Here is a 114,071-nt window from a genome sequence, read left to right as displayed (position 1 = left end):
GCGCTGGATGCGGCATCCGACCGTGTCGCCGAGCTCGAGAACCAGGCGGCCACCGGAATCGTCGCGGGCACCGACTCGTCGTCTGCGACAGAATCCGCCGCTCAGGCGACCGTCGACGACCTCACCGCCAAGATGACCGCGCAGCAGGCCGTGATCGATCAGGCGCGCATCCTGTATCAGTGCGAGCTCACGGGCGAGGGCGCCGGCACCGTTCCCGGCTGCACCGGCGTGAACGGCGAGGGTGCGAGCTCGGATGCCGCCGAGGCCCAGCTGGCCGAGGCTCAGCAGACGTACGACGCGTTGGCCGCGCAGTTGCGCACGGCGAACGAGGAGCTCGCCGCGGCCGGCACCGCAGCCAAGGAGAACACCAGCACGTCGGAGACGCAGAACCGCGAGGAGGCGCAGTCGCAGCTGCCCGCCGCGCGCGACAGCTACGACGCCGCGCTCGCCGCGTACAACGCGAGGGCCGAATCCGTGGCATCCGGGAATGCGGGCGCCATCGGTCTGCTGAGCCAGATCAGCGGCCTCAACCGACTGAGCGAGAAGGAGCCGACGATCCTGTGGGCGCACATCCTGATCGCCGCGCTGTTCTTCATGATCGAGCTGCTGCCGGTGCTCGTGAAGGTGCTCACGTCGTACGGCGACCCGTCGCTCTACGAGAAGGCGGCCGCGATCCGCAGGCAGGTCGCACTCGACAAGGTCACCGCCGAGGGATTCCGCGACCGAGCGGCGATCGTGACCGTGCAGTCAGAGGGCATTCAGGCTGATGCTTCGCCTGCGGAGCCGCAGACGCGGGCCGAGCGCAAGGAGGCCGCCCAGACGGCGCAGGAGCAGGCGCGGGCCGAGGAGCGCGAGCTCGCCGAGAAGCGGGCGCAGGCTCAGACGCTCGAGGAGCAGGAGCAGTTGGTCGAGCCTCGGGTCTGAGACCGGTCACGGCGATCTGGCCCGGGCGTCGGTGGCGGCGGGTAGCGTTATTGCATGGTCAACTATCGCTATCTCGGCAACAGCGGTCTCAAGGTCTCTGAGATCACCTACGGCAACTGGGTCACGCACGCATCGCAGGTCGAAGACGACGCCGCCGTCAAGACGGTGCACGCGGCGCTCGACGCCGGCATCACCACGTTCGACACGGCAGACACGTATGCCAACACCGCGGCAGAGGTCGTGCTCGGCAAGGCTCTCGAGGGGCAGCGCCGCGAGGGGCTCGAGATCTTCACGAAGGTCTACTTCCCGACCGGTGCCAAGGGGCCGAACGACACCGGGCTGAGCCGCAAGCACATCCTCGAGTCGATCAACGGCTCGCTGACGCGCCTCGGCACCGACTACGTCGACCTCTACCAGGCGCACCGCTTCGACTACGAGACCCCGCTGGAGGAGACGTTCCAGGCGTTCGCCGACGTCGTCCGTCAGGGCAAGGCGCTCTACATCGGCGTTTCGGAGTGGACGGCCGAGCAGCTGCAGGAGGGGCACGCGCTGGCGAAGCAGCTCGGTGTGCAGCTGATCTCGAACCAGCCCGAGTACTCGATGCTGCACCGGGTGATCGAGGGCAAGGTCGTGCCGACCTCGCAGGACCTCGGCATCTCGCAGATCGTCTGGTCGCCGATGGCCCAGGGCGTGCTGTCGGGCAAGTACCTGCCGGGTCAGCCGGTGCCCGACGGATCGCGTGCGACGGACTCGAACAGCGGCGCCGACTTCATCAAGCGATTCCTGCAGGACGACATCCTGACTGCAGTGCAGCGTCTCAAGCCGATCGCCGAGCAGGCGGGCCTGTCGATGCCGCAGCTCGCGATCGCGTGGGTGCTGCAGAACCCGAACGTCGCCGCGGCACTCGTCGGTGCCTCGCGTCCCGAGCAGCTGGCCGACACGGTCAAGGCCTCCGGCGTGACACTCGACGCCGACACCCTCGCCGCCATCGACACGGCTCTGGGCGACACGGTCGACCGCGACGTCGAGGTCACCTACTCGAGGTCGCCGAAGTCGCGCCTGGTCTGACCGCCGCACCACGAAGGCCGCCGTTCGGGATGAACGGCGGCCTTCGTCGTGCGCGGGGGGCCGCTACTCCTTGACGGCTCCGGCTGTCAGGCCCTGCACGATCCAGCGGCTCGCGAGAGCGAACATCACCATGGTCGGAAGGATCGTCAGCACGGCCGCCGCCGACATCGAACCCCAGTCGATGTTGAACGTCGAGATGAAGCCGTTCAGCGCCGAGGGCACCGTGCGGTTCGCATCGGTGTTCATCAGAACCACCGACAGGAACAGCTCGTTCCAGCAGTTGACGAAGTTGAAGATGAACGCCGCGATGATCCCCGGGGTCATCACCGGCACGAGCACGCGGAACAGAGCGCCGAAGCGCGAGCATCCGTCGATCATCGCCGCCTCTTCGAGCGCGTCGGGGACGTTCTCGAAGAACCCGCGCAGCATGACCGTGGAGAACGGGATGCAGACCGCGATGTACACGAGGATCAGGCCCGGCTTGGTGTCGACCAGGCCGAGGTCGGTCATCATCGAGTACAGCGGCCCCAGCGCGATGAAGGCCGGGATCATCTGCGTGAGCAGGAACGCGACCAGCACCGTGCCCTTGCCGCGGAACTCGAAGCGGGCGATCACGTAGGCGCTCAGCAGCGCGATCAGCGTCGCCACCGCGCCGGCGATCGTGGCGACGATCGCGGAGTTGGCGAGGAAGACCCCGAACGAGCTCTGCTGGAACAGCGTGGTGTAGTTGTCGAGCGATGGCTCGCTCGGCCAGTACTCGATCGGGAACGAGTTGATCGTGCCCGGTGACTTGAACGACGTCAGTGCGATCCAGTACAGCGGGAACAGCGTGATGACGAGCCAGAGCAGAAGCCCGACCACACGCACGACGCCGCCGACCGACACCGTGCGCTTCGGGCGGGGAGCCTTCGCGATGTCGGGAACGGTGAGACGCCGGGTCTCGGTGACTGTTGTGCCGGTGATGGTCATCGCTGCACCTTCCGCATCGCCATCAGATAGAACGCGCAGAACACGAACAGGAACGCGACCACGATGAGTCCGATCGCACTCGCGATGCCGTAGTTGCCCTGCTGCGTGTAGTTGATCATCCACGTCGTGATGATGTGCGTCTGGTTGGCCGGCCCGCCGTTGGTCATCGCGTAGATGATGTCGGGGAAGTTGAAGATCCAGATGATGCGGAGCAGGATTGTCAGCAGCAGCGTCATCGAGATGTACGGGATGATGATCGAGAACAGCTGGCGCACCTTGCCTGCGCCATCGAGGCTCGCGGCCTCGAGCATCTCATCGGGCACCGACTGCAGTGCCGCGAGGATCATGATCGCGAAGAACGTCACGCCGTACCAGATGTTGGCCACGATGACCGCGAACATCGCGAGCTTCGGATCTGCCAGCCACGGCAGCGGGGCGTCGATGAGACCTGCCTTCATGAGCAGGTCGTTCACGACACCGAACTCGGCGTTGAACATCCAGCGGAACAGCATGCCGATCAGGAAGCCCGACACCGCCCACGGGAAGAACACGAGCGCCTGGTAGAGCCCGCGGAAGCGGAACCGCTTGCGCAGTGCGAGCGCGATCAGGAATCCGATCACGAGCTGCGGCACGAGCGAGCCGACGACCCAGAGCACCGAGTTCCACGCGACGACAGGGAACGCCTGGTCCTGGAAGACGGTCACGAAGTTGTCGAAGCCTACCCAGGGGGTGGACGTCAGGTCCCACAGGTTCCAGTCGTGGAAGGCCATGCGTGCACCCTGCAGCATGGGCCAATAGGTGAACCAGCACACGAACACGATCGCCGGGGCCATGAAGGCCAGCAGCGTCAGCGCGTGGCGGCCACGGAACGGGCGGCGCCGGCGGGATGCCGGGGAGGCCCCGCCGGCGGTGCCGACGGAGCCCGCTTCGAGAGTGGTCCGGGTCACGGATCAGCCCTTTTCCGCCGCGTACTTCTCGGTCCAGAAGGCGTCCCACGACTCGAGCAGCTCGCTGGTCGACATGTTGCCGAGCAGCACGTTCTGCACGTCCTGGTCGGACTTCTGGATCCACTCCGTCCACCAGCTGACACCACGAGGCTGCTGCACGTTGACGTACGTCTCGGGGTCTTCGGTCATCGTGACGTAGCTCGTCCACGGGCCGGAAGAGTAGAACTCGTCATCCGCGGCCTCCGTGATGATCGGCACGAGGCTGTTGGCCTGGGCGAACTCGGTGGCGGGCTCGGCCGACGAGAGGAACTCGACGAGCGTGACCGCGGCATCCTGGTGCTCGCTGTTCTCCGCGACGCCCCAGCCGGCGACGGCCAGCGGCTGCGCAGCCTTGCCCGAAGGTCCGACGAGCAGCGGAGCGGTGTCCCACTGGTCTTCGGTCAGCGACGAGTCCTGCACCGTGGCGATGACCTCGGGGTCCTGCAGCAGGAACGCCGTGGTGCCGTTCGTGAAGCCGGCCACCATCTCGGGATAGCCCCACGAGACGGCCGAGGGCGGCGAGGCCTCCTTGAACAGGTCGAAGTAGTCGTCGACGGCCTCCTGCGCCTCGGGGGCGGCGAAGATCGTCGATCCGTCCTCCATCAGGAACGCGTCATCGACGTCGAGGCCATCGATCGTGTAGGCCTCGATCGCCGCGACCACGTTGCTGTTCGCGTTCGCGCCACCGCGGAACGCGTAGCCGTAGATGTTGTTCGACGGGTCTTGGATGGCGCTGGCCTGCTCGAGCAGGTCCTTCCAGCTGTGGGGAGGACCGTCGAAGCCCGCCTCCTCGACCAGGTCGGTGCGGTAGAAGAGCGACAGGCCGTAGAAGCCGTAGGGCACGAAGTAGCTCTTGCCGTCGGCGGCCACTGACGCGGCCTGCGCGTTGTCGGTCAGGGCATCCCAGCCGTCCCAGCTCTCGAGGTCGCCCGAGATGTCGTGCAGCCAGCCGTTGTTCGCGAACGGGCCGACCGTGATGTCGCGGACCTCGAGCACGTCGACGCCCTTGCCCGACTGCAGCATCTGCTGGATCTTCGCGTCGGCCTGCTCGGTGGGCGGCGAGACGAGCGTGACCTTGATGTCGGGGTTCTCCTTCTCGAAGTCGTCGAGGAGACCGCGGAGCAGGTCGGTGCGCGCAGGGTTGGTCAGGCTCTCGACCATCTGCAGGGTGACGGTGCCGTCGGCGGATTCGCCGCCGCTTGCGGAACAGCCGGTGAGCGCGAGTGCGGCGACGGTGCCGATTCCCGCGGCGGTCGTCAAGATTCTGTTCTTCTTCACGAGGTGCCTCTCAGTTGGTGGTGGTGGATCGGGTCGTGGGTGGATCGGTGGTGGTGGATCGGGTGGTGGGCGGAGCGGGTGGTGGTGGAGCGGGTCAGGTGACGATGATCGAGTCGGGAGTGCGGATGCCGGCCCGGCGGAGGATCTGCGGGATGCAGCGCTCGACGAACGCCTCGAAGTCCGATGCCTCGGTGTACAGGTGCGCCGACAGGCGGAAGTATCCGATTCCGCGGAAGCTCGTGAACGCGGTCTCGACGCCGGTCTCGTCGAGCAGGTCCATGCGCAGCGCATCGGCCTCTTCGCGGGTCGAGCCGAGTCCGAGCGGCAGGCGCACGAGCCGCATCGACGGCACGGGAGAGGGCAGCGGGGTCAGAGGGTCCTCATCGCCGTGGGGGCGCAGGCCCTCGGCGATGATCTCGGCACCGGCATCCGCCATCTGGGCCATCGCCTGGCGGGCGTTGTGCCAGCCGAACTCGCGTTCGATGAACTCGATCGACGCCGGGGTGGCGAGATAGGTCGTCGCGTCGATCGTGCCCTGGGTGTCGAAGCGCTCGGGGTAGGGCTCGTTCGCGGCCCACGAGTCGATCAGGGGCCAGAGGTCATCGCGGTCGGGTGCGTTCGTCACGAGCAGCGCTGAGCCGCGCGGGGCACAGGGCCACTTGTGCAGGTTGCCGAACCACCAGTCGCCGCCGGCGACGGCCGCAGCATCCGCCACGAGCCCGGGAGCGTGAGCGCCGTCGACGAGCGTGCGGATGCCGCGCTCGGCGGCGAGCTCGGCGATGCGCCGGGTCGGCAGCATCCGGGCGGTGGGGGAGGTGATCTGGTCGATGACGATCAGGCGGGTGGCCGGGGTGAGGGCGTCGGCGAAGCGCTGCACGACCTCGTCGTCGGGGGCGAGCAGCGGCAATTCGACGGCGCGGACGGATGCTCCGAAGCGGCGGGCCAGGCGCTGCGCACCCATCGTGATCGCTCCGTAGCCCTGGTCGGTGACGAGGATCTCGTCGCCGCGCTCGAGGTGCAGGGCGTTGTAGACGACGGTGGCCGCGGCCGAGGCGTTGGGCACGAAGACGCTGTCTTCAGCGTGGGCACCGAGGAACGGGGCCGTGCGCTCTCGGGCGGCGCGCACGCGCTCGGCGATGCGCGGGAACCACTCGACCGGGCTGAGGTCGGCTCGGCGCCGCAGCGCATCCTGGTGCTCGACGACCGCGGTGGGCACTGCACCGAACGAGCCGTGGTTCAGATGGATCACGTCGGGATCGAGCGGCCACGCATCACGGGCTCGGATGCCGGAGTTCAGCGTGAGCGGTGCGGGGAAGAGTGGTGCGGGCATCGGTCCTCGTCGGTGCAGTGGGGGAGTTGTTGCACAACTTTGCCACAGAGGTTCCGATATGGCTATGGAAAGGAGAAGATGAAACATAGTTGTCATACGAATTTGATCAAGGGCGCGGGTCCGACAGACTCGCAGGGGAGCGGCCGGTGTCAGAGAGGATCACGATGAGCGCATTGGATACGGCTCTGCACGGGTTGCGTGCGCTGATCGCCGACGGCGCGCTGCGCCCCGGCGACCGTCTGCCCAGCGAGGGCGAGCTGTGCGAGACGCTGGGCGTCTCACGCGGTTCGCTCCGCGAAGCCATCCGCATGTTGGCCGCACTCGGGGTGCTCGAGACCCGCCACGGCTCGGGCAGTTACGTGAGCGAGCTGCGCGCCGCAGACCTGATCGGCAGCCTCTCGCTGACGGTCGGGCTGCTGCCCATGGCCGGAGTGCTCGAGCTGACCGAACTGCGCCGCGTGCTCGAGCCGCATGCCGCCGCGCTCGCCGCTGCCCGCATCGACGCGGCGACGCTCGAGGAGCTCAGTGGCGTGCTCGACGAGATCGAGGCCAGCGACGACTTCGAGGACCATTCGCGCCTCGACCACGCCTTCCACATGACGATCTCGGAGGTCGCGGGCAATGACGCGCTCACGAGCCTGATCGACGTGCTGCGCTCACGATCGCGGGCCTATCGGATTCCGGATGCCGCCGACGCGGCCGAACTCAAGCTGCACTCGGACGCGGGGCACCGCGCGATCCTCCGCGGACTCGCGGCGGCCGACCCGGTCGCGGCGTCGGCGGCGGCATCCGCTCACGTGGCTCAGACCGAATACTGGGTGCGGCGCTACACCGACACGGACATCGTCGAGCCTGCGCCTGTGGCCGAGTGAGCTGGGCTCCTGGCTCGATCTGCGGGCGTTGCCCCGAGAAGCGGGCCGATCCGATCGACCCGCCCGCTGATCGCGACGATGTCCTCTGATCGGGCGGCCGTCAGTGCGATGGAGGGCCGAAGCGCAGCACGTTCGTGTTCCGACGGACGAAGCCGACCGATTCGTAGAGGCGCAGTGCGGATTCGCGAGACGGACGGGACGTCAGATCGAGCGTCGACAGTCCCCGCTGTTCGGACTCGTCGATGATCGCCTCGAGCAGTCGGCGCGCGATGCCTCGTCCTCGCGTGCTCTGATCGACCACGACGTCTTCGATGCTGCCATGCCATCCGGTGATGAGCGGAGCCGTCACGAGGGTGGCCATTCCCACCACTTGGCCTGACTCGCGCGCGACGAACAGGTCTGCGTTCTGCGCATCGAGCAGCGAGAGCACCCTTTCCGAGTCGAATCGAGCGGTCGTCGAGAGCTGGGGGAGAAGCATCTCGATCCGCTTGAGGTCGCTCGGCGTGAGGCGCTCCGCGATCGAGATGCTGATTCCGTCGGTCATGGATGACAGTTCAAGCGAGGGTGATGTCGACCTGAACCTCAGTGGCGATGCGCTCGAGGTCCCGACGCAGCGCGTCGAGATCGACCGATGCGGGCACGCGTGCGATCACAGACGCTTCGAACAGGCGTCCGCCGGCCATCGCAGCATCCCGCGTCTCGGTCGCCAGCTCTTCGATGCTGAGCTCGTGTGCGTTCAGCACGTTGGACACCTCACGGACGATGCCGGAGCGGTCGTTGCCGAGAATCCGGATCTCGAGCACCTGTGCCTCGGCGTCCGCCGCGGGAGTACCGGTGAGGACGGCGAGCGTCAGAAGCCCCTGCCCCTGCAGTTCGCGGAGCGCCGCCTGCAGCCCCTCCGAGTGCTCGGGTGCGACCGACACCTCGATCACACCGGCGAAGGTTCCCGCGAGCTCGGCCAGCGAGCTGTTCTCCCAGTTGCCTTCGTGGGCATCGACGACATCGGCGACCGCTGCGACGAGACCGGGGCGATCAGCACCCGCGACAGTGAGGATGAGAGTAGTCATGCCGCCAGCGTAGGTGTGTTTAGCTTTCCTAGCGAGTCTGTTTATGATTCCCCTCCCTCTTCGTTTCGCGTATCCGTTGGCTTTTGCGGCGCTGCGCGTCCCAGTTCGCCGAAGCCGATCCTGATTTATCCCCGCATGCCGGTGCCGCCTGCTATAACGGTCGACATGAACCTTGCGGAGGTTGACGCGCTCGTCGAGCAATGCGTGAGCCTCGGCGGTCGCACGGTATACAGCGAGGCGGAGATCCGATTCGCAACCCGCCCGTTCCTGACGTGGGCGGTGAATGTCGCTGGTGTGGATGCAGACCTCTTTGAGCTGTTCTCCACCAGCAACATCGAACAGTTCATCGTCATAGCGCGAGAGACCTACTCGCCCGGCTCTTTGGGGAACCTGCGCTCGAGGCTGTTTAGGGTCGCGGAGCAGGTGGGTGACCTTCAGGGACGCCGGCCTCCGGTGGCTGCATTGCCGCCTTCTTCTCCGGTGTCGCCCTACGCACCTCGAGAGGTTGCGGAGATGATGTCGTGGGCAGTGTCCCTATCGACCGAGTCTCGTCGAGCAAGTGCGGTGAACCTCTTGGCGTTGGGTTTGGGGGCGGGGCTGTCCAGTAGCGAGATCGGAAACCTGCGCGTGAGGAGCGTGTCAGAGCATCCGCGCGGAGGCATCGATGTGCGTGTCGAGGGCGCGCGGGAGCGAACGGTGACGATGAAGGACCTATGGGCTTCTGAGCTACGTTTGCCCGCCGAGCCCAGCAGCTATGTGTTCCGTCCGGACAGGGTCACCACGTGGCGGACCGTTGTCAATAACTTCGTCCAGCGGGCCCCAGGCGCGGTGTTAGTGCAGACGCAGCGACTACGGGCGACGTGGATCGTGGGTCACCTTGCTGCGGGTACTCATGCTTCGACACTCGTGGAGGCTGCGGGCGTGGACTCGTTGGAGGCGCTGACGAGGTATCTGCAGTTCGTCCCGTCACTGGGCGAAGATGTCGCGCGGGCTGAGCTGCGTCTAGGTCAGTGAATCTTGGGGCGGGCCCACGGTGCCTGGCCTGCACCCCGAGGGGCGAGGCGGACCGCGAACGGGATCGTGCGATGTGGCCACGCGCGCTGCCGCTCCCTGGAGCCGACCTTGTGCCGCTTGCTCATGGAGAACTGCCGATGCGCCGGCTCGCGAAGTCCTGTCGCAGCCGTCGCTCATCTCGGTTCACCTCCGGTGAAGCGTGTCTAGGCTAGCGACTTCGTTTGACGTCTCGTCCGCGTCGGACTCGGGTCGGAGCGTGCGGAGCTAGGGTGGACGGATGAATTCTCAGGACGCAGCTCCCCACACGCGCGAACACTTCGTGCGCGCGATGACTCTTCTGATGTCCGGGCCTCTGATTCCCTCGTGTCGAGCCCAGGTCGCCCTCCGGGTGGGGGTCGACGCACCGGTCGAACACTTTCTCATCGACGCTTCGCCAAGAGATCTGGTCTACACCCTTCATCGGGCAGACGGCGAGCTGGTCGACGACTATGACGGCTACACGCACACCCGCAGGAGCGAGACGACCGTGCAGGATATCCCCCGCAACTCCTTCAATGTCGAGCATTTCGCCGCACGTCTCGCGTTCCCGCTGTCGTTGCCCGTCTGGGGCCGCAGCTTCGACAACTACCGATTCACCGGTGAAGCGCTCGTTGGAGGCGATCACATCGAGCTTGCCCTCGTGCACACGAAAGACGACACAGTGAAGGGGTCGCTCACAGTGAGCGACCCCTTCCGCATGGCGGTGAAGCTAGACACTCCGACACTCATGATTGAGTACACGGAGATCGCCGCGGCCCGCCCCGCTCAGGCTAGAGGGGGGCTTCTTGGCCGTTAGGGTAGTAGCACCGCTGAGCTCCTGAATCGCACGTAAAGCGGTGGCTGGGAACTGAACCTTCGAAGTACTGCTCGTAGTTCTTCGACGTGTCCTTGATGACGATATCTCCCATCCACACGGAGAACTGACCGCTCGTGTCGAGGCTTCCTACGTTCCACCCACTCGTCGTAGTATTACCAGCGTTCTTGAATGCGGTCAATGCCAGGGAGTCGGGAGGGAGAATCCCATTCTGCTTATAGCTGGTGAAAGTTCCACTCATCGACGGCGAGCCGACCGAGGGAATCGTTCGTAGCTTGTTCTGAGCTGAGGGCCAGCCTGCGTACATAGTCCATTCGTACGTAATTGAGCGCTCCCAAATGATTGCACCAGTGTCCTGGTTGTACTCACCGTAGCGTGCGCAGCCCCAAATGAAGTCCTCGAGTTCGCTCCTCACTTCGCGCTGATATTCTCCGGTGAGGCACGGGTCGGCTGCGGCCGCATCCGCGGCGAAGGGAACGGCGAGTGGTTCTCCGGGCGCGTCGCCCGCGGCCGAGCTGTTCGGATCTGTCTCCTTCGCGGGGTCTTGCTCCCCCTCGAACTCGACTTCCCGGGTGACTCTCTGAGAACCTGGCGTCTTGGCATCGACAGTCGCAACGACTTGGTTTCCAAGACAAGCGAAAGATACTGTGCCAGAGTCGTCCGCCGTGACACCTTCTTCGGCCAGCGCTGCCTTCGCAATATCGGCGCATATGGAGCTACTCGCTTCACTTTGCTCCGCGGCGAACGCCGGAGCCCCGCCCGCCATGATCACCCCAAGAGTGATGGCTGCTGCTATTGCTGATCTACTTTTCTTCATTCCGCATATCCTCCTGTGTAATGCGTAAATCGCCAAACATCTGCGCGATTTCTTCTCAAACCCATTCAGTCAAACATGCGCGTCGAGCGCTGTCTGTAGGGAGTTTGGGGGACAACGCACACAAAGACTTAGGATGTAGATCCTTTTGGTCAACATCTTCGCGACCAGAGGCCAGGCCTACACCGGCCAACCCGTCTGCCGGATCGATGATCCCGGTAGCGGATGTACCACACCTCCTTCGTGGCGCAGCGCGAGCAGCCAAGGCGACTCTGTCTGACGATTTCTGTTTGGGTTCCAGAGGAGCGGAGTCTCCGATGCCGTCCGCGGTGGTCGAGCGCATGTCGTCGCGCTCGACCACCGGACGAAGCGTGGTGCGTCAGCTGGCGATGTCCGTGGGGAGGGTGATGGTTCCGTCGGGGTGGAGCATGGGCCCGCGGGGGCGGTAATTGTCGAGGGTGGTGGGCGTGAACGACTTCTTGCGAGGGCTGAGGTTCAGGACTTCGCGTTCGGCGTTCTTGCGTACCCACGCGGCGGTCTGGCGGCGGTTGACGGAGACCAGAAAGAGCGCGGTGAAGACTCCGGCGGCGGCGAACCCGCGCGTCAACCGGAGGGCGGTGTTCTCGAGGTTCTCTTTTCCGCGGTCTTTGACGATGGAGTTCATCCGCTCGATGGTCGCGCGGTCGAATCCGTACACTCGGCGCCACTCCGCGCTGCCGTACCGCAGCGGCTGGAGGTATCGGGTGCTCTCGTCAGGGAACACCTTCACGCTGGTCTGCGTGCAGATGCGGTCTCGGAGGTGCTCGGGCGGCGCAGTGACATGTGGCCTCGGCTTGTCTGCGGCGTCGGGGTGCAGGTGCCGGATACTGCAGGTGACGCTGGGGGCAAGCCCGAGGGCGGGGCACTGGATGGCGTAGGTGCCGTCAGGCTTCGGGGTGCCCTTGAAATGCACCTCGTACAGCGGGCGCTGCTTCTCGATGCGAGCCTCGTAGGTCTCATCGTCGATGACGCCGGCGTTGCGCTCGAGGGTCGCGTTGACGATGCCTTTCTTCATCATCGGGCAGTACGGCTTGCCCTCAACCTGGATGGCGCCGCCGATGTTCCCGTTAAGTCCCAGCTGCGGGGTGCGGTAGTCGGTGACCGGGTAGTAGCCGAGGGCCTGTGCGGGGAACAGGAGGTTCTCGGGCAGCTGGTGCGCGAAGTACTCCTTGTCTCCGGTGATGCGCCCCGCGGGGTGACCGCGCTCCTTGAGCGATTGCAGCACCTCGATGGTGTCGTTGGCGACGAGGTCCTTAATGGGGGTGGAGAACTTCAGTCCGATGGCCAGCAGCGGGTGCGGGATGGGAGCGTCGTGGACGCCGCTGGGCTCGGGTGGGACCATCACGGCGAAGTTGGCAGCGTAGCCCCAGGTGAACGCGCGGGCCTTCTTGTCGTCGCGTCCACGGAACTCGGGGGCGTGGTTGTACCAGTCCGCTTCCATCTCCATGATGAGCGAGTCCGGTTCGTTCTTCACCACGCGCTGGCCGGCCTTGCGGTCCAGCTTCGCTCGTCCTCGTTTACTGACCGCTGGCACTTTCGTCTGGTCAACGGAAATATCGCCCTTCCACTGCTGCTGCACCTCGGTCGGCAGTTCCCGGAAGGTCATCTCCAGCAGGGCGTTACACACCCAGTCCAGGCGTGCTCGCTTGATGAGGGAGAGCGTCTGGTCCTGCTTGGCCGTCTCGTAGGCGCGCTCGGCGGCGTTCATGACCTGACGGCGGGCCGGCCACGGCTCGAGGAGCTCGAGGAAGCGCTGCATGCAACGGGTGGTGCGGTTGTACCAGCGCCGCCAGTTCTCAACGTGCGTGTCAGCGGGGCGGATGTGGGCGACACCGAGCAGGTCCGCGGCTTCCGGGGTGAGGCGCTGGTAGAACACGTTCGCGACCTCGGTCATCAGCTGCGGGGCGTTCTCGGGGCGCAGCATCAGCATGGCGACGAGGAGGGCTTCGAAGGACAGGTCGGCCTTGCGGCCGGCGCGGCCCTTGTCCTGCTCTCGCAGCCGCTGCGTCGCCTGGCGAGATTCACGCTCAAGGCCGTTGATGTCGCTCTGGAGTTTGTTGCTCACGGATCGGAGGCGGGACTGGGCTGCGCGCAACTGTGCGGTATTTGACTCGACGCATATCGATTCCCCACCCGCATGCCCACGAATGAGCTGGAGAGGTTAAGCTGATTGGCTCTCAAACCCGCGTGAAGGTCCGCTTGGTGTCTGATTCGACCGCCTGATGGTCTGGAAGCACGGACGTCAGGCGAAAGACCCGAAGAAGAGCAAGGAGAAGGCTGGTACGACTCACATCGACGGTGGGAGCGCGACGACGATGGGCGAGGCGTCCATGGGATTGAAGCGACTTCTCGCTCCGCGGAGGCGGCCTTGGTGAACCGGGGCCCCGGATTCAGCTCAGTGACGGCACGCGTGGGTCCTGCCTTGTCTTCATGAAGGGCTCGGCTGCAACGCCCAACTCAACGTGCAGTTCTAGTCGCGCTACGCCGTCGCCAACGTGTCGCAGACGAAGACGTGCTCATTTCGGGGCGCGCAGGTGAGCTCAGATCGCAGGAATAGCAGGGGTCCCCGGCGGTCGCGGAACGTTTCGCGACCGCCCGTGTCACGGGCTTGCCGTCTGGTTCCCCACACCCATATTAGGAAAGAGGAGCGCGACATCCGCGGTCGCCGCGACCCTCTCGTCGCGGGGAGCGTCATGCCCGTGTATCGGCGCCTTCGACGGTAGGCGGCCTCGTATCGGGACTGGCATCTTCGCTGGGTTGATGCACTCCTCATGGTTCCCATGAACCTCAGTCAGGCGGGCGAGGCCGAGTGCCGGCGGCGCGAGCAAGGACTCGATTCCGGGCTGGACCCATCACTGCATTCACCAGCTTTCGATGAGGACGTGGGCTCAACCTGCTGGCCCACTGCACTCAGGGGCGTCCCTTCTGCCGCCAGAGTGCAACTCGAACCGTGCGTGGGATGTCGAGACTGGCCGGACCCGGTGGGTGAACGAACCTAGGTGGTTGCGTTGGAAAGTGCAGCGCGCAGACTTGCGCCGGTTCGCCGATTCCGTTGCTCGGCGATGACCAGATCGGCGGCCCTCTTTGCCGGGTTGCGTGCTTTTCGACCAGCCTCCGATCCTTTGGCGGGGGTCCAGCTCGACGTGATGCGGATCGTTGTTCCATTTGGCTCAGCGATCAGCATGAACTGCTCTCTCTCGTGAACTCCGTGATCCCAGTCGGTGGCCCATACCACCGAGCCTGGCTCGGTGATTGAGACTGTGAGTGTTCCGGTGCTCTTGCGGTCAGCGCTCTCCACGGACCAAGAGCCGTCAGCGCGTTTTGTAGCTTCGCCAAACTCCGAATCCCAGGTTCTTCGGGTCGCTGGATCTGTGACCGCGTTCATCGCGTCGGGCGTGCGAGCGGTGACGAAGATGCTCGTTGTCGAGGACAGGTCACCGGCGTCAACAGGCCCTTGCATACCGTCGTGGGGCCGGGCCGTGAGCTGTTTGAGATCTACATTCAATCGATCTGTGAGCTCCCGCAGAGGCGCGTCATCGCTCGACGCGAGTACCTCGAGTGCGGCGTAGCCGTCTCGCTTGCGCGCTGCCCGGGAGATCGCTTCCAGCGCCACTGGGTCCCAATCAGCTTTCGCTCGGGTCGATGAGCCGGCTCTCGTCGGGGCTGCGTCGCCGCTGAACCCGAGATGGCGAAGGTCTTCCTCCCGGGCTGCCGTCACCGCAGAGCGCACCCGATCTTCGGAGAGTCCGGCGGCTCGTAGTTCTTGAGATGCGGGGCTGTCCCATCGGACGAGGGCTACGAGTACGTGTTGCAAGCTCACTCGCTGTTCGGCGGTTCGCACCGCTTCTTCGGTCGCTAGAGCGGAAAGTTCCTGCGATATTTTGACAGTCTTAAGGAGCTTCTTCATCGTCTCTTCCTCCTAGGGATAGGAATGTTCTCATCTACGCGGTTGGAGTATTTTCGGTGGACAGCCTGTCTGCTAACCTTCAGCTCCTCGGCGATTTCTTGCCAACTCATGCCGGCGCGAAGCGCGGCTTCCACCTGCGCGAGCTCCATCGATTCGACGAGTTGCCGGAGGGTCGCCACGGCGCGCAGACCGCGGCGGGGATCGCCGGAATCTTGCGCCAGAGCGGCCAGATCGATTGCTTTCACGTCTTGCAACATATGTTGCTAGTGGCGCCCCTGGCAACACGTGTTGCACCGTTCACAGGGCATTCCCAGGCAAGAATGGCCAATTAATTGGAGGGAATGAATCGGCGGCAGGCACCGATAATCGGATTGAATCGCATCGGCCGAGTGGTGCAGTGAGATCCAACAAATACGTCTGTCACTGACCATCAATGAGAGGAAACTCATGTCCGATTTCACGCTTGACGCAAAGATCTCAAACCCCGGCGGCGGCACCGTTGCCCCCGCATCCTGGACGCCTGTGAGGAGCCGCACGATCAAGTGCAGCAAGTTCACCTGCGTTTGCTCGCTGACCTGCACGCCCACCTGTACTGCGGGCTGCTGATCATGACGGCCAAGGGCGACTCGGCTCGCCCTTGGCCGTTCTTCTGCCCGACCACATCAAGCCCGGAGAAGCAATGACACTGACCGCGAGCACGCCGAGATCCCGATCCGCACGTCTGAGTCCACAGGCTCGGCAACGTTGCGCTGACATCGCCCATCAGATTCTGCAGCGGATCGGCGACACGGCCTTGCTCGAAGGGCACGTCGCGCGCTCGATGGAGCAGTCAGATCACGGCGGCTGGCACGTCGCGACACTCGCTCAGGGGCACGCTGGGCTCGCCCTCGCTCACGCTGTCCTCTCTGGCGCTCACTACGACCACACCGTGGCGGTTGCTCACCGTGACAGTGCTTCGTTGTACCTGCGCGCAGCTGTTGAGGGAACAGCAGACGACCCTCTCCACACACCCAGCCTGTGCTCCGGTACCGCTGGCTTGGTCCTCGCAGCAGAAGTATGCGTATCGGCCGAGCCTCGTTTCGCCCCTGCTCTCACGGGCCTCCGCTCGTCGTTCTTGAATCAGGTCGCGGAGCACCCCGCCCTTGAAGTTCAGGCTGAGATCACTGATCTGGACTACGACTTCATGTCTGGACGAGCCGGTGTCCTCGCGTATGCGGCGCAGCCGCAGGCGCAGGATAGTGACGCCGCGACCGCATTGCCTGCCGTCTCGCGGCTCATTGAAGATCTCGTTTGGGCCGGATCGCGAGATTCGAACGAACCACACCTTTGGCGGTGGATGATAAACCGAGACACGGCGGTCTCCCTGTCGCTGCAGGATGAGAGCTTCCCGGACAACTTCCTCAACCTCAGCGTCTCGCACGGTCTCGCGGCGATCTCGGGTTCCCTCGCGATGGCTGCCGTGAACGACCAGCGTCAGATCCAGCGGGTCGCGCCCCTTCTCGAGATGCATGCTGACTGGCTGGTGCGCAGAGCTGAACGAGACGCGGAAGGCGCGCTTGTGTGGCCCACGGGTTACAGCGTGGACGCCGCGGGTGTTGAGCATCGTCACGGCGAAGCGAATCTCGCCAGCACCTGGTGCTACGGCGGCGCGGGCATCGCGATGGCGCTCGACAACATCGCAGTAGCGCTGAACGACGCAAAGCTCGCCAAGCTAGCGTCTGCATCAATGCGTCAGCACCTCCAGCGCGCATTGGACTGGAGCTCTCCCGTCGCGAATCTCTGCCATGGCGCAGCCGGGAACGTTTTGCTGACGATGGAGCTTGCCTCCCGACTCGGAGACGACACTTACGACCAGGCGCTTGAAGAGCAAGTGGTCGCGCTCATTGGCCGCGCAGATTCGAACCTCCCGCTGCTCTATGACGACCTGGAGTCCGGCACAACCCGGGTGGATCAACCTGGACTGTTGAACGGCGCTTCCGGTGTCGCATTGGTTCTCGCCACGGCCGCCGCACCCAACCGGCCCGCGTGGGCCAACACCTGGATGATGTCGCCCGCGAGCGGAGCTGCCGGTGAGTAAGCACACATATCGGGCGGCTGACTTCTTCCTCCTCCGTGCTGCAGCGACTCCGCTGCAGCAACTTCTCGATTTCTACGAACAGACGCGCGATCTTGGGGCAGAGGATCTGCTCCAAGAGCTCATTGCACGCTCTGCGGATCCAGAGATGCGGCGCGCACTGTGGATAGCCAGCCCCGACCTGATCTCGGGAATCGACCGATGGATCGACAACGCGCACACCCCGCCGACCAAACGGCAACGAAAAGCCGCGCGCGGGCTCCGCAGCCGGCTCCTGCGTTACTACATTCGCAGCGCCAGTCGAGCGACGCCCTTTGGAGCCTTCGCAGGGGTCGGTTGGGGACGATTTGACGGCGACGCTTCAGCTCCTGTGCTCCCACCGGCAACGAGCTGGCGGCAGCGCACCCGCTCGGATATCGCGTGGGTACTTGATCTCGTTCGGCAGATCGAGGAAAGCGTTGTCGGACGCGCTGTGCTCCCTGTCAGTGTGAATGCGCTCACGTACATCAGCGGGGGCCGGGTCGTGCTCCCTGTTGCCGACACGCACGGCAAGAGTGACACTCGGCGCATCAGCGTGCGGCACACGCCTCCGGTCGAACGGGCGATGGCTATCGCGGCAACGAGCCCAACTCTCGCCGGGCTTCAGGTTCAACTCGGCGAAGAGTTCCCTGACACACCACCCGCAGCAGTCGCGCACTTCGTCAATGAGCTTTGGGATCTGCATTTCCTGACCAGTGACTTGCGGCCATCGTTGGCCCATCCGCGCGCTGATGCGCAGTTGCTTGAACGCCTCGAAGCCATGACAGGCATCGACGATCAACTGATTGACGACCTGAGACGCGCATTGCGCGAGGTCGTCGTTACGTCCGGGGACGACGGTCTTGATGTCGTAGCGCTCGGCAACCTGGCAGCGACGCAACGCTCAGTTGCGAGCGAGCATTCGGGTGTGTCGCTGCAAGTCGACATGTCCTTCGGGGATGAGGTGTTCGCCGCGGACGCCGCGATTCGAGGCACCATCGAGCACGCCTACACCGCCCTCGTGAAACTCGCTGAAGTCGCCCCACGCCAGAAGCATCACCTTGACCGGTACCGCGCCTCGTTCCTGGAACGGTATGGATACGGTGCCCTCGTGCCGGTCCTCAACCTCCTCAGCCCCGAAGACGGAATCGGTGCGCCGGAAACGTACGAAAATCCACCACGGCCCTTCCCGCTCGAAAACGCCGAGTCCTTCCAGGTTGAGGAACGTGACGAATACACTGCGACCCTCGCCGAGTTGCTCGTTGAGACGGCTCAGCGAGGACAGCACGTCGTCGAGCTCGATGACGCGGCATTGAACCGGCTGCGAGCATCAGCGCCTGCACACGGTAAGCCGTTGTACCCGATCATGGATGCCTACGTTCAGGTCGGAGACGTCGGCACGGGTGACGGGGCTCTGGCGATCCTGATGGACACGTTCGCGCCCGGCGGTCGAACCTTCGGACGCTTCGTCGACGTGCTTCCGGACGATGCAGTCGAACAGCTGCGTGTGCTCATTGGGAGGTGGCAGCAGGACCGACCGGACGCCGTGGTCGCGGAGCTGTGTTACCTGCCATCCGCCGGACACGCCACCAACGTCGCCACTCGCCCGCTGTTGTGTGAGTACGAGGTCACCATTAACTCTGCGGCGACCGCCCCCATGGACCGGCAGATCAGCCTTGATGACCTCGCGGTGGGGATCACGGACGACCGCTTCTTCCTCTGGTCCACGCGGCTGGGGCGCGAGGTAGTGGTGCTTCAGAGCCACATGCTCAACGAGCAGATGGCTCACAACGTCGCACGGTTCTTGCTGGAAGTTTCCACTGACGGCTACCACCTGCCCGTTGGGTTCTCCTGGGGAGGGCTGGAATCGATGCAGTCGCTGCCCCGGGTGATGCATCGAAACGCGATTCTGTCGCTTGCATCATGGCGACTCCCGCAATCGCTCATCGTCGAGATGAAAACCGACGACGACGCTACAGCGGCTGTAGACCGGTGGAGGCGAGAAAGTGGGGTGCCCGACCTCGTCTACCTCGCAGAGGACGACAACCGACTTCTCCTCGATCTCAACCATCCCGCCTGCTTGAATGAAATTGTCACGCTCCTCAGACGAGCGGAATCCCATGGACGCGGTCTGCAGATCGAGGAAGCCCCCTTCCTTGAGGGCGCTTCATGGACGCGGGGTGTCGATGGTCTGGCACATGTCAGCGAGATCGTCGTTCCCCTGATTCATTCCGACCGTAGGGCAGGAGTGCTGGCGCCGGTTCCATCAGCGGTAGGTGCACCCGACGTCCACGCGTACAACCTCCCGGGGGAGGAATGGGTATTCCTCAAGGTCTATGCAAGCGTCGAGCAGCAGGAGCAGATCATTGCCGAGGCGCTTCCGGCATTCATTGCACTCCCCGAAGTGCAGTCACTGTACGACCGGTGGTTCTTCATTAGATACTTGGACACGCGCCCGCACCTGCGTATCCGCTTCCGCGCACGCGACGTAGCGAGTCAGCTTCCACTCCTGGGGGCAGCGGTGAGTTTCGCGACCGAGCTCGTTCAGTCGAATCTCGCAACCCATCATGCGGTGGTTCCTTATGCTCCGGAGACGGGACGGTACGGTGGCCCGGCCGTCTATGACATGGTCGAAGCGACCTTTGAGTACGCGTCACACGTGGCTGTCGAAGCCACCCGACGAAACCTCGACAACGGTGGCGACATATCCCCGGAACTCATCGGCGTTGCAGCCGTTCTCGCGCTCTACACCGCCTGGGGGTACGAGTGGTCGGCACTCCTCGACGTCCTCCCCGAAGGACAGGCCTCAGAGCGAGCGCGCGAGTACTACCGTGACGAAAAGGACCAGATCGCATCCCTGGCCCACGCCGCCAGACACGGATTCGCCAACGACACGGCGGGATCGCTCTACGAACGCATCGCGTCCGAGCTGGCGTCCCTCCGCCTCGCAGGTGATGCGGTGCGAGAAGCCGCCGCACGAGGCACCCTCCAGGGCAGCGAGCGTGACATCTTGCGTAGTCTCGCTCATATGCTTATCAACCGCAGCCTGCCGGTGGACCTGGACCGAGAAGCAGGCGTATACCACCTCGTCCGTGAAGCGGTACGCGTCATCAACAGCCGAGAGGCAGCTCGAGAGTTGGTGATCCGATGAGCCACAGCTATTCACAGGACCGTTCCGTCACCGGTTCCAGACTTGTCAAAGACTGGCGCCGTGCGTTTGCGCTGCTCTGGCAAACGAGCCCGGGCGGCATTATTGGCCTGATCGCCGTCACAGTGGTCGTCGGCACGTTGCCCGCCCTTCAGGTTCAATTCCTCGCAAGCGCCGTGCAAGCGGCGACCGACGCGGTCGTGAACGGCACGGGTGCGGAACAGCTGCCGTTGGTACTCCAGTTCGGGGTGCTCCTGGGGGGCGTGATGGTGGCGATGCACCTCCTGTCAGTGCTCAACCAGTACATCTCGCAAGTCGTGCAGTTCAAACTGTCAGCTGTCGTCAGCGAACGGATCATGATCGCCGGTACCGAGTTCGAGCTGGCTGACTACGAGAACGCAGCGTCGTACGACAAGTTGCAACGCGCATCGCGGGAGAGCAGCGGCGGCGGCATCCAGCAACTTTTCGAGAGCGTCCTGGACATCACACGAGAACTCATCACACTCGTCACGGTCAGCATCGTGATCTTCTCTTGGAACCCGTGGATTGCGCTTCTCGTTCTCCTGGCCCCGATCCCCGCCGCAATCGCAAACATGTGGTTCGGGGCGATCTCGTACCAGATCGAGTACGGTCGCGCCCCCGAACGTCGACTACTGAGCTACCTCCAGTACCTCACCACCACCGACCACAGCTTCAAAGAGGTCCGCTTGTTCGGCCTGGGTCCGCACTTCGTCAGCCGGTATCGCGAGCTGGTGCAGAAGTTCCTTGCAGTCGACCGGTCGATAGCCCGCAGGCAGGGCCTTGCGCTGGCGGGCCTAGGCCTTCTCAGCGTCGTCGGAGCGGCAGGAGCAATCGTGTTCGCGCTCACGAGCGCGCTGCAAACCGGCGCCATCGGACAACTGGCCGGGTACCTCCAAGCGCTAACCACCATTCAATCGTCTGTCACCACGCTGCTGATGTCGGTCGGGATGCTGTTCGAGCTTTCATTGTTCCTCGGCAACCTGTTCACAGTCATCGACCGAGATCGAGCTGGCGACACGAAGCCCCACGGCACGCTGGCATTCCCGACCCCGATTCGACAAGGCTTCAGCTTCGAGGGAGTGAGTTTCTCCTACCCTGGAACTGACCGTGAAGTCCTCCATAGCGTGGATCTCACGATCCCCGCAACCGGCTGCGTGGCGCTGGTGGGTTCCAACGGGTCCGGGAAGACCACCATCGTCAAACTGCTGACGCGAATGTATGAACCGTCCGCTGGCCGCATCTTGCTCGATGGGGTCCCCATCGACGAGTACGACCTTGAGGACTACCACCGCAATGTGGGCGTGATCTTCCAGGACTTCATTAAGTACGAGATGACAGTTCGACAGAACATCGGATTCGGTCGTCTCGAGGCCATGGACGATGATGAGCGACTCAGATCGGCCGCCAACGACAGTGGCATTGCCAAGGAAATCACCGGGATGGATGACGGGTACGACACCATGCTGGGTCGACACTTCGTCGAGGGTCGACAGCTTTCGGGCGGTCAGTGGCAACGAATTGCGCTTGCTCGAGCATTCATGCGGAACGCGCCGGTGGTCGTCCTCGATGAACCGACAGCGGCTATCGACGCCGAAACGGAACAGCAGATCTTCGAACAGGTGCGGAAGGTCGCCACGAACTCTTGCTCGCTGCTCATCGCGCACCGCTTCTCCACCGTGAAGCTCGCCGACGAGGTCGTAGTGCTGGAGGGCGGCAAAGTTCTTGAGCGCGGCAACCACGACGAACTCATGGAGACGGGAGGACGATACTCGCGTCTGTTCACCCTGCAAGCCGCGCCCTACCTCCCCGAAACAACAACGCATACCTCGTGAACAAGGAGCGAATCCTGTGACCTACTCCACAGATAACCGACCCGCCGCAGATGTCTGGACCATCGAGGTTGTGCCCCGCGATAAGACCGGGAAGAGCAAGCTCGCCTCCGCTGGCGCGAACGCCTTCAACTTTCTGTTCGCTTTCATCGGCATGGGTGGCGACAGCATCGGCCCTGCCGTCGCCGATCTCGTCATCCGCGACCGAGCGGACAACACTCAAGTCTTCCACTCTCCGCAAAGCACCATCGGTGAGGCCGCTGATATGGAAAGCCGCTTGCGCGAGGAGATGGCTCAGTCCTCCGCTGCTGAGTTCGCCGAAAGCTGGGGGCTGGAGCGACCGTCAACGTGACGAATACGCCCGCAGCACTTCGTCGCTGATGCGTCCACGCTCGGAAACCTGGAATCCGTTTGCGAGAGCCCACTCTCGGATGGCTCGTCGCTCTTGCGACTGCGTCGCCTTCGTGGATGGCTTTGCGGCAGCGCCAATACGCCGGGCGGCTGCCATGTACGGGGCCAAGAGATCTCGGAGATTCTCCACGTGTTGCGGCGTGAGGTCAATCTCGAAACTGGCGCCATCGAAGGCAAACGAAAGAGGCCCCTCGGCCCCATTGATCTCAGAGCCATCGAGGTCATCGACCCGTCGCGTGATGTGCTGAACGACCATAGGTTCCTTCTTCCTACAAGCCCCCCATCCCGGAGAACATAGTACGCCCAGTTCTGCCGGATCAGCGTTTATTCCACTGGATGACAATCGGCCAGCAGACTGCGGCAAGATCGCTGGAAGGGTCCAAGGTGGAGTGCAATCAAATGAGCTCTACCTGATGGGCTGCTCGACTGCCATGGTTGTGTCCGTGGGTTTGACGGCCGCGGCAGGAGCAACGTTTACGGTCGCCCTGCTTCTGTGTAGAGATGCAACTCTCCCCGCACTTGTCGCCCGCTGAGGTCGTCGACCGCGATCACTTCGTACTCGTACAGACCCGGGCCTTCACAGTTGGCGGTGTCCCAAAAGATCGGCGATGTGCGCCCCGTCTCGCCCCTCAGGTTTGTCGACGTGCCTACCTTAACGAGCACCCGACCGCGCGGGTCCCGGTAGAACAAGGTGACCCCACCGCCAGGGGTGGATCCATGCACCCGCACGTCGCTTTCCGCTGGCGCACCAGAACACATGTTGCCAGCGGATGTCACGTCAATGCTGAACGGCACGTTCGGAACCGGCTGCAGTCCTACGTCGGGTCGCCATTGCTCCGCTGGCGGAGTGTCCTGGGTACTCAGCACGTAGAGCTGGGCCACTGCGCGCGATCCCGTGACGAGATCTGAAACGCTTACGGTCCAGGCGCCTTCCGTGCCCGAAACCCCCATGTATGCGAGCGGCCGCCAGTCGAGGCCGTAGGAGTAGCTTCCGTTGCTATCAGCCCACGCGCTGGCCTCGACCGTCTGGCTTCCGTCGGGGGCGATAAGGATGATCTCCAGCTGCCCATGCGCTGTGGCGTTCCCACCGACGACATCTACGACTTCCGGGATGCCCCTGTTTACGATTCCGGAAGGCTGCAACTCTGAGGTGACTACAAGTCCTGGCACTCCGGCGGACGGAGGGGCATCGGCTGGATACGCGACGGATGTGTCAGGCGGAGCGACAACGACTGTATCCGGGTCCAAGAAGACATCTGACGTTGGTGGCTGCGACCCGGTGCTTGTGCCCTGTTGGAAGAAGACGACCCCTGCCAGCCCCGCTACGAGCCCAGCTATGACGAAAGCGTAGGCGGGTAGTCGATCCAACTTTGAGCTCCGAAGGTGCACGATCCCGACGCCTACCGCAGCGCCGCCAAGGGCGACCAGTAGTGTTCCGACTACTTCAAGAGAGTTCGAGAGTGCGGCGACAGCTCCAGCGACCACCATGCCAAGGAACGCACCGACAACGTCGAGCTTTCGCTCTTCGTTTAGGGCGGCCATGAAAGCAATTATCCTGCCGCGAGCACAGTTCTGAACCAGCAGAGGTCGTAACAGTGCGGCACAGACGCTAGTCAGCGGAGGCAGCAATGTTCTGACGTTCAGCTGCCATGACCGGAGCCCCCCCGCGGGCGTCGGGCGGCGCTGACGGTGTGAGCGGCATACAGCGGTCGTTGTGCGACGACTCTCTACAGACCTCGGGTCACGGAGACTGCCATAAAGTCGACTGTGGAGAGCCGCGCGCGACCGAGTCGACCGGTGGCTGTCATCCGGCCAGGCGCACAAAATAACCGGCTGCGCAGGACAGTGACTCAGGCGACGCGTGGTCATTTGTTCTTGCAGGGAGGGCACAGCGGATCGCTTGAGACAGGCGAGACCCGTGTGATTCCGCGCATCTGCGACATCAGGAAGAAAAGCCGGTCTGGGTCCGGGAGAAAACTCGGCAGAGCTCGGGAGAAAACTGATCATTGAGGCAACCGCACGTGCGGCGTGATTCCCGGGGTTTCTGGGATAAGCGAAACGCACCAGCGTAGCCGTTCACAATTCAGCACCAGCCGTCTCATCCCGGGCGAAACGGGTGGTCAGGTGGCAGAACGACGGAATCCGTGCTGAATTGTGAACGAGCCGGTCAGTCGAACCCGGGTGGGTCAACCGAGTCACTCCACCCAGACGCCGGTCTCGAGGAAGTGGTCGAGGCGGGCGCGATGCGGAGCGAGGTCCCAGCCTTGCCCGGCGACCCACTCGTCGTTGAAGTACGTGCCGGCGTAGCGGATGCCGCTGTCGCAGATCAGTGTGACGATGCTGCCGGTCTCGCCAGCCGCGCGCATGCGCGCGATCAGCTGGAATGCCCCGTACAGGTTGGTGCCGGTCGAGCCGCCGGCGAGGTGCAGCGTGCGCTCGCGCAGCATCCGGATCGCGGCGATCGACCCCGCATCGGGCACGCGGATCATCTCGTCGATCACGCTGGGCACGAAGGAGGCCTCGACCCGGGGTCGGCCGATGCCCTCGATGCGGCTCGGACGCCCGAGGGGCGGAGCGACGGTTCCGGCCCAGCCGTCGTAGAACGCCGAACCTTCAGGGTCGACGACGGCGATCTGCGTCTCGTGGCGGCGGTACTTGACGTATCGCCCGAAGGTGGCGCTGGTGCCGCCGGTGCCCGCGCCCACGACGATCCAGCGGGGGATCGGATGCCGTTCCTGCGACAGCTGGCTGAAGACGCTCTCGGCGATGTTGTTGTTGCCGCGCCAGTCGGTGGCACGCTCGGCGAAGGTGAACTGGTCGAGGTAGTGCCCGTGGCATTCGGACGCGAGACGCTGGGCCTCGGGAGACATGTCCTCCGCGCGGTCGACGAAGTGGCAGCGTCCGCCGTAGAACTCGATGAGATCGATCTTCTCCTGGCTGGTCGACCGCGGCACGACGGTGACGAACGGCAGCCCCAGCATCCGCGCGAAGTACGCCTCGGAGACGGCGGTCGATCCGCTCGACGACTCGACCAGCGTCGAGTGCTCGGTGATGCGGCCGTTGACGAGTCCGTAGAGGATCAGCGAGCGCGCGAGACGGTGCTTGAGCGATCCGGTGGGGTGCACCGACTCGTCCTTCAGGTACAGATCGATGCCCCACTCGGGCGGCAGCGGGAAGAGGTGCAGGTGCGTGTCTGCGCTGCGGTTGGCGTCGGCTTCCAGCAGGGCGATCGCAGTGCTGGTCCAGTCGCTCATGCTTCGAGCGTAACGCTCCTCTATCTGGCGGTGTAGCCGCCCTCGCCCGTCTCGCCGTCGTAGGTGAAGACCTCATCCTCGAGGGTGATCTGGATGTCGTCACCGAGCGGCTGTTCGGCGAGCAGGCGCTCTTCGAGCATCGTCATCCGCTCTTCGTACTCCTGCGCCTGCGCCTCGTCGACGCCCCAGATCGTCGCGACCTTCATGTCGGTGAGGAAGTACAGGAAGGCCGAGACAGCGGTGCGGTTGAACTCTGTGTCGGGGATGCTCTCCCAGAGTGCGCCGCTGTCGCGCAGGCGCTTGTACTCGTCGATCTTCGCCTGGAGGACGTCGGCGATTCCGGATGCATCGACGTCACCCGAGTCGTCGGAGGGCGGATCCTCGGTGGATGGCTCGTCGGAGGGAGCTGTCGGTGCTGCCGTCACGGCCGGCGCAGGTGCCGACACGGGCTCAGGCGTGCGCGATGACACCAGGAGCCCCACGACCACCGCTATTCCGACGACGATGAGCACGACGAACGCACCCACTGCGGCCAACACGATGCCGAGAGTCCGGCCGGACGACTTCGGCGGTTCGGGTGGGAACGTCGACATCGGATACCCGGCACCGTAGACCGCACCCTGAGGCGGACTGCCCTGCGGCGGCGGCGGGTAGGCGGCCGACGCATAGGGCGGCAGCGGCGGCGCGGGAGGCGCTGTGAATGCAGTGGGTGGGGGCACGGCCGGACCGCCAGGAGCCGCGGGGGGTCCACCCAGCGAGGGTGCAAGCGGGACGCCCGGGGGGACGGATGCCGGAAAGGCGCCCGGTGCTCCGGGCGGAGGCGGCGGGACCACCGGCTCGGGTCCTGGCTCGTTCGAATCGACCATCGTGTCTCCCCCTCGCTCACGCCACCCCGGTGCGACGCGTGCTCCGCTGCCAGGTTAGCCGCCTCAGCGCACTGGGCTAACGACCTCAGCGCACTCGGCTAACGAACCGTGCCGGCGCGCGAGGTGCCACCGTCGTCGTCGACGTGCAGCAGCGACGCCTGCGACTGCTCCTGCTGCAGCTGGAACTCGAAGCGCGAGCGATCACCGCGGTGGTGGGCCACGAAGTACTCGATCGGGATGCCGTCGGCGGCGCGACTCACGCTGCGCAGCCGCAGCAGGGCCGAGCCGGCACTCACGCCGAGATGCTGCGCCTGCTCGTGGGTGGCCACTGTGGCCTCGGCCGAGCGGACGCCGCTGGTCGCCACGATGTCGTGATCGGCGAGCAGGCGATAGAGGGATCGCTCCGACAGGTCGACGCCGAGAGTGACGCCGCCGACGGCATCCGGCATCCAGGTCGTGGAGAGCGACCACGGCTCGCCGTCGACATGGCGGAGGCGGTCGAGCACGACGACCGGTGCGCCGACCTCGACCTCGAGGGCTGCGGCGATCTCGTCGTCGGCCAGCGTCTGCTCGTGTCGTAGCACGTCGCTGTGCACGTGTCCGCCGCGGCGCTCGACATCGTCGTAGAGGCCGACCAGCGTGTGCACGAGGCTCTCGCTCGTGCGGGGCCGCGACACGAACGTGCCTTTTCCCTTGACCCGCTCGACGAGCCCCTCGTGCTCGAGCTGAGCGAGCGCCTGGCGCACGACGGTGCGTGAGATGCCGTATCGCTCGCACAGGCGATGCTCGCCGGGCAGCGGGTCGCCCGGCTGCAGGCCGTCTCTCGAGATGCCGTCGATGATCAGCTGACGAAGCTGGTCGTACATTGGTGCCGCGGAGTGGCGGTCGATCGTTCCGTTCATGTCAGTACGCCACCCCTGCGTGCAGGATCACGTTGGCGTAGGGGGTGAACTCGCCCGAGCGCACGAACGCCCGAGCCGAGTGCGTGAGTTTCTTGAACTCGACGTGCGGGATCAGCTCGATCTCGAAGTCCTGGTCGGCGAAGCGCTCGCGCAGGGCGGCGAGCACCGCGGGGCTCTTCTCTGCGACCTCCTCCGACACGGTCGCGCCCTCGACGACGAGCTCGGCGAGCACGGTGTCGAGCACATCGAAGAAGGCCGGAGCGCCCGGCCGGTAGGCGAGGTCGATGCGCTCGGACCCCGGCGGAATCGGCAGCCCCGCGTCGGTCACCACCAGCAGATCGGTGTGCCCGGTCTCGCTGATCACGCGCGAGAGGGCGGGGTTGATGGTCGTCGCTGTCTTGCGCATGATGTCTCCTCGGGGATGTCAGTGGGCTTCGCGGGCGGCCAGGAACGCGTCGACCTCGGCCCGCAGGGGCAGGCTCGGCGAGGCGCCCTGCTTCGTGACGGCGAGGGCGCCGGCGGCGGTGGCGATGCGCACGGCATCCGTCAGGTCCAGGCCGTTCGCCAGCGCAGCGCCGAGGTAACCGGCGTAGGCGTCGCCGGCCGCGGTCGTGTCGACGGCCTCGACCGGGAAGGGAGGGACGACGGATGCGCCGGCCGCCGTCACGACGCACGAGCCCTGACCGGCGAGCGTGATCACGGCCGCGCCGACGCCGCGGTCGAGGAACCACCGGCCCGCGAGTGCGGCCGAGGCGGCATCCGTCACCTCGATGCCGCTGAGCACCGAGGCCTCGGTCTCGTTCGGGGTCACGATGTCGATGTTCGCCCACACGGCGTCGTCGAGCGGGGCGGCGGGTGCGGGGTCGAGGATGACCGTCATGCCGTGTTCGCGACCGCGCGACGTGATGTGGGCGGTGAGCGCGGAGGGAGTCTCGAGCTGAGTGAGCAGCACCGAGGTGGTCGGCGCGAGGGCCGTGAGCGCCGCATCGATCTGCTCGGTGCTGAGGGCGGCGTTGGCGAGCGGCACCATCACGATGTCGTTCTGCGCCGAGGCGTCGACGCGGATGTGCGCGATTCCCGTCGGTCCGGGCACCGTGCGAAGGTGCGCGAGGTCGACGCCGGCCTCGCTCAGCCCGCTGACGACCAGGTCATGGAAGAGATCGTCGCCGACGCATCCGACGAAGCTCGTGCGGGCTCCGGAGCGCCCGGCCGCGACGGCCTGGTTCGCGCCCTTGCCGCCGAGCATGAGGGTGAACTCATCGCCGAGGATGGTCTCTCCGCGGGCCGGGAGCCTGGTCGAGAAGGTCGTCACGTCTGCGGTCACACTGCCGACGATGACGACGCCGGTGCGATCGGTCGAGGTGGCGGCTGTCATGGCACTCCTGATCGTCGTCGATGCGGGGTGCTTTGACATCCTCCGCGGCTGTCATTACATTAGCCGAATCCGAACCTGTAACGACAGGTTGTGCACAAGGAGACCCGATGACCGCCGTGGCCCCCCGTCTCTACGTCGACAGCGCAGACGTCGACCGCGTCTCCTCCCTCCTCGCCGCGGGCGTCGTGCACGGCGTCACGACCAACCCGACGATCCTCGAGCGCGGCGGCCGCGCCGCCGCCGAGATCCCCGACCTCTACGCCCGCTGGGCAGACGAGGGCGCACGCGAGATCTTCTTCCAGACGTGGGGCGGCGACGCCGCCTCCTTCCTCCGCAATGCCGACGGCATCAGGGCGCTCGGCGACCGGGTGGTCGTGAAGGTGCCCGCGACGCGCGCGGGCTTCGCTGCGGCATCCGCTCTGGTGCGCGACGGGGCGACCGTGCTCGTCACTGCGGTGTACTCGGTCGCGCAGGCTCTCGCGTGCGCCTCGATCGGCGCGCAGTACATCGCGCCCTACCTCGGACGCATGCGGGATGCCGGCATCGACGGCGATGCCGTGATCGCGCGCATGCAGGAGATGTGCGCGGGGAGCGGCTCGAACGTGCTCGCCGCGAGCCTGCGGTCGCCCGATGACATCACCGGCCTGCGGCTCGCCGGGGTGCCGTACTTCACTGCGGCGCCGGACGTGATCGAGCAGATGCTGTTCCACGAGGTCAGCGACAGCTCGGCGGCCGAGTTCGACGCCGCGATGGTGCGGCTCGGGGCCTGAGGTCGGGCCGCCGCCTCGTTCACGATTCAGCACGGATGTGCCGGTCGGCCGACTGGATCCACGTGGTTCCGCGGATCTGCTTTCACCGAGGATGATTCCGTGCTGAGAACTGAACGGATCAGGCGGATGCCGCCTGGCGCAGCCACCGCTCGACGCCGGCGATGTGCGCGGTGGCGAGCGAGGTGGCGAGGCCGGAGTCGTGTCGCGCGATCGCCTCGGCGATGGCCCGGTGCTCAGAGAGCGTGCGTTCGACGGCTCCGCCCTCGGTGAGCCCCCGCCACACACGGGCGCGCACGGTCTGGCTGCTCAGGTGCTCGATGAGGCTCGCGAGATAGGCGTTGCCCGCCATGCCGACGATCTCGCGGTGGAAGCGGATGTCGTGCTCGACGAGCTCTTCGATGCTGACGGTCGGGTCGATGGATTCGACCTCGCGCTCGAGGCCGGCGATCGCCTCGTCGGTGCCGAGGGTGGCCGCGAGGCCGGTCGCCTGAGACTCGAGCATCCGTCGCACCGCGAAGATCTCGAGCATCGAGTCGTCGTCGTGCATGTCGACCACGAACGAGATCGCCTCGAGAAGCAGGTGCGGTTCGAGACTCGTGACGTACGTGCCGTCGCCCCGGCGCACGTCGAGAACCCGGATCACCTCGAGCGCCTTCACCGCCTCGCGCATCGAGTTGCGCGACAGACCGAGTCGCTCGGACAGCTCTTTCTCGGGGGGGAGTCTATCGCCGGGGGCGAGCTCGCCCGAGACGATCATCGCCTTGATCTTCTCGATCGCGTCGTCAGTCACAGCCATGGCGTCATCCTAACCATTCATCGGATGTCTGAGGCAGGATGGGGACATGCGCGTACTCGATTCGCACCTGCACCTCTGGGATCCCGAGCTTCTGCACTACACCTGGCTCGAAGGTCCGCTCGGCTGGCTGTTCGGTGAGACCGAGATCGAGCACGCGCGAATAGAGCGCGCGACCACTGAGAGAGCGGTCTTCGTGCAGGCCGAGACCATCGAAGACGACTTCCTCGACGAAGTGCGCTGGGTGGCGAGTCTGGCTGCCCGTATCGGGGTGGTCGGGATCGTCGCCGGCGCGCGCCTCGATCGCAGCACCGACACCACCGCGCACCTCGAGGGACTTGCCGCCGAGCCGCTCGTGATCGGCGTGCGTCACAACCTGCAGGGCGAGCCCGATGGACTGGCGGTCTCGGCGGCGTTCGTGACGGGTGCTCGCGAGGTCGCCGCTCGCGGGTGGGCGTTCGACGCGTGCGTGCGCGCGGCGCAGCTGCCCGAGATCGCCCGCCTCGCGGGGGCGGTGCCCGAGCTGCGGATCGTGCTCGATCACCTCGGCAAGCCGGAGGTCGGCACAGCGGATGCTCCGGTGGCGCCGACCATGGAGTGGGTGCGCGACCTCGACGACCTCGCACGGCATCCGAACGTGTGGTGCAAGCTGTCGGGGCTTCCTGCGGAGGCCGGCGGTGACTGGTCGGCTGAGCAGCTGCATCCGTTCCTCGATGCCGCGGTCGACGCGTTCGGCGTCGAGCGACTGCTGTGGGGCAGCGACTGGCCGGTCTCGGTCATCGGCCCGGCCGAGGCGGACGACCCGTACGCGAACGACGACGGAACCCCGATGTACCAGCCCACGGCGCGCAGCCGATGGGCGGATGCCGTGAGCGGCTGGGCCGAGCGCCGCGGGCACGATGTCGACGCCATCATGTGGCGCAACGCCGAGGAGTTCTACCGGACCGGGCAGCGGGCGGCGGTGCCGGTGGATGAGCCCCGCCCGCGCCGCGGCGGATTCCTGGGCTGGCTGCGCGGCGATCGAGCGTAATCGCGACATCGCGGGCCGTCGTTGTTCCGGGTGCAGTTTGTGCTGTCGGATCGGTCGTTGCGCGGCACGAAGTGCGATCCGAGCGGGTCGGCGGTCGTGGGGCGCGGCACGAAGTGCGACCGCAGCGGGTGGGCGGTCAAGTGGCGAGCGCCCGCCGGACGCGCGCTACGAATTCCTCCGGTCGGGTGAAGAGCTCGGCGGACACTTCGATGACGTTCCACCCCGCGGCGCGCAGCGCGGCGATCCGTTCCACATCTGCGGAGTAGCGCGAGTGGTGCAACATGCTCTGGTACTCGATCGCGACCTTCTTCTCCGGGTAGGCGAGGTCGACGCAGGCAAGGAACCCCCCGTCATCGTCGTAGACATCATGATTGAGTCGCGGTTCAGGCACGCCTGCCAACACCAGATGGCATCGGATCTTCGACTCCCGTGGCGACCACGAATCCTCCCGCACGAGCTCGACGGCATCGCGAAGGCGCTGGATGCCGACGCGCCTTCCGGATGCGATCGCGGTCTGCAACCTGTCGACGGTGGACATCGGGCGTCGCCCTGGATCTGGGCGGCCGTGGCCGTTGCGCCAGGCGCGGCAGAAGTGATCACCGAGAGCGACGAGGTCCAGAAGGTCCCACGAACCGAGCTGAGCCCACACCGTCTCAGGGCGGGCGATGCGCGCACCGGCGACTGAGTCGAAGGTCGTGTCCGCGGCGTTGCCTCGGTGCGATGTGACGCCCTTCGCTCGCACCAGCGTGCCCGCGCCATCAGTGCAGACGTGAACAGGCAGCATCATGCCATCGACAGGTCGGCCCTTCTCGGTCACCAGGGGAAGCGGCCCGCCGAGCAGTGCGACGGCAGACTCGTGGCTGAAGAACTGATCGGGGCGCAGGCGGGGAGCATATTGGCGGGCCCGCAGACGACGCTCCGCCGCCTGGCGCTCGAAAGGGTCTAGCGTGTCGAGGTCGGGCGGTGCCTCGCTGTCGCGCACGCCACGGAACGGCGTCTCTAGATCGGACCTCCGCAAGCGTCCGCGATTCACGCCGGCTGACTCGGCATCCCGCACGCTGAATCGAGTTCCGAGTTCTTTCGGCAGCGCCCGCGGTCGTCTCATTCCGACACCGTGCCAGCTGATCTGCGGCTGTTCGCCGCTATCCACAGGACTCGTCTGCGATGTTCCGGTCGCGGGCGCTGCTCCGGTCGCAGTTGGCGCCGCTCTGCGCCGGGGAGAGGCCATTCCGGTCGCAGTTGGTGCCGCTTGGTCTTCCGGTGGGCGGCACAAATTGCAACCGGAGCGCGGGCCGGCGGCACAAATTGCAACCGGAGCGCGGGACAACGGCGGAACGGAACGGGGGGCAGAGCGGAGCGCGGGACCGCGAAGCGGAACGAGGGAGGCGGCACCGCGACCGGGCTCGGCTCCCGACCGGGCTCGGCTCCCGACCGGGCTCGGCTCCCGACCGGGCTCGGTCCTCGCCGACTCAGCTGCCGGCGGGGCGCAGGCGCAACTGTGCCATGCCGCCGTCGACCTCGATGAACGTGCCCGTGGTCGACCCTGCGGCGGGGCTCACGAGGTAGGCGACGGCCGCCGCGACCTCGTCGGGCGAGACCAGCCGGCCATGGGGCTGGCGGGCCTCGAGAGCGGCGCGCTCGGCAGACGGATCCGCGGCCGAGTCGAGCAGGCGTCCGACCCAGGGGGTGTCGGCGGTGCCGGGGTTCACGGCGTTGACGCGGATGCCGTCGCGCAGGTGATCCGCGGCCATGGCGCGCGTGAGAGCGGATACGGCCCCCTTCGACGCGCTGTAGAGAGCGCGCTGAGGCAGGCCGGTGGTCGAGGCGATGGATGCCGTGTTGCACACCGACGCGCTCGGCGACCTCTCGAGCCAGGGCAGCGCCGCCGAGGTGACGCGTGCGATGCCGGTGACGTTGATCGAGAGCACTCGGGCCCACTCGTCGTCGTCGTTCGCGCTGATGTCGCCCTGCGCGCCGACGCCGGCGTTGTTCACGACGATGTCGATGCGGCCGAACTTCTCGGCGACGGCTGCCACGGCGGCATCCACCGATGCGCGGTCGGACACATCGGCGGTGAACGCGGCGAACTCGGCATCCGCTCCCGAGGTGTCGCGGTCGATCACCGCGATGTGCGCGCCGTCGGCGTGCAGTCGAGCCGCAATGGCGGCGCCGATGCCCGACGCTCCTCCGGTGACGATCGCGACGAGTCCGTCGAGTGCGGTGCTCACTTCTCTGCCTCCCAGGCCACGAACTCCTGGCGCTGATGCCCGAGTCCTTCGATCTCGATCTCGACCACGTCGCCCGCCTTCAGATACGGGAACTTTCCACCGAACGCGACACCCTGCGGGGTGCCGGTGAGGATCAGGTCGCCGGGCTCGAGCGTGACGTACTGCGACAGGTGGTGCACGATGACGCGCACGTCGAAGATCATGTCGTCGGTGTTCGAGTCCTGCCTCGGCTCGCCGTTCACCCAGCTGCGCAGCCGCAGGTGGTCGACGTCGACCTCGTCGGCGGTGACCAGCCACGGGCCGGTCGGGTTGAAGCCGGGGGCGATCTTGCCCTTCGACCACTGCCCGCCCGAGACCTCCATCTGGAAGGCGCGCTCCGAGACGTCGTTCGCGGTGACGTAGCCGGCGATGTGCGCGTCGGCGTCCTCCGGCGAGTCGAGGTAGGCGGCGCGGGCGCCGATGACGATGCCGAGCTCGACCTCCCAGTCGGTCTTGTCGCTGCCGCGGGGGATGGTCACCGCATCGTTCGGGCCGACGACCGTGTTCGGCGTCTTCAGGAACAGGATCGGCACGGTCGGCGGCTCGGAGCCCGACTCGCGGGCGTGGGCGGCGTAGTTCTGACCGATGCAGATGACGGCACTCGGGCGCGCGATCGGCGCACCGATGCGCATCGCCGCGGCATCCTCGAGCACGGGCAGCTCGTCGGCGGCGCGGGCGGCGTCGACGCGAGCCCGGAAGTCGCCGGCGAGGAAGTCACCGTTCACATCGGATGTCACGGACCGCAGATCGAGGTAGCGATCGCTCTCGACGAGGACGGGGATCTCTGCGCCGGGAGTGCCTAGCCGTGCGAACTTCATGTCTCTCCTGATCACTGGGGTGCTGTGCTGCGAAGCCGCTCCATCGCGGTCGTCTCGTTGACAGTATAGACATCGGATGTTTACACTCCAAGAGATCTGCACGAATCCCCACCCCGTGCACGAGAGGACCCCGTGAGCCGTATCGTCGCCCTCGACACGACCGACATCCGCTTTCCGACGTCGCTGAGTCTGGACGGGTCGGATGCCATGAACCCCGACCCCGACTACTCGGCCGCGTACGTGATCGTGCGCACGGATGCCGACGACGGCATCGACGGCCACGCCTTCGTCTTCACCATCGGCCGGGGCAACGACGTGCAGGTCGCCGCGATCGATGCTCTCGCCGGGCACCTCGTCGGCCGGGAGATCGAGCCGCTGCTCGATGACATGGGCACGACGTTCCGCGACATCATCGGTGACTCGCAGCTGCGCTGGCTCGGCCCTGAGAAGGGTGTCATGCACATGGCGATCGGCGCGGTCATCAACGCGCTGTGGGACATCAAGGCCAAGCGTGCCGGCCTGCCCCTGTGGCAGCTGCTCGCACGAATGACGCCCGAGGAGCTGGTCGACCTCGTCGACTTCCGCTACCTCACCAATGCGCTCACGCGCGAGGATGCCCTCGAGATCCTGCGCGCCGCCGAACCCGGCCGCATCGAGCGCGAGCGTGAATTGCTCGCCACCGGGTACCCGGGGTACACGACGAGCCCCGGGTGGCTGGGCTACTCCGACGAGAAGCTCGAGCGTCTGGCCCGCGAGGCGATGGCAGACGGCTTCACGCAGATCAAGCTCAAGGTGGGTGCCGACCTCGACGACGACATCCGCCGGTTCCGCAAGGCCCGCGAGGTGTGCGGGCCCGACTTCCCCATCGCGATCGACGCGAATCAGCGGTGGGAGGTGTCGGAGGCGATCGAGTGGATAGGCGCGCTCGCCGAATTCCACCCCGCCTGGATCGAGGAGCCGACCAGCCCTGACGACGTGCTCGGTCACGCCGAGATCGCCAGGGGAGTGGCGCCCATCCGCGTCGCGACCGGGGAGCACGCGCAGAACCGCGTCATCTTCAAGCAGCTGCTGCAGGCCGAAGCCATCTCGGTGATGCAGATCGACGCCGTGCGCGTCGCGGGCGTCAACGAGAACATCGCCAACCTGCTGCTCGCGGCGAAGTTCGGGGTGCCCGTGTGCCCGCACGCCGGGGGAGTGGGGCTGTGCGAAGCCGTGCAGCACCTGTCGATGTTCGACTTCGTCGCGGTCACCGGCACCCGCGAGGGGCGCATGATCGAGTTCGTCGATCACCTTCACGAGCACTTCGTGATCCCGACCGACATCCAGGGCGGCTCGTACATGGCGCCGACAGTGCCGGGCTCGGGCATGGAGATGAAGGCAGAGAGCATCGCCGCCTACGAGTGGAAGGGACAGCATGTCGGAATCTGAGCGTCTGCGCCTGCCCTCTCTCGGGTACGGGGCGGCGAACGTCGGCAACCTGTTTCGGGCGCTCAGTGACGATGAGTCGTGGGCGATCCTCGAGGCGGCGTGGGACAGCGGCATCCGCTACTTCGACACGGCTCCGCACTACGGGCTCGGGCTCTCGGAGCGACGCCTCGGCGCGTTCCTGCAGACGAAGCCACGCGACGAGTACGTGCTGTCGACGAAGGTCGGTCGGCTGCTGCGGCCGAACCCCGATCACGACGGCGGCCTCGACACCGCGAACGACTTCCACGTGCGCGACGACCTGCAGCGCGTGTGGGACTTCTCGGCCGCAGGGATCCGCGCCAGCCTCGACGAATCGCGCGAGCGACTGGGTATCGAGCGCATCGATCTGCTCTACCTGCACGACCCCGAGCGGCACGACCTCGATCTCGCGCTCGCCGAGGCGCTGCCGGCTCTCGAGCAGCTGCGCGGTGACGGAGAGGTGTCGGCCATCGGCATCGGCTCGATGGTGTCGGAGGCGCTCGCCGCATCCGTGCGCTCTGCCGATCTCGACCTGATCATGGTGGCCGGGCGCTACACGCTGCTCGAGCAGCCGGCCGCGGCCGACGTGCTGCCCGCGTGTCACGAGACCGGAACCGGCATCGTCGCGGCATCTGTGTTCAACTCGGGGCTGCTCGCGTCGAGCAAGCCGCGCCGCGACGGCCGCTATGAGTACGGGCAACTGCCGGACGAGCTGTGGGAGCGGCTGCTGCGCATCGCGCGCGTGTGCGCCGACCACGACGTGCCGCTTCCCGCCGCGGCCATCCAGTTTCCGCTGCAGTCCGACGTCGTGCGGTCGGTGGTCGTGGGCGGCAGCCGGCCGGCGCAGCTGCGACAGAACGCCGAGTATGCGGCGCTGGAGATCCCGGGTGGGCTGTGGGACGAGCTCGCGGACGAGGGGCTGATTCCGGCCTGAGGCAGGTCGTTGCTGTTCGCAACTCAGGAAGATCCATCGGCGGAGGTGATTCTCGGCCCAGAGCCAGAGCCCCAGTGCCGTTGTTCCTGAGTTGCGAACAGGATGAAGACCTCGGGCCGGGAGGGGCGGAGGTTCAGCGGCCGACGGTCGACTCGCGGATCACGAGCTCGGCGGCGAACGGCGTCGGCGCGGGGAGCTCTGCCGTCGGGTGGGAGAGCTGGCGGATGAGGGCGGCGCCCGCGGCGCGGCCGATCTCGTACCCGGGCTGTCGCACGCTGGTCAGCGGCACGACGCTCTGATGCGCCTGCGCCACGTCGTCGAATCCGACGAGCGCGACCTCCTCGGGCACGCGGATGCCATGACGCAGCAGCTGGGTCATCACGCCGATCGCCACCATGTCGTTCGCCGCGAAGATCGCGTCGGGCCGTTCGGCTGCAGGGAGCGCGAGAATGCGCTCGGCGATCTCGAGGCCGTCCTCGGTCGTGAGATGCGGCACGTCGAGCACATCCACCGCAGCGTCTGTGCCCTCGACAGCATCTCGCAGACCCTTCAGGCGGTCGTTCGACTGACTGACGCTGGGTGCTCCGAGGAACAGGATGCGACGACGGCCGATCGCGAGCAGATGCTCGCCGGCGAGGCGTCCGCCGCCGCGATCGTCGAAGAGGACAGAGCCGACGGTCGGGGAGTCGGGGATGGGCCCGACCACCACCGAGCGGATGCCGCGGTCGGCGAGCTGCTCGAGCCGGGGCACCACGTCTTCGAGCGGGTAGATCACGATGCCCTGCACCCGGTGCGCCTCGAACATGTCGATGTTGCGCTGTTCGGTGTCGGCATCTCGGTTGCTGTTGCTGAAGAACAGCGACCAGCCTTCCTCCCGGGCCACGTCCTCGACCCCGCGGGAGAGCTCATGGAAGTACGGCAGCCAGGCGTCGAGCAGGATCAGAGCCAGCGCCTTGCTCGACCCCGCCCGCAGCTGCCGCGCCGACTCGTTGGGCACGTAGCCGAGCCGTTCGATCGCGGCTCTCACCTTCGCCGCACTCGCCTCACCCAGCACGTGAGGGTGGTTGAGGTAGTTCGAGACGGTCGAAGAGGAGACCCCGGCGAGGGCGGCGACGTCTTTGACGCTGGCTGGCATGGAGCTCCCTGTCGACTGCGCGGTGCGGTGCGCGGTGCGCGATTGTGCGAGCGTGACTGCTCGCCCGCGCGGCGCTGGCGAATCCACAGTAGCGGAGGTATTGGCACGTGCCAAGAAAGTTCTTGACGCGGCCGTGCGACCCCGCGTACCGTGACCTGAACGCGGAATTGGCACGTGCCAAATTCCAGAGGCGATGGTGCCCCACACCCGTCTCCGAGAGGTCCCATGAACATCGGATGCCACGGGCTCGTCTGGACCGGACACTTCGATGCCGACGGCATCCGACTCTCTGTCGAGCAGACGAAGGCGGCGGGGTTCGACCTGATCGAGTTCCCGCTCATGGATCCCTTCACCTTCGACGTCGCCACCGCGAAGCACGCTCTCGAGGAACACGACCTCGCCGTGAGTGCGTCGCTCGGCCTCTCCGGAGCCACCGACGTGACCAGCGCCGACCCCGCAGTCGTCGCGGCCGGGGAGTCGCTGCTGCTCAAGGCGGTCGACGTGCTCGCCGAGCTGGGTGGCCGGCACTTCTGCGGAGTGATCTACAGCGCGATGCAGAAGTACATGGACCCTGTGACCGCCGCGGGGCTCGAGAGCAGTGGCCGCACCATCGCCCGCGTCGCCGATCATGCGGCCGAACGCGGGATCTCGGTCTCGCTCGAGGTCGTCAATCGCTACGAGACCAACGTGCTCAACACCGCACGGCAGGCGCTCGCCTACCTCGCCGAAGTCGACCGACCGAACCTCGGCATCCATCTCGACACGTACCACATGAACATCGAGGAGTCGGATATGTTCGCGCCGGTCCTCGACGCTGCACCCGCTCTGCGATACGTGCACATCGGGGAGAGCCATCGCGGTTACCTCGGCACCGGAACCGTCGACTTCGACACCTTCTTCAAGGCGCTGGGGCGCATCGGCTACGACGGTCCGATCGTGTTCGAGTCCTTCTCGTCTGCGGTGGTCGCCCCCGATCTCAGTCGGATGCTCGGCATCTGGCGCAACCTCTGGACCGACAACGCCGAACTCGGGGCGCATGCCAATGCCTACATCCGCGACAAGCTCGTGGCCGTCGACTCGATCAGGCTGCACTGACCCAGCGCAGTAAGTCCGGGAGTCAGACCTGTTGCCAACTTGTTATTACAGGTCTTCCCATCCGAAGAAGTCTTAGTTACATTTAGATACAACTTGCGCAGGGCCGGGCGCAGGACGCAGAATTGATCCGATGTTTCCAGGTCCAACTGGAATATCGCATGACGACCTTCAAGGAAGCAGGTGAGCACATGAGTGACCCCATTCTCAGAGTCGAGGGGATCAGCAAGGGATTCCCCGGTGTGCAGGCTCTCAAGGACGTGCACCTCGAGGTGCGGGCCGGCGAAGTGCTGGTGCTCGTGGGCGAGAACGGCGCGGGCAAGTCGACTCTGATGAAGATCCTCTCGGGGATCTACACCAAGGACGAGGGCACGATCACGTTCGAGGGCAGGGAGGTCGAGCTCACCAGCCCCCTGCAGGCGCAGCAGCTCGGGATCACGATCATCCATCAGGAACTCAACCTGATGCCCGACCTCACCGTGGCGCAGAACATCTACGTGGGCCGCGAGCCCACGACCGGACCCTTCCTCTCGGAGCGCAAGCTCAACTCCCAGACCGCCGACCTGCTCGACCGCCTCGGCATACGGCTGAACCCGCGACAGCTCGTCGGCGAACTCACCGTGGCCGAGCAGCAGATGGTGGAGATCGCCAAGGCGCTCTCGTTCAACGCCAAGGTGCTCATCATGGACGAGCCGACCTCGGCGCTCACCGACTCCGAGACCGAGACCCTGTTCGTGCTCATCGAGCAGCTCAGGGCGTCGGGCACGGGCATCGTCTACATCTCGCACCGCATGGACGAGCTCCGGCGCCTCGCCGACCGGGTCACAGTGCTGCGCGACGGCACATACATCGGATCACTGGAGAAGTCCGAGGTCAGCATCCCGAAGATCATCGAGATGATGGTCGGACGCGTGATCGACGAGGGAACCAGACCGCAGGCGCGTGAGCACGCCAACGACCCGATCGTGCTCGATGTGCAGGGTCTCTCGACCAAGAGCCTGCTCAGAGACGTGTCGTTCCAGTTGCATCGGGGCGAGATCCTCGGCTTCGCCGGCCTCATGGGCGCCGGTCGCACCGAGACCGCGCGGGCCATCATCGGCGCGGACCACCGGGATGCGGGAACGATCGCGATCGGCGGACGACCGGTGCGCATCGCACAACCGGCGGATGCCGTGAAGCACGGCCTCGGCTACCTCTCGGAGGACCGCAAGCTGCTCGGCCTGATGCTCGAGCAGGACGTCACCTTCAACACCGTGCTCGCTTCGCTCAGCACGTACGCCAACGGCATCGGCTGGATGGGTGACAGCAAGGCCAAGACCCGCACCAAGGAGTACGTGCAGCAGCTCAGGGTCAAGACGCCCTCGGTGAACCAGGTCGTGAAGCTGCTCTCGGGTGGCAACCAGCAGAAGGTCGTCATCGCCCGGTGGCTGATGCGCGACTGCGACATCCTCATCTTCGACGAGCCGACTCGAGGCATCGATGTCGGAGCGAAGGAGGAGATCTACCGCCTCATGCAGCAGCTCGCTGAGGCGGGCAAGTCCATCATCGTCATCTCGTCGGAACTGCCGGAGATCCTCCGCGTGGCGAACCGCATCGCGGTCTTCGCCAACGGACGCGTCACCGGCACCCTCCGCAACGAGGAAGCCAGCCAGGAGAAGATCATGCAACTCGCAGCCCACGGAGAGGAAGACTGATGAGCGCTCCGCAGCAGCCCGGATCGTCTACGACGACGATCATCCAGACCGCGCTCGATGAGAACACCGACAAGCGTGACGTCGGCGCGTTCCTGAAGCGCCAGCTCCAGCAGTCGCTCGCGTTCGGCACGTTGCTCGTGCTCGTGCTGTTCTTCTCGATCGCCAGCCCCAACTTCTTCACCTTCAGCAACATCGCCACCGTGCTGCTCTCGACGGCGGTCATCGGCATCCTCGCCCTCGGCACGACCTTCGTCATCATCACCGGCGGCATCGACCTGTCGATCGGAACAGGCATGGCGCTCTGCGCCGTGATGACGGGTGTCATCGTCACCAACATGGGCCTGCCGGTCTGGGTCGGCGTGATCGGCGGCATCCTCACCGGTGTGCTGATGGGGCTCGTGAACGGCGTCAACATCACCTTCCTCCGGCTTCCTCCGTTCATCGCGACGCTCGCGATGATGATGATCGCCGGTGGTCTCGCACTCGTGATCTCCAACGTCGCGCCGATCTACTTCTCCACGTCGGCCCCCGACTTCAAGAAGATCGCGCTCGGGGTGATCATCCCCGGCATTCCGAACGCCGTGCTGATCACAGCGGCCCTCGCGATCGTGGCATTCCTCGTGCTGTCGAAGACGCTGCTCGGTCGCTACACGTTCGCGATCGGATCGAACGAAGAGGCGACCCGCCTGTCGGGCGTGAACACCCGCCGCTGGACGATCCTCATCTACATGTTCGCCGGCGCCTTCACCGGCGTCGCGGGAATCGTGATCGCGTCTCGTCTCGACTCGGCCCAGCCCCAGATCGGCATGGGATACGAGCTGCAGGCGATCGCCGCCGTGATCATCGGCGGTACGTCCCTGCTCGGCGGCCGCGGGTCCATCCTCGGCACCGTCATCGGCGCTCTCATCATGAGCGTGCTCGTGAACGGCCTGCGCATCCTGTCGATTCAGACCGAGTGGCAGAACATCGTCGTCGGCGTCGTGGTGCTGCTCGCCGTGTTCCTCGATTCGCTGCGAAACCGGCAGCGCACCTGACCCACAGTTCCATCCCCCCACCACCACACAGAGAACAATGGAGTTTCCATGAAATTCGGTAAGAAGACCGCATTCGCGGCGCTCGTGGCCGCATCCGCCCTCGTCTTCGCCGGCTGCGCCGGCGGTGGCGACGTCATCGAAGAAGGCAGTGGCGGCGACGGAGGCAGCGGCGACGGCGAGATGTACATCGCACTCGTCTCCAAGGGCTTCCAGCATCAGTTCTGGCAGGCAGTCAAGCAGGGCGCCGAGGAGAAGGCGGAAGAGCTCGGCGTTCGGATCACGTTCGAGGGCCCGGCCGCCGAGACCGAGATCGCGCAGCAGCTCGAGATGCTCACCAGCGCGATCGACAAGAACCCGAATGCCATCGCCTACGCCGCACTCGACCCCGAGGCGTGCGTCGCCCCGCTCGAGCAGGCGAAGTCGAAGGACATCCCCGTCGTCTACTTCGACGCCCCGTGCAACGGCGACGTCGGGCTCAGCCTGGCCGCGACCGACAGCAAGGTCGCCGGCGCGCTCGCTGCAGAGCACATGGCAGAGCTGATCGGCGGCGAGGGCGAGGTCGCCATCGTCGGCCACTCGCAGATCAACTCGACCGGTGTCGAGCGTCGTGACGGATTCGTCGAGAAGATGGAGGCCGACTTCCCCGACATCGAGATCGTCGACATCCAGTACGGCGACGGCGACCACCTGAAGTCGGCCGACATCGCCAAGACGCTGATCGCCGCCCACCCCGACCTCAAGGGCATCTACGGCACCAACGAAGGTTCGGCCATCGGCGTCGTGAACGCCGTGAACGAGCTCGGTCTCGAGAAGGGCAAGATCACGATCGTCGGCTTCGACTCGGGAGCCGCCCAGATCAACGCGATCAAGGACGGCACGATGGCCGGCGCGATCACGCAGGACCCGATCGGCATCGGCGCACAGGTCGTGCAGGCGGCGTATGACGCGGCCAACGGCGACTCCGTCGACGAGTTCTACGACACCGGTTCGTACTGGTACGACAGCACGAACCTCGAGGATGAGAACATCGCGGCCGTCCTCTACGAGTGACACGCTGAGATCGCAGAAGCCCCTCGCCTTCGGGCGGGGGGCTTCTGTGCGTCAGGACGACAGGGTGAGCAGGCGGGCGGGGTTCGCGACCAGCATCCGCTCGACCGCGTCGTCGCCGACGGCCGAGCGCAGCCGCGGAAGGTAGCGCTCGCCGAGATAGGCGAGACCCGGCATCCCGCCGTACGAGATGTAGCGGGTGCGGCGAGCGACATCGCCGCCGAGCAGGATCCGGTCTCCGCATCCTGCGGCAACGGCCTTCTCGGTCAGCGCGAGCAATTCGGCATCCGATCGGGTGCGCGGACGCGCGAAGCCGTCGTACCCCAGGTACGCGCCGCGTTCGGCGAGAGAGGCGTGCAGCCCGGCATCCGGATCACGGTCGGCATGCGCGAGCACGACACGATCGGATGCCACGCCTGCGGCGCCGAGCAGGTCGAGCACCTCGTGGGCGGCGGTGCAGAACTCCAGGTGCACCATCACGGGAGCCCCTGTCGCACGATGCGCAGAGGCGACTGCGAGCAGGGTCGTGCGTTCGAAGGGGCTGATGCTCCAGTAGCCGACGCCCGCTTTGAGCATCCCGGCCCTGACCGGCGACCCGTCGGGCGCTGCCGCGCGAGGAACATCCGCCGTCTCGAACAGCAGGGCATCGTCGACCGGCATCCCTCGCGCCACATCGGCGACGAACAGCTCGGCGAGGCGCTCGACACTCCACATCTGCAGGGGATGATCCGCCCCGTAGTGCGCCTCGCGATGGCGCCCCGTCGTCGCGACGACCTGCACCCCGGTGCCCGCGCTGATGCGTGCGACCGCCTCGGGGTCGCGCCCGAGGCCGATTGGCGTGGCATCGACCATCGCCGCGAATCCGCTGGCCTGCAGCAGCGCCGTTTCGCGGCCCGAGAGATCCTCGTCGTCGAGCTCGTCGCCGGGCAGCAGGGGCGAGATCTGGAACAGATGCTCGTGATAGTTCGTCGCGCCGAGCTGAGCCGGGTCGACATCGCCGAGCACCGTGCGGACGGCTGGCATCAGCGCACCGATTCGGCGGCCTCGGCGAGCCGCTCGACGATCTCGGGCGTGAGGTCGATCTCGAACACGTCGGCGACGACCTGCGACCAGCCGTGGATGAAGTACCGCCAGCCGTCGACCACGTGCAGGCCCCGCTCGGCCTGCTGCGCACGCGCCTGGTGCAGGAACTCGAGCGACCCGCGGTAGTTGAACTCCCAGACCCATGCGTCGGTCGGGAACACGACGTCGTCGGGAAGCGGAGAGCCCGGCCGATCCTTGCCGAGGCCCGTGGCGTTCACGATCAGCGACCCCGCCGGTGCCGCCGCGACGATCGCCGCCGCCTCCTGCACTGTGTCGGTGCGCACGTACGCGATCAGCCCGTCGGGGGTGCCGTGCCGGCGGTGCACCTCGTGCAGGTGCACGAGCTTGTCGTCGTCGCGCGCCGTCACGGTGATCCTGGCCGGAGCATCCGCCCGCTCCGCCAGCGCCCAGCTGAGGGCCGTGCCCGATCCGCCGGCCCCGAGGATCACGACCTCGGCACCCGTGCGGGCGAAGTGGTCGGCGGGGAGGAAGTCGTTGAGCGCGAGATCGACCGTGAGGGGATCCTTGGCGCGGCCGATCAGACGATCGCCGCGCTTCGAGATGCTCGAGATCTCGGAGCACGAGACGGCGAACGGGTCGAGCTCGTCGAAGAGGTCGGATGCCGCGGCGAACAGGTTCATCTTGTGGGTCGTCACGAGGGCGCCGCGGTGGTGGGGGTCGTCGCGGATCTGCTCGACCATCGCCACGTACTGCGCGGGAGTCGCGTCGAGGGGCAGGTCGTGCCCGACGAGGTTCTCGGTGGGCAGCCCCAGCACCGCGGCCCACTTCGGGAACACCTTCATGATCGATGAGGATCCGGTGCTGACGCCGACGAACCCCATGTAGCCGCCGGTCGTGGTCGTGGTCGTCGTCGCAGGCGTCTCGGTGATGGTCATGGTGGGCCCTTCAGGGTCGAGGTGAGACGAGGTGGGTGGGGGAGCGGCCCGCGAGCACGGCCAGTACGTCGTCGAGCGACATCGAGCCCATGTTGTCGACGGCCTGCGTCGTCTGGGCGCCGAGGTGCGGGGTGATGGTCACGAGGGCTGCGAGATCCGGTGCGAGCAGCGGGCTCGCGCTCGCCGCGGTGTCGCCGTCGAGGGTGTCGGCGGCGTATCCGCCCAGGCTCCCGTCGCGCAGGGCGGCAGCGAGCGCGGTCTCGTCGACGAGGTCGGGGCGGGCGGTGTTCACCAGGATCATTCCGGGGCGGATGCCACGAAGCCGCGCCGCATCGACCAGCGTCTGTCCGCCAGGGGCGTGCAGGGTGATGAGGTCGGCGGTGTGGAACAGTTCATCGAGATCGGTCGGCTCGGCGCCATGCCCGGCTATGACGTCGACCGGCAGGAAGGGGTCGGCCGCGAGCACCCTCGAGCCGAAGCCGCTGAGGCGCCGGGCGACGCCCTGACCGATGCGTCCGAAGCCGACGATGCCGACGGTCGCTGCACCGAGTTCGCGACCGCGGCGCACTCCCCAGTCGCCCGCTCGCACTCGACGGTCGCCGTCGGCGATGAAGCGGAGCGCCGCGAGCATGAGGCCCACAGCATGATCGGCGACCGCATCGGCATTCGCACCGGGAGTGTTGGTCACCGGGATGCCGCGTCGCAGCGCCGCATCGAGATCGACCGCCTCGGTGCCGACGCCGTAGCGGGAGATGACCCTGAGGTTCGGGGCAGCCGCGAGGTGCTCGTCGGTCACCGGCCCGGTGCCGGCGACCCAGCCGTCAGCGGCGGCGAGCAGGGGCGCGAGTTCGGCGAGTCCGTGGTGTGCAGGGCCGCGGACGATCTCGTGACCCGCGGCTCTGGCCCGCCCGACGAGGTCGAGATCGCCGCCCGAGAACGAGCGACTCGTGGCGAGGATGACGCCCATCACAGTTCCCCGGCTGACGGCGCGGCGGCGAACCACGGCTCGAGTGCCGTGTAGGCATCGACGAAGCGGGCGTGCCGCTGCGCGTGCACGGCATGCCGCCCGGCATCCGGCGTGAACTCCGCCGTGACCTCGCTGAGTGCCCTGGCCGCCGAGAAGTCGGCGAGTCCGAGCCCGACCGCGCCCGTGACCGCGGCGCCGAGGCTGTTGGCCTCTTCGACGATCGTGCGCCGGCGGATCGACACTCCCCAGACATCGGCGAGGATGCCGAGCCAGGCGTCGCTCTGCGCGCCACCGCCGACCGCGTCGATGCGGTCGATCGCGGCACCGGATTCGCGGAACGCCTGGATGCAGGTGAGCAGGTTGTATGCCACTCCCTCGAGCACGGCGCGCGTGAGGTGCGCGCGAGTGTGGTGGCGACCGAGTCCGACGAACGCCCCGCGGGCGTGCGGATCCCACAGGGGGGAGCGCTCGCCGAGGAGGTAGGGGAGGAAGTAGAGATCTTCGGTGTCGAGGTCGCCTCCGGCCTCCGCTGTGAGCCGCGCGGTGTCGGGATGCGCGGGGTCGGGCGAGAGCGCCTCGGCAATCCACTGCACCGAGGCGCCGCCGGCCTGCATGGTCGCGGTCGGCACGAACGAACCGGGCACGACGTTGTCGAACGTCATGGTGCGCATCTGCGGGTCGTGCAGTGGGGCGAGGCTCGCGAACGAGATCCACGACGAGGTGCCCAGACACACGTACGCGCCGTCTTCGGGAGCCACGATGCCCGAGCCCACGGCCGCGAGCGGTCCGTCGCCGCCACCCATGACGACGCGGACGGACGCCGGCAACCCGAGCGCACCCGCCGACTCGGTCGTGAGCGTTCCGGCGACCGTCGTCGATTCGAGGATCTCGGGGAAGATCGCAGCGTCCAGTCCTGCTGCTGCGAGCACCTCCGTCGACCACGTGCCGCGCTGCTGGTCATACGCGTTCGTGCCCGAGGCATCGGAGCGCTCGGTCGCGAGTCGCCCGGTGAGCCGGTAGACGATGTAGTCCTTGGCGACGCAGAAGTGTCGCACACGGGCCCACACATCGGGCTCGTGGTCGCGCACCCACATGATCTTCTCGAGCGAGTACGTCGGGTTCAGGCGGTGGCCGAGCACGCGGTAGGCGTGTTCCGCGCCGAGGTGCTGTTCGAGTGCACGGGTCTGTGCGCCCGAGCGCGTGTCGGCCCAGATGATCGCGGGGCGCACCGGTGCGCCGTGCGCGTCGAGCAGCACGGTGCCCATCATCTGGCCGCTGACGACGAGGCCACCGACGGTCTCGGGGGCGATGCCGGCCCGAGACAGCAGCTGCCGGGTCGCCGAGACGACGGCATCCCACCAGTCCGCAGGGTCCTGCTCGGCGACGCCGCCGGCGGCGAAGTGCGCGGGGTAGGGCACCGTGACCGAGGTGAGGAGGCGCCCGTCGTCGTGGTGCAGGGACGCCTTGTCTCCCGTGGTCCCGAGGTCGTGCGCGATGAGCATTCTGGGCCCCTATCCCGCCGAGGGGGTTGCGGAATAGGGACGCAGGTCGACACCGTCGGCGGCGCGGTAGGCGCGCGAGCCCATGCCGTGTTCGAGCACCCAGCCGTAGTCGTGGCCGGCGCCGCCCGGGTAGACGGCGAGGAAGGAATAGGGGTCATCGCCCGTGTTCACCGAGCGGTGCGCCCACCCCGGCGGGATGTAGCCGATCGTCCCAGGCAGCATGTCGAGCCATTCGGTGCGCTCGCCGTCGAACATGAGCAGACCACCGCGGCCCTTCAGCGCGAGGTAGATCTCGCCCTGGTGGTTCGGGTGCTGGTGGCCCTTGGTCATCCAGAGTTCACCCGAGGTGTCGCCGGGCATGATCGTCGTGATCGACTGCGGCAGTTCTCGGTCGACCTCGGGCACGGGCGAGCTGGTCACGGTGTAGACGACGGGGTCGTCGCCGGCGGAGGCGGCAGCCCAGGCATCCGCGTCGAGGAAGAGACCCTCGAGGTCCGACATGCGGCGCGTGAGTGTCGGCCCCTCGGGCGAGAGCGTGAGCTTCTCGGCGTCGAACGCGATCGCCATCGGCGAGATCGGGGGCGTGTGGAACTGGGGCATCGGTGCTCCTCGTACGGGTGCTGCGACGCTGCGCAACCTGTAATGACAAGCTGAGTGTACCTGTGATGACAGGTTGCGTCCAGTGCTCCGATGCGCGGCGTCGCGAGCGCTGGTGTGGGCGTGGGGTGCGGGGTCGCTGCCGGCGGGACGCGAGATCAGGAGGATCGACCCGAATCAGGAGCGAAGGGCGTGAATCATCCTGATCTCGACGCATTCTCCTGATCTCAGGATGCTGCGCGCAGCGTACGGGCGAGATGCGCGCGGCCGTCACTGATCGCCTCGGCTGTCACCTTCTCGGACCCCGGATATTCGGCATGGCCGGCCGGAAGGACTGCGAGATCGAGCATCCGTGCCGCGTTCGCGACCCCGAACTGGCCGGCCGGCGGGACATAGGGGTCCCACAGCGCTGCCTCGACCCGCACCGGAAGGCGGGCGAACCCGAGCGCGGTCGAGGCGTCGAACCAGCGCAGCACTTCGCGGGCCTCCGGATGCGCGGCGACATGGTCGCGCACGGCCTCGCCGCTGCCGAGGCAGTGCACGGCGAGGCGTTCGTCGTACTGGCCGAAGCTCGGAACGATGAGAGTGGCACCGATATATCGCTCGTCCCACGGCAGGGCGAGAGCTCCGATGCCGCCGCCGAAGCTCTCGCCGATGTAGTAGAGCGGCAGGGTGCCGACCAGGGCGGTCAGTGCGTCGGCCGCCAGCCAGAGGTCGCGAGCGCAGAGCCCCAGCATGTAGCGCTCGGGGTCGTCGATGCCCGCGAGCACGTGCTCGGCCGGCTGCTCGGGGGCGCCGATGCCGGCATTCAGGGTGGGGAGTCCGCGGGCGACGGGGAAGATCGCGGCGGCATCCCCGGGTATGCGGGCGAGGTCGACCCCATCTCGTCCGCCGTAGCCGTGGCTGTGCACCACGCCGACGCGAGCCGGTCCGGCCAGCGGCTCGACGAGCCACGCGCGCAGTCGGATGCCGTCTGCGCCCGAGTGCTCGACGACGGATACGCGCCGGCCATGAACGGTGTCGGTCGACAGCACAGTGGGTGCGGCATCCACCGTCTTCGCCTGCTTTCGCCAGCTCTGCCATCGCGTCTCGAATCCCTCGGGCGCGGCGATCGGGGTGATCGCGAGGAGCGTGCTCAGCGTGTGGCCGTAGCCGGCGTCGAACTCGGCGTCGGCGAACCAGGTGTCGTAGGGGGAGGAGAGGGAGGGCATCGGTCACTGAGGCTACCCGTCTGAGAACAGGAGGCGAGCCGAGATCAGGAGCATTCCGCACGGATTGTCCTGTCCTCGCGCGGTTCTCCTGATCGGGCGGCGCAGTAACGACGGCGCGGCGCGGGGGCGGGGCTGGACGCTGGGGGCGCTGCGCTTCAGGCGTTCGCGCGCCGGGCGCGATACGCGGCCACGGCGTTGCGGTTGGTGCAGGTCGTCGAGCAGAAGCGCTTCGAGCGATTGCGTGACAGGTCGAGGGCGAGTGCCTCGCACGTGTCGTCGGCGCAGATCGAGATACGGGAGCCCTCATCGGATCGGATGACGTCGATCAGCGCCATGGCGGTCTCGATCAGCACGCGCTCGGCGAGCGGGCGCTCGTCGGCCACTGCGTGCAGGTGCCAGTCGACTCCGTCGTGGCGCACGAGTCTCGGCGCGAGGTGGGCCTCGGCGAGGGCGGCGTTCACGTGCTCGGCCATATCGTCGCGGGGCGCGAGCAGCATGGCGCGCAGCCGCGGGCGCAGGTCTCGGAGTGCGGCGAGTTCGGCGTCGTCGCGGTCTAGTCGTCCCGAGTAGGGGAAGTCCGTGAGGAAGGCGTCGTAGTCGGCAAGAGTCTCGAGGGTCTCGGGATCCTCTGCCGAATTCACCAGCCAGACGGCCGAGCGAAGAGCCTCTTCCGTGTCATCGGTGAAGTTCATGTTGACACCTTACCGCCTGCGCGAGTAGCGTCACCTGTCATGAGCAAGGTTGCAAATGACATCAGCGCGCCGGGTGTGCGATTCGGTCTGCCGCTGGCGATCGGCGCGGCCTTCGCGTTCGGCATGTCGGGCGCCTGGGCTCGCGGGCTCATCGACGCGGGCTGGACCCCCGGTGCGGCAGTGACCGTGCGGGTGTGGGTCGCCGCGCTCGTGCTGCTCGTGCCGACGATCCTGTCGCTCCGGGGTCGGTGGGGAGCGCTCAGGAAGAACGCGGGCATGGTCGCCGCATACGGACTGCTCGCCGTGACCGCCACGCAGCTCTGCTACTTCCAAGCCGTCGCCGTGATGGACGTCGGCCTCGCCCTGCTCATCGAGTACACGGCGCCGATCGCCGTCATCCTCTGGTTGTGGCTCCGTCGGGGTGAGCGGCCGAGCCGTCGCAGCGTGATCGGCGCTGCCATCGCCTTCGTCGGTCTCGTGCTGATGCTCGACATCATCACCGGCGCCGAGGTCAATGTCGCCGGCATCCTGTGGGCGCTCGCCGCGATGATAGGCGCCGCCACGTACTTCCTGCTCTCCGCCAAGGCCGACACGGGCTTGCCGCCGATCGCGCTCGCCGGGGGAGGGCTGCTGCTCGGCGCCGTCGCGCTGACGATCGCGGGCCTCGTCGGCATCCTGCCCATCGTCTGGACGACCGGCGACATCGCCTACCGCTTCGGAACCGTGCCGTGGTTCGTGCCGGTGCTCGCGATCGGCCTGATCGCGACCGCGCTCGCCTACGTGCTCGGCATCGCCTCGACCCGGATGCTGGGTTCGCGCCTCGCATCCTTCGTCGCTCTCTCCGAGGTCGTCGCCGCGCTGCTGTTCGGCTGGCTGCTGCTCGGCCAGCTGCCCGACCTGCTGCAGGCGCTCGGCGGCGCGCTCGTGCTGGTCGGCGTGGTGGTCGTGAAGCTCGGAGAGCCCCGGCCCGCCGAGTTCGTCGAGCCGCTCCCGGATGCGGTGGGGTCGCCGCAGCGGTAGGTCAATGTATACGTGCAATGCCCGGAACTGAGCCTCGAGACCGTCTGTGTGAGTTTATGTATACACTGAGGGGATGAGCTCCGTCGCCGATCGCATCACCGCGAGCGATCGAGCCCACGCGGCGCTGCTGGAGGAGATCCAGTCGGGCGCCCTCCCCGCCGGGTCCGTGCTCGGCGAGGTCGAGCAGGCCGCCCGACTCGGCATCAGTCGCACGCCGATGCGTGAGGCCCTGCGCCGCCTCGCGGCCGACGGCCTGGTCGTGCAGCAGTCCCCGCGGGTGACGGTCGTCGCCGATCTGGATGCCGACGACATCCGCGCGCTGTTCGAGATCCGCCGCGCGCTCGAGGAGACCTCGGCCCGCCTCGCCGCCCGCCGAGGAGATGCCGACCTCTTCGCCGCGCTCGCCGACGAGTTCGCGCACGTCGACCTCGCCGCCGTCGAAGGCCGCGACGCCTACTACGCACTCATCGCCCGATTCGACGCGGCCCTCGACCAGGCCGTCGACAACGACTACATCGCCTCGGCCCTGCGCACCGTGCGCACCCACCTCGTGCGGGTGCGGCGCATGGCCCGCGACAAGCCCGCCCGCCTCGCCGCGTCCGCTGCCGAGCACCGCACGATCGCGGCAGCCCTCGGCGCCCGCGACGGCGATCTCGCCGCCCACGCCACGCACGTGCACCTGCACAATGCGCTCACGGGCATCCTCGACTCCCTGACAGCCAACCCCGAAGGTGTGAAATGACCGTCACCCACCACGTCCGCGTCCACCGCAGCGAAGAGAACCTCGCCCGCGAAGACCAGCTCGCCTGGAAGATCGCCGAGGTCGCCGCCGATCCGGTCGAGGTCGATCAGGACGTCGCCGACATGATCATCAACCGCATCATCGACAACGCGTCGGTCGCTGCGGCATCCCTCACGCGCGGGCCCATCAATGCCGCGCGCGCCCAGGCGTTCAGCCACCCCGTCTCGACCGGGGGCATCGGCGCCACCGTCTTCGGCGCAGCGCTCGACCACCGCACCAGCCCCGAGTGGGCTGCGTGGGCCAACGGCGTGGCCGTGCGCGAGCTCGACTATCACGACACGTTCCTCGCCGCCGAGTATTCGCACCCGGGCGACAACATCCCGCCGATCCTCGCGGTCGCCCAGCACGTGCAGGCCGACGGCCGTGCGCTGCTCCGAGGCATCGCGACAGGGTACGAGATCCAGATGGACCTCGTGCGAGCGATCTGCCTGCACAAGCACAAGATCGACCACGTCGCGCACCTCGGCCCGTCGGCGGCTGCCGGCATCGGCACCCTGCTCGGCCTCGATGTCGAGACGATCTACCAGGCCGTCGGCCAGGGTCTGCACACCACCACCGCCACGCGGCAGAGCCGCAAGGGCGAGATCTCGACGTGGAAGGCGCACGCCCCGGCCTTCGCGGGCAAGCTCGCCGTCGAGGCGGTCGACCGGGCGATGCGCGGGCAGACGAGCCCTGCCCCGATCTATGAGGGCGAAGACGGCGTGATCGCCTGGATGCTCGACGGCAAGGACGCCGCATACGAGGTGCCGCTGCCCGCCGCCGGCGAGGCGAAGCGAGCCATCCTCGACTCGTACACGAAGGAGCACTCGGCCGAGTACCAGGCGCAGGCGTGGATCGACCTCGCCCGCAAGCTCGGCACCGAGAACGCGGCGCTACGCGACCCCGCGAACATCGAGGCCATCGTGCTGCACACAAGCCACCACACGCACTACGTGATCGGCTCGGGGGCGAACGACCCGCAGAAGTACGACCCGACGGCGTCGCGCGAGACGCTCGACCACTCGATCCCGTACATCTTCGCCGTCGCGCTGCAGGACGGCGGCTGGCACCACGTCGACTCCTACGCCCCCGAGCGGGCAGGTCGGGAAGACACCGTGGCCCTGTGGCACAAGATCTCCACGGCCGAAGATGCCGAGTGGACGCGCCGATACCACTCCGAAGACCCCGACGTGAAGGCGTTCGGCGGTCGCGTGGAGTTCCGCCTCACCGACGGCACGACCGTGGTCGACGAGATCGCCGTCGCCGACGCGCATCCGCTCGGCGCGCGTCCGTTCGCGCGCGAGAACTACATCGCGAAGTTCCGTCTGCTCGCCGAGCCCGTGCTCGAGGCATCTGAGATCGAGCGCTTCCTCGAGCTCGTGCAGCGTCTGCCCGAACTCACCGCAGCCGAGGTCGGCGAGCTGTCGATCATCGCTCGCCCCGGCCTGCTCGAGGGCGCCCCGAGCCCGAAGGGCCTGTTCTGATGCTGTATTCCCACGTCACCCCGGCCGAGAAGCGCCGTCTGTTCCGCGAGCGACTCGCGAGCGGCGAGCTGCTGCGGTTCCCCGGCGCGTTCAATCCGCTGAGCGCGCGCCTGATCGAGCAGAAGGGCTTCGACGGCGTCTACATCTCGGGCGCCGTGCTGTCTGCCGACCTCGGAGTGCCCGACATCGGCCTCACCACGCTGACCGAGGTCGCCGGACGAGCGAAGCAGATCGCGCGCATGACCGACATCCCCGCGATCGTCGACGCCGACACGGGGTTCGGCGAGCCGATGAACGTCGCCCGCACGATCCAGGAACTCGAGGATGCGGGGCTCGCCGGCACCCACATCGAAGACCAGATCAACCCGAAGCGCTGCGGCCACCTCGACGGCAAGAGCGTCGTCGACGAGACCACCGCGATCCGCCGCATCCGCGCAGCCGCCGACGCCCGCCGCGACCCGAACTTCCTCATCATGGCGCGCACCGACATCCGCGCGGTCGAGGGGCTCGATTCCGCGATCGACCGTGCCAAGGCGCTGGTGGATGCGGGGGCCGACGCCGTGTTCCCCGAGGCGATGCGCACGCTCGCCGAGTTCGAGGCGATGGCGAACGCACTGGATGTGCCGATCCTCGCCAACATGACCGAGTTCGGCAAGAGCGATCTGTTCTCTGTCGACCAGCTGCGGGATGTCGGCGTCAACATGGTCATCTGGCCCGTGTCGCTGCTGCGCATCGCGATGGGCGCAGCGGGCCGTGCGCTCGATACGCTGGGCGAGGAGGGGCACCTCACCTCGAAGCTCGGTGAGATGCAGCACCGTGCCGATCTCTACGACCTGATCGACTACGAGTCCTACACGCAGTTCGACTCGGGCGTCGCAGGCTTCACCGTGACGAAGGAGTGAGCATGACCGAGCCGGACATCAAGAAGGGCCTCGCCGGGGTCGTCGTCGACACGACTGCGATCTCGAAGGTCAACCCCGAGACGAACAGCCTGCTCTACCGCGGCTACCCCGTGCAGGAGCTGGCGGCGACGCAGTCGTTCGAGGCGGTCGCGTACCTGCTCTGGCACGGTGAGCTGCCGGATGCCGCACAGCTCGCCGCTTTCCGCGCGACCGAGCGCGAGCACCGTGCGCTCGCCGACAACGTCAAGGCGGCGATCGACCTGGTGCCCGTCGAGGCGCATCCGATGGACGAGGTGCGCACGGCCGTCAGCCTGATCGGCGCCTCCGACCCGAACGCGGGTGGATCGGTGCTCGATGCCGGTGGCAGCCCAGAGCAGAACCTCGAGCGCAGCATCCGTCTGTTCGCGGCACTGCCGGCCATCGTCGCCTACGGTCAGCGCCGCCGCCGCGGCGAACAGCTCATCGAGCCGCGCGACGACCTTGACTACTCGGCGAACTTCCTATGGATGACGTTCGGCGAAGAGCCCGACCCGGTGGTCATCGACGCGTTCAACCGCTCGATGATCCTGTACGCCGAGCACTCCTTCAACGCCTCGACCTTCACGGCGCGCGTGATCACCTCGACCCTGAGCGATCTCTACTCAGCCGTCGTCGGAGCGATCGGCGCGCTCAAGGGGCCACTGCACGGTGGCGCCAACGAGGCTGTGCTGCACATCTTCGACGAGATCGGCGAGGCGTCCAACGTGGTGCCGTGGCTGGATGCGGCGCTCGCTGAGAAGCGCAAGATCATGGGTTTCGGCCACCGTGTCTACAAGAGCGGCGACTCGCGTGTGCCCACCATGAAGGCCGCGCTCGACACGCTCGTCGAGCACTACCACCGCGCCGAGGTGGCCGAGCTGTACGACGCGCTCGAGTCGGAGTTCGTCGAGCGCAAGGGCATCTACCCGAACCTCGACTACCCATCGGGCCCGGCTTACAACCTGATCGGCTTCGACACCCTCACTTTCACGCCGTTGTTCGTCGCGGCGCGTGTGACCGGGTGGACGGCGCACGTGATCGAGCAGGCCGGTGCCAACGCACTGATCCGACCGCTGTCGCTCTACAACGGCGTCGACGAGCGGCACATCGAGAACTGACCGGGGCGCCGGTCCGGGTCAGTGCGCCCGGGCCGGGGCCGATCGGATGCCGCACCCGCCGAGGCGGTGATGGTCAGCTCGCGCGCGGGAGGTTTCCCAGCTCCGCGCCGGAGGCATCCTTGATCACGAGCACGTCGCCGTCGATCTCGACCGCGCGGATGCCGCGCATCCAGTCGTCGACGCCGGGGCAGGCCTTGAGAGTCGAGGCGAATCGGGCGAGGTCGACACGATCGCCGTTCACCGAGTAGGTCGTCGTGATGCCGTTGCATCCGTCGCTGCCGTGCACCTCGCCGTCGGCGGTGAACTCGAGATGCGGCTGGCCCGAGGAGTCCTCGCCCCACACTCCGACGAGCTTCTCGATGAGGGCGTCGTCTTCGCTGCTCGGGTCGCTGCTCGACGTGGGGGCGCCACTCGGGGCACCCGTCGCGCAGGCCGCGCCCATCAGGGCGAAGGCCCCCAGAATCGCGAGGCCGACGAGGTTTCGTGCTCTGCGGTGGGTGCTCATGCTGGCCATGCTAACGGTGTCGCCTGCGAACGCCATCGCAATCTCGATCCGGCAGGCGGGCTCTCCGAGCCGAGTGCGCGTGCGCGTGTATCGCACAGAGGAGGTGCAGGTCAAGGGGTGAAATTCCGATAAACAATTCCCCCATTCTGTGGATTTACTGGGTACTCTTCTAGAGATCCCTGTTCGTCCCGACGAACAGGATCCTGCTTGTCGGGGGGCCAGCGTCGTAGTTCACGCCTCCACCGGGAGGCGAACGGTTCTGTGTGCATCGCACACTGCCGGAGATGAAACTGACTGACGATCCGTGACCAGCAAGGACATACATCACATGAAGCACAGAGTGACAGGCCGACGCCCACTGGCGTTGACGGCCGCCACCACGCTCGCCCTCTCGGGCCTCTTCCTCGGAGCGCCTGCGGCGTTCGCTGAAGACTCCGCCGATGCACCCAGCCAGGACGCTCCTGCTGAGGTGCTCAAGACGAAGGCGGAACTCGGCAAGGTCGGCACCGACATGGTCGCCGTCGGTCAGACCGCGGATGGTGGCAACGTCGTCGTCGTGACTGCCGACAGCGCATCGGCGGACGCCGAGATCACGCAGATCGCCGCAACCGAGGGCTTCCCCGACGCATCCGTCGTCAAGGTCGACCGCGTTCTCTCGGCTTTCGATGAGGGCGACGTCGTAGGCGGACAGGGCTACCTGTCGGTCAGCCCCGACCTCGACGGCTTCCTCGCCAATGAGCCCGGAAGTGCCGCCTGGTCGTGCTCCGTGGGCTTCGCTGCATTCACCCCGACGGGTGACCCTGCGCTCCTGAGCGCCGGACACTGCGCCTTCGGCGACGACGGCGAGCCGCTCACCGACACCACTCTCACCGTTCCCGGCGATGAGCCGGCAGTCGGCGGAACCCCCTCACTGCCCGCCTCGGTCGAGCTGCTCGGCACGTTCGGCTTCGCCCAGTTCGGTGGCGGCGACGGTGGCCTCGGCTCGAACGGCGACACCACCGCGACCGACATCTCGGTCATCGACATCGACGAGGCCGCGGGCTGGAACCCGGTGCCGGCGGTCACCGACTGGACCACGGCCGGCGACTCGCTGAGCTCCCTCGCAGACAGCGTCATCGAGATCAAGTCCGTCGCGGCTCCGTCGCTCGGCGAGGTCCAGAAGAGCGGTCGCACGACCGGCTTCACCACCGGTGCGGTCGACGGCGACGACATCCTCGACGGATGGGCGAGCATCGACGGCCACTGGGTCCAGGGCTTCTCGAGCAACACGCCCGCGGCTCCCGGTGATTCCGGCGGCGCGGTCATCCAGGGCAATGCGGCCGTCGGCCTCATCAGCGGTGGATCCGAGGCGACCGCGACCGAAGAGCAGTTCACCTGGGCGGCATCGCTCGTGACCGCTCTGCCCAAGACCAACGGCTACCAGGTCGCGCTCGACCTCGACGCACCGGTCATCACGAGCCCGACCGACAACGCAGAGGTGCAGCCGGGAACGGCCATCACCGGAACCGCTGTCGGAGCAGCCAAGGTCACGGTCAGCGGCTTCGGCGAAGACCAGACGGTCGACGTCGTCGACGGCGCCTTCTCGGTCGTCGGACCCGTCGAGCTCGGCGAGCAGACCATCTCGGTCCGTGCACGCACCGGCTTCAGCTCCTCTGAGACCACCTCGATCGACGTGACCGTCGTGCCGGCTCCGCTCGTCGCACCGGTCATCACCTCGCCGGCCGACGGCTCGACGGTCAACGAGACCGTCACCGCAGTCAGCGGCACCGGTCTGCCGACCACCACCATCACGGTGGCGGACGCTGAGGGCGACGTCCTCGGCACGACCGAGGTCGCCGCAGACGGTTCGTGGACCGTCGACGGACTCTCCTTCGAGTACGGCTCGCACAGCGTCGTCGTGACGCAGACCCGCACGATCGACGGCGAAGACGAGGTCTCGCCTGAGGCCGCCTCGTCGTTCTCGGTCCTCCCGGTCTCGCCGGCCGTGACCTCGGTCGCGAACGGCACGGAGTTCGCCCACAACGATGGTCCTTCCGGTCTCGCCGGCACGGGCATCGACGGCGCGACCGTCACGGTGACCCTCAACGGCGCTGAGCCGGCGTCGGCGAACACGGCTGCTCTCGCGGGCGCCTTCGCCGCAGCGAGCGGCACGTTCACGGCCACGGTCGAGGACGGCGCATGGAGCGTCGAGTTCGGCGCGGCTCTCGAGTCGGGCACGTACACGGTCTCGGCCACGCAGGCCATCGACGGCGTCTCGTCGGCTCCGACCGACCTGGCGTTCGTGGTTCTCGCCGCACCGGTCGCCGGTGGTGGCGGAGCAGCTCCCGGTGACGGTGGCGCAGCCGCCCCCGGTGACGGCGGACTCGCCGTGACCGGTGCCGACATGCTCGTCCCGCTCTCTGCCGCAGCCATCGCGCTCGCGCTGCTGTCGGGTGGACTGCTGCTGGTCTTCCGTCGTCGCCAGCTCATCGAGAGCTGATCACGCTGATCACCTGTTGAGGGTGTGACCGGCTCCGGCCGTGAACCCCTCGCTGAGAAGCCCGGTATCGATCGATACCGGGCTTCTTCGCGTCTGCCGTGTGCCCGCGACGGCGCGGGGGTGAGCGGATGCAGCGCACACAGCAGAAGGCCCGACATCGGAATCCGATGCCGGGCCTTCTGCCGTCGAGAAGGATCTCAGGCGAGTTCGATCACCGACCACGAGAGCGGCGGCAGTGTCGCGCGCACCGCGCCGTCGACGACCTCGGCGGCGGCGAGCGGCACCATGTGCACAGCATCCTGCGTGGTCTCGAGGTTCGCGGTGTGGCGGTCGCCGCCCTCGGGAATGGTCAGCGTCTCGGCGTTCACCACGCGCAGACCGGTGAGGCCGCGCAGCTCGACCGTCAGGTCGCTCTCCTCGTCGAGCGAGCGGTTGGCGACGAACACGACGACGCGTCCGGTCTCCTCATCCCACGTCGCCGCTGCATCGACCGAGTCGACCCCGCCGTAGCGCTTGGTCTCGATCTGCGGAGCCGACACCGCGAGGCGCAGGATGCGACCCTTCGCGAGGCGAGCCATGCGCTCGAAGGGCCAGAAGCTCGTCTGGCGCCAGGCCGGACCGTTCTCCTCCGAGCGGATCGGCGCGATCACGTTGACGAGCTGCGCCTGGTTGGCGATCTTCACCCGGTCGCCGTGCCGCAGCAGGCTGTTCAGCAGTGTGCCCACGACGACGGCATCCGTCACGTTGTAGGTGTCTTCGATCACACGCGGATGCTTCTTCCATCCCGCCTTCGCGATCTCGACCGATTCGACGTCGTTGAACTTCACCTGGTCCCACACGTTCCACTCGTCGAACGAGATGTCGACCTGCTTCGTGTGCTTGCCTGCGGCCTTCACGGCGTCGATCGTCGCGATGACGCCGTCGATGAAGGCGTCCATGTCGACCGACTCGGCGAGGAACGACTCGGCGTCGCCGTCGTGCTCCTGGTAGTAGGCGTGCATCGAGATGAAGTCGACCTCGTCGTACGCGTGCGTGAGCACGGTGTGCTCCCAGGTGCCGAACGTCGGCATCGACCGGCCGGACGAGCCGACCGCGACGAGCTCGATGGTCGGGTCGACGAGCTTCATGGCCTTGGCCGACTCCTGCGCGAGACGACCGTACTCGGTCGCGGTCTTGCCGCCGATCTGCCACGGTCCGTCGAGCTCGTTGCCCAGGCACCACAGCTTGATGTCGAACGGCTGCTCCGCGCCGTTCTTGCGACGCAGATCGGACCAGTACGTGCCGCCGGGGTGGTTCGCGTACTCGACGAGCGACCGCGCCTCTTCGACACCGCGGGTGCCGAGGTTGATCGCCTCCATGACTTCGACGTCGGCATCCTTCGCCCAGTCCATGAACTCGTGCAGACCGAACGCGTTGCTCTCGATGGTGTGCCATGCGCCGTCGATGCGCACCGGGCGGTCTTCGACGGGGCCGACCCCGTCTTCCCAGCGGTAGCCGGAGACGAAGTTGCCCCCGGGGTAGCGCACGACGGTCGGACCCATCTCCTTCACGAGGGCGAGCACGTCCTGGCGGAAGCCGCGCTCGTCGGCCTGCGGGTGCCCCGGCTCATAGATGCCGGTGTACACGCAGCGCCCCATGTGCTCGACGAACGACCCGAAGAGCCTCCGGGGAACGTCGGCGATGGTGAAGTCGCGGTCGATGGTGATGCGGGCCTGAGACATTGCTCTCCTAGGTTCTGGCTCTCGAGCCGGGTGGGGGACTACTGACCGCCGAAGCCGCTGGTCGCGACTCCCTTGACGATCTGCTTCTGGAAGATGATGAACACGATGATCAGCGGCAGCGCGGCGAGCACGGCCTGGGCCATGACCTGCGCGTACTGCACGCCGTAGGCGCTGATGACCGTCTGGAGTCCGACCGGCAGCGTCATCAGCGTGGTGTCGTTGATGACGAGGAACGGCCAGAGGAAGTTGTTCCACGCGCCGATGAACACGAAGATCGCGACGGATGCCAGGATCGGCCGCGAGAGCGGCAGCACGATCGACCAGAAGATGCGCAGGCGGCTGGCGCCGTCGACGCGGGCCGCGTCTTCGAGCTCGATCGGGATCGCGTCGAAGAAGCGCTTCAGGATGAACACCATCGCGGGGGCCACGACCTGCGGCAGGATCAGGCCCCAGTAGGTGTCGATCATGTTGAACGCGAGCATCTCGTAGAACAGCGGGATGATCAGCACCTGCGGCGGCACGACGATCGAGGCGATGATGACGACGAACAGCCACTTGCGGCCGGTGAAGTCGAGCCGCGAGAACGCGTACGCGGCCAGCGCCGAGATCGTCAGGGTGATCAGGGTCACGGCGACCGAGGTCCACAGGCTGTTGAACGCCCACGTGTAGACGTTGCCCTGCGACAGGATCGCCGTGAAGGCCTCGACGGTCGGACCCGAGGCGCCGATCCACGACGGGTCGCCGCTGGCGGCATCCGTCTCGGTCTTGAACGCCGTGGCGACCGCCCAGAGGAACGGCAGCAGCCAGCCGATCGCGAGGACGATCAGGACGATGAGGGCGCTGATGCGCAGCGCGCCGAAGGGCTTCTGGCCGGGGAGATGCGGGCGGCGGGCACGCGCCGGCTTGGTCGTGGTGATGGTCTCGGTGAGTGTGGCGGTGGACATCACAGCTGCGACTCCTTCCGGCGGCGCATGATCAGAGCCTGCGCGACGCCGATGATGACGATGAGAGCGAAGAACACGTAGGAGATCGCGGCCGAGTAGCCGAACCGGTAGCTGACGAAGCCGGCCTCGTAGATGTACTGGACGATCGAGCGGGTGGTGTCGCTCGCGACGCCACCGAGCATCTGATAGGCCTGATCGAACAGCTTCAGCGATGCCAGGATCTGCAGGATCAGGATCAGCACGGTCGCGGGGCCGAGCTGGGGGAGCGTGATCGACCAGAACTGACGCCACGGGCCTGCGCCGTCGAGCGACGCGGCCTCGTACTGCTGCGGCGGGATGTTCTGCATCGCGGCGAGATAGAGCAGGAAGTTGAACCCGACCGTCCACCAGACGGTGGCGATGACGATCGACAGCATGTTGGTGTCGGGGTTCTGCAGCCACGCGAGCGGCTCGAGGCCGAAGAACTCGAGGATGTTGTTGGCCGCGCCGATCTGCGGGTTGAAGATCCACACCCAGATCTGCGAGATGACGGTCGAGGCGAGCAGATACGGCATGAAGAACGACAGCCGCCACAGCCACTGCCCCGGCAGCCCGCGGTCGACGAGGGCGGCCATGAGCAGTGCGATCACGACGAGAGGCACGGTCGACAGCAGCGTGAACCACACCGTGTTGCCCATCGACTGCCACATCTTGGGATCGGTGAGCGCCTCGGCGTAGTTCGCGAAGCCGATGAACGAGCCGCCTGCCCCCGTGAGCGACTGGTCGGTGAAGCTGAGGATGATGCCGTGCACGATCGGCCAGGCGAGGAACAGCACGAAGGCGAGAAGGAACGGGGCGAGGAACGCCCAGCTGATGAGCTGCTCGCGGTTGCGGGAGCCGGCGCGTCGCACGGGCACGGCCGACTTCGAGCCGGTGACGATGGTGCGCGTGGAGTCGGTTGCGGTGGTCATGATGCGAACGTCCCCTCGGGGTCGGCCGGGTTGGGCTGCCGGAGGAGCGTGTTCACGCGAGCCTCGAACCGGTCGATGGCGGCGGCGGGGTCGTCGCCCGAGAGCAGGACTCCCTGCACCGCGGCGCCGAATTCGCCCTGGAAGTTCGAGCCTGAGCCGGTGAACCACGCGGTGGGATCGTAGACGACGTGCTGCGCGGCCTCGGCGTAGTTGGCCTGGGGGATGAGGTCGGCGTATTGGGGCGACTCGGTGACCGGGAGGAATGCGGGGATGTGCCCGGCCTCGGCCCAACCGAACGAGTCCTTGAGCATGTCGGCGACGAAGCGGTAGGTGAGGTCGCGCTTTGCGGGGTCGGCGTTCGTCTGGTGCGGCAGCACGAACGAGTGCGAGTCGGCATAGACGGCCGGCGTGCCGAACAGCGTGGGGATCATCGTCGCATCCAGGGGCAGTTCCGCCGCCTGCATGGTGCGCAGCTCCCAGACGCCGGTGAACAGCATGCCGCTCTTGCCGGTCGCGAACTCGGCCACTGCGCTGCCGTAGTCGGCCTGGGCGAGAGCGATCTCGCCGTCGAGCAGGGTGCGCATGAGGGTCAGAGATTCGACCGCGGCGTCCTTGTCGATCACGGCCTTGCCGCCTGCCGGCAGCTCCATCGCCGTGCCGTGCTGCGAGTAGAACGTGTAGAAGAGGCGCCACATCTGGGCGCCGTCACCGAGGTAGCCGTATGACAGCGCATGGCCCTCGGCCTGACCGCCGATCGCGCGCAATTGGTCGAGGAACTCGTCAGGAGACGACGTCTGCTGCAGGCGTCCGTCGCTGTCGAGCACGCCGGCGGCGTCGCAGATGTCGGTGTTGAACATCGCGACGAACGGGTGCGCGTCGAGCGCGATGCTGTACATGTTCTCGCCCACGAAGCCCTTCTCCCAGATCGGCTTCGGGAACGTCGAGGCGTCGACTCCGAGGTCTGCGAGTCGGTCGAGGTCCCACGTGTCGAGCAGGCCACCGGGTGCCCAGCCGACCGTGCGCGTCGCGTGCATGATCGCGACGTCCGGAGCCCGCCCGCCCGCGCCGGCCATGGCGAGCTTCGTGTAATAGGGGGTGCCCCAGGCGAGCACGGTGGGGCGGATGCGGTAGTCGCTCTGCGCCGCGTTGGCGGTGTCGAGCAGTTGCGACATGGTGACGCCGTCGCCACCGGACAGCAGATGCCAGAACTGCAGGGTCGTGGTGTTCGAACCGGGGACGGTGCCAGGGGCGCAGCCGGCGAGCAGCGCGGCGGCGGCCGTGACGGAGGCGGCAGTCAGGAACTGCCGCCGAGACAGATCGAGCGGGGGCGTCATCGTCACTCCTTCGTGACAGCGGGCGGGGTCGGGGTACATCATTACATCGATGTAATCGGCCGCGCAAGAGCGCGTTGCCGGAGCCCGCGACTCAGGGGCGGTAGCCGCGCGGGCTGCCCTGGGTGCTGTCGCGCTCGAGAAGGTGATGCGAGAGGGTGAGCGCCCGCGGCGGTGCTGCGCGGTCATCCATGCGCGACTCGAGAAGCCCGAGTGCGGCATCCGCGAACGCGCGCCGGTCGAAGGCGATCGTCGTGAGCGAAGGCGACGTGTAGCGCGAGAACTCGACGTCGTCGAAGCCCGTCACGATCACGTCGTCCGGCACGCTCACGCCATGATCGTGCAACGAGTGCAGCGCCCCGAGCGCGAGCGAATCGGTGAACGCGATGATCGCGTCGAACGCGACGCCTCGCTGCAACAGCGTCCGCACGCCCTCGGCTCCGCCGGTCATCGACCACGGCATCGGATTGATCTCCAGGGCGGTGTCGCGGGGTATGCCGGCCTCTCGCAGCGCGTCGTGCACGCCGTCGAGTCGCAGACGACTGGTCGCCGTCGCGACCGATTCGTCATCGTCGGCGCCGATCACCGCGATGCGCGTCGCGCCGCGAGACAGCACGTGGCGGGTCACGTCGGCTGCGGCCCGGCGACTGTCGATGCGCACGTGGTCGGCCCTGTTCTGCTCCACCTCACCGAGTACGACGAGCGGAGGCAGCCGGTCGGCGTACTTCAGCACGCTGTCCTCGAGGCGGATGGGGTTCAGGATCAGACCGTCGACCAGGTGCGCGCGAGCCCGGGAGACCAGCTCCCTCTCTCGTTCGGGGTCGGTCGCGGTCTCCTCGATCTGCACGGCGAGGCCGCGGTCGTGCGCGGCGTCGACGATGCGGTGCATGAGCTCGGCCGAGAACGCGGTCGCGAGATCGGGCAGGGCCACGGCGATGATCCCCGAGCGGCCTTTGCGCAGCCCTCGGGCATTGAGGTTCGGCACGAAGTCGAGCTCGGCCATCGCCGCCTCGACGCGCAGCCTGGTCTCCTCGCGCACGGCGACCGTGCCGGTGACGACGTTCGAGACCGTCTTGGGCGAGACGCCGGCGAGTGCGGCGACGTCCTTCATCGTCGCGCGCGGCGGCGGCATCGCTGTCATCCGGTCAGCCTATCCATCGCCTCGCCCGCGAGCCCGCCGCATCGCGGAATGTCCGCACCCGCTGGCTACTATGGCCCGATGACCATCGAACGCAACTGGGCAGGCAACCTCACCTACCGTGCTTCCGCCGTCGAGCACCCCGGCTCGATCGACGAGCTGCGCCATCTGCTCGCCCGGGGCGGAGCCGTGCGAATCCTCGGTTCGAGGCACTGCTTCAATGACATCGCCGACACCGACGGGCTGCTCATCGCCCTCGATCGGCTGCCCGTCGTGTTCGAGGTGAACGATGCGCGTGACGCGGTGCGCGTCTCGGGTGGGCTGCGCTACGGCGACCTCGCTCCGCTGCTCGACGCCGAGGGGCTCGCGCTCGCGAACCTCGCCTCGCTGCCGCACATCTCGATCGCCGGCGCGGTCGCGACGGGCACGCACGGGTCGGGCGACGCGATCGGCTCACTCGCCTCGGCGGTGCGTGCGCTGACGATCATCACGCCGAGTGGGGAGACGCGCACCCTCGCCCGCGGTGACGACGACTTCGACGGCGCAGTCGTCAGCCTGGGTGCGCTGGGCGCCGTCGTCGATCTCACGCTCGACGTCGAGCCGTCGTACGAGGTCGCCCAGCACGTGTTCGAGCAGCCGTCGTGGGATGCGATCCTCGCCGACTTCGACGAGGTGACGAGCATCGGCACGAGCGTCAGCATCTTCTCGCGCTGGGAGCACACCGACGTCGCCGACCAGATCTGGGTCAAGCAGCGCCAGCCCGAGGCGCGCGAGAACACCCGTGCCGACCTCTTCGCTCGACTGGGAGCGGACCCGGCGACCGCCAAGCGGCATCCGATCCTCGGCGTCGATCCCGTCGCCTGCACCGAGCAGCTCGGCGAGCCCGGGCCGTGGTTCGAGCGCCTCGCGCACTTCAAGCTCGAGTTCACGCCGTCGGCCGGCGCCGAGATCCAGAGCGAGTACCTCGTGCCCCGGGCCGATGCGGTCGCCGCCATCCAGGCGGTTCGCACCCTCGCCGGTCAGATCGCGCCGCTGCTGCTCGTGAACGAGATCCGCACCGTCGCCCCCGACTACCTCTGGCTGAGCTCGTCGCAGGGCACGGATGCCGTCGGCATCCACTTCACCTGGAAGCCCGACGAGGCGGCTGTGCGCGCGTTCCTGCCGACCCTCGAGGCGGCACTGCCCGAGACCGCCCGCCCGCACTGGGGCAAGGTATTCGCTCTCGATGCCGCGGAGGTGCGCGCGCGCTACTCGCGGTGGGAGGACTTCGCCGCCCTCGCGCGCCGGTTCGACCCCGAGCGCCGACTCGTGAACCCGTACCTCGAGCGCTTGGGCCTGTAGCAGGATCCATTGCACCACCCCGGTTGTTCTCGGTAACATTCTCCGAGGCCTGGCCGACGGAGGTGTGCATGGCGAACGTCGGTTCAGACAAGCCCAACATCCGCCAGGTCGCGACCATCGCGGGCGTCTCGCACATGACGGTGTCGCGGGTGCTCAATGATCACCCGAACATCAAGCCCGACACGAAGCGCCGCGTGCTCGAGGCGATCGAGGAGCTCGACTACCGCCCGAATCTCGTCGCCAGGGCCCTCGCCACCCAGCGCACCCGGCGCATCGGCGTGATCGTCGAGAGCGCGGTGGCGCACGGTCCCACCAGCATCCTGAGGGCCGTCGAGCTGTCGGCGCGCGCCACCGGCTACTCGGTCACGCCGATCGCTCTGCACGAGGGTGATCCGCTGTCTCCCCAGGAGGCGGTCGACCACCTCGTGACGCAGGGTGTCGACGCGCTGTGCGTGATCGCGCCTCGTTCGTCGTCGGTGGCCGCTCTGCGGCGCATCGCGATCACGGTGCCCATGCTCGTCGTCAAGGCCGACGCCGACCCGACCTTCCTCACGGTGTCGATCGACCAGCACGCCGGCACGACGTCGGTGGTCGATCACCTCGTCGCTCTCGGGCACCGCGACATCCTGCACCTCTCCGGCCCGCTGGACTGGCTCGATGCGCGGGCGAGGGAGCGCGCATTCCATACGAGGGCCAAGTCGTGGGGCATCCGTGAGCGGCCGATCGTCGTCGGAGACTGGTCGGCCGACTTCGCCTACGACTTCGCGAAGGGCCTCACCAGGCTGCCCGACTACACGGCGATCTTCGCCGCGAACGACGACATGGCCATGGGGCTGATCCACGGGCTGCACGACAGGGGCTTCGAGGTGCCGAAGGACCTCAGCGTGGTCGGGTTCGACGACATCCCGCTGGCGCGGCATTTCATCCCTCCGCTCACGACAGTGCGTCAGGACTTCGGAGCGCTGGGCGTCGCGGTGGTCGAGATGCTGCGCGCGGCGATAGAGGGTCGCGACATCCCTGCGCTCACCCGCATCCCGACCGAGCTCGTCGCGCGAGGTTCGTCGGCCGCACCCAGGGAGGTGCGATGACACCCGACCGTGGTCCCGAGCCGGTCGTGCGGCTCGAGGGCATCACGGTCGAGTTGCCCGGCGTGCGCGCGCTCGACGGCGTCGACTTCCGCCTGTTCCCCGGCGAGGTGCATGCCGTGATGGGCGAGAACGCCGCGGGCAAGTCGACCCTCGTCGCGGTGATCACCGGCACGATCTCTCCCGACGAGGGCGTGGTGATCGTCGACGGCGAACCGCGTCGCTTCTCGGGAGTCGCCGACAGTCGGGCGGCCGGCATCGCGACGGTGTTCCAGGAGGCGCAGCTGAGCCCGAACCTCAGCGTGGCGGAGAACGTGATGCTCGGGCGAGAGCGTCGCGGCCGGTTCGGCATCGATTGGCGCAGGACCAGGGCGGATGCCGCCGAAGCACTGGCCAGGCTGGGGCTCGACGACCTCGACCCGAAGACGCCGTTGTCGATGCTGACGCCGGCGCAGAAGCAACTGGTCGCGCTCGCTCGCGCGGTCGTCGACGATCCGAGGGTGCTGATCCTCGACGAACCCACTTCGAGCCTCGACGTCGCCGAGGTGGCCACTCTGATGCGGGTCATCCGTGGCCTGCGGCAACGAGGGGTCGCGATCCTGTTCATCTCGCACTTCCTCGAGCAGGCGTTCGCGATCAGCGATCGCATGACGGTGCTGCGCAACGGGCGACGCGTGGGCGAATACGCGACACGCGACCTCGACCGAGCCGATCTGATCTCGAAGATGCTCGGCAAGGACATCGACAGCCTGAGAGCACTCGGCTCCGAGCGCAAGGCACACCACTACGCATATGACGGAGAGCCGGCCATGCAGGCGTCCGGCGTCGGTCGACGCGGCGAGCTGGAGCGGATGGACGTCGAGATCCAGAGGGGCGAGATCGTGGGGCTCGCGGGCCTCCGAGGCTCCGGTCGCACCGAGCTCGCATCGTTGCTCAGCGGCTCGGTGCGCACCGACAGCGGAGAACTCTGGGTCGACGGCGAACGGGTGCAGCTGCGAAGTCCCTCGGCGGCGCTGCGGCACCGCATCGCGCTGTCGGCCGAGAATCGGGGAACGCAGGGCATCATCGGCGAGCTCACGGCACGCGAGAACATCATCCTCTCGCTGCAGGCGCTGCGCGGCTGGACTCGTCCCCTCTCGCACGCCGAGTCGAGGGGGCTGGTGGAGACCTACGTCGAGGCCCTGCACCTCGATCCCGCGGACCTCGACCGTCCGGTCGGTCTCCTGTCGGGGGGAACGCAGCAGAAGGTGCTTCTCGCCCGAGCGCTGGCGGTGCGCCCGCACGTGCTGATCCTCGACGAGCCCACCCGGGGGATCGACATCGCGGCGAAGATCGAGGTGCAGCGCCGCATCAGCCAGCTCGCCGGAGACGGAGTGGCCGTCGTGTTCATCTCGTCCGAACTCGAAGAGGTCGTGCGGCTGAGCGATCGCATCATCGTGCTGAAGGACCGCGAGAAGATCGGCGAGCTCAGCAACGGTCCGGGCGTGACCGTCGACACGGTGGTGGAGATGATCGCGGCCGAGCTGAGCCACAGCGCAGAACTGTGATCGGTAACACTCTGGCTCGACCCTGATGAGTGCGATTTCGTAACGAACTCTTGTGTTCCCGAAATTGTTCCCGGTAACATCGCCGCAGGACATGCGAAGCAGCTGTCCTGCAATCACGACAGGACCATGACTGGTCCGCCACTGCCGGAGTGACCACCGGCATCTCAAAGAGGAGAAGAAATGTCCGCGAAGAAGCGCATCCGCGTCGCGTTCGGCCTGGCAGCAGTCGGCGCACTCACCATCGGCCTTGCGGCCTGCTCGTCGGGCGACTCGGGCGGCTCAGGCGGCGGGGGCGGCTCGGAGGAGATCACCACCGTCGGCTTCGTGGCCGTCGGCCCCGAAGGCGCCTGGCGCGAGGCGAACGAGTCGAACATCCAGGACACCTTCACGGAGGAAGCCGGATACGAGCTCAAGTACGCCCCCGCCACGAACCTCGACCAGAAGTCGCAGATCGACGCCTTCACGTCGTTCGTCGATGAGGGGGTCGACGTCATCCTGCTGTCGGCCACCGAGGCCTCCGGCTGGGAGGACTCGCTCAAGCGCGCGCAGGAGGCGGAGATCCCGGTCATCCTGCTCGACCGCGGCATCGAGCCCGACGACGACAGCCTGTATGTGACCCGGATCGCCCCCGACAACGTCGAGGTCGCCAAGGAGGTCGGCACCTGGGCCGCGGCCACGTTCCCCGACGGTGGCAACTACGTCGTGCTCGAGGGGCCGGCAGGTGTGGGCGTCGTGAACGAGCGCAACACGGGCTTCGACGAGGGCCTCGGCGACTCGTCGCTGACCAAGCTCGACGCGCAGACCGCGAACTGGTCGGCAGAAGAGGGCAAGAGCGTCTTCGAGACCATGCTGAAGTCCTCGGGCAATGACATCCAGCTGGTGTTCGCACAGAACGACGAGATGGGTCTCGGAGCCGCTCAGGCTGCGGAAGAGGCTGGCCTCGTCGTCGGTGAGGACGTCAAGATCGCCACGATCGACGGCACCAAGAACGCCATGCAGGCGCTCGCCGACGGTCAGCTCAGCTACGTGCACGAGTACAACCCGCTCTTCGGTGAGACCGCGCTCGAGGTCGTCGAGAAGGCTCTCGCGGGCGAGGATGTCGACTCGTACATCGTCGTGCCCAGCGAGGCGTTCGACTCCGCCGAGGCGGCGCAGGCCGTGCTCGCCGACCGCAAGTACTGACCGAGCACCGAACCCGAGGCCGGAGCGATCCGGCAGCGAGCCCGGGTGGGGCAGGACCACTGCGCCACCCGGGCTCTGCAGACGGAGAGACAGCGATGAACGAAGCACTGCCCATCGTCGAGATGCGCGGGATCTCTATCGAGTTCCCGGGCGTGAAAGCCCTCGACGGGGTCGATTTCCGGCTGTTCCAGGGCGAGGTCCACGCGCTCATGGGAGAGAACGGTGCCGGAAAATCGACCCTGATCAAAGCGCTGACCGGTGTCTATCAGATCGACTCAGGGTCGATCGTCGTCGCCGGGCAGGAGCGCAGCTTCGGCGGCGCCGGCGACGCACAGGATGCCGGGATCTCGACGGTCTACCAGGAGGTCAATCTCGCCCCGAACCTCTCGATCGGCGAGAACGTGATGCTCGGACACGAGTCGCGCGGAGTCTTCGGCATCAACTGGACGGCCACCCACCGAGCGGCGACCGACGCTCTCTCCCGACTCGGGCTGGGACACCTCGACACGCGCCGACCGCTCTCGACTCTCTCGATCGCGCTGCAGCAGCTCGTCGCCATCAGCCGCGCGATGGCTATCAAGGCCAAGGTGCTCATCCTCGATGAGCCGACGTCCAGCCTCGACGCCGCCGAGGTCGAGGGTCTCTTCACCGTGATCCGGGCTCTACGCGATCAGGGCGTCGCGATCCTCTTCGTCTCGCACTTCCTCGATCAGGTCTACGCGATCAGCGACCGCCTGACGGTGCTGCGCAACGGCCAGTACGAGGGCGAGTACCTCACCCGAGACCTCGACCGCCATGCCCTCATCTCGAAGATGATCGGCAAGGACCTCGACGCGCTCACGTCGCTCGGGGGCAACCGCCGCCGCGCACCGCGCGAAGCCGACGAGAAGCCGCTGCTCGCGGCATCCGGCATCGCGCGACGAGGCGCGGTCGAAGCGACCGACCTCGACATCCGCCCCGGCGAGGTGATCGGCTTCGCCGGTCTGCTGGGCTCCGGGCGCACCGAGCTCGCGAGACTGCTCTACGGGGCCGACCGCACCGACGAGGGAACGATCGAATTGCACGGACGTCGGGTCGACCTCAAGTCGCCGGCAGACGCGCTGCCTCGACGCATCGCCTTCTCGACCGAGAACCGCCGTGACGAGGGGATCATCGGAGACCTGACCGTGCGCGAGAACATCATCCTCGCGGTGCAGGCCGAGCGCGGCTGGGCGCGGCCCATGAGCCGCAAAGAGCAGGATGCGATCGTCGACCGCTACATCGAGCAGTTCCACGTCCGCCCAGCCGACCCCGATCGGATGATCAAGAACCTCTCCGGCGGCAACCAGCAGAAGGTGCTGCTCGGGCGCTGGCTCGCCACGCAGCCCGAGCTGCTGATCCTCGACGAGCCGACCCGTGGCATCGACGTGGGTGCGAAGGCCGAGATCCAGGAGGCGGTCGCCGAGCTCGCCGAAGACGGCGTCGCCGTGGTGTTCATCTCCTCCGAGCTCGAAGAGGTCGTGCGTCTCTCCGAGCGGATCATCGTGCTGAAGGATCACCGCAAGATCGGCGAGATCCAGAACGGCCCCGACGTCACCGCGCAGGTGATCGTCGATGTGATCGCCGCTCACGGACTGGAGGCTGCGGCCGAGACGCTCGACGACACAGACGGCGCCGTGCCCGATAGCATCGCCCCCACGACCGACAAGGAGGCAGCGCGATGACCGCGTCAGCCGGCACCACCATCTGGCGGGATCTGATCCACAAGCCGTTCTTCTGGGGCATCGTCGCGATCCTCGCGCTGCTCGCCCTGAACGTGGTCAAGGACCCGACCTACCTCGCGCTCTCGATCAACCCCAACAACGGCAACCTCGTCGGCAACCTGATCGACATCCTGCGTCAGGCGGCGCCGATCATGATGATCGCGATCGGGATGTCGCTCGTGATCGCCACGGGCGGCATCGACCTCTCGGTCGGCTCGCTGATGGCCGTCGCCGGGGCCGTCTCGATGGAGTTCCTCAGTGCCGCAGGCGACTCCTTCGGTGCGGCGCTCGCCGCGGTCGGACTCGCGCTGGTCATCACCGGGATACTCGGGGCGGTCAACGGTCTGCTCGTCGCCTATGTCGGGCTGCAGCCGTTCATCGCGACACTCGTGCTCATGCTCGCGGGCCGCGGCATCGCCAAGGTCATCACCGGAGGGCAGAACACCACGGCGTCGAACGACGCGTTCCGGTGGATCGCGAACGGCTTCGTGATCGGCATCCCCGTGGTGTTCATCCTCGCCGTGCTCATCGTGATCGTCGTCGGCTGGGTCGTCAGGCGCAGTGCGCTGGGCCTCATGATCGAGGCGATCGGCATCAACCCCCGAGCCAGCCGCATGGCAGGCATCAAGCCGAAGGGCCTGCTGCTCACGGCCTACATCATGAGCGGCATCCTCGCGGGGATCGCGGGGATCATGTCGGTCGGCAGCGTGATGACCGTCGACATCTCGCGCACCGGATATCAGCTCGAGCTCGACGCGATCCTCGCGGTCGTCATCGGCGGGGCATCGCTGGCCGGCGGCAAGTTCTCGCTCAGCGGCGCGTTCGTCGGAGCGCTGCTCATCGCCACGCTCGACAAGACCGTGCTGTATCTCGGAGTCTCGTCGTCGGCGACCCCGGCGTTCAAGGCCATCGTCATCGTCGCGCTGTGCCTGCTGCAGTCTCAGCGCGTGCGCAGCTGGTTCCGGTCGCGTCGCAAGGCCCGACCGGTCGAACAGGTCATCGCCAAGGAAGAGGTGTCCGCATGAGCGTCGTGACCGCCACCCCCGCTCCGCAGGCTGCTGAGACCGTCGTCGATCGCGTGCGGCGAATGATCACGGCGAACCCGTCCGTGCTGCCGACGATCGCCTCTGTCGTGATCTTCGTCGGCATGGTGATCTTCGGCGAGGTGGCCTACGGCCGCATCCTGCAGTTCAACACGCTGTCGAACCTGCTCATCAACAACGCGCACCTGATCGTGCTCGCCGTCGCCCTGACCTTCGTGATCCTCACCGGGGGCATCGACCTGTCCGTCGGCTCGATCATCGCCGTCTCGTCGGTCGCCGGGGTGATGCTCTCGAATGCCGGCTGGAACGCGTTCGCCGTGATCATCGCGATGATCGGCATCGGCATGCTCTTCGGCGTCGTCTCGGGAATCCTGATCAGGTACTTCGGCGTGCAGCCGTTCATCGCGACGCTGGCGATGATGTTCCTCGGGCGCGGCCTCGCGTCGCTGCTCAGCACCAAGCCGGAGCGACTCGGCGAGGAGTCGCCGATCCGGTGGATCGGCACGCAGCTGAAGATCATCGACGGTCCCAAGGTCAACGACCTCGTGATCACGCCCGCGGTGCTCGTCGCCGTCATCGTCGTCGCGGCCGCGTTCTTCGTGCTGCACCGCACCCGCACCGGGCGCACGGTCTATGCGATCGGAGGTTCGGAGAGCTCCGCTCTGCTGATGGGACTTCCCGTGCAGCGCACCAAGGTGCTGGTCTACGTGATCAGCGGTGGCCTGGCCGGCCTCGCGGCGGTGCTGTACACCGCACGACTCGGAACCGCGCAGAACATCACCGGCATCGGATGGGAGCTCGACGCGATCGCTGCCGCGGTGATCGGAGGCACCGTGCTGACCGGCGCGTACGGCTACGTGCTCGGCTCGGTCGTCGGGGCACTGGTGCTCGGACTCATGAACGTGCTGATCACGCGCGACGGCGGCATCCCTCCCGAGATGACCACCATCATCACCGGCGGCATCCTGCTCGTCTTCGTGCTGCTGCAGCGGGCGGTCACCCGAAAACGGGAGTAATTCCACCGGCGACAGCGATGAGAATGGCCCCTCTCCATCGAGAGGGGCCATTCTCATCAGAAGACAGCATGTCTTCTGTGCTCAGGGAGAGAGTCGTCACACCGTCGGGATCCACACCCGCATGGTCGACGGGCCACGCCTGGCCCAGTCGTGATAGGCGATCAGGGGAGCGTCGACCGTCTCACCCGTCGCGCGGTGGCGCACCGGCAGCACGACGTGACCGTTCTGCTCGACGGGCTCCCCGGCCACGACCGCGTCGCCGATGTCGCCACCGAGGTCGATCGACTCGAGTGCCAGCACCTCGGGGCCGCGCTCGATCGCGACGCTGCCGCGCACGGCATCCACCATCGGATGCGGTGACGTGGCGCGCGCCACGATCGGCAGGTGCAGCGTGACGACGTCGCCTGCTCGGAACTCGCGAGCGACCTCGACCGTTCCCACAGGTGCAGGCGACTCCGGGATCTCGTCTCCGCTGTGCACCCGGACGGCGGCGCCGTCGGCCCACGACGGCACGCGCAGCGTGAGCGTGAACTCGGCATCCTCGACGATCGTGACCTGCACATCGCCGTCGACGGGGTAGTTCGTCGACACCTCCAAGGCCACGATCCGCCCGTCGGGCAGAACGGTGCGCACCGACGAAGGCGCGTACTGATGCAGTTGCACACCGTCATCATCCGCCGTGGCCACATACGCAGCGAGGCTCGCGAAGGTGCGTGCCACGTTCGGCGGGCAGCACGACACCTCGAACCACGGGGCGCGCAGCGATGACGAGGCACGCGGCGACGTGGCATCCGGATCCGCCGGCGTCCCCGGCGTGCGCTGATGCAACGTGTTGGCATAGAAGAACGAGCGGCCGTCCGACCCCGGCGAGGTCGCGACCACGTTGAACAGCGTCCTCTCGATCAGGTCGGCGTACCGCGCCTCGCCGGTGGCGAGCAGCAGCCGCCACGAGAACATGATCGAGCCGATCCCGGCGCAGGTCTCGGAATAGGCGCGATCCGGCGGCAGCTCCCAGTCGTCTCCGAAGGCCTCGTCCTGATGGTGCGATCCCTGGCCGCCCGTGACATACGTGCGTCGTTCGACCGTGCGATCCCACTGCGACCGCAGCGAGGCGAGCAGCGCCTCGTCCGAGAGCTCGGCCGCGACATCGGCCGCCGCCGACGAGAGGTAGTTCGCCCGCACGGAGTGCCCGCGCAGTGCCTCCGCCTCACGCACCGACACGTCATCCTGAAAGTAGCTGCGGCCCCACTCGATCTCGCCGAGCGAACCCCGGCCGTGCCGCTCGACGAACAGCGCCGCCTGGTCGATGTAGCGCTGCTCGCCGAGAGCTCGACCGAGCTCCGCGAGACCGACCTCGACCTCGGCGTGCCCGCAGATCGCGTCGCGCCCGCCCGGGCCGAACTCCCGGCAGACGAGGTCGGCCGCGCGACGAGCCACGCTCACGAGTCCGTCGTCGGCATCCGGCCTCGTGCGCACCCGGGCGACGGCCGCCTGGAACAGATGCCCGAGGCAGTACAGCTCGTGCCCCCACTGCAGCGCCGTCCAGCGTTCGTCCTGACCCTCACGCCCGAACATCGTGTTGAGGTAGCCGTCGGGTTCCTGCGCGGCGGCGACCCGATCGACCACACGGCGGAACCGTTGTTCGAGGTCGCTGTCGCCGTCGGCATCCGTCCGTCCGATCTCCCACGCGAGAGCCTCGAGGTACTTGTAGATCTCGGAGTCCGCGAACTCGCGCCCGCGGCGCCCCGACGGCAGCGTGCCGGCGGCGGCGAGGTCGAAGTTCGGCAGCCAGCCCTCCGACTCGAGGCGCGACTCGATGTGCGCGAGGGTGGCAGCGCCGTTCACGGCCTGTCGGTCGCCCCAGAAGCCTCCGGTGATGCGCACCTCGTCGAGGCCGAGCGGGCGCAGGCGACCGCGCGTGGGGACCACCGGCGCAGCCGGTGCAGTGGTGTCGAACATGGTCATCCCTTGAAGGCGCCGGACATGAAGCCGCGCACGTAGTGTCGTTGCAGGATCAGGAAGAGCAGGATGCAGGGGAGCGCCAGCACGACGACTCCCGCCTCGGTGGCGCCGTAGTCGACGACACCCTGCACCTGCCCTCGGAGGTTCGCGACCGCGAGCGGCAGCGTCATGCGGTTGGAGTCGTTGATGAGGATCAGCGGGGCCATGAAGTCGTTCCACGCCGTGAGGAACGCGAACAGTCCGACGGTGACGAGCCCCGGCTTGACCGCCGGGAGCAGCACCCGCCACAGGGCGCCCCAGCTGGAGCATCCGTCGACCATCGCGGCCTCGTCCATCTCGCGCGGGATCGACTCGAACGAGATGCGCATCATGAACATCGAGAACGGCAGCTGGAACATGGTGATCACGAGTGCGACGCCGACCAGCGAGTTCTGCAGGCCGACGGCGTTGAGGATCACATAGAGGGGGATCAGCAGGGTCGCGTACGGCACCATCAGGATCGCGAGGGTCAGCAGGAACAGCGCGTTCTTGCCGGGGAACGAGAAGCGCGCGAACGCGTATCCGCCCAGCAGTGAGATGAACAGCGTGAGGGCGACGGTGAGCACCGAGACGAACAGCGAGTTGCCGAGATAGACCCAGATGCCCGCCTGATACTCGCCGAGGGCCGCGTAGTTGCCGAAGCCCCAGCCGTCGGTCTGGCTGGTGCCGGCCAGGGGGCTCACCGAGGACACGCCCGTCCAGATCAGGGGATAGAGGAAGATCACCGCGAGGGCGGTCGTGAACACCCAGTAGGGGATGCCGAAGATGACGCGGGCGGCCTTCGAGCGGTAGCGCGGGGCGGTGGGCTGATGGTTCGGGGCGACGATCGTGCGGGTCAGGGTCTGTGACATGATTCTCAGCTCTCGCTTCAGTTCTCGTCCGGGCGGCGGAACGCTCGCAGCTGGAAGACGTTGATGACGATGAGCGCGAGCAGCACGATCACCGAGAGGGCGCCGGCGATGCCGAGGCTGTTCTGCCCCTGGAAGGCCACGTTGTAGATCAGCTGCACCACCGTCATGGTGCTGTTGTCGGGGCCGCCCTTAGTGAGGATGTAGAACTGCTCGAACGCGAGCAGGGACCCGGTCACGCACATCACGGTCGTGAGCGCGAAGGTCGGCTTCAGCAGCGGCACCGTGATGTCGCGGAACGTCTGCCACCGGTTCGCGCCGTCGATGCGTGCGGCCTCGTAGACGTCGTCGGGGATGCCCTGCAGGCCCACCAGCATCAGCAGCATGTAGAAGCCCGCATAGCGCCAGACGATCAGGAAGATCGTCGACCACAGCGCGCCCTCGGGGGTGCCGAGGAACGTGATGCCCCACGACTTCATGAGGTCTGCGAAAGGGCCGGCGATCGGGGAGTACAGCACGTAGAAGAGCAGAGAGGCGGATGCCAGGCCGAGGGCGCTCGGGATCAGGAACGCCGTGCGCAGGAACCCCTTCCAGCGGGTCGACTCCTGCACGAGCAGGGCGAGGCCGAGTCCGAGGCCGATCAGGATCACGGTCGTGATGAGCGTGTAGAGCAGAGTGAAGCGGATCGAGTCCCAGAAGAGGCGGTGGGTGACGGCATCCGCGTAGTTCTCGGGGAAGTTGATGCCCTGGTTGCCACTCAGCAGCGGCCAGTCGGATGCCGACATCTGCACCACGAGCACCAGCGGCACGATGAACAGCAGGGCGACGAAGATCGCCGTCGGGGCCGCATACAGCCAGCCCTGCACCGGGCCGCCGAATGCGGTGCGGCGTCTGCGACGACGCAGCGGGGGTGCGGTCGAGGTCATCACGTTCTCTTTCGATCGGGGGACGAGGGGATGCGGGGGCGGCGCCGTGCCGCCCCCGCGGCGGGTCACTGCGACAGGATCGCGGTGATCTCCTCGTTGTCGCTCGGCACGGTGTCCTCGCCGTCGAGCACTGCGTTGCGGACCAGTGTGAGCCACGGGCTGCCCGGAGCGTTGAACGCCTGCTGGAAGTTCAGTGCCACCGGGGTGTCGCCTTGGGCTGCGACCTCGTTGATCGTGACCAGTCGAGGGTCGGCAGCCGCGTACTCGTTGTCGGCGAGGTCACCGCGCGAGACGGCATTGCCGTCCTTCGCGAGCACCTCGACCTGCGCCTCCTCCGACATCATCCAGTTGAGGAAGTTCCAGGCCTGCGCCGCCTTCTCGGAGTCCTTCGAGATGCCGATCCCGTCGCCGCCGACGAAGGTCGAGGCGCCGCCGTCGACACCGGGGATGCCGGCGACTCCCGCGTCGAACTCGAGGGAGGGGAGCAGCGTTGCCGGGAACGGCATCACGCCGACCTTGCCCTCGCTGAACGCTGCGGTCCAGGTGGGGCCGGCCTCATCCGTCGAGCTGGGGAGGATCGCCCCGGCGTCCTGCAGCTCAGCCCACGTGTCGTAGACGGCCTGGGCGGAGTCGCCGTCGAGGAGTGATTCGGTGCCGTCGTCGCTCATGACCTGGTCGCCCGATGCCCAGATCGAGGGGAACCAGGTGAAGACCAGGCAGCCGCCGCAGTTGAGGCCGGTCGCCGTGCCGTAGGTGTCCGGCTTGTTCAGCGCCTGCACGGCCATGGCCGCCTCGGCGAACTCCTCGAGCGTCGCGGGTGCCTTCTCAGGGTCGAGGCCCGCTTCGGCGAACAGTTCCTTGTTCCAGAAGAGCATCGAGAGGTCGAGGGCGAACGGCAGCACGTACTCGGCGCCGTCGACGGTGCCGGCCGACAGATGGCCGGGGTTGATCTCGTCCTTGAAGTCGAGACCGTCGATCTGCTCGGACATGTCCTGGAACAGGCCCTGCTGCGCCCAGTTGGGCACGTAGACGATGTCGGCGGCGAAGAGGTCGGGCAGGCCGCCCGACCCTGCAGCGGCGCCGACCTTCGCGACGTAGTCGTCGTTGGGGACGACCGTCAGCTCTACCTGGTTCTCGTGGCTGTCGTTGTAGGCGTCGACCAGCAGCTTGGCCTGGCGCTCGATCGGAGCGCGGGTCCACAGCGTCAGGGTCGTGCCGTCGTCGGTGCCTTCGGCGGGGATGGGTTCGTTCGACGCCTCGTCTGCGGCGGGTGCGCAGGCGGCGAGGCCGCCGAGGAGCAGACCGGCCGCGATGACGGCGGCTGCTGCCCGGCGTGCGGCGTGTGTGCGGGTGATGATCATGGTGGGGGAACTCCTCTGGCTCGTCGTCGAGCGGGTGCGATGTGGCGCTTCGTCACTGCAGCGCCGGTGTGGAGGTGGTGTGGAGATCAGGTTCTCCGAAATTTACGAAAACCCTTTCGAAAAGGTATAGCGTGGTTTCAGCGGGGGCGTCAACCCTCGTTCCGATAACCTTTCAGCAACAGGGAGTGGGATGAGCGACGCGACTGCAGCACGGGCGGTGACCCTCGGCGATGTCGCCGCGCGCGCCGGAGTGTCGATCTCCACGGCCTCGAAGGCCCTGAACGACAGGGGTGATGTCTCGGCGGCGACCCGCGCCAAGGTGCGGTCGATCGCCGAAGAGCTGTCCTTCACGCCGAACGCCATGGCTCGGGGCCTGCTCGCCGGACGCACCGGCACCGTCGGTTTGCTCACGAGCGACCTCGAGGGCCGGTTCATGCTGCCGATCCTGATGGGGGCGGAGGACGCCTTCGGCGCCGGTCGCATCAACGTGTTCCTGTGCGATGCTCGCGGCGATGCGATCCGCGAGCAGCACCACCTGCGCGAGCTGCTGAGCCGCCGCGTCGACGGCATCATCGTGGTCGGCCGGCAGACCGACCCGCGGCCGTCGCTCGGTCAGGAGATCCCGGTGCCCGTCGTCTACGCGTACGCGCCGTCGGACGACCCGCGAGACCTGTCGCTGACTCCTGACAACTACGCGGGAGGGCGCCTCGCGATCGAGCACCTGCTCGCCTGCGGGCGGCGGCGCATCGCGCACATCTCGGGCGACCCCGCGTACGCCGCCGCGCAGGACCGTCTCGCGGGAGCGCGGGCCGCGCTCGGCGACGCAGGACTCGAACTCGTCGGCGAACCCATGTTCTCGGAGTGGACGGAGCACTGGGGCCGCGATGCCGCCGCGATGCTGCTGCAGCGCCATCCCGACATCGATGCCGTGTTCTGCGGGTCGGACCAGATCGCGCGTGGCGTGCTCGACTCGGCGCGGGATCTCGGCCGCACCGTGCCCGATGACCTCGCGGTGATCGGCTACGACAACTGGGAGGTGCTCGCGACCAACGCGAGGCCCGAGCTCACCAGCATCGACGCCAACCTGCAGCAACTCGGACGCCAGGCCGCGCTTCGGGTGTTCGACGCGATCGACGGCATCGACATCGGCGAGGGGTCGCACCACCTGCCGGTGCGGCTCGTGATCCGCGGATCGACCATCGCTCGGCGCTGAGGCGCGCCTCGGGTGTGGTCAGGTCATGCCGCGCCGTCCGTCAGCCGATGATGAGCTTGCGTTGCTCGTCAGTCAGGCCATCCAACCGCCCTCCGGGAAGAACGTCGGTGAGTTCCCCGGTTGCGCGCGATCCCAAGAACGGCCAGATCTGTTCGCCAGGGTCAGATGGGTTGGTGACGATGAACCCCTGGGGGCTCACGAGGGGCCACCGGGGTGTGCCTGCCGCCTCAGCGTCGCCTGTCTCGACTCGATACTCCTCGGACACCTGCAGCTGTTCTGGGGTCAACTCATCGTCGAGATATGCCACCACCTCGAGGTCTCGGGGCAACGCATCGGCGACCTCTTGAGGCTCCGGCGACGGAGAGATGACGGGAATGTAGACGATGTCCCCCGGCTGCAGCGATGTCTCGTCCTTCACAGTGACCTCGGTGACCTCGACTTCGGCGAGGAGGGCTGCGCCGACGGGTGTTCCGGTGGCGGTGGTGACCTTGTCTCCCGCGAGCCAGCGGTGCACGGTACCGGTGACCACAGCCGCGGAGCGTTGGCCGAGGTCTGTCGTGTTCTGGAAGACGATGGTCGAGACAGCACTGATATCGAGAGACAGAAGGATCTCAGCGGCATCAGATCGTGTTGCTTCCTGCGCGACAGATACCGGTGCTGGGTGGGTTCCTGGCGCCGTCGCGCATGCGCTAAGTAGCAGCGCCAATGTCGGCACCAACACGAGATGGGTCCTGCGGAGACCACACTGTTCCATGCGTTGAGGCTACGCGTGGCCTGGCGAGATACTGGAATGCGGTGACGCTGGGTGGGGGCCCGGCTCAGACGTGGTCGCGCCAGGAGTGCTGCGGGTCGAAGCCCAGGATGCGGCGGGCCTTGTCGATCGACAGCAGGGTGTCATTCGGACCGAACTCGCGGGCGACCGGCACATCGGGGAAGACCTCGGCGAGCAGCTCAGCGTTCGGCCGCGACATCACGGTGTCGGCGGCCGCGATGATGAAGTTGTCGAACCCGGGAGCCGCGACCTCGAGCGCTCGCTGCACAGCCTGGGCGCCGTCGCGGGCGTCGATGTAGCCCCAGAGGTTCCACTTGCGGCGCAGGGCGTCGGCGTCGAAATCGGGGAACTCGGCATAGTCGTCGGGGTTCATGACGTTCGAGAACCGCAGGGCCGTGATCGAGAGGTCGGGGTGCCAGCGCACGAGTTCCCTCGCCAGCTGCTCCTCGAGCGTCTTGACCAGCGAATACACCGATTCGGGGCGAGCGGGGTAGTCCTCGTCGACCGGCACGTAGGGCGGTGGCACATCGAACGGCAGCCCGAGAACCGTCTCGCTCGACGCATAGACGACGCGGCGGATGCCGAGGCGCACCGCCGCCCAGAAGACGTTGAACGTCGCGGGCATGTTGTTGTGGAAGGTCGCGACGTCGCTGCGGATGCCGGGGGCGGGGATCGCCCCGAGATGCACCACGGCGTCGATGCCGTCGTGCCGGTCGCCGACAGCAGTGAAAGCATCCACGACCTGGCCGTAGTCCGTGAGATCGACCTGCACGAAGTCGGGGCCGCGGACCCCGGCGACATCCATGCCGATGACCTCGTATCCGTGGGCGCGGAGTTCCCTCGCGACGACGCTGCCGAGCTTGCCCGATGATCCGGTGAGTGCGATTCGCATGTCTCCAGAGTGGCACGAAGGCGAGCCGTCGGGGCCGCTCGGCATACACTCGTCGGCGTGAGTGACACGAGCAGCGAGCCCCGCCGCACCGTCGGTGTGCGTGACGTCGCCGTGCTCGCCGGGGTCTCTCGGCAGACGGTGTCGCGGGTGCTCAACGACCACCCCGAGGTCGCCCCCGAGACCCGCGAGCGCGTGCTCGCCGCGATGTCCGAGCTCGGCTACCGCATGAACAACGCCGCGAGGGCGCTGGGCACGCGGCGATCCCGCACGCTCGGTGTGCTGGCCACTGATGCGTTGCACTACGGACCCTCGCGCAGCATCGCCGCGCTCGAGGCGTCGGCCCGTGAGGTCGGATACTGGCTGAGTACGGCCTTCGCGGATGCGGGCGATGCGCACTCCGTCGTCGCCGCGGTCGACCACCTCGTGATGCAGGGGGTCGAGGGCATCGTCGTCGTCGCCCCGCATGCCCACACCCTCGACGCCCTCGATGAACTGCGCATCGGCGTGCCGATCGTGACCCTGCATGCGGCCGACCGGGGAGCCCGCGGGCTTTCGGTCGACCAGGCGGCCGGAGCCAGGCTCGCCGTCGCGGCACTGGCCGACGCCGGGCACACGCGCATCGCGCACCTCGCAGGGCCGGCAGACTGGCTCGAAGCCGAGTCCCGCACGCAGGGATTCGCAGCCGAGCTCGCCGCTCGTGGACTCGCCGCCGGACCCGTGTTCGAGGGCGACTGGACCGCAGGCTCGGGCTACGCGGCGGTCGACGCCGTGCGGGAATCAGGCGTGACGGCCGTGTTCGCGGCCAACGACCAGATGGCGCTCGGACTGCTCGGCGGCCTGCACGAGGCGGGGCTCTCGGTGCCGGGTGACATCAGCGTGGTCGGCTTCGACGACACTCCGGATGCCGCGTACTACTGGCCGAAGCTCACGACCGTGCGGCAGGACTTCTCGGAGTTGGCGCGCCGTGCGGTCGCGGCGGTGCTGGCGGGGAGCGCCGGTGCCCCGGCATCCGCCCTTCCTCCCGTCGCGCCCGTGCTGGTGAGCCGCGCCTCGGTCGCTCCGCCCCGCTGAGTGCGGCCGCCGCCGCAGGTGCAGGGTCGATTTCGCATGTGCCGCGCGGTGCGGGGTCAGTTCTGCACGTGAATACGCCGTTTCCGATGCGAAAGTGACCCCGCACGGGGCGCGGGATGCAAGAGTGACCCCGCACGAGATGCTGCCGCGGTGACGCGCCGTGTGCACAAGTCAGCATGGACGGCTCCGTCCGACAACCGAACCCGCGAGATTCCGGGTGGCAGGCACCGCGAGCGATCCGATCATGCTGAATTGTGAACGGCCGCCCGCGGCCGCTCGCGTCTTGACGCCCCACCGGCCCCCGTGACACACTGCTGTGACCGGTCACAGTGACCACCGACGACCCTGAGGTACCCGTGAGCAACGAAGCCCCCGCTTTCTCTGACGAGAACGCCTTCTCCGCTGAGATAGACGCATCGATCCAGGCCGTCCGCGAGGACGTCGCCCGTCTGCACGCCGAACTCGTGCGCTACGGCCTCGTCGTCTGGACCGGCGGCAACGTGTCGGGCCGCGTCCCCGGCGCCGACCTGTTCGTCATCAAGCCCTCGGGTGTGAGCTACGACGACCTGACGCCCGAGAACATGATCCTCTGCGATCTCGACGGCGCCGTCATCCCCGGCACGCCCGGCAGTGAGCGTTCGCCCTCGAGCGACACCGCCGCCCACGCGTATGTCTATCGCCACATGCCCACCGTCGGCGGTGTCGTGCACACGCACTCGACGTTCGCGGTGGCCTGGGCCGCTCGTGGCGAAGAGATCCCGTGCGTCATCACGGCCATGGCCGACGAGTTCGGCGGTCCGATTCCCGTCGGGCCGTTCGCGATCATCGGCGACGACTCGATCGGCCGCGGCATCGTGCAGACCCTCAGCGGTCACCGCAGCCGTGCGGTGCTGATGCAGAACCACGGCCCGTTCACGATCGGAGCCGACGCGAAGGATGCCGTGAAGGCCGCCGTCATGGTCGAGGACGTCGCCCGCACCGTGCACTATGCCCGCGAAGCCGGCCCCCTGATCCCGATTCCGCAGGAAGCGATCGACAGCCTCTTCGACCGCTACCAGAACGTCTACGGACAGAACTCGGACGCCCGACGATGAGCCCTTCGACAAGCTCAGGGGCCCAGGGTGCGACCACCGCCCGCGACACGGCCCGCACCACCGCCCGCGACGACATCCTCGCCGCCCGCACGAGCCTCGGCATCGAGCTCGGCTCCACGCGAATCAAGGCATGCCTGATCGGTTCGGACGCCACCGAGGTGCTGGCCACCGGCTCGTTCGCGTGGGAGAACCGACTCGAAGACGGGCTCTGGACCTACTCGATCGACGAGGTCTGGGCAGGCCTCCAGGCTGCCTATGCAGAGCTCGTCGCCGACGCGCACGAGCGCCACGGCGTGCGCCCCGAGACGTTCGGCGCGATCGGCATCTCGGCCATGATGCACGGCTACCTCGCGTTCGACGCGCAGGGCGAGCTGCTCGTGCCGTTCCGCACCTGGCGCAACACGAACACGGGTGCGGCCGCCACAGAGCTCACCGACCTGCTCGGCGTCAACATCCCGCTGCGCTGGTCGATCGCGCACCTGCACCAGGCCGTGCTCGACAGCGAGGCGCATGTGCCCCGGATCGACGCAGTCACCACCCTCGCCGGGTACGTGCACCAGCGACTCACGGGCGAGCGGGTGCTCGGCGTCGGTGATGCCTCCGGCATGTTCCCGATCGACTCGAGCACCGGTGACTACGACGAGCGGATGCTGCAGGCCTACGACGCCGTCGCTGCAGACCGCCTTCCCGCGGCCGCCCGCGACCTCCTCCCCACCGTGCTCCCGGCCGGCGCCTCCGCCGGGTCTCTCACGCCGGAGGGCGCGAGGCTCCTCGACCCGACCGGCGCACTGCAGCCCGGCATCCCGCTGTGCCCGCCGGAGGGCGACGCCGGCACCGGCATGGTGGCGACCAACTCGGTGTCTCCGCGCACCGGCAACGTCTCGGCCGGAACGAGCATCTTCGCGATGGTCGTGCTCGAGCGACCGCTTGCCGAGGTGCATCACGAGCTCGACCTCGTGACGACTCCCGCGGGTGACGCCGTCGCGATGGTGCACTGCAACAACGGCGCGAGCGAGCTCGCCGCCTGGGCCGGTCTCTTCACCCGCTTCTCGGCCGTGGCCGGGCAGCCGCTGAGCGACGACGCCGTCTTCGACGCGCTGTTCCGTGAGGCCCTCGACGGCGAAGCGGATGCCGGTGGGCTGCTGGCCTACAACCATCTCGCGGGCGAGCCGATCGCCGGTCTCACCGAGGGGCGTCCGCTGTTCGTGCGCACGCCCGACAGTGCCTTCACGCTCGGCAACTTCATGCGCTCGCAGCTGTATGGCGTCTTCGGCACGCTCGCACTCGGCATGCAGGTGCTCGCCGCCGAGGGGGTCGAACTCGACCGCCTGTTCGCGCACGGGGGCATGTTCCGCACGGCGGGGGTCGCGCAGCGGTTCCTCGCGGGTGCTCTCGGCGCCCCGGTCGCGGTGGGCGAACTCGCCTCTGAGGGCGGCGCGTGGGGCATCGCGGTGCTCGCGTCGTACCTCGCGCACTCCGAGACGGCGTCGCTCGGCGAGTACCTCGAACGCGATGTCTTCGCCTCGGCGTCCCTCTCGGTCGCCGACCCCGATCCCGCCGACGTCGCCGGCTTCACGGCCTACCTCGACCGCTACCGTGCCGGCCTCGCCATCGAGGCTGCCGCCGTCGACTCGCTCTGACGCGTCGACAGGCTCAGCGACCCACCTTCTGAAAGGACCCTCATGACCCGCACCCCGCTCACCACCTCGCTCGACGGCTACGAGGTCTGGTTCCTCACCGGCAGCCAGCACCTCTACGGCCCCGAGACGCTGGCGCAGGTCGCCGAGCAGTCACAGCAGATCGCCCGCATCCTCGACGAGGCCGGCGAGGTTCCGGTGAAGATCGTCTGGAAGCCGGTGCTGACGGATTCCGCCGCCATCAAGCGCACCGCGCTCGAGGCCAACGCGGATGACAGGGTCATCGGTCTGATCGCGTGGATGCACACGTTCAGCCCCGCGAAGATGTGGATCGCCGGTCTCGATGCCCTGCAGAAGCCGCTCGCGCACCTGCACACGCAGGCGAACGTCGAGCTGCCCTGGGCCGACATCGACTTCGACTTCATGAACCTCAACCAGGCGGCGCACGGAGACCGCGAGTTCGGCTACATCCAGACCCGCCTGGGCGTGCCGCGAAAGACCGTCGTCGGTCACGCGAGCGACCCGCGGGTGCGCCAGGAGATCGCGACCTGGCAGCGCGCGGCCGCCGGCCTCGCTGCGTCCCGTTCGCTCAAGCTCGCCCGCTTCGGCGACAACATGCGCTTCGTCGCCGTCACCGAGGGCGACAAGACCGAGGCCGAGCTGCGCTTCGGCGTGCAGGTCAACACGTGGGGCGTGAACGATCTGGCGGATGCCGTCGCCGCGGCATCCGATTCCGAGATCGACGCCCTCGTGGCCGAGTACGAAGAGCTGTACGAGGTCGTGCCCGAGCTGCGTCGCGGTGGCGACCGCCACCAGTCGCTGCGTGACGGAGCCGCGATCGAGATCGGTCTGCGGACGTTCCTCGAGGAGGGCGGCTTCGGTGCCTTCACCACCTCGTTCGAAGACCTCGGTGCGCTCACGCAACTGCCGGGGCTCGCGGTGCAGCGCCTGATGGCCGAGGGCTACGGCTTCGGCGCCGAGGGCGACTGGAAGACGGCGATCCTCGTGCGCGTCGCCAACGTGATGGGTGCGGGTCTTCCCGGCGGCGCGAGCCTCATGGAGGACTACACGTACGACATGACACCCGGTGACGAGCTGATCCTCGGGGCGCACATGCTCGAGGTCTCGCCCTCGCTCACCACCGCGAAGCCGACGCTCGAGATCCACCCGCTCGGCATCGGCGGCAAGGACGATCCCGTGCGCCTGGTGTTCACGGCCGACCCCGGCCCCGCGATCGTCGTCGCGCTCAGCGACATGCGTGACCGGTTCCGCCTCACCGCGAACGTCGTCGAGAACGTGCCGCCGCGCCAGTCGCTGCCGAAGCTCCCGGTCGGCCGCGCTGTCTGGAAGCCGCAGCCCGACTTCACCACGAGCGCAGCGGCGTGGCTGACCGCCGGTGCTGCGCACCACACCGTCATGTCGACCGCTGTCGGACTGGAGGCCTTCCGCGACTTCGCCGAGATGGCCGAGGTCGAGCTGCTCGTGATCGACGATGCGACCACGCTGCCCGAGTTCCAGAAGCAGGTCCGTTGGAACCAGGCCTACTACCGACTCGCGCAGGGGCTGTGATGACGGGAGCGGGTCGGCCGCGCTCCGGTCGCCAGCTGCGCATCGCGGGGCATGGCTATGAAGCTGTGATCGCGAGCGTCGGCGCATCGCTGCGTGTGCTGACCTTCGAGGGGCGCGATCTGGTCGTTCCCTTCGACGCCGACGAGGTGCGCCCCGGCTACCGCGGCACGACGCTCGCGCCGTGGCCGAACCGCATCGTCGACGGCCGGTACGCGTTCGGCGGTGTCGAGCATCAGCTGGCTCTCACCGAGCCTGCCCGAGGTCAGGCGCTCCACGGTCTGCTCGCGTGGGCAGAGTTCGAAGATCGGCTCGTGCTCGATGACCGCGTCGTGCTCGCGGCCGTGATCGAGCCGCAGACCGGGTACCCGTTCCGCGTCGAGGTCGAGACCGAATACCGTATCGACGGTGACGGCCTGCAGCAGACCGTCACGGCGCGCAACCTCGGGGCGGATGCTGCGCCCTGGGGCACCGGACCGCATCCGTATCTCGTCGCCGGCGCAGGCCGAGTGGACGACTGGACGCTGACCCTGCCGGCATCCGAGGTTCTCACGGTCACCCCCGACCGACTGAGCCCGGTCGCCGTGGAGGCCGTGGACGAGCATCCGGAGTGGGACTTCCGCGCTGCGCGCCCGATCGGCGACGTCTTCATCGACCACGCGTTCACGAGTCTCGAGCGCGATGGCGGGGTCGCCGAGGTGCGGCTGGTGACGGATGCCGGCACCGGCGTCGCGATGACCTTCGACGCGCGCTGCCCGTGGGTGCAGGTGCACACGGCCGACAATCCGGGGTTCGATGCGATCCACCGCATCGGCCTCGCGGTCGAGCCCATGACCTGTCCGCCCGACGCGTTCAACTCGGCGGCCGACCTCGTCGTGCTCGAACCCGGCGCGACGCATGCGGCATCCTGGCGGATCTCCGCCGTCTGAGGATCTCGTGCCCGCCGCGCCGTGGCTCCGGTCGCAGTGTCTGTGCGACGTGGTGCGTGGTCAAAAGCGCATCCGAAACGGCTGTTTCCGGTGCGCTATTGACCACTCACGGTCGCGATCGCGGCGCGCGTATGCCGCGGACGCCCGGACCGCAGGCGACCCGCCTCAGCGGTTGAGCCAGTTCCGCAGCGAACGCGTCACGAACGGCAGCACCCAGTACGTCATGATCGGCGTCAGCACCACCGTCATGGCGAGCACTCGCAGCCAGATCGGCAGCTCGTTCCAGCCGGGAACCGGGCTCAGAGCGTAGGTGAGGGCGAGGTTCAGAGGGAAGAACCCGAGCCAGATCGACACGGCCTGCTTCCACCGCGGGGGAGTGCTGACCATCGCGACAGTGGTCGTCGTGCCGTCCGCGCGGGGGAGCGTGATGGTGTCGGTGGTCGGCTCGTCGAACCAGCCCTCGATGCCGCTGCGACGCCGCACACGCTCGCTGCGCACGAACTGCTCGCCGGTCGACTTCCACCACTCGCGCTCGCCCGACTGCTCCCAGGCCACGAGCGACTTCTCGTCGGAGAACCGGTAGAGCATGTGCCAGACGTGCGAGTCCTCGCCGTCGCGCACCCATCCGGATCCGAGGAACCCCGGGTACCGGTGGGCGAGATTCACGCCGGTCTGCACCCAGGCAGTGGCTTCCGCCACATGCTCGGGGTCGAGCTCGCGGCGGATGGAGACGGTGATGGGTTCGCTGGACATGGTGGGTCCTCGGAGAGTGCGGTCGCCCGGGTCGCGGGCGCCTCGACGGTGGGGGATGCGCCAGGGTGCGGGCGCATCATCGATTGTATTTCGGATGCCGGGGGCTGCCGCCCGTTTTCGCGGCGCGCGAAGCCGGCATCCCGACGTGTTGACCCGGTGCCCGATGCCGGGTGCCAGACGCTTCGGAAGGCCGAATGCGCTTGCGAAGGCCGAATGCGCCTGCGAAGGCCGGATGCCGAGAATTCGGCCTTCGCAGGCGCGCATTGCCGAGCCTGGTGCAGGGCAGCGAAGCGGCGTCCGTCCCATGACTCGACGACAGGGTGAGAATGGGAGGCATGAGCACGCGCAGCGAAGCCGTCCTGGTCGATATCGTCCGCACCCCCGTCGGGCGGGGCAAACAGGGCGGTGCCCTGTCGGGCGTTCATCCCGTCGACCTCGCGGCGGGCGCGCTCGCCGCGATCCTCGAACGCAACGGTCTCGACTCACGACAGATCGACGACGTGATCCTCGGCTGCGTGAGTCAGGTCGGCGACCAGTCGTCGAACATCGCCCGGCAGGCCGTGCTCGCCGCGGGTTTCGACGAGTCGATCCCCGCCACGACGATCGACCGTCAGTGCGGGTCGAGTCAGCAGGCGGTGCACTTCGCCGCGCAGGGCATCATGGCCGGAGCATACGACGCGGTCATCGTGGGCGGTGTCGAGTCGATGAGTCGCGTGCCGCTGGGGTCGTCGGCAGTCGCCGGAAGTCCGATGTCGCCCCGGTTGCGCGAGCGCTACCCCGAGGGTCTCGTGAATCAGGGTGTGTCCGCCGAGCTCATCGCCCAGCGCTGGGGCCTCGATCGCGCTGCGCTCGACGACTACGCTGCCGAGTCGCACCGTCGCGCGGCCACCGCGTGGCACGAGGGATTCTTCGACCGCACCGTGATCCCGGTCGCAGAGGCACCGGATGCCGTGGCCGACGAGACCGTCCGCGCCGGCACGACCGCTGAGGGGCTGGCGGGGCTGAACCCGGCGTTCCGCACAGATGCGCTCGCCGCGCGCTTCCCCGAGGTCGATTGGCGGATCACTCCCGGCAACTCCTCACCGCTCACCGATGGAGCATCCGCTGCTCTGCTGATGAGCGCCGCGCGCGCCGAAGCCCTGGGTCTCACGCCGCGAGCGAGGTTCCACGCGTTCACGGTGGTCGGCGACGATCCGCTGATGATGCTGACCGGACCCATTCCTGCGACCCGCCGCATCCTCGAGCGCGCCGGACTCATGATCGACGACCTCGACGCCTACGAGGTCAACGAGGCCTTCGCGTCGGTGCCGCTGGCGTGGGCCGCGGAGGTCGGGGCGGATGCCGCGAAGCTCAACCCCCGTGGAGGGGCGATCGCCCTCGGCCACGCTCTCGGATCGTCGGGCACCCGACTGCTCGGAACCCTCATCGACCAGCTCGACGCGGTCGGAGGGCGATTCGGCCTGCAGACCATGTGCGAGGGGGGCGGCATGGCGAACGCCACGATCATCGAGCGCCTGTAGTCCCGGCATCCGGCATCCGGCGTCCGGCGTCCGGCATCCAGCGTCCGGCATCCGCTGTGCCGCAGCCGAGTCGATGTGCGCCAGCCGAGTCCAGATCCGGAGAATTCGGACTCGCGAGGCGCACACGGACTTGCGAAGCGACCGCACGCGAACCAGAGAAGACGGACAAGACAAAGAAGACGGACAAGACAGAGAAGACCCCCGCCGACCCGATTCGGCGGGGGTCTCTTCGGGAGCAGACGCTCACCGTATGCGCGGATGACGTGACTACCCGATCCGGTCTGAGTCTGTGTCCGCGCATCTGCAGTTGTAGTCGGTCGACATGTCCGAACGGTGAACGACCGGCGAACACCGGTTCGAGACGGCTACCAGGCGTACGCCTCGGGAGCGGTGCCGCCGGGACCCGGCCAGATGCGGTCGAGCTCGGCGAGCGTGTCGGCATCCAGCGTCACCTCGAGCGCCTCGACGGCCGAGTCGAGCTGGTCGATCGTGCGCGGACCGATCACGGGCGCGGTCACCGCCGGCTGGTGCAGCAACCAGGCGATCGCGACGACACCGGGGCGGATGCCGAGCTCGGCGCAGAACTCCTCGTAGCGTTCGATCGCAGGACGACGGTCGCCGAGCGCGTCGAGGCTCGACCGGGAGCGATCGGTCTTCTGCAGAACGCCTCCGAGCTGCCCGCTGGCGAGCGGCGACCAGGGCAGCAGTCCCATGCCGTACTGCTCCGCGGCCGGCACGACCTCGAGCTCGACGGTGCGCTCGGTGAGGTTGTACAGCGACTGCTCAGTGACCGGGGCCGGATAGCCAGCGGCCGCAGCGATCTCGTGCACGCGCGCGAGGTGCCAGCCGGCGAAGTTCGAGCTGCCGAGGTAGACGATCTTGCCCTGCTCGCGCAGCGTCGCGAAGGCGCTGAGTGTCTCGTCGAGAGGCACGTCGCGGTCGATGTGGTGCATCTGATAGAGGTCGATGTGGTCGGTGCCGAGCCGCCGCAGCGAGTCCTCGACCGAGGCGCGGATGTGCACCGCCGACAGTCCCCGATCGTTCGATCGAGGGCCCATCACGCCGAACACCTTGGTCGCGACGATCAGGCCGTCGCGGTTGCCGCGGTCCTTCATCCAGCGTCCGAGGATCTCCTCAGACTGTCCGGGGTGGTCGCCCCACCGTCCGCCGCCATAGACGTCAGCGGTGTCGATGAAGTCGATGCCGGCGTCGACCGCGCGATCCAGGATGGCGCGGGAAGCATCCTCGTCGATCACCGGACCGAAGTTCATGGTGCCGAGAGCCAGGCGGCTCACGCGCGCCCCCGCTCGTCCGAGACGTGTGTACTGCATCAGTCGTTCTCCTTCTGTGGGTGCTGCGAATCCTGCGAAACCGATGACGGCGATTCGCTCGTGTCGATGAACGCCCAGCCGTACGCGCCGAGTTCGCGTCGAGCACCGGTCGACCCGCTGAGCAGGTCGGTTCCCGGCACGTCGACGGCGAACGGCTCCGGACTGTGGTTGATCACGGTGAGGATGCTGCCCCGCCGCGCGATCTCGACGTGTTCGGGCAGCCCCTCGATCTCTGCCGTCACCCCGGCTCCGGCGGCGAGCCAGCCGAGAACGGCGGCCATGCCCGCATCATCCGGGATCGTCGCGAGGTAGTACCCGTGGCCGGCACCGAACTGCTTGCGCGTGAAGGCGGCGCGACCCTCGGTGCGCCCCTCGGTGAAGCGGCCGAGCACCTCGGCATCCCCCACGATCAGTTCTTCGGCGAAGTACTGCCCGACGATGCGACCGGCGGGGCCGTCGAGCGGTGCCTCCGACTGGCCGGGCCCGTCAGGCACGGCGTGGCTCGCGACCTCTCCGGCCGAATCGGCCGAGCGCACGGATTCAGGCGGCACCAGTGCTCCGAAGTCCTCGAGCGCGACCCCGAGCGCATCGCGCAGCGAGACGATGAAGCCGCCGTCGCGGAACGCGTCGTCCTGGTCGACCACGTCGCTGAACGCCGAGACGAACAGATTGCCGCCCTGCGCGACGTAGTCCGAGAGGTTCGCCGCACCCTCGTCGTCGAGCAGATACTGCTGAGGTGCCACGACCAGCGAGTAGGCGCTGAGATCGCTGGTGGTGTTGACGATGTCGACGGCGAGGTTCTGTCTGTGCAGCGCCGCGTACCAGCGGTGGGCGAGCGTCAGGTAGTCGAGCGCGATCGGGTGGTCGCGGCCGTCGATGGCCCACCAGTTCTCCCAGTCGAAGACGAGCGCGATCTTCGCGCCCGAGGAGACGTCCGGCAGGTCGGGCAGCTGGGCGAGCCGGCCCCCGAGCTCTGTGACCTCGCGCCAGGTGCGGGTGTCGAGCCCCGCCTGCGGCACCATCGCCGAGTGGAACTTCTCGCTGCCTCGCCGCGACTGGCGCCACTGGAAGAACATGATGCCGTCGGCACCGCGGCCGACCGCCTGCGCGCTGATCGCGGCCATCTGCCCAGGTGCCTTCGGGGCGTTGGTCGGTCGCCAGTTCAGGGCGTTCGTCGACTGCTCGGTGAGGATCCACGGCACGCCCGGCTTCAGACCGCGCATCAGCTCGCGGGCGAACGCCGCCCCGCGGAACGACTCCGGGTCGTTGGGGTCGGGGTAGTTGTCGTCGCTGATCACGTCGACCTCGGCCGCCCACTTCCAGTAGTCGGCTGGCGGGAAGGCGCCCATGAAGTTCGTGGTGATCGGCTGGGTCGCGCCCGAGGCGCGGATGATGTCGCGCTCCATGACGAACAGTTCGAGCAGAGTGTCGGAGGTGAACCGCTTGAAGTCGAGCACGCTCGTCGGATTGATGCTGTACGGCGCCTTGCGTGGCGGCACGATCTGCTCGAACGCTGTGTAGCGCTGCGACCAGAAGTCGGTGCCCCAGGCGTGGTTCAGCGCGTCGATCGTGGAGTACTTGTGCTCGAGCCACACGCGGAAGGCGTCGCGTGCCGAGTCGGAGTAGTCGTAGTGCAGGTGGCATCCGTACTCGTTGTTGACATGCCAGAGCACGACGGCCGGATGCTGCGCATAGCGCTCGGCGAGCGCGGTGACCAGCTCGGCGGCGAGGCGGCGGTAGATCGGCGACGAGGGCGCGAATGCCTGCCGGCTGCCCGGCCAGAAGGTCGTGCCGTCGGCGTCCTGCGGCAGCATCTCGGGGTAGGCGGTCGTGGCCCACGGAGGCGGGGATGCAGTGGCGGTGGCGAGATCGACCTGGATCCCGCCCTCGTGCAGGAGCCCGATGATCTCGTCGAGCCACTCCCAGTCGAACTCGCCCTCGGCGGGTTGGATGCGCGACCACGAGAAGATGCCGAGGCTCACCATCGTGACCCCCGCTTCGCGCATGAGCCGGACGTCTTCGGGCCACACCTCTCGTGGCCACTGCTCGGGGTTGTAGTCGGCGCCGTAGTGCATGGGTCTCCTGGGTCGGTGGTCGAGGACCGGTTCTCACGACCCTACTGGGGAAGCGCTTTCCGTGGAAGCGAGGAACGGGATCCTGCAAGTGCAAGGACACCCTAGTAAATCTCAGGACACCGAAGTACCATCGTCATAGTGCCAACGACGGCGCGAAGGGACATCGCACAATGACTCGTACCATTCCCCATTTCGTAGGCGGAAAGCACCTCACCCCCGAGGGCGGCCGCTTCGCCGACGTCTTCGAGCCGAGCACCGGATCGGTGCAGGCGCGCGTGCCGCTGGCCTCCGCTGCGGAGGTCGCAGGCGTGATCGCGAACGCCGAGGCCGCGCAGGTCGAGTGGGCGGCGACCAACCCGCAGAAGCGCGCTCGTGTGCTGCTGCGATTCCTCGATCTCGCGCAGCGCGAGATGCAGTCGCTCGCCGAACTGCTCGCGAGCGAGCATGGCAAGACGGTCGACGACGCGAAGGGCGACATCCAGCGGGGCCTCGAAGTCATCGAGTTCGCTGCCGGTGCACCGCACCTGCTCAAGGGTGAGTACTCGACGGGCGCGGGTGCGGGCATCGACGTGTACTCGATGCGGCAGCCCCTCGGAGTGGTCGCCGCAATCACCCCGTTCAACTTCCCCGCCATGATCCCGCTGTGGAAGGCGGGCCCCGCGCTCGCCGCCGGCAACGCCGTGGTGCTCAAGCCCAGCGAGCGCGACCCCTCCGTTCCTGTGCGCATCGCCGAGCTGTTCCTCGAGGCGGGGTTGCCTGCCGGCGTGCTCAACGTCGTGCATGGAGACAAGGAGGCCGTCGACGCGCTGTTGACCGACGACCGCATCCGCGCCGTGGGATTCGTCGGCTCGACCCCGATCGCCGAGTACATCTACTCGACGGCGGCCGCGCACGGCAAGCGCGCGCAGTGCTTCGGCGGTGCCAAGAACCACATGATCGTGATGCCCGACGCCGACCTCGACCAGGCTGTCGACGCTCTGATCGGCTCGGGCTACGGTTCGGCGGGCGAGCGCTGCATGGCGATCTCGGTCGCGGTGCCGGTCGGGCAGGAGACGGCCGATGCGCTCGCGGCCAAGCTCACCGAGCGCGTGGCCCAGCTGCGCATCGGGCCCTCGCTCTCGGCCGACGTCGACTACGGCCCCCTCGTCACCCGGGCGGCGGTCGAGCGGGTCGAGGGGTACATCCAGCAAGGAGTCGACGAGGGCGCGACGCTGCTCGCCGATGGCCGCGGCTTCACGGTCGAGGGGCACGAGCAGGGGTTCTACCTCGGCCCGACGCTGTTCGATCACGTGACCACCGACATGGCGATCTACCGCGAGGAGATCTTCGGACCGGTGCTCGTGATCGCCCGCGCCGTCGACTACGAAGAGGCGCTGCGCATGGCATCCGAGCACGAATACGGCAACGGCGTCGCGATCTTCACCCGCGACGGCGATGCCGCCCGTGACTTCGCCGCCCGGGTCGAGGTCGGCATGGTCGGTGTGAACGTGCCGATCCCCGTTCCGATCGCGTATTACACGTTCGGCGGCTGGAAGCGCAGCGGGTTCGGTGACCTCAACCAGCACGGCGCCGACGCCTTCCGCTTTTACACGAAGACCAAGACCGTCACGAGCCGCTGGCCCGCTGCCGGGATCCGCGACGGCGCGAGCTTCGTGATCCCCACCATGCACTGACCTCCGCGGGGCCTCCCACAAGGAATCGACATGACCATGACCACCGTCACCACCACCGCCGAAGAACGAGAGGCCATCCTCGACGCCGTCCGCGACTTCGCCGACACCGAGCTCGCACCGTTCGCGGCCGAGCGCGACGAGAAGCACCTCTTCCCGCGGGAGTCGCTCGGCAAGGCAGGCGAGCTCGGGCTCGGCGGCATCTACGTGCGTGAGGACTTCGGCGGCACCGGGCTCAGCCGCTCCGACACCGTCGCGATCTTCGAGGAGCTCGCCAAGGGCGACCCTGCGGTCGCCGCCTACATCTCGATCCACAACATGGTGGTCTGGATGATCGACACCTACGGCGACGACGCGCAGCGAGGCCGTTGGCTGCCCCCGCTCACCGCGATGCAGGAGTTCGGCGGGTACTGCCTGACCGAGCCCGGGGTCGGATCGGATGCCGCGAACATCGCCACGAGCGCGGTGCGCGACGGAGACGACTATCTGCTCACCGGCGTGAAGCAGTTCATCTCGGGCGCGGGCGAGGCCGCGGTCTACGTGGTGATGGCACGCACCGGGGACCTTCAACAGGCTCAGGGACCCAATCATCAGGGGATCAGTGCCTTCCTGGTTCCCGGAGACGCCGACGGCCTGAGCTTCGGGGCTCCGGAGAAGAAGATGGGCTGGCACGCGCAGCCGACCCGCCAGGTGATCCTCGACGGCGTGCGTGTCCCGGCATCCGGAATGCTCGGCGACGAGGGCCGTGGCTTCGCGATCGCGATGTCGGCGCTCAACGGCGGACGCCTCAACATCGCGGCCTGCTCGCTCGGCGGTGCGCAGTGGGCCCTCGATCGCGCGGTGCAGTACGTGCACGAGCGCGTCGCGTTCGGCGAGCCGCTGGCAGAGAAGCAATCCATCATGTTCGCGATCGCCGATATGCGCACCGATCTGCAGGCCGCGCGCCTCATGGTCAGAGACGGCGCGCTGGCCGTCGACGAGCAGGCGCCGGATGCGACGATGCGCTGCGCCATGGCCAAGCGCTTCGCAACGGATGCCGGATTCGACGTCGCCAACCGCGCGCTGCAGCTGCACGGCGGCTACGGCTACCTGCAGGACTACGGCATAGAGAGGGTCGTGCGTGATCTGCGGGTGCATCAGATCCTCGAGGGCACCAACGAGATCATGCGACTGATCGTCGGGCGTGAGATGCTCCGCCCTGCGGGTTCGGCGTCTCTCCAGCGGAGCGGCGGAGACCGGATGCGGAGCGCATCATGAGCGAGGCGACCCAGGCGCGGATCGCGTTCCTCGGACTCGGCCACATGGGCCTTCCGATGGCGAAGAACCTGGTCGCGGCGGGGCACGACGTGCACGGCTTCGACCTGGTACCGGCTGCGGTCGAGGCGGCGCAGGCCGTCGGCATCCCCATCGCAGCCAGCGGAGCGGATGCCGTGCGCGAGGCAGACGTCGTGATCACGATGTTCCCCGCCGGACGCCACGTGATCGACGCCTACCGCACCGAGCTACTGGCCGCTGCGCGCCCGGACACCCTGTTCATCGAGTCGTCGACGATCGCGGTAGACGAAGCCCGTGCCGCCCACGCGCTGGCGCTCGCAGCCGGGCATCGCCACGTCGACGCCCCGGTATCGGGCGGTGTCGTGGGTGCCGAGAACGGCACGCTCGCGTTCATGGTCGGCGGCTCGGACGACGACTTCGGAGCCGCACTGCCCGTGCTCGAGATCATGGGAAAGCGCATCGTGCACTGCGGCGGCCCCGGACTCGGGCAGGCCGCGAAGGTCTGCAACAACATGGTGCTCGCGGTGTCGCAGATCGCGGTCGCCGAGGCGTTCGTGCTCGGCGAGCGGTTGGGGCTCGAGCATCAGGCGCTGTTCGACGTCGTCTCGCAGGCATCCGGTCAGTGCTGGTCGATCACGACGAACTGCCCCGTGCCCGGACCGGTGCCGACGAGCCCGGCGAATCGCGACTACCAGCCCGGATTCGCCGGTGCGCTGATGGCGAAGGATCTCGGCCTCGCGCTGCAGGCGATCGAGCAGACGTCGACCGACGCGCAGATGGGGCGGCTCGCACAGCAGCTCTACGCAGCCTTCGCGGCGGGCGAGGGCGCGACCCGCGACTTCTCGGGCATCATCACCGACATCCGTGACGGCTCTCCCGGACGCTGAGCGACATACTGAGATGACCACGACGGAGAGGGCTTCACGATGACCGAGTACGAGACGATCCTGGTCGAGCAGCGCGGACGGGTCGGGTGGATCACCCTCAACCGCCCCGAGGCCCTCAATGCGCTGAACAGCCGCCTCGCCGAAGAGGTCACCGCTGCGGCCGTGGCGTTCGACCTCGACGACGGCGTGGGCGCGATCGTCGTCACCGGATCGGAGAAGGCGTTCGCCGCGGGTGCAGACATCAAGGAGATGGAGGGCATGTCGGCCGCCGAGATGCTCGAGACGGATCACTTCGGCGTCTGGCACGATTTCGCGGCGGTGCGCACCCCCGTGATCGCCGCAGTCTCGGGCTTCGCGCTCGGGGGTGGATGCGAGCTCGCCATGATGTGCGACATCATCCTCGCCGCCGACACCGCGAAGTTCGGTCAGCCCGAGATCAACCTCGGCGTCATCCCGGGAATGGGCGGCACGCAGCGCCTGATCCGCGCCGTGGGTTACTACAAAGCGGCCGAGCTGGTGCTGTCCGGCCGATTCATGGGCGCCGAAGAGGCGGAGCGGTCCGGACTCGTCTCACGGGTCGTGCCGGCATCCGAGCTGCTCGCCGAGGCCACGAAGCTGGCCGAGACGATCGCGTCGAAGTCGCTGCCGTCGGTGTTCGCCGCCAAGGCCGCGCTCGACGCCGCCATGGAGACGACGCTCGCCGACGGGCTCGGGCACGAGAAGCGGGCGTTCGCCGCGCTGTTCGACACCGAAGACCAGAAGGAAGGCATGTCGGCCTTCCGGGAGAAGCGTGCGCCCGACTTCCAGAACCGCTGACGTCCGCTCAGCGGTTCCATTGTTCACAACTCAGGAAGACCGACCTCATTCTGGGCGGGTGGGCTCGATCCGTCGCCGCGCGTGCACATCGTTCCTGAGTTGTGAACCCCAGCGGGCAGACACGTCAGCCGCGCAGCGCCTCGACGACCTTCTCGACGCGGCGGTCTCGGGTCGCGTCCTGCTTCGCGTCGGCGACCGCGCGGGCATGCTCCTTGCGCACCGAGTACGACAGGGCATCGAAGGCGGATCGCAGCGCAGGGTCGGTGTCGAGGGCCGCGGCGAGAGCCGACGGAATCTCGACGGTGCGTTCGGCGGCATCCACACGGATGACGGCGTCGACCTCCTGGTCGATCTCCACCCCGAGCTCGGATCGGACGGCTTTGCTGAAGCCGATCATGTTCTGCCCGCCCATGCGGGCCAGGCGCAGCCGAGCAGTCCGCTCGCCGATCGTCACGGCGACGGGAAACGCCTTGCCTGCCCCGAACGAGGCGACCTGCTCGTCGGTGAGGATGATCGCGGCGGCCGGGCCACGGCCTTCGACGGTCGTGTGCAGGCGCAGTTCGCTCATGCGGGCAGTGTGCGCCCGCGCCCGTCTGCCTCTGCTTCGGCCTCTGCGGCCAGCTGGTCGTTGCGCTGCTCGATCAGGCGTCGCATGTATTCGCGCAGGACGAGCCGATCGACCAGTCGTCCGATCGGGCCGAACGGCGAGTGGAATCTGATCGTGTCGCGCATCAGCGTGCCCCGCGGGTGCTCCTCGAACGCGTGCTCGTGCCAGAACGAGCCGAACGGCCCCGAGAGCTGCCGGTCGCGGAACCCGCGCGGCGGATCGACGTCGTACACGACGGAACGCAGCCGGAACGGGATGCCGAAGTGTCGCGCCCGCCAGGTGACGGTCGAGCCTTCGCGGAACACACCGCCCGCCGGGGCCTCGACCATCGTCTCGCCGTACCGCGCCATCGACCGCAGATGCAGCCCGGGGTCGAGCGCCACGGCGAAGACCGTCGCACGCGGGGCGGCGATCACGCGCTCGAGCACGAACTCCGGCACGTCAGAGCGCGTCCGGCTGCGGCTTCGGGTCGCTGAAGTCTCCGGCCGCCTTGCGCATGCGCGCGACGATCGCGACGAGCTCGGTCGCGTCCTCCCTGCTGATGCCGGGGTCGGCGAAGACATCGGCGTTGAGGGCGGAGGTGGCGCGCTCGACGAGTTCGCGGCCGGCGTCGGTCAGGGAGAGCAGGGCCGCTCGGCCGTCGTGCGGATGCGGTTCGCGCACGATCAACCCGTCACGCACCAGGCGCTCGGCCGTGCTCGTGACGGTCGTCGCGTGCACCTGGAGTCGGGCGACCACGCTCGACAGCGGCAGGCGGTCGGAGCGGCTGAACGCCAGCAGACGCAGCATCTCGTAGCGGGCGAAGCTCAGCGCGAACGGCTTGAGCGCCGCATCGACCCTGGCGAGCAGCAGCTGCTGGGCCCGCATCACCGAGGTGACCACGGTCATGCCGTCGGCGGCATCGGTCCAGCCGTGCGCGAGCCATTGCCGCTTCGCCTCGGCGAGCGGATCGACGGGCAGAGGGCGGGGTCGGACCACGGTTCTACGGTAGGGCATCGGGCTCGGACTCCGGGGATCTGCTCGCCGGTAGGGCGGCTGGTTCTCAGTCGCTCGTCGGGTGGGACTCAGTATCAAGGGGCTAGAATCGACGCAGTCGTGAGGAGCAATCGATGAAGATCTTCGTCCTGGTCAAAGAGGTGCCCGACACCTACGGCGACCGCAAGCTGAATCTCGAGACAGGGCTCGCCGAGCGCAGTGCCGGCGACGTCGTTCTCGATGAGATCACGGAGCGCGCGCTCGAGGTCGCACTCAGCCATGCCGACAAGAACGAGGGCACCGAGGTCGTCGCTGTCGCGATGGCCCCCGGTGGGTCGACGGCGTCGGTGCGGAGGGCGCTCGCGATCGGCGCAGGATCCGCCGTGCACATCGCCGACGAGCAGCTCGCAGGGGCCGACCTCGGGCTCACGGCAGAGACGCTGGCCGCGGCGATCCGACGCGGAGAACCCGACCTGGTGATCACCGGCAACCTGTCGACCGACGGCTCGGGCGGAGTGATGGCCGCCATGCTCGCCGAGCACCTCGGCTGGGCGCACGCGACCGCGCTCACCTCGGTCGAGATCACAGCCGAGGGCATCACGGGCACACGAGGGGCGGATGCCGGAGCGCAGCCGATCTCGGCATCCCTCCCCGCCGTCATCTCGATCACCGAGGCGCTGCCCGACGCGCGCTTCCCGAACTTCAAGGGCATCATGGCGGCGAAGAAGAAGCCGCTCGAGGTCCTGAGCCTCGACGACCTCGGTGTCTCGGCAGACCCTGCCGCGGCTCCTCGCACGATCATGACCTCGGTCGCCGAGAAGCCGCCGCGCGCGGCCGGCGTGAAGATCGTCGATGAGGGCGATGCCGCGGAGAAACTGGTCGAATACCTCGTGCAGAACAGGCTGGTGTGACATGACCTACCCCGAGAACCCGATCCTCGTCGTGGTCGACCTCGACCCGGCAGGACACCCCGCCAGCAGCACGGCGGCCCTGATCGGCGCCGCCTCGACGGTCGGCGCTCCGGTCGCTCTCATCGTCGGCGGTTCGGCCGAGGCCGCATCCCAGGTGGCCGCCGCCGGAGCATCCGTCGTGCTGACGGCCGACGCCGATGAGACGACCCTCACGGTGTCGATCGTCGATGCGCTGCAGGCCGCCTTCGAGCAGGTTCGACCGGATGCCGTGCTCATCTCGAACTCGATCGCAGGGCGCGACGTCGCCGGCCGATTCGCGGTGCGCGCGAAGCTGGCGCTGTCGGTCGACGCCGTCGGCGTATCGCGCGACGACGAGGGCATCGTCGCGAACCACTCCGTGTATGGCGGTGCCTATCTCACCGACTCGGCCCCCACCTTCGGCGCCCCGGTGATCACGGTGCGCCAGGGGGCTGTCGATGCTCGGGCAGAGGCCGTCGCGTCGCCGACCGTCGAGACCCTGACCGTTGCGGCCTCCGGCGCGGCTGCCGCCACAGTGGGCGCTGTCGAAGCGGTCGAGGCCACGTCGTCCCGCCCCGAGCTGCGCGGTGCGACCCGGGTCGTCTCGGGTGGCCGCGGACTCGCGTCGAAAGAGAAGTTCGTGCTGGTCGAGGAGCTCGCCGATGCGCTCGGCGCGGCCGTCGGCGCATCGCGGGCCGCAGTGGATGCCGGATACATCCCGCAGTCGCATCAGGTCGGTCAGACCGGTGTCTCTGTGTCGCCGCAGCTGTACGTCGCCCTCGGCATCTCGGGTGCGATCCAGCACCGTGCGGGCATGCAGACCGCGAAGAACATCGTCGCGATCAACAAAGACGGCGAGGCGCCGATCTTCGACGTCGCCGACTTCGGCATCGTCGGCGACCTGTTCACGATCGTCCCGCAGGTGATCGCGGGCCTCGAGGCGCGGAAGAAGTAGCCATGGCGACGCGAACGCTCAGGCGCGGGCTCCCGCGCGTGCCCGGCGGAGACCCGTGGCCTCACGGGCTCGCTGTCACGCCGGGCGCCGCTGAGACCCGTGCGGCTGTGCCTGACGCTGCCGCGCCGTCCGCTCCCGTGCCTGCTGCCGACGTGCCCACCGCTGCCGTGCCCACCGCTGCCGCGCCCGCCGCGGATGTGCCTTCCACTTCGGGGGCCGGCACGCCACTCGAAGGGCCGCCTGCGCCGCAGCATCCGACATCTGGTGTGTCGGCCCCCGTGTTGGACGGGGCGACAGCGCGGCCCTCCGCCTCCGTCCGTCGGGGGCTTCCGCGAGTACCGGGCGGCGAGCCGTGGCCGCCCGCGGATGCGATGCCGGGAGGTGCCGTGCCGGGCAGCGCCGTGCCGGGTAGTGCCGTGCCGGGCAGCGCAGTGCCGGGAGGTGCCGTGCCGGCGGATGCCGTGCCCAGCGCCACTGTCGCGGACCGCGCGGTCGCCGGCGCCGCCCCCTCCGACGTTGCCGCCCGTTCCACCTCGGGGGCCGACACGCCACGCGAAGGGCCGTCTGCCCCGCAGCATCCGACATCTGGTGTGTCGGCCCCCGAGGTGGGCGGTGCGACGGCACAGACCGCGGCGTCGGTCCGTCGCGGGCTGCCGCGCACGCCGGGGGGCGAGCCCTGGCCGCCGGCCGGCACCGAGGTCGTGGAGAGCGTGTCGGCTCGGTCGGCTGCGCCGGCCGCGATCGACGACCGGGAGGATGCTGCGCCGGCCGCGATCGACGACCGGGAGGATGCTGCGGCTGCAGTCGCCACCCGCACCGCGCCCGCTCTCGGCGATCCGTCGATTCCGCTGCCGGCTCCTCGCACGGTCTGGAACGGCAGTGCTCCGCGGCACGTCACGGCGACCGCTCCGGCATCCGACCGCCCTCGACCCGCCTGGACCCAGGCGATCGCCTGGCTGCTCGGGGCCGCAGCCCTCGGCATCCTGGCCGCGGCAGCCGTCGCCTTCGTGCGGGCGCTGCTGAGCTTCCCCTTCATGCAGGACTTCCTCGCGGCCTTCCCCGGTGAGTACGAGCCGGCCGTCGCGGTCGAGCCCGGATTCGCGCCGTGGGTCAACTGGGCGCACTTCTTCAACGTGTTCCTGATGGTGCTGATCATCCGGTCGGGCCTGCGCATCCGCAACGAGAAGAGGCCGACCGCCTTCTGGACCCCGCGCAACGACCCCAAGGGCAAGGTCAGTCTGACGATCTGGTTCCACCAGGCGCTCGACATCCTCTGGCTCGTCAACGGTGTGATCTTCGTCGTGCTGCTGTTCGTCACCGGACACTGGGCGCGCATCGTGCCGACCAGCTGGGAGGTCATCCCCAACGCGCTGTCGGCGGCGCTGCAGTACGTGTCGTTCGACTGGCCGACCGAGCATGGCTGGGTGAACTACAACAGCCTGCAGCAGCTGGCGTATTTCGTGACCGTGTTCATCGCGGCGCCCTTGGCCGCGGCGACCGGTTTCCGCATGTCGGGCATGTGGCCCAAGAAGGCCGAGCGGCTGTCTAAGGCCTACCCGATCGAGTGGGCCCGCGCGCTGCACTTCCCGGTGATGATCTACTTCGTGGTGTTCATCATCGGCCACGTCGCGCTGGTGTTCCTCACCGGGTTCCTGCGCAACCTCAACCATATGTACGCCTCATCGGATGCCGTCGGCTGGACCGGGTTCTGGGTCTTCGTGGCGTCGCTGGTGGTCATCGCCCTCGGCTGGGTCGCCGCCCGCCCGCTGGTCATCGCCCCGATCGCGAAGCTGTTCGGCAGCGTCTCGGGTCGCTGATCCGTTCACGATTCAGCACGGATCCCTCCCGGACCCAGCGAAACGGCCCCTTGCCGGTGGCAAGGGGCCGTTCATGCTGAATCGTGAACGCTGATCTCAGCGGACGCTGATCTCAGCGCACGCCGGGATCAGCGGACGAAGCGCACCTCGGTCAGCGTCTCGCCGAGGAACGGCTCGGTGTGGCTCGCGCCGTCGAGCGCGAAGCCGTTGCGTGCATAGAAGCGGTGTGCGCGGGGATTGTCCTCCGCGACCCACAGGTAGAGGGGCTCGTCCTTCTCGACGGCGGCGTCGAACAGCTTCTGGCCGATGCCGGTCGAGTGGTACGCGTCGAGCAGGTAGATGAAGTACAGCTCGCGGAACGCGGGGGCGTCCTTGTCGCGAGCGGGACCTGAGCCGACGAAGCCGACGATCTCGCCGTCGACGAGCGCGGCGCGCATCGTGAAATCGGGGCCCTGAGAGGCCCAGTGCGTCCACAGCTCTGCCATGCGACGGGGCGAGACCTTCTCGAGTGCGGCCTTGCTGATCAGGTGGTCGTAGGTCTCGTGCCAGCACTGCGCGTGCACGCGACCCAGGGCTTCCGCATCCACATCACGGACCGGACGGACGATGACTTCAGGCTGGGCTTCGGCGCTCATAGCGCGACTCTACGCGCGGCCTCCGCGAACCGGAAATCGAGCGGGAGCGTTCCCAGACCGACGATGGGGTGCTGGAGGGATCGCACAACGATGTTCGCGAATCGTTCGTCGATGGCTACGATCAGTGCTCGTGAACGTGATCTGGCGCACTCTCCTCGTGATCCTCTCCGCCCGTCGCCGCGTGCGGCGAGGCAAGACCCTCGACGCAGCATCGGTCAGCAGCATCCGGCTGACGACGCTGCCGACCGACATCGACATCCTCCGTCACATGAACAACGGCCGATACCTGTCGCTCTTCGACCTCGGCCGATGGGATCTGCTGATCCGCACAGGGCTGTTCGACGCCATGAACGAACGCGGCTGGTACGCCGTCGTCTCGAGCGAGACCGTGACGTTCCGCAAGTCGCTGCAGCTGTGGCAGCGGTTCGAGGTGCAGTCGCGTTTCATCGGTCATGACGACAAAGCGGTGTTCCTCGAGCACAGGGCTGTCGTCGGTGGCGAGATCTACGCCCGCGTCATCGTCCGATCGCGGATGCTGCGCCGCACCGGCGGCACGGTCAGCAACGAAGAGCTGTTCGCCGCCGTCGGCAAGCCGGAGGGCGTGCCCGAGATCGACGCCTGGGTGCACGACTGGGCCGCGGCATCCGCTCTGCCTCCCGTGCGCACCCCGGCGCCGAGCGTGTGGAACTGATGATGACCGATCCCTGGGGTCTCGAGACACGCGCACCGGGCGACGTGCTGCTGGTCGGATGCGGCAAGCTCGGCATCCGACTCGGCGAGTGCCTCGTCGCAGGCGGCGCACAGGTCACGGGCATGCGACGCAGTGCGGGAGACATGCCGTTCCCGACGATCGGGGCCGATCTGCGGCATCCGCTCGACCGCGAGCTGCCGGCATTCGACTCGGTCGTGATCACTCTGCCGCCGAGCACCGAGGGCGACTCGATCTATCCGACGGCGCTGCGGGCGCTCGCGACGGCCCTGCCGACGATGCCGGAGCGGGCCGTGTTCGTGTCGTCGACGCGAGTGTTCGAAGGGCGCCCCGGCGAGACGCCGCTGACCGAGCGTGACGCGCCCCGGGTGTCGAGCGAGCGGGGCGGTGACTTGGTCGAGGGCGAGCGTCTGGCGATGGAGCTGTTCGGTGCGCGTATCGTGCGCCCGGCCGGCATCTACGGACCCGGTCGCGACTTCCTGATCCGGCGGGTGCGCGAGGGCGCGGCGGTCGACCACACCCGCCGCACCAACCGCATCCACGAGACCGATCTCGTGCGGCTGCTCGAGGCGATGCTGCGGGCCGACTCCGCGCCCCCGCTGATCCATGCCGTGGATCGCGAGCCGGTGCTGCTCGGCGACGTCGTCGCGCACATCGCCTCCCGGCTCGGGGTCGCGCCACCGCCGCATCTCGACCCGGAGGTCGGCGGCGGCACGGTGCTCGAGGGGCGCCTGCTGCAGGAGTTCCTCGGCGATCTCGAGTATCCGACCTTCCGCGAGGGATACGACGAGATGATCGCCGCGCTCTGAGCCCTTCTCTCGTTTCCGGTCGCAGTTCGTGTCGCCCGTTCGCGCGGTCGGCGGCACGAACTGCGACCGGAACCACCCGACGCGACCGTCGCTCACGGGCAGGCGGGCACAGCAGTCCTAGGCTGTGCTCATGGCCGACCCGATGCCCACCACGGATCCCGAATCCGTCTCGCTCGCGGACCGAGCCGTCGAGCTCGCCCGCCGCTGGGTGATCGAGGCCGCGGCCGCCGATGTCGACCCGGCGGCAGAGCGCCTCGCCGGTGTGCTGCAGGATGCCAACGGGCTGCCGTTCACGCTCGGATTCGTCGACGGGGTCATGCGCCCCGAAAGCTTGAGCGCTGCGGCATCCCAGCTGCACCGCATCGCTCCGATCGTGCCCGAGTTCCTGCCCTGGTACCTGCGGTCGGCCGTGCGGCTCGGCGGCGGCGTCGCTCAGATGCTGCCGACACCCGTGGTGCCCATCGCACGTCGGGTGCTGCGCGACATGGTCGGCCACCTGGTGGTCGACGCCCGCCCCGCGAAGCTCGGACCCGCGATCGCGAAGATCCGCGAATCGGGCGCCAGGCTCAACCTCAACCTGCTCGGCGAGGCGGTGCTCGGTGACGGCGAGGCGCGGCGACGACTCGACGGCATCCACGAGCTGATCCGTCGCCCCGATGTCGACTACGTGTCGGTCAAGGTGTCGGCGATCATCAGCCACATCTCTATGTGGGCGTTCGACGAGGTCGTCGATTCGGTCGTCGAGCGACTGCTGCCGCTGTATCTGACGGCCGCCTCGGATCGCACGTTCATCAACCTCGACATGGAGGAGTACCGCGATCTCGACCTCACGATCGCGGTGTTCACGCGCATCCTCGAGGATCCGCGCCTCGAGGGCCTGGAAGCCGGGATCGTGCTGCAGGCGTACCTGCCCGACGCCCTGCCTGCCCTCCAGCAGCTCACCGCCTGGGCGCGCGAGCGCGTCGAGCACGGCGGAGCCCCCATCAAGGTGCGGCTCGTCAAGGGAGCGAACCTCGCGATGGAGCGGGTCGAGGCGCGGATGCACGGGTGGACCCAGGCCACCTACGACACCAAGCTCGACACCGACGCGAACTATCTGCGCTGCCTCGACTGGGCGCTGCGGCCCGAGAACGTCGACGCGGTGCGCGTGGGGATCGCCGGGCACAACCTGTTCGGCATCGCCTATGCGTGGTTGCTGGCGGGGGAGCGCGGAGTGCGTGCTGTCGACAGGGCGGCCGCGAACTCCCAGCCGCCGGTCGAGTTCGAGATGCTGCTCGGCATGGCGCAGGGGCAGGTGCAGGCGGTGTCGCGCGAGGTCGGCGAGGTGCTGCTCTACGTGCCGGTCGTGAACCCCGCCGAGTTCGATGTCGCCATCAGCTATCTCGTCCGGCGGCTCGAAGAGAACGCGTCGAGCGACAACTTCCTCTCCGCCGCGTTCCGGCTGGGCGACGACGAGTCGCTCTTCGTGCGCGAGCGCGACAGGTTCCTCGACGCCGTCGACCGTTCGACGTCGCCGACGCTGCGGGTGGGCGCGCTGCGCAGCCAGGATCGGCTGGCGCCGGTGCACGAGTCGATGCGCCCCGTGCCCGTGGCGCCCGCACCCGAAGAAGGCCTGACCCAGGCGGTGCTCGGCATCTCCCGCGGTTCGGAGGATACGGGCGGGCCGTTCCTCGAGACCGCGGTGTACGCCCCGCGCGAGCTCGACGAGGCGACGGGCGGAGCTCCCGGCTTCGCGAACACTCCCGACAGCGATCCGTCGCTTCCGGCCAACCGCGACTGGGCTCGCGAGATCCATGAGCGCATCGCCGACTCGACCCTCGGTGTCTCGACCGTCGACGCGGCCCGGGTCGCCGACGCCGACACGCTCGAGAGCACGATCGCCGGAGTGCGGGATGCCGCAGCTCTGTGGGGCGCGCGACCCGCCACCGACCGCGCCGAGGTGCTGCTGCGCGCGGCGGCCGCGCTCGAGGGGCGCAGGGGAGACCTCATCGAGGTCGCCGCTTCTGAGACGGGCAAGGTGTTCGCCGAGGCCGACGTCGAGGTCAGCGAGGCCGTCGACTTCGCCCGCTATTACGCAGCCAAGGCCAGGGAGCTGGATGCCGTCGCGGGTGCCGCATTCGAGCCGGCGCGCGTCACGGTCGTCGCCCCTCCATGGAACTTCCCCCTCGCCATCCCGGCCGGGGGAGTGCTCGCCGCGCTCGCCGCAGGCTCGGGAGTCGTCTTCAAGCCCGCCCCGCAGTCGCGTCGCTGCGCCGCCGTCATCGCCGAGACGCTGTGGGAGGTCGGCGTTCCGCGCGATGTGCTCGCGCTCGTCGACATCGAGGAGGGCGACCTCGGTCGCGAGCTGATCTCGCACGAGTCGGTGGACCGCGTCATCCTCACCGGGTCGTGGGAGACCGCTGCGCTGTTCCGCTCGTGGCGACCCGACCTGCCGCTGCTCGCCGAGACGAGCGGCAAGAACGCGATCATCATCACCCCGTCGGCGGATCTCGATCTCGCAGTCGCCGATCTGGTGCGCAGCACCTTCGGGCATGCGGGGCAGAAGTGCTCGGCGGCGTCGCTCGCGATCCTCGTCGGCCCGGTCGGGCGGTCGAAGAGATTCGCCCGGCAGCTGGCCGATGCGACCCGGTCGCTGCACGTCGGCTGGCCGACCGATCCGCTGGCCGAGGTCGGACCCGTGATCGAACCCCCCGAGGGCAAGCTCGCCTGGGCGCTCACCGAACTCGAGGGCGACGAGCAGTGGCTCATCGAGCCCGCCCTCTCGGCTGACGACCCCACCGGCCGGCTGTGGCGTCCGGGCATCCGTGTCGGGGTGCAGCCGGGGTCGCGGTTCCACACCGAGGAGTTCTTCGGCCCGGTGCTGGGCATCATGCACGCCCCGACGCTCGAGCGGGCGATCGAGCTGCAGAACGCGGTCGAGTACGGCCTGACGGCGGGGCTGCACACACAGGACCCGGCCGAGCTCGCCCTGTGGCTCGAGCGGGTGCAGGCAGGCAACCTCTATGTGAATCGCGGCATCACCGGTGCGATCGTGCAGCGGCAGCCGTTCGGCGGATGGAAGCGATCGTCGGTCGGACCCGGCGCCAAGGCCGGCGGACCGAACTACCTGATCGGGCTCGGCTCCTGGCGCTCGACCGGATCCGGCACGGTGTCGAGCACGCTGCATCTGCGCGGGCTCGACTCGCGCATCACCGACCTCATCGAATCGGCGCAGCCCTCGCTCGGCTTCGAGGCGTTCGAGTGGCTGCGTCGTTCGGCGCTCTCGGATGCGCTCGCCTGGGACCGTGAGTTCGGTCAGGTGCGCGACGTCTCGCATCTCGGGGTCGAGCGCAATCTGTTCCGCTACCGTCCGGTGCCTGTGGCGATCAGGGCCACTGCGGATGCCGGCTGGCAGGAACTGCTGCGCGTCGTCATAGCCGCGGTGCGCGCCGGAGCCGGATTCGTGCTGTCGACCCCCGTCGGTCTGCCCCCGGCGGTGCGCCACGCGCTCGGCGAACTCGGCGCCGTCGTCTACATGGAGACCGACGACGAATGGATCGAGCGGATGCGGTGCCGCGGCGACGACTCGACGAGCGTGCTCGAGTCGATCGATGACGAGCTGCGGCCCAGCCGGGCGCGGCTGGTGGGCCCGCGCGACTCCGTGGCCGCGCTGCACCGTGCGCTCGCCGCGGCCGTCGACGGCGACCCCGACCTCGCGGTGTACGACGGCGAGGTCACCTCTGCCGGGCGCATCGAGCTGCTGCCCTTCGTGCATGAGCAGGCGATCGCGATCACCGCGCACCGTTACGGCAACGCCGACGACTGGAGCGCCGCGGTCATCTGATCGTCGTGCGCGTCGGCATCCCCGCCCCGCCCTCGGCGTCCTGTCGTCCGGGGCCACAAGCGCACCCGCCGCGGCATGCGGGGTCAATTTCGCACCGGATTCGCGCGATTCGGATGCGCTTTTGACCCCGGCTGGGCGGGACCCTCTTTCGGCTCCACCGGCGCAGACGATCTGTCGCGCAGCTGTGCGGGGTCAAAAACGCACCCACCGTGGTATGCGGGGTCAAAAACGCACCGGAATCCGGCATCCGGGATGCGTTCTTGACCCCGCACGCGACGAGGGATGCGTTTTTGACCCCGGCTGGCACGCGCAGCGGGCGACTGTGTAAAGAATTCTTGACATGGCGGATGCCGCAGGCGTACTCTCGTGTCAAGAATCTTTTACATGGGAGCATCATGGTCTACGAAGAGCGCAACGCCTGGGCCGGTCTCATCGTGGGCGTGGTGGTGATCGGGGCGTATGTCGTCGTCGTCCTGCAGCAGGCCGCCGGTGGACAGGTGACCGACGTCGACTGGTTCCCGCTCATGATGTGGACCATCGGTCTCGGCATCGTGGCGACGATCGTGCTCAGCATCGTCTGGGGGATGATCGCCGGTGCGAAGGACCCTGACGGCGTCGGCAAGTCCGATGTCCGCGACCGTGACATCAGCCGCATGGGCAGCCGGGTCGAGCAGGCCTTCGTCGTCATCGCGGGTCTCGGCGTCATCGCCCTGTGCGCGGTGAACGCCGATGTCTTCTGGATCGCCAACACCATGTTCGCCGGGTTCGCCGTCTCGGCGATGGTCGGCAGCGTCGCGCGAGTCGTCGCCTACCGTCGGGGACTCGTCTGATGGTCAAGCCCACACTCGTCTCCAACCGCATCCGCGCTCACCGCGAAGCGGCCGGACTCACCCAGGCCGAACTCGCCCGCAGCATCGGCGTGACCAGGCAGACGCTCATCGCGATCGAGCAGGAGAAGTACTCCCCGTCGCTGGAGCTCGCTTTCCAGATCGCCCGCGCATTCGGCGTGGGGCTCGATGACCTGTTCCAGTATCCGCAACCCACGAGCACGGAGGTGTGACATGACCGAGGCCGACAAGACCCCGACGAACAAGACCGCGATGATGCCGGCGTGGCGTCGCGAGACCTACGGCTCGGCTGATGGGTTCCGACTGGAGCAGATCCCCGTTCCCGTGCCTCGACGCGGCGAGGTGGTGCTGCGAGTCGAGGCGACCGCGCTCCACGCCGGTGATGTCCGCCTCATGCTCGGCGATCCGCTGCTCGTGCGCCCGATCTTCGGCCTGACGCGTCCCAAGTATCCGGTGCGCGGCATGGAGGTCGCCGGAACCGTCGTGGCGGTGGGCCCCAACGCGATCGGCGCCGAGCTCGGAGAACGTGTCGTGGGTGAGCTCACCGGAGGCGGGGGACTCGCGTCGCATGTCGCAGTGCCCGCCGCGCGTCTCGTGCCGATCCCGCCCGATGTCACCTCCGAGACGGCGGCGTGCCTGGCTGTCTCGGCTGGCACGGCCTGGCAGGCCCTCGACCGTGCGGGGATCGGCTTTCGCTCGGCCAGAGGCAGCGTCGCCGGGCACGTTCCGCGCGTTCTCGTGATCGGCGCGTCCGGGGGAGTCGGCACGTTCGCGGTGCAGCTCGCTGCTCTGCGCGGTGCCGAAGTCTGGGCCACGTGCGGCGACCGCAACTCGCGGCTCGTCCAGCACCTCGGCGCCGTGCGCACCCTCGACCACCGCACGTCGCCGCTGGCCGACCTGCCGGCCGCGCAGTTCGACGCGGTGATCGACATCGTCGGCGGCATGGGTCTTCGTGAACTCCAGCGACTCGTCGTGCGCGGCGGCTCGGTGGTGCTCGTGACCGGTGACGGAGGGCACGTGCTCGGACCGATCCCGCGGATGCTGAAGGCGGCGTTCCTGTCGATCGGGTCGAGCCGCCGCATCCATTCGCTGGCGGCGACGGCTCGACCCGAGATCCTCGCCAAGCTGCTCGAGCTCACCGCGGAGGGGCGCATCACACCCGTGATCGAGCGGGAGTACGCCTTCGACGAGGCATCCGCCGCCCTCGCTCACCTCGAAGCGGGCCACACGGTGGGCAAGGTGGTCGTGCTCGGAACCTGACCCGAGGTGCCGCGCTCTGGCGGCGTCCAGGGGGCGGGTGACAGAATGGATGCTGGCGTGCCCGAGTCGCATCTTCCCCTGGCGTCGACTCACACCGAGCGACGCGGTCGAAGGACCGCCGGGCCCCTGGACAGCGTCCGCCGCATCCGTTCGAGGAGCCCCATGTCTGTCGAAACCACTGCGCCGGCATCCGAGACCGCAGCCCCGGTCCGCACCGCACACCACCGTCGCTATCTGATGTGCAAGCCGTCGCACTTCACGGTGAACTACTCGATCAACCCGTGGATGGAGCCGGCCAAGCCGACCGACACCGCGCGAGCCGTCGAGCAGTGGCAGAAGCTGCACGACCTCTACCTCGAGCTGGGGCATGAGGTCGAGCTGATCGAGCCCCTCGCCGGGTATCCCGACATGGTCTACACCGCCAACGGCGGGTTCCTGATCGATGGCCGGGCGTACGTGCCGAAGTTCCGCTTCGTCGAGCGTCAGGGCGAGGCGCCCGCTTTCGCCGACTGGTTCCGCGGAGCCGGCTATGACACCGTCATCCCCGAAGAGGTCAACGAGGGTGAGGGCGACTTCCTGCTCGTCGGTGATGTGATCCTCGCCGGCACCGGCTTCCGCTCGACCGGCGACAGCCATCGCGAGGTCGGAGAGGTGTTCGGCCGTGAGGTCGTGTCGCTCAACCTCGTCGACCCGCGCTTCTATCACCTCGACACCGCCATCGCAGTGCTCGACCCCGTGCAGGGAGTCCAGAACGGCGGGCCCGAGCGCGCGAACATCGCATACCTGCCCGGTGCTTTCGACGACGCCAGCCGCGCTGTGCTCGAGGAGCGATTCCCCGACGCGATCCTCGTGTCCGACGAGGACGGATCAGTGTTCGGCCTCAACTCGGCGAGCGACGGATACAACGTCGTCATCTCGCCGCGCGCGCTCGGCTTCGAGAAGCAGCTGCGCGAGCGCGGCTACAACCCGATCATGGTCGACCTCTCCGAGCTGCTGCTCGGCGGCGGCGGCATCAAGTGCTGCACCCTCGAACTGCGCGGTGAGGCGTGACCGCCGTCGACGCGGGCGTCGGGGTCGGGGCGAGCGCCGAGCCGCACGTCGCCCACAACTATCACCCGCTGCCGGTCAACATCGCGCGCGGTGACGGAGCCTGGGTGACGGATGTCGAGGGCAAGCGGTACCTCGATCTGCTCGCCGCCTACTCGGCGGTGAACTTCGGCCACCGGCATCCTGCTCTCGTCGCCGCGCTCACCGAGCAGCTCGGTCGGGTCACGCTGGTCAGCCGTGCGTTCCAGAGCGATCGGCTCGAGCCGTTCGCGGCGGCGCTCGCGAAGCTCGCCGGCAAAGACATGGTGCTGCCGATGAACACCGGTGCCGAAGCGGTCGAGACGGGCATCAAGGTCGCCCGCGCCTGGGGGTATCGAGTCAAGGGCATCACCGAGGGTCGGGCACGGATCATCGTCGCCGCCGGGAACTTCCATGGCCGCACCACCACGATCGTCAGCTTCAGTGACGACGAGCAGGCGCGAGCCGACTTCGGGCCCTACACGCCGGGCTTCGACGTGGTTCCCTACGGGGATGCGGATGCCATCGCTGCTGCGATCACCGAAGACACCGCAGCCGTGCTGATCGAGCCCATCCAGGGTGAGGGCGGAGTGGTGATCCCGCCCGAGGGATACCTGCGTCGTATCCGGGAGATCTGCGACGACAAGAACGTGCTGTTCATCGCCGATGAGATCCAGTCCGGACTCGGACGAGTGGGCGAGACCTTCGCCTGCGATCGCGAGGGGGTCGTGCCCGACCTGTACCTGCTGGGCAAGGCACTCGGTGGCGGCATCCTGCCGGTCTCGGCTGTGGTGGGCGACACCGAGGTGCTCGGAGTCATCCGACCCGGCGAGCACGGGTCGACGTTCGGAGGCAACCCGCTCGCCGCGGCCGTGGGCCTGCGCGTCGTCGAGATGCTCGAGTCGGGGGAGTTCCAGGAGCGCGCTCGCGCACTCGGCGCTCACCTGGCCGCGGGTCTCGAGCCGCTGTTGGGTCATGGAGTCACCGAGGTGCGCATCGCCGGCCTGTGGGCAGGTGTCGACATCGACCCAGACAAGGGCACCGGGCGTGAGATCGCCGAGAAGCTGCTCGACCGCGGAGTGCTGGTGAAAGACACGCATGGGCAGACCATCCGCATCGCGCCCCCGCTCGTGATCCGAGCGACCGAGCTCGACTGGGCCGTCGAGCAGCTGAAGCTGGTCCTGGGGGGCTGAAATCCCTGTCCGCCGGGCGACACGCCCGGCGGACAGCCTGGATTTGCCGGAACCCCGGAACCCACGTAACTTATTACTTGTTCGCCCCACAGGGAAGCGGAGAGGCCGAGAGCTTCACCCCCCTCAAGCGGAGAACCACCTCCACTCGATCAGCTCTTCAGAGCAGATCGCAGACACACTTCTGTCTGACCTGGAGCTTCCACTACGGAGAAGCGGTCGATTTGACAGCGACTCCGGAACGGATAAGCTAGTGAAGTTGCCTCGGCGGCCTTGAGCCCCGAGCTGCAGATCTGGTTCTGAACATTACGGCGTGTCGATTTGACAGCCTGAAATGCGAAGATAAGATAGAGAAGTTGCCCTTCGGGCCTGGTTGTGATGACTGGGTCGTGGGAGCATCCGATCCTTGAGAACTCAACAGCGTGCACTTGTCAAATG

100 protein-coding genes (1 of these 100 running past the window's edge) are annotated in these 114,071 nt (G+C 67.7%); 52 read left to right on the top strand and 48 right to left on the bottom strand.

Annotation, left to right across the window (positions count from 1 at the left end):
* Together ACIOU8_RS17330 and ACIOU8_RS17325 are read left to right on the top strand one after the other, a co-directional pair.
* A protein-coding gene (locus tag ACIOU8_RS17330) for a DUF4407 domain-containing protein (RefSeq protein ID WP_400792174.1) crosses the window boundary here: on the top strand, window positions 1-924 show its 3' portion. Its footprint begins 714 nt before the window's first position; only the last 924 of its 1,638 coding nucleotides appear in the window; its start codon lies off the left edge, out of view; the stop codon is at window positions 922-924.
* A 54-nt stretch (window positions 925-978) separates the two neighbouring features.
* Entirely contained in the window at window positions 979-1,992 is a 1,014-nt protein-coding gene (locus ACIOU8_RS17325; RefSeq protein WP_400792172.1) for an aldo/keto reductase family protein, read from the top strand.
* Window positions 1,993-2,055: 63 nt separating this feature from the next.
* Here the strand turns inward: ACIOU8_RS17325 and ACIOU8_RS17320 are convergent, their stop codons facing one another.
* The 4 genes from ACIOU8_RS17320 to ACIOU8_RS17305 form a co-directional block, all read right to left on the bottom strand.
* Window positions 2,056-2,961 (bottom strand): carbohydrate ABC transporter permease, encoded by a 906-nt coding sequence (locus ACIOU8_RS17320; protein WP_400792170.1) that lies wholly within the window; start codon window positions 2,959-2,961, stop codon window positions 2,056-2,058.
* Window positions 2,958-3,908, bottom strand: a complete 951-nt coding sequence (locus ACIOU8_RS17315; RefSeq protein WP_400792167.1) for a carbohydrate ABC transporter permease — start codon at window positions 3,906-3,908, stop codon at window positions 2,958-2,960. Before ACIOU8_RS17315 ends, ACIOU8_RS17320 begins: the two co-directional genes overlap by 4 nt.
* A gap of 3 nt (window positions 3,909-3,911) precedes the next feature.
* On the bottom strand, window positions 3,912-5,225 hold the full coding sequence (locus ACIOU8_RS17310; protein WP_400792165.1) for an ABC transporter substrate-binding protein: 1,314 nt from the start codon (window positions 5,223-5,225) through the stop codon (window positions 3,912-3,914).
* A 94-nt stretch (window positions 5,226-5,319) separates the two neighbouring features.
* Window positions 5,320-6,555 carry an aminotransferase class V-fold PLP-dependent enzyme gene (locus ACIOU8_RS17305; RefSeq protein ID WP_400792163.1) on the bottom strand — a complete coding sequence of 412 codons (1,236 nt, stop codon included), beginning with the start codon at window positions 6,553-6,555 and terminating at the stop codon, window positions 5,320-5,322.
* Between the two features lie 164 nt (window positions 6,556-6,719).
* On the opposite strand from ACIOU8_RS17305, the gene ACIOU8_RS17300 reads away from it, so the two are divergent.
* Entirely contained in the window at window positions 6,720-7,427 is a 708-nt protein-coding gene (locus tag ACIOU8_RS17300; RefSeq protein ID WP_400792161.1) for a FadR/GntR family transcriptional regulator, read from the top strand.
* A 100-nt stretch (window positions 7,428-7,527) separates the two neighbouring features.
* On the opposite strand, the gene ACIOU8_RS17295 is transcribed toward ACIOU8_RS17300, so the two are convergent.
* Together ACIOU8_RS17295 and ACIOU8_RS17290 are read right to left on the bottom strand one after the other, a co-directional pair.
* The gene (locus ACIOU8_RS17295) at window positions 7,528-7,971 is read right to left on the bottom strand and encodes a GNAT family N-acetyltransferase (protein ID WP_400792159.1); all 444 of its coding nucleotides are present in this window, start codon (window positions 7,969-7,971) and stop codon (window positions 7,528-7,530) included.
* A 10-nt stretch (window positions 7,972-7,981) separates the two neighbouring features.
* Window positions 7,982-8,494, bottom strand: coding sequence for a glycine cleavage system protein R (locus tag ACIOU8_RS17290; RefSeq protein WP_400792157.1), 513 nt, complete (start codon window positions 8,492-8,494; stop codon window positions 7,982-7,984).
* 165 nt (window positions 8,495-8,659) lie between these two features.
* Between ACIOU8_RS17290 and ACIOU8_RS17285 the strand changes: the two genes are divergently transcribed.
* Window positions 8,660-9,508: a hypothetical protein gene (locus ACIOU8_RS17285; protein ID WP_400792155.1), complete on the top strand. Its 849-nt coding sequence runs from the start codon at window positions 8,660-8,662 to the stop codon at window positions 9,506-9,508.
* Window positions 9,509-9,785: 277 nt separating this feature from the next.
* A complete protein-coding gene (locus ACIOU8_RS17280) occupies window positions 9,786-10,343 on the top strand; it encodes a hypothetical protein (RefSeq protein ID WP_400792152.1) in 558 nt (185 codons plus the stop codon).
* On the opposite strand, the gene ACIOU8_RS17275 is transcribed toward ACIOU8_RS17280, so the two are convergent.
* The 4 genes from ACIOU8_RS17275 to ACIOU8_RS17260 form a co-directional block, all read right to left on the bottom strand.
* Window positions 10,318-11,178 (bottom strand): hypothetical protein, encoded by an 861-nt coding sequence (locus tag ACIOU8_RS17275; protein ID WP_400792150.1) that lies wholly within the window; start codon window positions 11,176-11,178, stop codon window positions 10,318-10,320. The two genes, ACIOU8_RS17280 and ACIOU8_RS17275, sit on opposite strands and share 26 nt — an antisense overlap.
* A 376-nt stretch (window positions 11,179-11,554) precedes the next feature.
* Complete coding sequence (locus ACIOU8_RS17270) at window positions 11,555-13,279, bottom strand: hypothetical protein (RefSeq protein WP_400792148.1); 1,725 nt, start codon at window positions 13,277-13,279, stop codon at window positions 11,555-11,557.
* A gap of 930 nt (window positions 13,280-14,209) precedes the next feature.
* Entirely contained in the window at window positions 14,210-15,121 is a 912-nt protein-coding gene (locus ACIOU8_RS17265; protein ID WP_400792146.1) for a Clp protease N-terminal domain-containing protein, read from the bottom strand.
* Window positions 15,118-15,366 carry a hypothetical protein gene (locus tag ACIOU8_RS17260; protein WP_400792144.1) on the bottom strand — a complete coding sequence of 83 codons (249 nt, stop codon included), beginning with the start codon at window positions 15,364-15,366 and terminating at the stop codon, window positions 15,118-15,120. Before ACIOU8_RS17260 ends, ACIOU8_RS17265 begins: the two co-directional genes overlap by 4 nt.
* Before the next feature lie 434 nt (window positions 15,367-15,800).
* Here ACIOU8_RS17260 and ACIOU8_RS17255 point away from each other — a divergent pair, with 434 nt between their 5' ends.
* From ACIOU8_RS17255 to ACIOU8_RS17240, 4 genes are read left to right on the top strand one after another with little or no spacing between them, the layout of a single operon-like run.
* Complete coding sequence (locus tag ACIOU8_RS17255; protein ID WP_400792430.1) at window positions 15,801-17,198, top strand: lanthionine synthetase LanC family protein; 1,398 nt, start codon at window positions 15,801-15,803, stop codon at window positions 17,196-17,198.
* Complete coding sequence (locus ACIOU8_RS17250) at window positions 17,191-20,364, top strand: lantibiotic dehydratase (RefSeq protein WP_400792142.1); 3,174 nt, start codon at window positions 17,191-17,193, stop codon at window positions 20,362-20,364. The genes ACIOU8_RS17255 and ACIOU8_RS17250 overlap by 8 nt, the downstream gene beginning before the upstream one ends.
* The gene (locus ACIOU8_RS17245) at window positions 20,361-22,214 is read left to right on the top strand and encodes an ABC transporter ATP-binding protein (protein ID WP_400792140.1); all 1,854 of its coding nucleotides are present in this window, start codon (window positions 20,361-20,363) and stop codon (window positions 22,212-22,214) included. The genes ACIOU8_RS17250 and ACIOU8_RS17245 overlap by 4 nt, the downstream gene beginning before the upstream one ends.
* 16 nt (window positions 22,215-22,230) lie before the next feature.
* The gene (locus tag ACIOU8_RS17240; RefSeq protein WP_400792138.1) at window positions 22,231-22,563 is read left to right on the top strand and encodes a hypothetical protein; all 333 of its coding nucleotides are present in this window, start codon (window positions 22,231-22,233) and stop codon (window positions 22,561-22,563) included.
* On the opposite strand, the gene ACIOU8_RS17235 is transcribed toward ACIOU8_RS17240, so the two are convergent.
* From ACIOU8_RS17235 to ACIOU8_RS17205, 7 genes are all read right to left on the bottom strand, one after another.
* Window positions 22,555-22,878 (bottom strand): Lsr2 family protein, encoded by a 324-nt coding sequence (locus ACIOU8_RS17235; RefSeq protein ID WP_400792136.1) that lies wholly within the window; start codon window positions 22,876-22,878, stop codon window positions 22,555-22,557. The genes ACIOU8_RS17240 and ACIOU8_RS17235 overlap by 9 nt on opposite strands.
* A gap of 218 nt (window positions 22,879-23,096) precedes the next feature.
* The gene (locus ACIOU8_RS17230; RefSeq protein WP_400792133.1) at window positions 23,097-24,164 is read right to left on the bottom strand and encodes a hypothetical protein; all 1,068 of its coding nucleotides are present in this window, start codon (window positions 24,162-24,164) and stop codon (window positions 23,097-23,099) included.
* Window positions 24,165-24,817: 653 nt separating this feature from the next.
* Window positions 24,818-25,876 carry a PLP-dependent cysteine synthase family protein gene (locus ACIOU8_RS17225; protein WP_400792131.1) on the bottom strand — a complete coding sequence of 353 codons (1,059 nt, stop codon included), beginning with the start codon at window positions 25,874-25,876 and terminating at the stop codon, window positions 24,818-24,820.
* Between the two features lie 20 nt (window positions 25,877-25,896).
* Window positions 25,897-26,595, bottom strand: a complete 699-nt coding sequence (locus ACIOU8_RS17220; protein WP_400792129.1) for a hypothetical protein — start codon at window positions 26,593-26,595, stop codon at window positions 25,897-25,899.
* 245 nt (window positions 26,596-26,840) lie between these two features.
* Window positions 26,841-27,644 (bottom strand): GntR family transcriptional regulator, encoded by an 804-nt coding sequence (locus ACIOU8_RS17215; RefSeq protein WP_400792126.1) that lies wholly within the window; start codon window positions 27,642-27,644, stop codon window positions 26,841-26,843.
* Between the two features lies 1 nt (window position 27,645).
* Window positions 27,646-28,050, bottom strand: coding sequence for a D-ribose pyranase (rbsD, locus tag ACIOU8_RS17210; protein ID WP_400792124.1), 405 nt, complete (start codon window positions 28,048-28,050; stop codon window positions 27,646-27,648).
* 18 nt (window positions 28,051-28,068) lie between these two features.
* Window positions 28,069-29,019 carry a ribokinase gene (locus ACIOU8_RS17205; RefSeq protein ID WP_400792121.1) on the bottom strand — a complete coding sequence of 317 codons (951 nt, stop codon included), beginning with the start codon at window positions 29,017-29,019 and terminating at the stop codon, window positions 28,069-28,071.
* Between the two features lie 107 nt (window positions 29,020-29,126).
* Between ACIOU8_RS17205 and ACIOU8_RS17200 the strand changes: the two genes are divergently transcribed.
* Window positions 29,127-29,789: a transaldolase family protein gene (locus tag ACIOU8_RS17200; protein ID WP_400792119.1), complete on the top strand. Its 663-nt coding sequence runs from the start codon at window positions 29,127-29,129 to the stop codon at window positions 29,787-29,789.
* A 118-nt stretch (window positions 29,790-29,907) separates the two neighbouring features.
* On the opposite strand, the gene ACIOU8_RS17195 is transcribed toward ACIOU8_RS17200, so the two are convergent.
* Entirely contained in the window at window positions 29,908-30,585 is a 678-nt protein-coding gene (locus ACIOU8_RS17195; protein WP_400792117.1) for a FadR/GntR family transcriptional regulator, read from the bottom strand.
* 46 nt (window positions 30,586-30,631) lie between these two features.
* Here ACIOU8_RS17195 and ACIOU8_RS17190 point away from each other — a divergent pair, with 46 nt between their 5' ends.
* On the top strand, window positions 30,632-31,612 hold the full coding sequence (locus ACIOU8_RS17190) for an amidohydrolase family protein (protein WP_400792114.1): 981 nt from the start codon (window positions 30,632-30,634) through the stop codon (window positions 31,610-31,612).
* A gap of 136 nt (window positions 31,613-31,748) precedes the next feature.
* Here the strand turns inward: ACIOU8_RS17190 and ACIOU8_RS17185 are convergent, their stop codons facing one another.
* The 3 genes from ACIOU8_RS17185 to ACIOU8_RS17175 form a co-directional block, all read right to left on the bottom strand.
* Window positions 31,749-32,594: a hypothetical protein gene (locus ACIOU8_RS17185; RefSeq protein WP_400792112.1), complete on the bottom strand. Its 846-nt coding sequence runs from the start codon at window positions 32,592-32,594 to the stop codon at window positions 31,749-31,751.
* A gap of 487 nt (window positions 32,595-33,081) precedes the next feature.
* The gene (locus tag ACIOU8_RS17180; protein WP_400792110.1) at window positions 33,082-33,840 is read right to left on the bottom strand and encodes an SDR family NAD(P)-dependent oxidoreductase; all 759 of its coding nucleotides are present in this window, start codon (window positions 33,838-33,840) and stop codon (window positions 33,082-33,084) included.
* Window positions 33,837-34,697 (bottom strand): fumarylacetoacetate hydrolase family protein, encoded by an 861-nt coding sequence (locus tag ACIOU8_RS17175; protein ID WP_400792107.1) that lies wholly within the window; start codon window positions 34,695-34,697, stop codon window positions 33,837-33,839. The genes ACIOU8_RS17180 and ACIOU8_RS17175 overlap by 4 nt, the downstream gene beginning before the upstream one ends.
* Before the next feature lie 132 nt (window positions 34,698-34,829).
* On the opposite strand from ACIOU8_RS17175, the gene ACIOU8_RS17170 reads away from it, so the two are divergent.
* Entirely contained in the window at window positions 34,830-36,125 is a 1,296-nt protein-coding gene (locus tag ACIOU8_RS17170; protein ID WP_400792104.1) for an L-fuconate dehydratase, read from the top strand.
* Window positions 36,112-37,077, top strand: a complete 966-nt coding sequence (locus ACIOU8_RS17165; protein ID WP_400792101.1) for an aldo/keto reductase — start codon at window positions 36,112-36,114, stop codon at window positions 37,075-37,077. The genes ACIOU8_RS17170 and ACIOU8_RS17165 overlap by 14 nt, the downstream gene beginning before the upstream one ends.
* 133 nt (window positions 37,078-37,210) lie before the next feature.
* Here the strand turns inward: ACIOU8_RS17165 and ACIOU8_RS17160 are convergent, their stop codons facing one another.
* Complete coding sequence (locus ACIOU8_RS17160; protein ID WP_400792098.1) at window positions 37,211-38,212, bottom strand: LacI family DNA-binding transcriptional regulator; 1,002 nt, start codon at window positions 38,210-38,212, stop codon at window positions 37,211-37,213.
* Between the two features lie 225 nt (window positions 38,213-38,437).
* Here ACIOU8_RS17160 and ACIOU8_RS17155 point away from each other — a divergent pair, with 225 nt between their 5' ends.
* The 4 genes from ACIOU8_RS17155 (at window position 38,438) to ACIOU8_RS17140 (ending at window position 43,082) form a co-directional block, all read left to right on the top strand.
* Window positions 38,438-39,307, top strand: a complete 870-nt coding sequence (locus tag ACIOU8_RS17155; RefSeq protein ID WP_400792095.1) for a sugar phosphate isomerase/epimerase family protein — start codon at window positions 38,438-38,440, stop codon at window positions 39,305-39,307.
* 188 nt (window positions 39,308-39,495) lie between these two features.
* Window positions 39,496-40,998, top strand: a complete 1,503-nt coding sequence (locus tag ACIOU8_RS17150; RefSeq protein WP_400792092.1) for a sugar ABC transporter ATP-binding protein — start codon at window positions 39,496-39,498, stop codon at window positions 40,996-40,998.
* Window positions 40,998-42,032, top strand: coding sequence for an ABC transporter permease (locus ACIOU8_RS17145; protein ID WP_400792089.1), 1,035 nt, complete (start codon window positions 40,998-41,000; stop codon window positions 42,030-42,032). Before ACIOU8_RS17150 ends, ACIOU8_RS17145 begins: the two co-directional genes overlap by 1 nt.
* Window positions 42,033-42,080: 48 nt before the next feature.
* Window positions 42,081-43,082, top strand: a complete 1,002-nt coding sequence (locus ACIOU8_RS17140) for an ABC transporter substrate-binding protein (RefSeq protein ID WP_400792086.1) — start codon at window positions 42,081-42,083, stop codon at window positions 43,080-43,082.
* A gap of 51 nt (window positions 43,083-43,133) precedes the next feature.
* Here ACIOU8_RS17140 and ACIOU8_RS17135 read toward each other — a convergent pair whose 3' ends face one another.
* The 7 genes from ACIOU8_RS17135 to ACIOU8_RS17105 form a co-directional block, all read right to left on the bottom strand.
* Window positions 43,134-44,102, bottom strand: coding sequence for a phosphotriesterase (locus tag ACIOU8_RS17135; RefSeq protein ID WP_400792084.1), 969 nt, complete (start codon window positions 44,100-44,102; stop codon window positions 43,134-43,136).
* Complete coding sequence (locus ACIOU8_RS17130) at window positions 44,102-45,058, bottom strand: shikimate dehydrogenase family protein (RefSeq protein ID WP_400792081.1); 957 nt, start codon at window positions 45,056-45,058, stop codon at window positions 44,102-44,104. The genes ACIOU8_RS17135 and ACIOU8_RS17130 overlap by 1 nt, the downstream gene beginning before the upstream one ends.
* A gap of 10 nt (window positions 45,059-45,068) precedes the next feature.
* On the bottom strand, window positions 45,069-46,025 hold the full coding sequence (locus ACIOU8_RS17125; protein WP_400792078.1) for an NAD(P)-dependent oxidoreductase: 957 nt from the start codon (window positions 46,023-46,025) through the stop codon (window positions 45,069-45,071).
* The gene (gene xylB / locus ACIOU8_RS17120) at window positions 46,025-47,527 is read right to left on the bottom strand and encodes a xylulokinase (protein ID WP_400792075.1); all 1,503 of its coding nucleotides are present in this window, start codon (window positions 47,525-47,527) and stop codon (window positions 46,025-46,027) included. Before xylB ends, ACIOU8_RS17125 begins: the two co-directional genes overlap by 1 nt.
* Window positions 47,528-47,536: 9 nt before the next feature.
* Complete coding sequence (locus tag ACIOU8_RS17115; protein ID WP_400792072.1) at window positions 47,537-48,127, bottom strand: glucose-6-phosphate isomerase family protein; 591 nt, start codon at window positions 48,125-48,127, stop codon at window positions 47,537-47,539.
* A 224-nt stretch (window positions 48,128-48,351) separates the two neighbouring features.
* Entirely contained in the window at window positions 48,352-49,335 is a 984-nt protein-coding gene (locus tag ACIOU8_RS17110; RefSeq protein WP_400792069.1) for an acetylxylan esterase, read from the bottom strand.
* Window positions 49,336-49,490: 155 nt separating this feature from the next.
* Window positions 49,491-50,027, bottom strand: coding sequence for a CGNR zinc finger domain-containing protein (locus ACIOU8_RS17105; protein WP_400792066.1), 537 nt, complete (start codon window positions 50,025-50,027; stop codon window positions 49,491-49,493).
* A gap of 39 nt (window positions 50,028-50,066) precedes the next feature.
* Here ACIOU8_RS17105 and ACIOU8_RS17100 point away from each other — a divergent pair, with 39 nt between their 5' ends.
* From ACIOU8_RS17100 to ACIOU8_RS17080, 5 genes are all read left to right on the top strand, one after another.
* Window positions 50,067-51,047 carry an EamA family transporter gene (locus ACIOU8_RS17100; protein ID WP_400792063.1) on the top strand — a complete coding sequence of 327 codons (981 nt, stop codon included), beginning with the start codon at window positions 50,067-50,069 and terminating at the stop codon, window positions 51,045-51,047.
* Between the two features lie 73 nt (window positions 51,048-51,120).
* Entirely contained in the window at window positions 51,121-51,789 is a 669-nt protein-coding gene (locus tag ACIOU8_RS17095; RefSeq protein WP_400792060.1) for a GntR family transcriptional regulator, read from the top strand.
* Window positions 51,786-53,312 carry an MmgE/PrpD family protein gene (locus tag ACIOU8_RS17090; protein WP_400792057.1) on the top strand — a complete coding sequence of 509 codons (1,527 nt, stop codon included), beginning with the start codon at window positions 51,786-51,788 and terminating at the stop codon, window positions 53,310-53,312. The genes ACIOU8_RS17095 and ACIOU8_RS17090 overlap by 4 nt, the downstream gene beginning before the upstream one ends.
* Window positions 53,312-54,214, top strand: a complete 903-nt coding sequence (gene prpB, locus ACIOU8_RS17085) for a methylisocitrate lyase (protein ID WP_400792054.1) — start codon at window positions 53,312-53,314, stop codon at window positions 54,212-54,214. The genes ACIOU8_RS17090 and prpB overlap by 1 nt, the downstream gene beginning before the upstream one ends.
* Window positions 54,215-54,216: 2 nt before the next feature.
* Entirely contained in the window at window positions 54,217-55,350 is a 1,134-nt protein-coding gene (locus tag ACIOU8_RS17080) for a bifunctional 2-methylcitrate synthase/citrate synthase (protein ID WP_400792051.1), read from the top strand.
* 73 nt (window positions 55,351-55,423) lie between these two features.
* Here ACIOU8_RS17080 and ACIOU8_RS17075 read toward each other — a convergent pair whose 3' ends face one another.
* Window positions 55,424-55,855 (bottom strand): META domain-containing protein, encoded by a 432-nt coding sequence (locus tag ACIOU8_RS17075; RefSeq protein ID WP_400792048.1) that lies wholly within the window; start codon window positions 55,853-55,855, stop codon window positions 55,424-55,426.
* Between the two features lie 328 nt (window positions 55,856-56,183).
* On the opposite strand from ACIOU8_RS17075, the gene ACIOU8_RS17070 reads away from it, so the two are divergent.
* Window positions 56,184-58,334: a S1 family peptidase gene (locus tag ACIOU8_RS17070; protein ID WP_400792045.1), complete on the top strand. Its 2,151-nt coding sequence runs from the start codon at window positions 56,184-56,186 to the stop codon at window positions 58,332-58,334.
* Between the two features lie 197 nt (window positions 58,335-58,531).
* Here the strand turns inward: ACIOU8_RS17070 and ACIOU8_RS17065 are convergent, their stop codons facing one another.
* From ACIOU8_RS17065 to ACIOU8_RS17045, 5 genes are all read right to left on the bottom strand, one after another.
* Window positions 58,532-60,055 (bottom strand): alpha-N-arabinofuranosidase, encoded by a 1,524-nt coding sequence (locus ACIOU8_RS17065; protein ID WP_400792042.1) that lies wholly within the window; start codon window positions 60,053-60,055, stop codon window positions 58,532-58,534.
* Window positions 60,056-60,093: 38 nt separating this feature from the next.
* Entirely contained in the window at window positions 60,094-60,999 is a 906-nt protein-coding gene (locus ACIOU8_RS17060) for a carbohydrate ABC transporter permease (protein WP_400792039.1), read from the bottom strand.
* The gene (locus ACIOU8_RS17055; protein WP_400792036.1) at window positions 60,999-61,949 is read right to left on the bottom strand and encodes a carbohydrate ABC transporter permease; all 951 of its coding nucleotides are present in this window, start codon (window positions 61,947-61,949) and stop codon (window positions 60,999-61,001) included. Before ACIOU8_RS17055 ends, ACIOU8_RS17060 begins: the two co-directional genes overlap by 1 nt.
* A complete protein-coding gene (locus tag ACIOU8_RS17050; RefSeq protein WP_400792033.1) occupies window positions 61,946-63,283 on the bottom strand; it encodes an extracellular solute-binding protein in 1,338 nt (445 codons plus the stop codon). The genes ACIOU8_RS17055 and ACIOU8_RS17050 overlap by 4 nt, the downstream gene beginning before the upstream one ends.
* A 91-nt stretch (window positions 63,284-63,374) precedes the next feature.
* Window positions 63,375-64,421 carry a LacI family DNA-binding transcriptional regulator gene (locus ACIOU8_RS17045; RefSeq protein ID WP_400792030.1) on the bottom strand — a complete coding sequence of 349 codons (1,047 nt, stop codon included), beginning with the start codon at window positions 64,419-64,421 and terminating at the stop codon, window positions 63,375-63,377.
* A gap of 78 nt (window positions 64,422-64,499) precedes the next feature.
* On the opposite strand from ACIOU8_RS17045, the gene ACIOU8_RS17040 reads away from it, so the two are divergent.
* The 7 genes from ACIOU8_RS17040 to ACIOU8_RS17010 all read left to right on the top strand — a co-directional run bounded on the left by ACIOU8_RS17040 (window position 64,500) and on the right by ACIOU8_RS17010 (window position 73,374).
* Entirely contained in the window at window positions 64,500-65,759 is a 1,260-nt protein-coding gene (locus ACIOU8_RS17040) for an FAD-binding protein (protein WP_400792027.1), read from the top strand.
* A gap of 68 nt (window positions 65,760-65,827) precedes the next feature.
* The gene (locus ACIOU8_RS17035; RefSeq protein ID WP_400792024.1) at window positions 65,828-66,847 is read left to right on the top strand and encodes a LacI family DNA-binding transcriptional regulator; all 1,020 of its coding nucleotides are present in this window, start codon (window positions 65,828-65,830) and stop codon (window positions 66,845-66,847) included.
* The gene (locus ACIOU8_RS17030) at window positions 66,844-68,391 is read left to right on the top strand and encodes a sugar ABC transporter ATP-binding protein (RefSeq protein ID WP_400792021.1); all 1,548 of its coding nucleotides are present in this window, start codon (window positions 66,844-66,846) and stop codon (window positions 68,389-68,391) included. The genes ACIOU8_RS17035 and ACIOU8_RS17030 overlap by 4 nt, the downstream gene beginning before the upstream one ends.
* Window positions 68,392-68,571: 180 nt before the next feature.
* Window positions 68,572-69,573 carry a substrate-binding domain-containing protein gene (locus ACIOU8_RS17025; protein ID WP_400792018.1) on the top strand — a complete coding sequence of 334 codons (1,002 nt, stop codon included), beginning with the start codon at window positions 68,572-68,574 and terminating at the stop codon, window positions 69,571-69,573.
* Between the two features lie 95 nt (window positions 69,574-69,668).
* A complete protein-coding gene (locus ACIOU8_RS17020; RefSeq protein WP_400792015.1) occupies window positions 69,669-71,276 on the top strand; it encodes a sugar ABC transporter ATP-binding protein in 1,608 nt (535 codons plus the stop codon).
* Entirely contained in the window at window positions 71,273-72,340 is a 1,068-nt protein-coding gene (locus ACIOU8_RS17015; protein ID WP_400792012.1) for an ABC transporter permease, read from the top strand. The genes ACIOU8_RS17020 and ACIOU8_RS17015 overlap by 4 nt, the downstream gene beginning before the upstream one ends.
* On the top strand, window positions 72,337-73,374 hold the full coding sequence (locus ACIOU8_RS17010; RefSeq protein ID WP_400792009.1) for an ABC transporter permease: 1,038 nt from the start codon (window positions 72,337-72,339) through the stop codon (window positions 73,372-73,374). The genes ACIOU8_RS17015 and ACIOU8_RS17010 overlap by 4 nt, the downstream gene beginning before the upstream one ends.
* Window positions 73,375-73,470: 96 nt before the next feature.
* Here the strand turns inward: ACIOU8_RS17010 and ACIOU8_RS17005 are convergent, their stop codons facing one another.
* The 4 genes from ACIOU8_RS17005 to ACIOU8_RS16990 all read right to left on the bottom strand — a co-directional run bounded on the left by ACIOU8_RS17005 (window position 73,471) and on the right by ACIOU8_RS16990 (window position 78,510).
* A complete protein-coding gene (locus ACIOU8_RS17005; protein WP_400792007.1) occupies window positions 73,471-75,339 on the bottom strand; it encodes a glycoside hydrolase family 127 protein in 1,869 nt (622 codons plus the stop codon).
* A complete protein-coding gene (locus tag ACIOU8_RS17000) occupies window positions 75,336-76,226 on the bottom strand; it encodes a carbohydrate ABC transporter permease (protein WP_400792005.1) in 891 nt (296 codons plus the stop codon). Before ACIOU8_RS17000 ends, ACIOU8_RS17005 begins: the two co-directional genes overlap by 4 nt.
* A gap of 17 nt (window positions 76,227-76,243) precedes the next feature.
* Window positions 76,244-77,149, bottom strand: a complete 906-nt coding sequence (locus ACIOU8_RS16995; RefSeq protein ID WP_400792003.1) for a carbohydrate ABC transporter permease — start codon at window positions 77,147-77,149, stop codon at window positions 76,244-76,246.
* A 65-nt stretch (window positions 77,150-77,214) separates the two neighbouring features.
* Window positions 77,215-78,510, bottom strand: a complete 1,296-nt coding sequence (locus ACIOU8_RS16990) for an ABC transporter substrate-binding protein (RefSeq protein ID WP_400792000.1) — start codon at window positions 78,508-78,510, stop codon at window positions 77,215-77,217.
* Between the two features lie 190 nt (window positions 78,511-78,700).
* Here ACIOU8_RS16990 and ACIOU8_RS16985 point away from each other — a divergent pair, with 190 nt between their 5' ends.
* Window positions 78,701-79,723, top strand: coding sequence for a LacI family DNA-binding transcriptional regulator (locus ACIOU8_RS16985; protein ID WP_400791997.1), 1,023 nt, complete (start codon window positions 78,701-78,703; stop codon window positions 79,721-79,723).
* 40 nt (window positions 79,724-79,763) lie between these two features.
* Here ACIOU8_RS16985 and ACIOU8_RS16980 read toward each other — a convergent pair whose 3' ends face one another.
* The gene (locus tag ACIOU8_RS16980) at window positions 79,764-80,252 is read right to left on the bottom strand and encodes a hypothetical protein (protein ID WP_400791995.1); all 489 of its coding nucleotides are present in this window, start codon (window positions 80,250-80,252) and stop codon (window positions 79,764-79,766) included.
* A 289-nt stretch (window positions 80,253-80,541) separates the two neighbouring features.
* Window positions 80,542-81,387, bottom strand: coding sequence for an NAD-dependent epimerase/dehydratase family protein (locus ACIOU8_RS16975; RefSeq protein WP_400791992.1), 846 nt, complete (start codon window positions 81,385-81,387; stop codon window positions 80,542-80,544).
* Between the two features lie 57 nt (window positions 81,388-81,444).
* Between ACIOU8_RS16975 and ACIOU8_RS16970 the strand changes: the two genes are divergently transcribed.
* From ACIOU8_RS16970 to ACIOU8_RS16950, 5 genes are all read left to right on the top strand, one after another.
* Window positions 81,445-82,458: a LacI family DNA-binding transcriptional regulator gene (locus ACIOU8_RS16970; RefSeq protein ID WP_400791989.1), complete on the top strand. Its 1,014-nt coding sequence runs from the start codon at window positions 81,445-81,447 to the stop codon at window positions 82,456-82,458.
* Between the two features lie 407 nt (window positions 82,459-82,865).
* Window positions 82,866-83,552, top strand: coding sequence for an L-ribulose-5-phosphate 4-epimerase (locus tag ACIOU8_RS16965; RefSeq protein ID WP_400792427.1), 687 nt, complete (start codon window positions 82,866-82,868; stop codon window positions 83,550-83,552).
* Window positions 83,549-85,192: a xylulokinase gene (locus tag ACIOU8_RS16960; RefSeq protein ID WP_400791986.1), complete on the top strand. Its 1,644-nt coding sequence runs from the start codon at window positions 83,549-83,551 to the stop codon at window positions 85,190-85,192. The genes ACIOU8_RS16965 and ACIOU8_RS16960 overlap by 4 nt, the downstream gene beginning before the upstream one ends.
* A gap of 42 nt (window positions 85,193-85,234) precedes the next feature.
* Window positions 85,235-86,758, top strand: a complete 1,524-nt coding sequence (gene araA, locus ACIOU8_RS16955) for an L-arabinose isomerase (RefSeq protein WP_400791984.1) — start codon at window positions 85,235-85,237, stop codon at window positions 86,756-86,758.
* Entirely contained in the window at window positions 86,758-87,684 is a 927-nt protein-coding gene (locus ACIOU8_RS16950; protein ID WP_400791981.1) for an aldose 1-epimerase family protein, read from the top strand. Before araA ends, ACIOU8_RS16950 begins: the two co-directional genes overlap by 1 nt.
* 165 nt (window positions 87,685-87,849) lie before the next feature.
* Here ACIOU8_RS16950 and ACIOU8_RS16945 read toward each other — a convergent pair whose 3' ends face one another.
* Complete coding sequence (locus tag ACIOU8_RS16945; protein WP_400791978.1) at window positions 87,850-88,437, bottom strand: antibiotic biosynthesis monooxygenase; 588 nt, start codon at window positions 88,435-88,437, stop codon at window positions 87,850-87,852.
* Between the two features lie 335 nt (window positions 88,438-88,772).
* Between ACIOU8_RS16945 and ACIOU8_RS16940 the strand changes: the two genes are divergently transcribed.
* Window positions 88,773-89,957 carry a thiolase family protein gene (locus ACIOU8_RS16940; RefSeq protein ID WP_400791976.1) on the top strand — a complete coding sequence of 395 codons (1,185 nt, stop codon included), beginning with the start codon at window positions 88,773-88,775 and terminating at the stop codon, window positions 89,955-89,957.
* A gap of 365 nt (window positions 89,958-90,322) precedes the next feature.
* On the opposite strand, the gene ACIOU8_RS16935 is transcribed toward ACIOU8_RS16940, so the two are convergent.
* Together ACIOU8_RS16935 and ACIOU8_RS16930 are read right to left on the bottom strand one after the other, a co-directional pair.
* Window positions 90,323-91,288 (bottom strand): aldo/keto reductase, encoded by a 966-nt coding sequence (locus ACIOU8_RS16935; RefSeq protein WP_400791974.1) that lies wholly within the window; start codon window positions 91,286-91,288, stop codon window positions 90,323-90,325.
* A complete protein-coding gene (locus ACIOU8_RS16930; protein ID WP_400791972.1) occupies window positions 91,288-93,363 on the bottom strand; it encodes a beta-galactosidase in 2,076 nt (691 codons plus the stop codon). The genes ACIOU8_RS16935 and ACIOU8_RS16930 overlap by 1 nt, the downstream gene beginning before the upstream one ends.
* A 170-nt stretch (window positions 93,364-93,533) precedes the next feature.
* On the opposite strand from ACIOU8_RS16930, the gene ACIOU8_RS16925 reads away from it, so the two are divergent.
* The 4 genes from ACIOU8_RS16925 to ACIOU8_RS16910 are packed head-to-tail and all read left to right on the top strand — an operon-like array spanning window position 93,534 to window position 98,011.
* The gene (locus tag ACIOU8_RS16925; protein ID WP_400791970.1) at window positions 93,534-95,036 is read left to right on the top strand and encodes a CoA-acylating methylmalonate-semialdehyde dehydrogenase; all 1,503 of its coding nucleotides are present in this window, start codon (window positions 93,534-93,536) and stop codon (window positions 95,034-95,036) included.
* 30 nt (window positions 95,037-95,066) lie between these two features.
* A complete protein-coding gene (locus tag ACIOU8_RS16920) occupies window positions 95,067-96,290 on the top strand; it encodes an acyl-CoA dehydrogenase family protein (RefSeq protein WP_400791968.1) in 1,224 nt (407 codons plus the stop codon).
* The gene (gene mmsB, locus ACIOU8_RS16915; protein WP_400791966.1) at window positions 96,287-97,195 is read left to right on the top strand and encodes a 3-hydroxyisobutyrate dehydrogenase; all 909 of its coding nucleotides are present in this window, start codon (window positions 96,287-96,289) and stop codon (window positions 97,193-97,195) included. The genes ACIOU8_RS16920 and mmsB overlap by 4 nt, the downstream gene beginning before the upstream one ends.
* A 39-nt stretch (window positions 97,196-97,234) precedes the next feature.
* Window positions 97,235-98,011 (top strand): enoyl-CoA hydratase, encoded by a 777-nt coding sequence (locus ACIOU8_RS16910; protein WP_400791963.1) that lies wholly within the window; start codon window positions 97,235-97,237, stop codon window positions 98,009-98,011.
* A 124-nt stretch (window positions 98,012-98,135) separates the two neighbouring features.
* On the opposite strand, the gene ACIOU8_RS16905 is transcribed toward ACIOU8_RS16910, so the two are convergent.
* Genes ACIOU8_RS16905 through ACIOU8_RS16895 form a run of 3 tightly spaced genes read right to left on the bottom strand, consistent with a single transcriptional unit; the run spans window position 98,136 to window position 99,596 of the window.
* Window positions 98,136-98,579: a YdeI/OmpD-associated family protein gene (locus ACIOU8_RS16905; protein ID WP_400791961.1), complete on the bottom strand. Its 444-nt coding sequence runs from the start codon at window positions 98,577-98,579 to the stop codon at window positions 98,136-98,138.
* A complete protein-coding gene (locus ACIOU8_RS16900) occupies window positions 98,576-99,058 on the bottom strand; it encodes an SRPBCC family protein (protein ID WP_400791959.1) in 483 nt (160 codons plus the stop codon). Before ACIOU8_RS16900 ends, ACIOU8_RS16905 begins: the two co-directional genes overlap by 4 nt.
* 1 nt (window position 99,059) lies before the next feature.
* Window positions 99,060-99,596, bottom strand: a complete 537-nt coding sequence (locus ACIOU8_RS16895) for a MarR family winged helix-turn-helix transcriptional regulator (RefSeq protein ID WP_400791957.1) — start codon at window positions 99,594-99,596, stop codon at window positions 99,060-99,062.
* A gap of 131 nt (window positions 99,597-99,727) precedes the next feature.
* On the opposite strand from ACIOU8_RS16895, the gene ACIOU8_RS16890 reads away from it, so the two are divergent.
* From ACIOU8_RS16890 to ACIOU8_RS16880, 3 genes are read left to right on the top strand one after another with little or no spacing between them, the layout of a single operon-like run.
* On the top strand, window positions 99,728-100,504 hold the full coding sequence (locus tag ACIOU8_RS16890; RefSeq protein WP_400791955.1) for an electron transfer flavoprotein subunit beta/FixA family protein: 777 nt from the start codon (window positions 99,728-99,730) through the stop codon (window positions 100,502-100,504).
* A 1-nt stretch (window position 100,505) separates the two neighbouring features.
* Window positions 100,506-101,477: an electron transfer flavoprotein subunit alpha/FixB family protein gene (locus ACIOU8_RS16885; protein ID WP_400791953.1), complete on the top strand. Its 972-nt coding sequence runs from the start codon at window positions 100,506-100,508 to the stop codon at window positions 101,475-101,477.
* A gap of 2 nt (window positions 101,478-101,479) precedes the next feature.
* Window positions 101,480-103,294 carry a cytochrome b/b6 domain-containing protein gene (locus ACIOU8_RS16880; protein ID WP_400791951.1) on the top strand — a complete coding sequence of 605 codons (1,815 nt, stop codon included), beginning with the start codon at window positions 101,480-101,482 and terminating at the stop codon, window positions 103,292-103,294.
* A 128-nt stretch (window positions 103,295-103,422) separates the two neighbouring features.
* Here ACIOU8_RS16880 and ACIOU8_RS16875 read toward each other — a convergent pair whose 3' ends face one another.
* On the bottom strand, window positions 103,423-103,929 hold the full coding sequence (locus ACIOU8_RS16875) for a GNAT family N-acetyltransferase (protein WP_140038193.1): 507 nt from the start codon (window positions 103,927-103,929) through the stop codon (window positions 103,423-103,425).
* 130 nt (window positions 103,930-104,059) lie between these two features.
* Here ACIOU8_RS16875 and ACIOU8_RS16870 point away from each other — a divergent pair, with 130 nt between their 5' ends.
* From ACIOU8_RS16870 to rocD, 8 genes are all read left to right on the top strand, one after another.
* Entirely contained in the window at window positions 104,060-104,620 is a 561-nt protein-coding gene (locus tag ACIOU8_RS16870) for an acyl-CoA thioesterase (RefSeq protein ID WP_140038192.1), read from the top strand.
* The gene (locus tag ACIOU8_RS16865) at window positions 104,620-105,447 is read left to right on the top strand and encodes a hypothetical protein (RefSeq protein ID WP_400791948.1); all 828 of its coding nucleotides are present in this window, start codon (window positions 104,620-104,622) and stop codon (window positions 105,445-105,447) included. The genes ACIOU8_RS16870 and ACIOU8_RS16865 overlap by 1 nt, the downstream gene beginning before the upstream one ends.
* Window positions 105,448-105,577: 130 nt before the next feature.
* Window positions 105,578-109,270: a proline dehydrogenase family protein gene (locus ACIOU8_RS16860; RefSeq protein ID WP_400791946.1), complete on the top strand. Its 3,693-nt coding sequence runs from the start codon at window positions 105,578-105,580 to the stop codon at window positions 109,268-109,270.
* 395 nt (window positions 109,271-109,665) lie between these two features.
* Window positions 109,666-110,100 (top strand): hypothetical protein, encoded by a 435-nt coding sequence (locus ACIOU8_RS16855; RefSeq protein ID WP_400791944.1) that lies wholly within the window; start codon window positions 109,666-109,668, stop codon window positions 110,098-110,100.
* Window positions 110,100-110,330 carry a helix-turn-helix transcriptional regulator gene (locus ACIOU8_RS16850; protein ID WP_042541438.1) on the top strand — a complete coding sequence of 77 codons (231 nt, stop codon included), beginning with the start codon at window positions 110,100-110,102 and terminating at the stop codon, window positions 110,328-110,330. The genes ACIOU8_RS16855 and ACIOU8_RS16850 overlap by 1 nt, the downstream gene beginning before the upstream one ends.
* 1 nt (window position 110,331) lies before the next feature.
* Window positions 110,332-111,378: an NAD(P)-dependent alcohol dehydrogenase gene (locus ACIOU8_RS16845; protein WP_400791942.1), complete on the top strand. Its 1,047-nt coding sequence runs from the start codon at window positions 110,332-110,334 to the stop codon at window positions 111,376-111,378.
* A gap of 162 nt (window positions 111,379-111,540) precedes the next feature.
* Window positions 111,541-112,428 carry a dimethylargininase gene (gene ddaH, locus ACIOU8_RS16840; RefSeq protein WP_400791940.1) on the top strand — a complete coding sequence of 296 codons (888 nt, stop codon included), beginning with the start codon at window positions 111,541-111,543 and terminating at the stop codon, window positions 112,426-112,428.
* Window positions 112,425-113,636, top strand: coding sequence for an ornithine--oxo-acid transaminase (rocD, locus tag ACIOU8_RS16835; RefSeq protein ID WP_400791938.1), 1,212 nt, complete (start codon window positions 112,425-112,427; stop codon window positions 113,634-113,636). The genes ddaH and rocD overlap by 4 nt, the downstream gene beginning before the upstream one ends.
* The last annotated feature ends 435 nt before the right edge of the window (window positions 113,637-114,071 follow it).

Source organism: Microbacterium sp. NPDC087589 (genome assembly GCF_044743635.1).
Classification (GTDB): Bacteria; Actinomycetota; Actinomycetes; order Actinomycetales; family Microbacteriaceae; genus Microbacterium.
The sequence above is the reverse complement of the archived record's forward strand: the minus strand, read 5'-3'. Positions and strand labels throughout refer to the sequence as shown.

Bases quoted from the DNA above. Each gene is read 5' to 3' on its own strand.
- ACIOU8_RS17325 (WP_400792172.1), top strand. From the start codon at position 979: ATGGTCAACTATCGCTATCTCGGCAACAGCGGTCTCAAGGTCTCTGAG.
- araA (WP_400791984.1), top strand. From the start codon at position 85,235: ATGACCCGCACCCCGCTCACCACCTCGCTCGACGGCTACGAGGTCTGG.
- ACIOU8_RS17050 (WP_400792033.1), bottom strand. From the start codon at position 63,283: ATGACGCCCCCGCTCGATCTGTCTCGGCGGCAGTTCCTGACTGCCGCC.
- ACIOU8_RS17145 (WP_400792089.1), top strand. From the start codon at position 40,998: ATGAGCGCTCCGCAGCAGCCCGGATCGTCTACGACGACGATCATCCAG.
- ACIOU8_RS17320 (WP_400792170.1), bottom strand. From the start codon at position 2,961: ATGACCATCACCGGCACAACAGTCACCGAGACCCGGCGTCTCACCGTT.
- ACIOU8_RS17105 (WP_400792066.1), bottom strand. From the start codon at position 50,027: ATGAACTTCACCGATGACACGGAAGAGGCTCTTCGCTCGGCCGTCTGG.
- ACIOU8_RS17265 (WP_400792146.1), bottom strand. From the start codon at position 15,121: ATGAAGAAGCTCCTTAAGACTGTCAAAATATCGCAGGAACTTTCCGCT.
- ACIOU8_RS16935 (WP_400791974.1), bottom strand. From the start codon at position 91,288: ATGCAGTACACACGTCTCGGACGAGCGGGGGCGCGCGTGAGCCGCCTG.
- ACIOU8_RS17040 (WP_400792027.1), top strand. From the start codon at position 64,500: ATGACCATCGAACGCAACTGGGCAGGCAACCTCACCTACCGTGCTTCC.
- ACIOU8_RS17020 (WP_400792015.1), top strand. From the start codon at position 69,669: ATGAACGAAGCACTGCCCATCGTCGAGATGCGCGGGATCTCTATCGAG.
- ACIOU8_RS16845 (WP_400791942.1), top strand. From the start codon at position 110,332: ATGACCGAGGCCGACAAGACCCCGACGAACAAGACCGCGATGATGCCG.
- ACIOU8_RS17010 (WP_400792009.1), top strand. From the start codon at position 72,337: ATGAGCGTCGTGACCGCCACCCCCGCTCCGCAGGCTGCTGAGACCGTC.
- ACIOU8_RS17245 (WP_400792140.1), top strand. From the start codon at position 20,361: ATGAGCCACAGCTATTCACAGGACCGTTCCGTCACCGGTTCCAGACTT.
- ACIOU8_RS16875 (WP_140038193.1), bottom strand. From the start codon at position 103,929: ATGAGCGCCGAAGCCCAGCCTGAAGTCATCGTCCGTCCGGTCCGTGAT.
- ACIOU8_RS17065 (WP_400792042.1), bottom strand. From the start codon at position 60,055: ATGTCTCAGGCCCGCATCACCATCGACCGCGACTTCACCATCGCCGAC.
- ACIOU8_RS17140 (WP_400792086.1), top strand. From the start codon at position 42,081: ATGAAATTCGGTAAGAAGACCGCATTCGCGGCGCTCGTGGCCGCATCC.
- ACIOU8_RS17255 (WP_400792430.1), top strand. From the start codon at position 15,801: ATGACACTGACCGCGAGCACGCCGAGATCCCGATCCGCACGTCTGAGT.
- ACIOU8_RS17005 (WP_400792007.1), bottom strand. From the start codon at position 75,339: ATGACCATGTTCGACACCACTGCACCGGCTGCGCCGGTGGTCCCCACG.
- ACIOU8_RS17045 (WP_400792030.1), bottom strand. From the start codon at position 64,421: ATGACAGCGATGCCGCCGCCGCGCGCGACGATGAAGGACGTCGCCGCA.
- ACIOU8_RS17290 (WP_400792157.1), bottom strand. From the start codon at position 8,494: ATGACTACTCTCATCCTCACTGTCGCGGGTGCTGATCGCCCCGGTCTC.
- ACIOU8_RS17225 (WP_400792131.1), bottom strand. From the start codon at position 25,876: ATGAGCGACTGGACCAGCACTGCGATCGCCCTGCTGGAAGCCGACGCC.
- ddaH (WP_400791940.1), top strand. From the start codon at position 111,541: ATGTCTGTCGAAACCACTGCGCCGGCATCCGAGACCGCAGCCCCGGTC.
- ACIOU8_RS17150 (WP_400792092.1), top strand. From the start codon at position 39,496: ATGAGTGACCCCATTCTCAGAGTCGAGGGGATCAGCAAGGGATTCCCC.
- rbsD (WP_400792124.1), bottom strand. From the start codon at position 28,050: ATGCGCAAGACAGCGACGACCATCAACCCCGCCCTCTCGCGCGTGATC.
- ACIOU8_RS17205 (WP_400792121.1), bottom strand. From the start codon at position 29,019: ATGACAGCCGCCACCTCGACCGATCGCACCGGCGTCGTCATCGTCGGC.
- ACIOU8_RS17035 (WP_400792024.1), top strand. From the start codon at position 65,828: ATGGCGAACGTCGGTTCAGACAAGCCCAACATCCGCCAGGTCGCGACC.
- ACIOU8_RS16890 (WP_400791955.1), top strand. From the start codon at position 99,728: ATGAAGATCTTCGTCCTGGTCAAAGAGGTGCCCGACACCTACGGCGAC.
- ACIOU8_RS16945 (WP_400791978.1), bottom strand. From the start codon at position 88,437: ATGTCCAGCGAACCCATCACCGTCTCCATCCGCCGCGAGCTCGACCCC.
- mmsB (WP_400791966.1), top strand. From the start codon at position 96,287: ATGAGCGAGGCGACCCAGGCGCGGATCGCGTTCCTCGGACTCGGCCAC.
- ACIOU8_RS17055 (WP_400792036.1), bottom strand. From the start codon at position 61,949: ATGACCACCGCAACCGACTCCACGCGCACCATCGTCACCGGCTCGAAG.
- ACIOU8_RS16865 (WP_400791948.1), top strand. From the start codon at position 104,620: ATGATGACCGATCCCTGGGGTCTCGAGACACGCGCACCGGGCGACGTG.
- ACIOU8_RS17075 (WP_400792048.1), bottom strand. From the start codon at position 55,855: ATGAGCACCCACCGCAGAGCACGAAACCTCGTCGGCCTCGCGATTCTG.
- ACIOU8_RS16880 (WP_400791951.1), top strand. From the start codon at position 101,480: ATGGCGACGCGAACGCTCAGGCGCGGGCTCCCGCGCGTGCCCGGCGGA.
- ACIOU8_RS17070 (WP_400792045.1), top strand. From the start codon at position 56,184: ATGAAGCACAGAGTGACAGGCCGACGCCCACTGGCGTTGACGGCCGCC.
- ACIOU8_RS17090 (WP_400792057.1), top strand. From the start codon at position 51,786: ATGACCGTCACCCACCACGTCCGCGTCCACCGCAGCGAAGAGAACCTC.
- prpB (WP_400792054.1), top strand. From the start codon at position 53,312: ATGCTGTATTCCCACGTCACCCCGGCCGAGAAGCGCCGTCTGTTCCGC.
- ACIOU8_RS17305 (WP_400792163.1), bottom strand. From the start codon at position 6,555: ATGCCCGCACCACTCTTCCCCGCACCGCTCACGCTGAACTCCGGCATC.
- ACIOU8_RS16940 (WP_400791976.1), top strand. From the start codon at position 88,773: ATGAGCACGCGCAGCGAAGCCGTCCTGGTCGATATCGTCCGCACCCCC.
- ACIOU8_RS17130 (WP_400792081.1), bottom strand. From the start codon at position 45,058: ATGACCATCACCGAGACGCCTGCGACGACGACCACGACCACGACCGGC.
- ACIOU8_RS17110 (WP_400792069.1), bottom strand. From the start codon at position 49,335: ATGCCCTCCCTCTCCTCCCCCTACGACACCTGGTTCGCCGACGCCGAG.
- ACIOU8_RS16950 (WP_400791981.1), top strand. From the start codon at position 86,758: ATGACGGGAGCGGGTCGGCCGCGCTCCGGTCGCCAGCTGCGCATCGCG.
- ACIOU8_RS16975 (WP_400791992.1), bottom strand. From the start codon at position 81,387: ATGCGAATCGCACTCACCGGATCATCGGGCAAGCTCGGCAGCGTCGTC.
- ACIOU8_RS16885 (WP_400791953.1), top strand. From the start codon at position 100,506: ATGACCTACCCCGAGAACCCGATCCTCGTCGTGGTCGACCTCGACCCG.
- ACIOU8_RS17060 (WP_400792039.1), bottom strand. From the start codon at position 60,999: ATGTCCACCGCCACACTCACCGAGACCATCACCACGACCAAGCCGGCG.
- ACIOU8_RS17100 (WP_400792063.1), top strand. From the start codon at position 50,067: ATGAGCAAGGTTGCAAATGACATCAGCGCGCCGGGTGTGCGATTCGGT.
- ACIOU8_RS16995 (WP_400792003.1), bottom strand. From the start codon at position 77,149: ATGACCTCGACCGCACCCCCGCTGCGTCGTCGCAGACGCCGCACCGCA.
- ACIOU8_RS16850 (WP_042541438.1), top strand. From the start codon at position 110,100: ATGGTCAAGCCCACACTCGTCTCCAACCGCATCCGCGCTCACCGCGAA.
- ACIOU8_RS16985 (WP_400791997.1), top strand. From the start codon at position 78,701: ATGAGCGACGCGACTGCAGCACGGGCGGTGACCCTCGGCGATGTCGCC.
- ACIOU8_RS16905 (WP_400791961.1), bottom strand. From the start codon at position 98,579: ATGAGCGAACTGCGCCTGCACACGACCGTCGAAGGCCGTGGCCCGGCC.
- ACIOU8_RS17030 (WP_400792021.1), top strand. From the start codon at position 66,844: ATGACACCCGACCGTGGTCCCGAGCCGGTCGTGCGGCTCGAGGGCATC.
- ACIOU8_RS17080 (WP_400792051.1), top strand. From the start codon at position 54,217: ATGACCGAGCCGGACATCAAGAAGGGCCTCGCCGGGGTCGTCGTCGAC.
- ACIOU8_RS17275 (WP_400792150.1), bottom strand. From the start codon at position 11,178: ATGAAGAAAAGTAGATCAGCAATAGCAGCAGCCATCACTCTTGGGGTG.
- ACIOU8_RS16990 (WP_400792000.1), bottom strand. From the start codon at position 78,510: ATGATCATCACCCGCACACACGCCGCACGCCGGGCAGCAGCCGCCGTC.
- ACIOU8_RS17135 (WP_400792084.1), bottom strand. From the start codon at position 44,102: ATGCCAGCCGTCCGCACGGTGCTCGGCGATGTCGACCCGGCTCAGCTC.
- ACIOU8_RS17200 (WP_400792119.1), top strand. From the start codon at position 29,127: ATGACCGCCGTGGCCCCCCGTCTCTACGTCGACAGCGCAGACGTCGAC.
- ACIOU8_RS16860 (WP_400791946.1), top strand. From the start codon at position 105,578: ATGGCCGACCCGATGCCCACCACGGATCCCGAATCCGTCTCGCTCGCG.
- ACIOU8_RS16910 (WP_400791963.1), top strand. From the start codon at position 97,235: ATGACCGAGTACGAGACGATCCTGGTCGAGCAGCGCGGACGGGTCGGG.
- ACIOU8_RS17215 (WP_400792126.1), bottom strand. From the start codon at position 27,644: ATGAACGGAACGATCGACCGCCACTCCGCGGCACCAATGTACGACCAG.
- ACIOU8_RS17155 (WP_400792095.1), top strand. From the start codon at position 38,438: ATGAACATCGGATGCCACGGGCTCGTCTGGACCGGACACTTCGATGCC.
- ACIOU8_RS17015 (WP_400792012.1), top strand. From the start codon at position 71,273: ATGACCGCGTCAGCCGGCACCACCATCTGGCGGGATCTGATCCACAAG.
- ACIOU8_RS17025 (WP_400792018.1), top strand. From the start codon at position 68,572: ATGTCCGCGAAGAAGCGCATCCGCGTCGCGTTCGGCCTGGCAGCAGTC.
- ACIOU8_RS17000 (WP_400792005.1), bottom strand. From the start codon at position 76,226: ATGTCACAGACCCTGACCCGCACGATCGTCGCCCCGAACCATCAGCCC.
- ACIOU8_RS17230 (WP_400792133.1), bottom strand. From the start codon at position 24,164: ATGGCCGCCCTAAACGAAGAGCGAAAGCTCGACGTTGTCGGTGCGTTC.
- ACIOU8_RS17295 (WP_400792159.1), bottom strand. From the start codon at position 7,971: ATGACCGACGGAATCAGCATCTCGATCGCGGAGCGCCTCACGCCGAGC.
- ACIOU8_RS17165 (WP_400792101.1), top strand. From the start codon at position 36,112: ATGTCGGAATCTGAGCGTCTGCGCCTGCCCTCTCTCGGGTACGGGGCG.
- ACIOU8_RS17300 (WP_400792161.1), top strand. From the start codon at position 6,720: ATGAGCGCATTGGATACGGCTCTGCACGGGTTGCGTGCGCTGATCGCC.
- ACIOU8_RS17195 (WP_400792117.1), bottom strand. From the start codon at position 30,585: ATGGCTGTGACTGACGACGCGATCGAGAAGATCAAGGCGATGATCGTC.
- ACIOU8_RS17175 (WP_400792107.1), bottom strand. From the start codon at position 34,697: ATGAAGTTCGCACGGCTAGGCACTCCCGGCGCAGAGATCCCCGTCCTC.
- ACIOU8_RS16925 (WP_400791970.1), top strand. From the start codon at position 93,534: ATGACTCGTACCATTCCCCATTTCGTAGGCGGAAAGCACCTCACCCCC.
- ACIOU8_RS17190 (WP_400792114.1), top strand. From the start codon at position 30,632: ATGCGCGTACTCGATTCGCACCTGCACCTCTGGGATCCCGAGCTTCTG.
- ACIOU8_RS16920 (WP_400791968.1), top strand. From the start codon at position 95,067: ATGACCATGACCACCGTCACCACCACCGCCGAAGAACGAGAGGCCATC.
- ACIOU8_RS17125 (WP_400792078.1), bottom strand. From the start codon at position 46,025: ATGGGCGTCATCCTCGCCACGAGTCGCTCGTTCTCGGGCGGCGATCTC.
- ACIOU8_RS16855 (WP_400791944.1), top strand. From the start codon at position 109,666: ATGGTCTACGAAGAGCGCAACGCCTGGGCCGGTCTCATCGTGGGCGTG.
- ACIOU8_RS17280 (WP_400792152.1), top strand. From the start codon at position 9,786: ATGAATTCTCAGGACGCAGCTCCCCACACGCGCGAACACTTCGTGCGC.
- ACIOU8_RS17235 (WP_400792136.1), bottom strand. From the start codon at position 22,878: ATGGTCGTTCAGCACATCACGCGACGGGTCGATGACCTCGATGGCTCT.
- ACIOU8_RS16960 (WP_400791986.1), top strand. From the start codon at position 83,549: ATGAGCCCTTCGACAAGCTCAGGGGCCCAGGGTGCGACCACCGCCCGC.
- xylB (WP_400792075.1), bottom strand. From the start codon at position 47,527: ATGCTCATCGCGCACGACCTCGGGACCACGGGAGACAAGGCGTCCCTG.
- ACIOU8_RS17285 (WP_400792155.1), top strand. From the start codon at position 8,660: ATGAACCTTGCGGAGGTTGACGCGCTCGTCGAGCAATGCGTGAGCCTC.
- ACIOU8_RS17095 (WP_400792060.1), top strand. From the start codon at position 51,121: ATGAGCTCCGTCGCCGATCGCATCACCGCGAGCGATCGAGCCCACGCG.
- ACIOU8_RS17160 (WP_400792098.1), bottom strand. From the start codon at position 38,212: ATGCCAGCCAGCGTCAAAGACGTCGCCGCCCTCGCCGGGGTCTCCTCT.
- ACIOU8_RS16930 (WP_400791972.1), bottom strand. From the start codon at position 93,363: ATGCACTACGGCGCCGACTACAACCCCGAGCAGTGGCCACGAGAGGTG.
- ACIOU8_RS17115 (WP_400792072.1), bottom strand. From the start codon at position 48,127: ATGCCCCAGTTCCACACGCCCCCGATCTCGCCGATGGCGATCGCGTTC.